General features: G+C 33.1%; 88 protein-coding genes and 2 tRNA genes (2 of these 90 cut by a window edge). 47 read left to right on the forward strand and 43 right to left on the reverse strand.

Annotation, left to right across the window (positions count from 1 at the left end; all coding sequences use genetic code 11):
• From Q0910_RS17250 to ccsA, 14 genes are all read right to left on the reverse strand, one after another.
• Window positions 1–765, reverse strand: the 5' portion of a protein-coding gene (locus Q0910_RS17250; protein ID WP_299219085.1) for a glycosyl hydrolase family 16. 702 nt of this gene lie to the left of the window's left edge; only the first 765 of its 1467 coding nucleotides appear in the window; its start codon is at window positions 763–765; its stop codon lies off the left edge, out of view.
• A gap of 10 nt (window positions 766–775) precedes the next feature.
• Window positions 776–3964 (reverse strand): glycoside hydrolase family 2 TIM barrel-domain containing protein, encoded by a 3189-nt coding sequence (locus Q0910_RS17255; protein WP_299219087.1) that lies wholly within the window; start codon window positions 3962–3964, stop codon window positions 776–778.
• A gap of 351 nt (window positions 3965–4315) precedes the next feature.
• On the reverse strand, window positions 4316–7129 hold the full coding sequence (locus Q0910_RS17260; protein ID WP_299219088.1) for a triple tyrosine motif-containing protein: 2814 nt from the start codon (window positions 7127–7129) through the stop codon (window positions 4316–4318).
• A 454-nt stretch (window positions 7130–7583) separates the two neighbouring features.
• A complete protein-coding gene (locus Q0910_RS17265) occupies window positions 7584–12503 on the reverse strand; it encodes a glycosyl hydrolase (RefSeq protein ID WP_299219090.1) in 4920 nt (1639 codons plus the stop codon).
• A gap of 148 nt (window positions 12504–12651) precedes the next feature.
• Window positions 12652–16575: a family 16 glycosylhydrolase gene (locus tag Q0910_RS17270; protein WP_299219092.1), complete on the reverse strand. Its 3924-nt coding sequence runs from the start codon at window positions 16573–16575 to the stop codon at window positions 12652–12654.
• Between the two features lie 31 nt (window positions 16576–16606).
• Window positions 16607–18778 (reverse strand): beta-1,3-glucanase family protein, encoded by a 2172-nt coding sequence (locus Q0910_RS17275; RefSeq protein ID WP_299219095.1) that lies wholly within the window; start codon window positions 18776–18778, stop codon window positions 16607–16609.
• Between the two features lie 315 nt (window positions 18779–19093).
• Window positions 19094–19849 carry a glycoside hydrolase family 16 protein gene (locus tag Q0910_RS17280; protein WP_299219097.1) on the reverse strand — a complete coding sequence of 252 codons (756 nt, stop codon included), beginning with the start codon at window positions 19847–19849 and terminating at the stop codon, window positions 19094–19096.
• A gap of 233 nt (window positions 19850–20082) precedes the next feature.
• Window positions 20083–21720 (reverse strand): glycoside hydrolase family 16 protein, encoded by a 1638-nt coding sequence (locus Q0910_RS17285; protein WP_299219099.1) that lies wholly within the window; start codon window positions 21718–21720, stop codon window positions 20083–20085.
• Between the two features lie 49 nt (window positions 21721–21769).
• Complete coding sequence (locus Q0910_RS17290; protein ID WP_299219101.1) at window positions 21770–23857, reverse strand: hypothetical protein; 2088 nt, start codon at window positions 23855–23857, stop codon at window positions 21770–21772.
• A 19-nt stretch (window positions 23858–23876) separates the two neighbouring features.
• Window positions 23877–25343, reverse strand: a complete 1467-nt coding sequence (locus tag Q0910_RS17295; RefSeq protein ID WP_299219103.1) for a RagB/SusD family nutrient uptake outer membrane protein — start codon at window positions 25341–25343, stop codon at window positions 23877–23879.
• A 5-nt stretch (window positions 25344–25348) separates the two neighbouring features.
• Window positions 25349–28390: a TonB-dependent receptor gene (locus Q0910_RS17300; RefSeq protein ID WP_299219105.1), complete on the reverse strand. Its 3042-nt coding sequence runs from the start codon at window positions 28388–28390 to the stop codon at window positions 25349–25351.
• Between the two features lie 253 nt (window positions 28391–28643).
• On the reverse strand, window positions 28644–31445 hold the full coding sequence (locus Q0910_RS17305) for a triple tyrosine motif-containing protein (RefSeq protein ID WP_299219107.1): 2802 nt from the start codon (window positions 31443–31445) through the stop codon (window positions 28644–28646).
• Complete coding sequence (locus Q0910_RS17310) at window positions 31446–33026, reverse strand: solute:sodium symporter family transporter (protein ID WP_299219109.1); 1581 nt, start codon at window positions 33024–33026, stop codon at window positions 31446–31448.
• A 148-nt stretch (window positions 33027–33174) separates the two neighbouring features.
• Window positions 33175–36345, reverse strand: coding sequence for a cytochrome c biogenesis protein CcsA (ccsA, locus tag Q0910_RS17315; protein ID WP_299219111.1), 3171 nt, complete (start codon window positions 36343–36345; stop codon window positions 33175–33177).
• A 132-nt stretch (window positions 36346–36477) separates the two neighbouring features.
• Here ccsA and Q0910_RS17320 point away from each other — a divergent pair, with 132 nt between their 5' ends.
• From Q0910_RS17320 to Q0910_RS17330, 3 genes are read left to right on the forward strand one after another with little or no spacing between them, the layout of a single operon-like run.
• Window positions 36478–37242, forward strand: a complete 765-nt coding sequence (locus tag Q0910_RS17320) for a DUF2520 domain-containing protein (RefSeq protein ID WP_299219114.1) — start codon at window positions 36478–36480, stop codon at window positions 37240–37242.
• Window positions 37226–37750, forward strand: a complete 525-nt coding sequence (locus Q0910_RS17325; RefSeq protein WP_299219116.1) for an HAD family hydrolase — start codon at window positions 37226–37228, stop codon at window positions 37748–37750. Before Q0910_RS17320 ends, Q0910_RS17325 begins: the two co-directional genes overlap by 17 nt.
• 37 nt (window positions 37751–37787) lie before the next feature.
• Complete coding sequence (locus tag Q0910_RS17330; protein ID WP_299219118.1) at window positions 37788–38360, forward strand: non-canonical purine NTP diphosphatase; 573 nt, start codon at window positions 37788–37790, stop codon at window positions 38358–38360.
• Here Q0910_RS17330 and Q0910_RS17335 read toward each other — a convergent pair.
• Window positions 38357–38989 carry a CPBP family glutamic-type intramembrane protease gene (locus Q0910_RS17335; RefSeq protein ID WP_299219120.1) on the reverse strand — a complete coding sequence of 211 codons (633 nt, stop codon included), beginning with the start codon at window positions 38987–38989 and terminating at the stop codon, window positions 38357–38359. The two genes, Q0910_RS17330 and Q0910_RS17335, sit on opposite strands and share 4 nt — an antisense overlap.
• A 1264-nt stretch (window positions 38990–40253) precedes the next feature.
• On the opposite strand from Q0910_RS17335, the gene nhaC reads away from it, so the two are divergent.
• Window positions 40254–41738 (forward strand): Na+/H+ antiporter NhaC, encoded by a 1485-nt coding sequence (gene nhaC, locus Q0910_RS17340; RefSeq protein WP_299219122.1) that lies wholly within the window; start codon window positions 40254–40256, stop codon window positions 41736–41738.
• 56 nt (window positions 41739–41794) lie between these two features.
• Here the strand turns inward: nhaC and Q0910_RS17345 are convergent, their stop codons facing one another.
• Window positions 41795–42187 carry an acyl-CoA thioesterase gene (locus tag Q0910_RS17345; RefSeq protein ID WP_299219124.1) on the reverse strand — a complete coding sequence of 131 codons (393 nt, stop codon included), beginning with the start codon at window positions 42185–42187 and terminating at the stop codon, window positions 41795–41797.
• Between the two features lie 91 nt (window positions 42188–42278).
• On the opposite strand from Q0910_RS17345, the gene Q0910_RS17350 reads away from it, so the two are divergent.
• From Q0910_RS17350 to Q0910_RS17360, 3 genes are all read left to right on the forward strand, one after another.
• Window positions 42279–42908: an NAD(P)H-dependent oxidoreductase gene (locus Q0910_RS17350; protein ID WP_299219126.1), complete on the forward strand. Its 630-nt coding sequence runs from the start codon at window positions 42279–42281 to the stop codon at window positions 42906–42908.
• 69 nt (window positions 42909–42977) lie between these two features.
• Window positions 42978–43433: a thioredoxin family protein gene (locus Q0910_RS17355; protein WP_299219128.1), complete on the forward strand. Its 456-nt coding sequence runs from the start codon at window positions 42978–42980 to the stop codon at window positions 43431–43433.
• Window positions 43434–43518: 85 nt separating this feature from the next.
• Window positions 43519–44709 (forward strand): DegT/DnrJ/EryC1/StrS family aminotransferase, encoded by a 1191-nt coding sequence (locus Q0910_RS17360; RefSeq protein ID WP_299219131.1) that lies wholly within the window; start codon window positions 43519–43521, stop codon window positions 44707–44709.
• 10 nt (window positions 44710–44719) lie between these two features.
• Here the strand turns inward: Q0910_RS17360 and ribB are convergent, their stop codons facing one another.
• From ribB to Q0910_RS17405, 9 genes are all read right to left on the reverse strand, one after another.
• The gene (gene ribB / locus Q0910_RS17365; protein WP_299219133.1) at window positions 44720–45871 is read right to left on the reverse strand and encodes a 3,4-dihydroxy-2-butanone-4-phosphate synthase; all 1152 of its coding nucleotides are present in this window, start codon (window positions 45869–45871) and stop codon (window positions 44720–44722) included.
• Window positions 45872–45940: 69 nt separating this feature from the next.
• Window positions 45941–47788 carry an LptF/LptG family permease gene (locus Q0910_RS17370; protein WP_366142676.1) on the reverse strand — a complete coding sequence of 616 codons (1848 nt, stop codon included), beginning with the start codon at window positions 47786–47788 and terminating at the stop codon, window positions 45941–45943.
• Window positions 47789–47861: 73 nt separating this feature from the next.
• Window positions 47862–48497, reverse strand: a complete 636-nt coding sequence (locus tag Q0910_RS17375; protein WP_299219134.1) for an outer membrane lipoprotein carrier protein LolA — start codon at window positions 48495–48497, stop codon at window positions 47862–47864.
• Between the two features lie 53 nt (window positions 48498–48550).
• Window positions 48551–51025: a DNA translocase FtsK gene (locus tag Q0910_RS17380; RefSeq protein WP_299219136.1), complete on the reverse strand. Its 2475-nt coding sequence runs from the start codon at window positions 51023–51025 to the stop codon at window positions 48551–48553.
• 67 nt (window positions 51026–51092) lie between these two features.
• The gene (locus Q0910_RS17385) at window positions 51093–51461 is read right to left on the reverse strand and encodes a diacylglycerol kinase family protein (RefSeq protein ID WP_299219138.1); all 369 of its coding nucleotides are present in this window, start codon (window positions 51459–51461) and stop codon (window positions 51093–51095) included.
• Between the two features lie 9 nt (window positions 51462–51470).
• Window positions 51471–51971, reverse strand: a complete 501-nt coding sequence (gene tpx / locus Q0910_RS17390) for a thiol peroxidase (RefSeq protein ID WP_299219140.1) — start codon at window positions 51969–51971, stop codon at window positions 51471–51473.
• Between the two features lie 131 nt (window positions 51972–52102).
• Window positions 52103–52360: a hypothetical protein gene (locus Q0910_RS17395; RefSeq protein ID WP_299219142.1), complete on the reverse strand. Its 258-nt coding sequence runs from the start codon at window positions 52358–52360 to the stop codon at window positions 52103–52105.
• A complete protein-coding gene (locus Q0910_RS17400; RefSeq protein ID WP_299219145.1) occupies window positions 52341–52655 on the reverse strand; it encodes a thioredoxin family protein in 315 nt (104 codons plus the stop codon). Before Q0910_RS17400 ends, Q0910_RS17395 begins: the two co-directional genes overlap by 20 nt.
• Before the next feature lie 81 nt (window positions 52656–52736).
• Window positions 52737–53375 (reverse strand): peroxiredoxin, encoded by a 639-nt coding sequence (locus tag Q0910_RS17405; RefSeq protein WP_299219147.1) that lies wholly within the window; start codon window positions 53373–53375, stop codon window positions 52737–52739.
• Between the two features lie 274 nt (window positions 53376–53649).
• Here Q0910_RS17405 and Q0910_RS17410 point away from each other — a divergent pair, with 274 nt between their 5' ends.
• The 4 genes from Q0910_RS17410 (at window position 53650) to Q0910_RS17425 (ending at window position 58019) form a co-directional block, all read left to right on the forward strand.
• Window positions 53650–55893 (forward strand): response regulator, encoded by a 2244-nt coding sequence (locus Q0910_RS17410; RefSeq protein ID WP_299219149.1) that lies wholly within the window; start codon window positions 53650–53652, stop codon window positions 55891–55893.
• A 103-nt stretch (window positions 55894–55996) separates the two neighbouring features.
• Window positions 55997–57166 carry a PLP-dependent aspartate aminotransferase family protein gene (locus Q0910_RS17415; protein ID WP_299219151.1) on the forward strand — a complete coding sequence of 390 codons (1170 nt, stop codon included), beginning with the start codon at window positions 55997–55999 and terminating at the stop codon, window positions 57164–57166.
• 1 nt (window position 57167) lies between these two features.
• Window positions 57168–57884 (forward strand): bacillithiol biosynthesis deacetylase BshB1, encoded by a 717-nt coding sequence (gene bshB1 / locus Q0910_RS17420; RefSeq protein ID WP_299219153.1) that lies wholly within the window; start codon window positions 57168–57170, stop codon window positions 57882–57884.
• Between the two features lie 59 nt (window positions 57885–57943).
• Window positions 57944–58019 (forward strand) — tRNA-His (locus Q0910_RS17425).
• 83 nt (window positions 58020–58102) lie between these two features.
• Here the strand turns inward: Q0910_RS17425 and Q0910_RS17430 are convergent.
• Window positions 58103–59155, reverse strand: coding sequence for a M28 family metallopeptidase (locus tag Q0910_RS17430; RefSeq protein WP_299219155.1), 1053 nt, complete (start codon window positions 59153–59155; stop codon window positions 58103–58105).
• Window positions 59156–59325: 170 nt separating this feature from the next.
• Between Q0910_RS17430 and Q0910_RS17435 the strand changes: the two genes are divergently transcribed.
• Window positions 59326–59410: transfer RNA gene (locus Q0910_RS17435), tRNA-Ser, on the forward strand.
• Between the two features lie 296 nt (window positions 59411–59706).
• Here Q0910_RS17435 and Q0910_RS17440 read toward each other — a convergent pair.
• Both Q0910_RS17440 and Q0910_RS17445 read right to left on the reverse strand, forming a co-directional pair.
• On the reverse strand, window positions 59707–60531 hold the full coding sequence (locus Q0910_RS17440) for a cupin domain-containing protein (RefSeq protein WP_299219157.1): 825 nt from the start codon (window positions 60529–60531) through the stop codon (window positions 59707–59709).
• A gap of 123 nt (window positions 60532–60654) precedes the next feature.
• Window positions 60655–61473, reverse strand: coding sequence for a LytTR family transcriptional regulator DNA-binding domain-containing protein (locus Q0910_RS17445; RefSeq protein ID WP_299219159.1), 819 nt, complete (start codon window positions 61471–61473; stop codon window positions 60655–60657).
• A 537-nt stretch (window positions 61474–62010) separates the two neighbouring features.
• On the opposite strand from Q0910_RS17445, the gene Q0910_RS17450 reads away from it, so the two are divergent.
• The 9 genes from Q0910_RS17450 to Q0910_RS17490 all read left to right on the forward strand — a co-directional run bounded on the left by Q0910_RS17450 (window position 62011) and on the right by Q0910_RS17490 (window position 70002).
• Complete coding sequence (locus Q0910_RS17450) at window positions 62011–62337, forward strand: DUF6249 domain-containing protein (protein ID WP_299219161.1); 327 nt, start codon at window positions 62011–62013, stop codon at window positions 62335–62337.
• An 8-nt stretch (window positions 62338–62345) separates the two neighbouring features.
• Window positions 62346–62858, forward strand: coding sequence for a sigma-70 family RNA polymerase sigma factor (locus tag Q0910_RS17455; RefSeq protein ID WP_299219163.1), 513 nt, complete (start codon window positions 62346–62348; stop codon window positions 62856–62858).
• Window positions 62842–63153 carry a hypothetical protein gene (locus Q0910_RS17460; RefSeq protein WP_299219165.1) on the forward strand — a complete coding sequence of 104 codons (312 nt, stop codon included), beginning with the start codon at window positions 62842–62844 and terminating at the stop codon, window positions 63151–63153. Before Q0910_RS17455 ends, Q0910_RS17460 begins: the two co-directional genes overlap by 17 nt.
• Complete coding sequence (locus Q0910_RS17465; protein WP_299219167.1) at window positions 63150–64790, forward strand: DUF4932 domain-containing protein; 1641 nt, start codon at window positions 63150–63152, stop codon at window positions 64788–64790. The genes Q0910_RS17460 and Q0910_RS17465 overlap by 4 nt, the downstream gene beginning before the upstream one ends.
• 695 nt (window positions 64791–65485) lie before the next feature.
• Window positions 65486–66304 (forward strand): helix-turn-helix transcriptional regulator, encoded by an 819-nt coding sequence (locus Q0910_RS17470; RefSeq protein WP_299219169.1) that lies wholly within the window; start codon window positions 65486–65488, stop codon window positions 66302–66304.
• A gap of 88 nt (window positions 66305–66392) precedes the next feature.
• A complete protein-coding gene (locus tag Q0910_RS17475) occupies window positions 66393–67928 on the forward strand; it encodes an amidohydrolase family protein (RefSeq protein WP_299219171.1) in 1536 nt (511 codons plus the stop codon).
• Between the two features lie 168 nt (window positions 67929–68096).
• Complete coding sequence (locus tag Q0910_RS17480; protein WP_299219173.1) at window positions 68097–69203, forward strand: serine hydrolase domain-containing protein; 1107 nt, start codon at window positions 68097–68099, stop codon at window positions 69201–69203.
• A 259-nt stretch (window positions 69204–69462) separates the two neighbouring features.
• Window positions 69463–69597, forward strand: a complete 135-nt coding sequence (locus Q0910_RS17485) for a hypothetical protein (RefSeq protein WP_299219175.1) — start codon at window positions 69463–69465, stop codon at window positions 69595–69597.
• Window positions 69598–69867: 270 nt separating this feature from the next.
• On the forward strand, window positions 69868–70002 hold the full coding sequence (locus Q0910_RS17490; RefSeq protein WP_299219177.1) for a hypothetical protein: 135 nt from the start codon (window positions 69868–69870) through the stop codon (window positions 70000–70002).
• A gap of 135 nt (window positions 70003–70137) precedes the next feature.
• On the opposite strand, the gene Q0910_RS17495 is transcribed toward Q0910_RS17490, so the two are convergent.
• From Q0910_RS17495 to folE, 9 genes are all read right to left on the reverse strand, one after another.
• Window positions 70138–70536 (reverse strand): DUF2452 domain-containing protein, encoded by a 399-nt coding sequence (locus Q0910_RS17495; protein WP_299219179.1) that lies wholly within the window; start codon window positions 70534–70536, stop codon window positions 70138–70140.
• A 2-nt stretch (window positions 70537–70538) separates the two neighbouring features.
• Window positions 70539–70817, reverse strand: a complete 279-nt coding sequence (locus Q0910_RS17500; protein WP_299219181.1) for a TIGR03643 family protein — start codon at window positions 70815–70817, stop codon at window positions 70539–70541.
• A gap of 6 nt (window positions 70818–70823) precedes the next feature.
• Entirely contained in the window at window positions 70824–72302 is a 1479-nt protein-coding gene (locus Q0910_RS17505) for an FAD-binding domain-containing protein (protein ID WP_299219183.1), read from the reverse strand.
• Complete coding sequence (locus Q0910_RS17510; RefSeq protein WP_299219185.1) at window positions 72292–73824, reverse strand: cryptochrome/photolyase family protein; 1533 nt, start codon at window positions 73822–73824, stop codon at window positions 72292–72294. The genes Q0910_RS17505 and Q0910_RS17510 overlap by 11 nt, the downstream gene beginning before the upstream one ends.
• Before the next feature lie 3 nt (window positions 73825–73827).
• The gene (locus Q0910_RS17515; RefSeq protein WP_299219369.1) at window positions 73828–75126 is read right to left on the reverse strand and encodes a DASH family cryptochrome; all 1299 of its coding nucleotides are present in this window, start codon (window positions 75124–75126) and stop codon (window positions 73828–73830) included.
• Window positions 75127–75143: 17 nt separating this feature from the next.
• The gene (locus tag Q0910_RS17520) at window positions 75144–75302 is read right to left on the reverse strand and encodes a DUF2256 domain-containing protein (RefSeq protein WP_299219187.1); all 159 of its coding nucleotides are present in this window, start codon (window positions 75300–75302) and stop codon (window positions 75144–75146) included.
• Window positions 75303–75404: 102 nt separating this feature from the next.
• Window positions 75405–75824: a hypothetical protein gene (locus Q0910_RS17525; protein WP_299219189.1), complete on the reverse strand. Its 420-nt coding sequence runs from the start codon at window positions 75822–75824 to the stop codon at window positions 75405–75407.
• A gap of 5 nt (window positions 75825–75829) precedes the next feature.
• A complete protein-coding gene (locus tag Q0910_RS17530; RefSeq protein WP_299219191.1) occupies window positions 75830–76429 on the reverse strand; it encodes a flavin reductase in 600 nt (199 codons plus the stop codon).
• 59 nt (window positions 76430–76488) lie between these two features.
• A complete protein-coding gene (folE, locus tag Q0910_RS17535; RefSeq protein WP_299219193.1) occupies window positions 76489–77187 on the reverse strand; it encodes a GTP cyclohydrolase I FolE in 699 nt (232 codons plus the stop codon).
• Between the two features lie 411 nt (window positions 77188–77598).
• Between folE and Q0910_RS17540 the strand changes: the two genes are divergently transcribed.
• Window positions 77599–79407 (forward strand): PDZ domain-containing protein, encoded by a 1809-nt coding sequence (locus Q0910_RS17540; RefSeq protein ID WP_299219196.1) that lies wholly within the window; start codon window positions 77599–77601, stop codon window positions 79405–79407.
• A 101-nt stretch (window positions 79408–79508) separates the two neighbouring features.
• Here Q0910_RS17540 and tssO read toward each other — a convergent pair whose 3' ends face one another.
• The 5 genes from tssO to Q0910_RS17565 are packed head-to-tail and all read right to left on the reverse strand — an operon-like array spanning window position 79509 to window position 84538.
• On the reverse strand, window positions 79509–80027 hold the full coding sequence (gene tssO / locus Q0910_RS17545) for a type VI secretion system TssO (protein ID WP_299219198.1): 519 nt from the start codon (window positions 80025–80027) through the stop codon (window positions 79509–79511).
• A gap of 27 nt (window positions 80028–80054) precedes the next feature.
• Window positions 80055–81212, reverse strand: a complete 1158-nt coding sequence (locus Q0910_RS17550; RefSeq protein WP_299219200.1) for a hypothetical protein — start codon at window positions 81210–81212, stop codon at window positions 80055–80057.
• Between the two features lie 4 nt (window positions 81213–81216).
• A complete protein-coding gene (locus tag Q0910_RS17555) occupies window positions 81217–82206 on the reverse strand; it encodes a PKD domain-containing protein (RefSeq protein ID WP_299219202.1) in 990 nt (329 codons plus the stop codon).
• 23 nt (window positions 82207–82229) lie between these two features.
• On the reverse strand, window positions 82230–84065 hold the full coding sequence (locus Q0910_RS17560; RefSeq protein ID WP_299219204.1) for a type VI secretion system baseplate subunit TssF: 1836 nt from the start codon (window positions 84063–84065) through the stop codon (window positions 82230–82232).
• A gap of 8 nt (window positions 84066–84073) precedes the next feature.
• Entirely contained in the window at window positions 84074–84538 is a 465-nt protein-coding gene (locus Q0910_RS17565) for a GPW/gp25 family protein (protein WP_299219206.1), read from the reverse strand.
• 169 nt (window positions 84539–84707) lie between these two features.
• Here Q0910_RS17565 and Q0910_RS17570 point away from each other — a divergent pair, with 169 nt between their 5' ends.
• The 21 genes from Q0910_RS17570 (at window position 84708) to Q0910_RS17670 (ending at window position 104995) form a co-directional block, all read left to right on the forward strand.
• Window positions 84708–85331 carry a C40 family peptidase gene (locus Q0910_RS17570; RefSeq protein ID WP_299219208.1) on the forward strand — a complete coding sequence of 208 codons (624 nt, stop codon included), beginning with the start codon at window positions 84708–84710 and terminating at the stop codon, window positions 85329–85331.
• 32 nt (window positions 85332–85363) lie between these two features.
• Window positions 85364–86287 carry a hypothetical protein gene (locus tag Q0910_RS17575; RefSeq protein WP_299219210.1) on the forward strand — a complete coding sequence of 308 codons (924 nt, stop codon included), beginning with the start codon at window positions 85364–85366 and terminating at the stop codon, window positions 86285–86287.
• Window positions 86284–87159 carry a TssN family type VI secretion system protein gene (locus Q0910_RS17580; protein WP_299219212.1) on the forward strand — a complete coding sequence of 292 codons (876 nt, stop codon included), beginning with the start codon at window positions 86284–86286 and terminating at the stop codon, window positions 87157–87159. The genes Q0910_RS17575 and Q0910_RS17580 overlap by 4 nt, the downstream gene beginning before the upstream one ends.
• Before the next feature lie 256 nt (window positions 87160–87415).
• Window positions 87416–87802, forward strand: coding sequence for a type VI secretion system tube protein TssD (tssD, locus tag Q0910_RS17585; RefSeq protein WP_299219214.1), 387 nt, complete (start codon window positions 87416–87418; stop codon window positions 87800–87802).
• Window positions 87803–87964: 162 nt separating this feature from the next.
• Entirely contained in the window at window positions 87965–88360 is a 396-nt protein-coding gene (gene tssD / locus Q0910_RS17590) for a type VI secretion system tube protein TssD (protein WP_299219216.1), read from the forward strand.
• Window positions 88361–88791: 431 nt separating this feature from the next.
• Window positions 88792–90576: a phage baseplate assembly protein V gene (locus Q0910_RS17595; RefSeq protein WP_299219218.1), complete on the forward strand. Its 1785-nt coding sequence runs from the start codon at window positions 88792–88794 to the stop codon at window positions 90574–90576.
• Window positions 90577–90625: 49 nt separating this feature from the next.
• Window positions 90626–92110, forward strand: a complete 1485-nt coding sequence (locus Q0910_RS17600) for a DUF2235 domain-containing protein (RefSeq protein ID WP_299219220.1) — start codon at window positions 90626–90628, stop codon at window positions 92108–92110.
• Entirely contained in the window at window positions 92103–93176 is a 1074-nt protein-coding gene (locus Q0910_RS17605) for a DUF2931 family protein (RefSeq protein WP_299219222.1), read from the forward strand. Before Q0910_RS17600 ends, Q0910_RS17605 begins: the two co-directional genes overlap by 8 nt.
• Window positions 93177–93193: 17 nt before the next feature.
• On the forward strand, window positions 93194–94081 hold the full coding sequence (locus tag Q0910_RS17610; protein WP_299219224.1) for a hypothetical protein: 888 nt from the start codon (window positions 93194–93196) through the stop codon (window positions 94079–94081).
• Entirely contained in the window at window positions 94074–95606 is a 1533-nt protein-coding gene (locus Q0910_RS17615; protein ID WP_299219226.1) for a PAAR-like protein, read from the forward strand. The genes Q0910_RS17610 and Q0910_RS17615 overlap by 8 nt, the downstream gene beginning before the upstream one ends.
• Window positions 95603–96259 carry a hypothetical protein gene (locus Q0910_RS17620; protein WP_299219228.1) on the forward strand — a complete coding sequence of 219 codons (657 nt, stop codon included), beginning with the start codon at window positions 95603–95605 and terminating at the stop codon, window positions 96257–96259. Before Q0910_RS17615 ends, Q0910_RS17620 begins: the two co-directional genes overlap by 4 nt.
• An 8-nt stretch (window positions 96260–96267) precedes the next feature.
• Window positions 96268–98391, forward strand: a complete 2124-nt coding sequence (locus Q0910_RS17625) for a hypothetical protein (protein WP_299219230.1) — start codon at window positions 96268–96270, stop codon at window positions 98389–98391.
• A 7-nt stretch (window positions 98392–98398) separates the two neighbouring features.
• A complete protein-coding gene (locus tag Q0910_RS17630) occupies window positions 98399–99127 on the forward strand; it encodes a hypothetical protein (RefSeq protein ID WP_299219232.1) in 729 nt (242 codons plus the stop codon).
• A gap of 15 nt (window positions 99128–99142) precedes the next feature.
• Complete coding sequence (locus tag Q0910_RS17635) at window positions 99143–99715, forward strand: hypothetical protein (protein WP_299219234.1); 573 nt, start codon at window positions 99143–99145, stop codon at window positions 99713–99715.
• A gap of 39 nt (window positions 99716–99754) precedes the next feature.
• Window positions 99755–100351: a hypothetical protein gene (locus Q0910_RS17640; RefSeq protein ID WP_299219236.1), complete on the forward strand. Its 597-nt coding sequence runs from the start codon at window positions 99755–99757 to the stop codon at window positions 100349–100351.
• A 479-nt stretch (window positions 100352–100830) separates the two neighbouring features.
• Window positions 100831–101442 carry a hypothetical protein gene (locus Q0910_RS17645; protein ID WP_299219238.1) on the forward strand — a complete coding sequence of 204 codons (612 nt, stop codon included), beginning with the start codon at window positions 100831–100833 and terminating at the stop codon, window positions 101440–101442.
• Entirely contained in the window at window positions 101439–101711 is a 273-nt protein-coding gene (locus Q0910_RS17650) for a hypothetical protein (protein WP_299219240.1), read from the forward strand. Before Q0910_RS17645 ends, Q0910_RS17650 begins: the two co-directional genes overlap by 4 nt.
• A 26-nt stretch (window positions 101712–101737) precedes the next feature.
• Window positions 101738–102391: a hypothetical protein gene (locus tag Q0910_RS17655; protein WP_299219242.1), complete on the forward strand. Its 654-nt coding sequence runs from the start codon at window positions 101738–101740 to the stop codon at window positions 102389–102391.
• 72 nt (window positions 102392–102463) lie between these two features.
• Window positions 102464–103153 carry a hypothetical protein gene (locus Q0910_RS17660; RefSeq protein ID WP_299219244.1) on the forward strand — a complete coding sequence of 230 codons (690 nt, stop codon included), beginning with the start codon at window positions 102464–102466 and terminating at the stop codon, window positions 103151–103153.
• Window positions 103154–103226: 73 nt separating this feature from the next.
• Complete coding sequence (locus Q0910_RS17665) at window positions 103227–103850, forward strand: hypothetical protein (RefSeq protein ID WP_299219247.1); 624 nt, start codon at window positions 103227–103229, stop codon at window positions 103848–103850.
• Window positions 103851–103891: 41 nt separating this feature from the next.
• The gene (locus Q0910_RS17670) at window positions 103892–104995 is read left to right on the forward strand and encodes a WG repeat-containing protein (RefSeq protein ID WP_299219249.1); all 1104 of its coding nucleotides are present in this window, start codon (window positions 103892–103894) and stop codon (window positions 104993–104995) included.
• Between the two features lie 163 nt (window positions 104996–105158).
• Here Q0910_RS17670 and Q0910_RS17675 read toward each other — a convergent pair whose 3' ends face one another.
• Window positions 105159–106022, reverse strand: coding sequence for a hypothetical protein (locus Q0910_RS17675; protein ID WP_299219251.1), 864 nt, complete (start codon window positions 106020–106022; stop codon window positions 105159–105161).
• A gap of 251 nt (window positions 106023–106273) precedes the next feature.
• Between Q0910_RS17675 and Q0910_RS17680 the strand changes: the two genes are divergently transcribed.
• The 4 genes from Q0910_RS17680 to Q0910_RS17695 all read left to right on the forward strand — a co-directional run.
• A complete protein-coding gene (locus Q0910_RS17680; protein WP_299219253.1) occupies window positions 106274–107746 on the forward strand; it encodes a hypothetical protein in 1473 nt (490 codons plus the stop codon).
• Between the two features lie 448 nt (window positions 107747–108194).
• The gene (locus Q0910_RS17685) at window positions 108195–109982 is read left to right on the forward strand and encodes a phage baseplate assembly protein V (protein ID WP_299219255.1); all 1788 of its coding nucleotides are present in this window, start codon (window positions 108195–108197) and stop codon (window positions 109980–109982) included.
• Window positions 109983–109988: 6 nt separating this feature from the next.
• Window positions 109989–111350 carry a hypothetical protein gene (locus Q0910_RS17690; protein ID WP_299219257.1) on the forward strand — a complete coding sequence of 454 codons (1362 nt, stop codon included), beginning with the start codon at window positions 109989–109991 and terminating at the stop codon, window positions 111348–111350.
• 2 nt (window positions 111351–111352) lie between these two features.
• Window positions 111353–115343 carry the 5' portion of an RHS repeat-associated core domain-containing protein gene (locus Q0910_RS17695; RefSeq protein WP_299219259.1) on the forward strand. The gene runs 158 nt beyond the window's last position, so only the first 3991 of its 4149 coding nucleotides appear in the window; its start codon is at window positions 111353–111355; its stop codon lies off the right edge, out of view.

Here is a 115343-nt window from a genome sequence, read left to right on the forward strand (position 1 = left end):
GGTAATATCTTCTCCAGTTGGAGCATTAAAAGTTGCTCCTAAATCAGTAACTAGTCTAGTTGAGCCTACAAAACCTTGCTCTATCAGATCTTCTCCAGAAAATATCGCTGGTCTTAACTGTGCTATTGTACCTAAGTTCTCAAATCTTAATTCGTCTATCCAAAAGGTATAGCCAATCTCATTTCCGTTAGGCACTGAATCGATTATATCCAAGCCACCTGCAGAGAAAACAAACATACCACTCTCTTGAATTAATTTTGAAGGATCTGGAATTGGCACGATGTATTTTCGCCAATCTGTAGATAGCTGAATGTTTGATCGTTCAACTAAAAATTTATTCTCTTCGAAATCGGTCCCAAAACCTACTAGACCAATCGTTGCAGTGATGGAGCCCCTAGCCCAAAAGGATAAGGCTGTATATCCTGTTAGATCTCTTCCTTCTCCTCTATCTAAAAAGATACCTCCTACAAAACTTCCGTTTGGATCATTGGAAGATGGTACGTCAATTCTTATTGAAGAGTTTCCCTCATAGGCAACATCATCATCTGTACCAAAAGCTTCTGTGTTAGCCCCAAGGGCAGGGTCAAACGATATAAAAAACCTGTCTGTAAGACCTATTGGACTATCTGTAAAAATGTCGGCAGTATTTGGAAAAGTTGCAAAAACTGCTTCGTCTGAAAGATCTCTATCACAGCCAGATAGAACTATCATAACCAATATTAAAGAGCATATGGTTTTTAAATTGATATGTTTTATATTCTTCATTTGCATTGTATTATTTTCCTATATTAATGTGTACATATGTTCTTATTTCCCATTCGCTACCATCATCAAATCCTACAGGGCTTAATATGGGTTCTGGCGGAAATGTATTTGGCGATAACGCTAGTGGCGAGTAACGAGGAGAAAACTCATTTAATGAACGCCAAGTGCCCCGAATCCCGATTCTAGTAGTGGGTAGAACAAACCAATCTGGTTTACCAATAGATGTCGATATATCTAACATTAATTGTACTGGATATGTTAGATTGAAATCTCGGTGATAATCATATGGTCCCCAATCGTTTATTTGAAAGGTATGTTGGAACTTCCACTTGTTGTAGATAACACGAATATCTCCTCCAATTCTATCAATTTCTCTAGAATCGCTACCATTTGCTTGTCCATTACCTGCAAATAATTTGGCTATTAAGCCTAAATCAGGGCTTATTTTAGATACAATACGTGAGTTAACTTCCCATAAATCTGTAGCAGGTACAGAATTAGGAAACGCAAATATGGTCCGATCTGCTAAAAAACCAATATGCGCATCCATTGTTGTTGGAAGATTCCAATACACAAACCCTAAATTAAATGCAAGTTTAGCATCTTCTGATCTATCGTTATCCCATTGATAAAACCATGATCCTGGGGTTGGATCATAGGTAAGTAATAATTCGGCAGCCGTTGTTTTTCTGTTTGCTCTTACTACAAAAGGATCTACAAGTATGTTTCTTAATCTTGCAGTTCCACCAGCATCATTCGGCATGGCATCTACTAATGGTTCTTGCCATAAAAAGTTAGGGGCTATTTGCCAATCTCCTACAGTATATGTAAAACCTGTTAGAAAACTATTTTGGTTTCCACTTCCATTGTCTCTCAGCTTCCATCCGGCAAATGATTGTGTTTGATCAGCTCCTCCATTCGCTACCAATCCAGTAGTAGCACCTTGGGCATACCAATTAAACTTTCCTTTAGAAAAAGTAACCTTTGCCTTTGCTCCCCAATTATCGTCAGAATTTACCTTATCCTCATATACAACGTAATTTCCTGACTCACCTCTTATATCTTGATATGCTATATCGTTTAGTGGACTACCTGCCCATATTCCTCCTAGTGTAACCCCAAATGCGCCAAAGTCTCTATCTACCACTAGAGTAGCTCTTTCTGTAGGCCAAGGTGGAATTACACCACTTCTTACCTGATTTACATCTAAGACACGACTTCCACTTTCATCTAATTCTATATTAGTATCAAAATCTCTATGGTAAATACCCGTGATATCGAATTTTTTTATTTTGGTACTATACTTTAGCAACGCAGTAGGATTAGCACCCCACCATACTTGCGGTCCAAAAGCAGCTTTCAAACCATTTAAACTCCCTTTACCGTTAAGTTCCATCCCTAAAATCTCACCATTATAGATATCTAAGTTTGGTCCATAATTAGCCTCCGGATATAAACCAAAAAAATCACCTTCATAGCCCCAATGGTAATGTCCGGTCCTGTAGAATCCTTTTATGTCGACAATTTTAGTGTTCCATTCGTATTCTGCGTTATACACACGTAGCCTATTAAAATCAGCTATTTCCACGTCTAGGTCATTTCCTTCTTCTATACCCTGAACTACCACTGGTCTACCTACACTTTCATAAAATAATTCATTAATAGGATTCTCAGCTACATTACCTAGGATGTTAAAATTAACATTGGCTCGCATACTTGGTGAAGGCCTTCCCTCTACACCTATATAGTATGACTGCATATGATCAAAACCTAACTGATTTGGAAATACATTTACATTTGGATCTTCATTGTTTGGGGTTGTGATTAATTCACCTCCAGTATTAAACGTAGTGAATTCGGCTCTTAACTGACTTATCCGTATTTTTCCTGTACTCTCCGATTGTAATGCGGCTTTATCTCCTCTTGCTCTTAACATCCCATCCATTACTTGAATGTTGTTAAAATAATTATCTATAAAGTCAAGGGTCATTCCATTTTCATATGGATTCAATCGATGCGCTTCTTTTAAAGCGTAGTATGCAGCACGTGGATATAATTCATAAAGTCCTCTTTCATTTGTTGGTCCTTTAGCACAAATACCAAACCACTCTTCATTCATATTATTATCGCCTTCTTTTGCCTGATCTCTGTTATAACCACCATTAGCCCAAGAAGCTGCATTATCATGAACCTCTAAGTTTTCAGTTTGTTTATATTTCCACCAACCATCACTAAACTGAAAGGTGAAACCTCCAATAGAATTATTGGCTTTTCCCAATCCTGCGGCATTTTCATAAATTTCTTTCCAATTTCCTAAATTATAATAAGCCTGGGAGTATTGATCTTCTTTGTTGTCTCTTGCATTGAAAGCATCTGCACCAAACTCCGAAAATAAAACAGGTAGATTTAATTCATCTCTAACTTTTTGAAATGCATCTCCAAAAGAAATTCCACGATACATATTAGTTCCATAAATATCTATTTCTGTACATTCCTCTTTTACAATATCTAAAAAACCTAAATCGCCATTACAAATTGCTACCGGAATATTAGAGTCTATCTTTTTAACCTCTTTAGTAGCATCGTTAAACGCTCGATACAAAAATCGAGCTGCCAATCTATTAGTATCATCCTTATCTTCAACAGGTATATCTTCTGTTTCGGCACCAGACCAAAACAGATGATAGTTATTCTCATTACCTAACATATAAATTAGTAATCCAGGAGTCCCTTTATAAGTATTCGCCATGTCTCTGGCTTCTTTCATTAAGACTTCTCTTGTATCCGGATCGGCATAATCCGTTTGTGGAACCCAAGCACCGTTAATGGTAAGTCCATAAGCTCCAAAAGTAATGTTGAGCATTGTGTAAATACCATAATTTTCGTAGATATATTTAATCCATTTAGGTTTAAGATTGTAAGTACGAATGGCATTAACCCCCATATTCTTTAATAAGGACATTTCACCATCTATTGCTGCTTTAATGATATCATCAGACTTTGCCCAAATTCCGGGATCAGTTATAGTAGAGCCAATCGGGATATAATCCCAATTTACCCCATTGATCACGAAATCTTTTCCATTGACAACTAGTTTCATCCCTTCATCATTATTTACTATTGATACCTGATTAGTCTGTGCACTACCAGTTATCGTAAACAAGAAAAAAATTATTAATTGTAGAAAGTTATTTCTCATTATACTTGTTGTTTTTAAAAATGACTGTAAAAAATGTGTAGAAACTTTTATTCCTGTATTCGCCCCAAATACTGCTTAGCATGATTTATAAATGTTAAATTAAGTATTTGATTGTATTGTGTTTCCCGTATATTGACTTAGTAAACTTATTTTAAAAAATTGCGAAATCCTTAAAAAACACCTCAACAAAAAACATACATGGCAATAAAATAGTTATTTTTTTAAAGTATTATTATCATAAAGCCCTTTGCCCTAAGGTTTTATAATAGAAGATTAAAACAACCGTTAAAAAAGATTATGTCAGAGTTTTGTATAGGTGATGTTGAGGTGCTAAAACTTTTGTATAGGTAATTATAGTTCTAGAATATAGTTTACCAGGTTTTCTTCGTGTTGTAGATTTAATTTTTTACGAAGTCGATAACGTTTTATTTCCACACTTCTTGCAGATATATTGAATAGCGGTGCTATTTCTTTTGACGATAAGTTTAGCCTTAAATACGCGCAGAGCTTTAGATCGTTAGGTGTTAAATCTGGATGGCGTTTTTTAAGTTTCTTCAAAAATTTTCGATCCACATTATTAAACGCTTCTTTGAAGAACTCCCAATTATCATTATGATTTAGATTTTTATCGATAATATTTACAACTGGCTTTACTGAATTTTGATCCGAAATCTTGATAAGGTAGCTCTTAATTTGAGTTAACAACTCATTCTTTTTTGCAACATCTATCGTTGAAGCTGCCAATTCTTTACTCTTATCTTTAAATTCTTGCTTTAGTTGTTCATTCTTAATTCTAATGATCTCTTTTTCATTTTGAACTTTAGTCAACTCAAGTTCTCTTTTATTTTTTTCGATTAGTTCCTTTTGTTTTTTCTTATAATACCTTTTATACATGATATGCATGAAAATGGAAAATAAAATAGTCGCTAACAAATAAATCGCTAGCATTAAATTTGTTATATACCAAGGTTTTTTAATATTAAAAGAATAGCTGGCGGTATTACTAGAAACTTTATTTCCTATTCTGGATCTAACATTAAAAGTATAGTCCCCGAATGGGAGGTTTTCGAAAAATGCTGTTGGATCCTCAGACCATTCACTCCAATCGTCATAAATTCCTAATAATTGAAATTGATATTTTGGTTTTGAGAACTTATTAAATTCTGGAGCATAAAAAGATATTTTTAAATTATTCTCTATACTCCTGAAATCTCCTTGTAAGTTCTTATTTATAAATTTTATTTCCGCTCTATTTATTTTATGACTTCCATTCGTAATATTATCTATCTGAACTTTAAAATCCTTAGTATCGAGATTACCAATATCTACAGTTATATATCCTGAGCTTGTGCCAAACAAATATGTGTTTTTATCATTAAAACGCATCACACTTTCATATCCGGTAACACTTTTTCGTTCTTCCTTTGTTAAGGGTATTTTGTTAACCTTGGACGTATTTGTAAGCATCTCTTGAGACACAAAACTTATATTAGATTTTGTAAAAACCCATAAATCATTATCACTTTCATCTAAAATTATTTTTCCTGAAACGTATTCTTTCTCTGTATATATATTACTCAAAAGACTATCCTTGATAAATTTTTCTTTGGACTTGTCATATTTTAGAATTCCTTCCTTAAAAGCAAATAGGACATCATCTTCATATTTTACAAGTCCCGAATTAGACCCTCTTATTGATGTATCTATAACAACATTTTTTGTTTCAAAGAAACTAGTATCCACCTTTATCTTAAAAACACCATTATACTCATGATTTATAAAAATTTCATCTCCAACTACCTCAAAATAACGAGATGAATTATTAAAGCCTCTGATCTTATTTCTTAATTGCCAATTGTTATTTACTTTTTTAAAAACATATAGACCATCATAATTCCCCTGTAACAAAAGATTTGGCTTGTCTTTTAACTCATTAATCTTCCAGGTTCCGGGAATATTGGATATTTTTTTTGCTTGATCATTGTCAACAATAAATGTCCCTTCATTGTGTCCGCAAAACAGTGTCTGATCAATGTTTTGTAAACACCAGACCTGTCCTTGAGTACCTTTTATGAATTTAAAGTCATCATTACTTTGCTTTTTCTTGTAGAAGAGTCCTTGATTTGTACCCAGATATAAATTATCGCTATAAATAGCAGAAGCATAAACACTACCAAGAATACCTAGATTATCACTGTATATCCTAAAAGGTGAATTCAAGTTGATATAACTAATTCCGTTATCAAGGCCTAACCATATATTATTATCAACATCTTCGAAAAGGGATAAAACAGTGTTGTTTAACAATCCTTTGTTTTGATCAACTTGATACAATAAACCGCCTTCGCTATTTAGATAAATTAACCCATGAGAAATTGTCCCTAAAACAAAACTATTATCTTTCAGTCGAATTGCATTATAGGTACTAATTTCAGACAGTAAACTTTCTGCACTTATATTCCATTTGGTTAAATTGTTATTTTTAAAACTATAAAAGCCGTTATCTCTTGTTAGGACTAAAAAGTTTTCATCTGTGCCAAAAATATTAACTACTTCATTATTTTTAAAAACCTCTTCTTCGGAAACCTGAATATCTTGACCATACTGAATTCTGAATAGCCCTTTATTAATAACCTGAAAATAAATACTCCCGTCAACTTCAAATATTTTAGTAATTTTATTATCAGAATCTATAGTATTAACCGATCCATTCTTAATATTATAAATATATATTCGATTCAAAGATTGAAAAACTATCCCATCATCGATATCAATTATATTCCAAAACTCCTCATCATCAATTAGTTCTATATCCATTTTTTCTGATAAAGAAGTATAATGCAAGATTCCTAAAATATCTTTCTGCCAATAACCAAACTGCATATAACATCCAGTGTAAATCCTATCTCCTATAACCTTTACGGATCTTATAATAGACTCATTAGGTGATGAATACAACTTCCACATTGAACCATTAAATTCCAACAACCCTTTATTATTTGCTATATAAATTAATTTCTCTGAAGACTGAGAAATAGCCCAGTTCTGATTTTCTGCCTGATAATCTTTGGGTAGATAATTTTCAATAGGAGGTACCCCCTGCGCTTTTAAGTGAGTACAGAAAATAACTATAAATAAAAATGATATTGCTTTATTAAATCCCAATTACAAAAAGAAATATGTGTTAAGGTAATAATACGAATAACCAATTCAAAGCAAGATTTATATAAATCTCAGTACAAACACAAAATTAAAAATGTGTATTCCAATAACAAACTTGGTGCTGTAGTTGATATTTTCCAATTGGTGTGATTAATCCTATAGCACTATACAGTATAATTTTAAAAAATAAATATACTTGCTGCTAACGTTATGGCAACGATAATCTCTCTTGATCAAAAAGGTAAAAGAGGGAAAAATCAACCAGGTGCTACTTTTGGTGATGGTGATTTTTAATTCAGGAATTAGAATCGCCGAAAGCTATGGCAAGCTTGTTAAATTGACAGCAAAATACATCTTTAAAAAGAAAACAGCTACAATTAATATTGCAGCCGTTCTCATTTATATTCTTTGATCTATATTATAGTGGTATAGTGTATGGAAGTTTAATGAATATCTTCTACTTTTTTAATAATTTGAAACTTTGTATAGAAGAATTGCCATATAGCTTTAAGAAATACAATCCTGTTTCTTTTTGCCTTAGATTCAGTTCTATTTTTTGTTCCTTTTCATCTATTGACTGGTCAACAATTACTTTGCCCGAAATATCTACTATTCTATATCTAAAATATTGATGTTTTACAGGTAATACAATTTGCGCTAAATCTGATACTGGGTTTGGAAACACGAACACTTCTGAATCTGAAATAGAATCATTTAATCCCTGTGATCTATTACCATTACAAGAACCTACTACAAAATCATTCTTTGCGTTCGCTGTATTATTCTCTCCTCCGGTTGGCAAACTATACGTATAATAAAAATATATCTTCTGACCTTCATCAGCTTGAATTTGGAAAGGAACTTCTGGTTGTGCGAAATACCCTGGATAGCCTCCATTAGGATCCATACCATAATACAGTATTAAAACGGTATCTCCTATTCCAGATTGTGATGGTAGAAATGTTAACGTTGGATTGGATGGATCTCCAGATACTTCAGTTGTAAAATCGCCGTTAGAAGCTGTCAGGATACAAGAACGTGGAGTTTCATTAACAGTAACATTTGCTGTGGCGGTCACAGAACCTTCTGTAAGGTTTATAGAAAAAGTACCAATCGTAGTTGCGCTGTAAAGTCCGTTTGAATCTATGATTCCACCAGTAGATGACCAGGTAGGTGTCGACGGATACAAGTTGCCATATTGATCTAAGGCAACATACGTAAATGCAATTGTATCATTAACAAATACGGATGATGTCTCTGGAGAGATTTGTAAACTCGTTAACACTGGCGGTTCATTGATCGTAATCGTTGTTGATCCAGAAATACCATCAAATGAGGCTATTACTTCAAAACTCCCGGTTTGAGACGCAGTATATAGACCACTAGTGTTTATCATACCACCATTAGCAGACCAAGTTGGCGATATCGGAAAAGAATTCCCAAATTGATCCAATCCATTTGCTATAAATTGCAAGGTACTTCCTCTAGTAATAGATGAATTTTCTGGAGACACTTTAATAGAACTAAGCACAGGTAAAGGAGGAGGTCCGCAATCACCTACTGTAAAATTATGCATCTCATCAGCAGTATTACTTTCTCCTCCTTCTGGTACACTGTACGTATAATAAAAGTATACGGTTTCCCCCTGATTAGCATTTATCTGAAATGGCACTCCAGGAGTGACCATATATCCAGGGTATCCCCCACCCGGATTGGTGCCGTAATATAAAATAACAACTGAACTACCTATACCTGATAATCCGGGTTCAAAAGTAATTGTGGGATTATTTGTATCTCCCGAAGCACTATAGGTATAGTCTCCATTTATAGAGCCCCCAGTGCATATTCCTCCTATAACATCAGTAACCGTAACGATTACTGAAGCTGAAACATTACCTTCAGATGCATTGACGGCATAACTTCCGGGAACTGTAGCAGCATAAATACCTTGTTCGTTAATTACTCCTCCTGTGGCTGACCAACTTACATTCGTAGATATTTGGTTTCCATTTTGATCAAAACCTTGAGCGGTAAATTGTTGTGTTTCATTTACGGAAAGAGTCAAATTAGAAGGAGATATTACGATACTTGACAATACTGAACTACTATCTGAAACTATGATCGATGCTGTTCCTGTTATGGAACCACTGGTAGCCCGAATTGTAAAACTTCCTTCCGTAGTTGCAGTATACAAACCATTTATATCTATAATTCCTCCCGTTGCTGACCAGGTTGGGGTAATCGTAAAAGGGTTTCCGAATTGATCAAAACCCTGAGCGATATATTCTTGGGTATCTCCAACATTTAATGTGCTGTTTAGCGGAGTAACCACGATGCTTGTTAGTACTTCATCTGTGGGCGGTCCTATATATTCAAAAATCATCTTTCCCAAATTGAATCCGCCATTACCAATACCTACTCGAATTACCTGTTCACCAGCTATCAAATTCACATCTTCGGTCACCACGTTTTGCCACACATCCCAATTAGATCCTGTAAACGGTACTGAAATATCATTGCTAATCTTTACACCATTTCGTTCAAACCAAAAGGGACCTCCTCCATTCGTATCTCCTGAAGCATATCGCATCGTAACTCGATAACGTCCTGCGTTTTCGGCATTGACAGTATATTCCATCCATTCTCCAGAACTGATCCAACCTACTGTAAATCCTTCATTATTGGTACTGTTAGCATCCACTCCTTCAGTAGGTCGAAAATTACCTTGATTAAAAGCATCATTATCCGAATAGGTAATACCTTGTCCATTTCCACCTTCAAAAACATCAAAAAGACCCGCTTCAATAGTTCCTGGAAGATTAACAGGTGTTCCGCCATAAGGAATTTGAGCTCCTACCTGTATTGATAACACATTAGAAATAGCAAAATTATTGCCAACATAAGCCTTGGCAAATACTTTTGGGAAACCAACAGAAAGAGTACCTGTATTTATCTCGTAAGGAGCTGATGTATCGGTACCTATTAATGTTTCTCCAATATAAAATTCTACATTAGTAATACCATTTCCGGTTACCTCTGCCGTTAAGTTTGCATTACCTCCTGTCGGAACTATTGAAACGTCAGAAGATAATGTTACAGTAATATCAACGTCTCTGCTAGTTGCCATTCTATTTGCCGGTACTGTTAAATTATATCCATCAGAGAAACTTACGTTAATAGGAGTATTACCATAGTTATGTGCGACATACGTGAGTGTTCCGTTGTCATTAAACACCGAAGCTATTGGGTAATCTGCCGTTATTTCCTCTGCAACCTGTCCTAGAGAAGCCATTGTATGTAACCAGTGATATGTTTGTGCATCAGAAATGCCTACTTTAATTCCACGATCTGGATAAGCTCTGTATAATGATAGAGCTTGTTCTGGATCCGTAAATGAAAGAAATTTCCAATAGGTGTCGTACCATAAATTCACATTAGGAGTGTTGCTTAATACCTCCGTATTTTGTGTCATTTCCTGCCATACTCTATCTACATAATCAGTTCGATGACCAAGATAAAGTGAACCTCCGTGAATTGGATACAGCTGTATACCGTATGAAGCGGCAACATCCTCTGTCCACCAGGTACCATTGTCATATCCACTTGCCCAAACTCTAGCTACCATTTCGTAGGCATATTCTGGTTGAAAACTACGTTCTTCTACGTCAAACCAATATTCCTGAATCGTTGATAATTCTGTAGTGTATAGGTAAATACCTAGATCCCTCAATTCTTTATTATTAGTTATTGTTCCCCAATGAATCAATGCAGAATTAAACTGCATAGATTCTGAAGTAGATTCCTGATCATTACCAAGTGGTTCTGAAGAAAAACCATTGGCCCAACTATGTCCTGCATACGGGCTAAAATTTCTAAGAAACGGAAACATACTATCTGTTCTTGATGGATTAGCAGCATCCCTTACTAGTAGATTTATCATGTCTCCCCATTGTGCAGCCCAACCTGGATTAAATTGCTCAATAGCAGCGGCTGCGTGAATGAAATATCCCCAATGAAAATGATGATCGTTAAGATTTACATCTTGTCGATGTCCGGCAGGATACCCCAGTAAAGCACTCCAATCTGAATTATAATAGAAAAGAAAAGCGACTTCATCACTTTCTGCAGATAACCAATCTTCTAGCCTATTTTTTACTGTTGTAACCAAAAGATCTCTTGCTTCAATATTACCAATCTGATCAGCTATTCTCGCAGCTTGTATCAGACGATTCATATCCTGACCCTGATTATATGAATCTGTCCATAGTGGTAATCCATCATTCTTTATTTGATCAACTTTCTGAGCTAAAGCACCAGGATCAAAACCATCTGTATACTTGCCGAGATCAGGTAAGGTGGGTAAGATACCGCTAAAGGTATTTTCTACTATAAAACTATTAGAGGCTAAGGTTTTTATGGTGCCTCTCACCGATGGGTATGCGTTTCCAGTTGGTTGTGAAGAATCAGATGCAAGACGATCCCATTGATGAGGCAATAACCCTTGTAATACTTTCGTATTACTTCCTTCTTTTATGTCTGGAGTTACAGTAAATATTGTTCTTACTTTACCGGTACTCTCATTGTAATCCCAATCAACAGTTGTTTTATCTGGGAATACAAAAGCGTATTGCTCATATGCTGCAATAGCTATATTTATATCAACTCCAAAGGGTAAAAGTACCATTGACCAGTAATTTTTTCCGTTTAATGTAGAAGTATATACACCATTATTCCCAACCCAATTGGATCCTGCAGGTGCAAAAACCACATAATTTGAATTATTCATATTATTTTGAATAATCAATTTATTTCCATCAGGAGTCACTCCATTTCCGTTAAAATTCGCAGCTACTTTTGCAGGGCCTGCCATATTACTTTTTTCAAAATATACAAAAGGAGAACCTATAGTAACGGTGCTATAAAACTGGTTCCCCCAATTCATCGTTACACTCCAATCTGAATGATCTGAAGCACTGGAACTAGTTACTCCTAAATCTTCGGTACCAACTACAATAGATTCGACACCACTCATAGGTTCTCGGTAATCCTTTGGCCCAGAAGTTAAAGGAATTGTATAATTAATATTAAGTCCAGTAGATAAGGACCTAAAAGAAAGTGGATAATTAAATGCTTTTGCTCCGTGATCTGTTTTAATCATATCAGACCACCAATCATTTGTAGGAACAGGTTTTGATGCTGCTACTCCAGAAATCCAAGGAGTTCCAGAAGGAAAACTATTTCTTCCGGCTGCATCTACTCCAGGAAACACTGTAGTATAACTACCGTTTCCTACGGGTACAATCTGAGCCTCCAAATCTGGTGTTAAAAAAATGATATAGAGCCCCATTAAAATTAATATAAATACATTCTTTTTCATGCTATAAATAGTATTTGAGTTTGTGTTAAATATCCCTAATATTTGCACTAAAAAACTAGAAATTAAATCCTATAGGTTTATAGATTTAGTATTTCAAAACCTAAGAAAACAAGGAGCGTTCATACGAGAATCGCTCCTTAGCAAAACATTAGTTCTTAAGTATTTTATGAATTGAAGATTCTCTATTCTGACTATACGTTTTTACTATATAAAAACCCTTAGACAAAGAACTGACATCCAAACTCTGGTGAGTTTGTGTCTTGTTTACAGTGCTAGTTTGCAACAATTCACCAGCTATGTTATATATATTAATCTGGTGTACTTTATTTAAACCTGATAATGTAATTATATCATTCATAGGATTAGGAAAAGCCAAAACATTTACGGGATTCTTTTCTATTTCTATTAATGAACGATTACCACACGATCCTACTGTAAAATCATGTTTGGATGCTGCTGTGTTATTTTCTCCTCCAGTTGGTAAACTGTAGGTATAATAGAAATATATCTGATCTCCGAAATTCGCATTAATCTGAAATGGAACATTTGGAGTAACCAGATATCCAGGATATGGTCCGGTAGCAGAAGTACTATAATAAAGAATACAAACGTTATCTCCCATTCCTGTAATTTCTGGAATAAAAGTTATTGTAGGGTTTGTAGTATCTGATGATACTTCATAGCTATACTGACTATTTGCTGCTAATCCATTACAATTATTAACAGTTGTATCTTCTGAAGCTCTGAACTCTATAAAATTGAGATTCAAACCATTCGAATCAAAAACAATGCGTAATTCGTGATTTCCACTACTTATTGAAATTCCAGTCACTGAAACCGTTTCATACTCCTGCCAAGCTCCTGTATTAGGTACAGATATCACTTCCGTAATGGCAGTTCCATTCAGCTCTAAATGAAATTTACCATTGCCATTAGGGGAGGCTACACGGAAGTCGATATCATAATTATTGTTAGAATTAGTAGCATTTATATCATATGCCAACCACTCACTGGCTCCAATCCAACCTACATTGTATGATCCTCCAAGAATATCTCCCGTATTCTCTATATCTACATTATCTTGTCGATAAGCACCTCCAGTATTTCCGGAAGTAAGATCGTGATACCCTACTCCTTCTCCTCCTTCTTTATAATCCTCAGCTTGTATTGTTCCGGGAATAGTTTCAAATGAATTAGTATTTTCATTTACCGTTATAGATGCTACGCCAGAAACTGATCCACTTGATGCGGTAATATTATAGACTCCAATATCTGAACCTATAAACAAACCATTAGCATCTATAGAACCTCCTGTAGTTGTCCAACTAAAATTAGTATTAAATGGCTCTCCATTCTGATCAAAACCTTGTGCACTAAACTGTACTGTTTCCTCCTGATTAATTTCGACATTATTGGGAGAAACAATTATTGAAGATAAAACTGGAGTTTGTGTAACCTCTTCTTTTGTTAAAGATCTTAGGTTATCTATATAAAATGTATCACCGCTATTGCTGTTAGGGTCAAATAAAAATACAATAGTATCTATTTGAACATCACTAACTATTAAGTCTGGGGTTCCGGTAAGAACAAACTCTAATGTATGCCAACTATTTTGTTCTTTTACTGTTGCTTGATATACACTATGTCGACCGGATGGATAATTATTGGGTGTAGACAGTGAACTTGCTTCTAATTGCCAACTAATAACAGTTCCAACTGGTGCGCTTGTATACACATCCATTGCGAATCTTTTATCTTCAGAAACATAAGCACTGGCGTCATTAATAAAATTGGTGTCAAAAAACAAAACATCATATAGTTCGGTATTATCCCTGACATAACTTGCGGCCTGGGATGAGTTGTTCACTTCATTTGCCTCAGGATTCCCAACATTTTCTATATAATTACCAGTCGTAGTATTATTTAATGAAAGATTATTTACCCCATTGTAATTATGAATCATTTCAAAGAATTCATAAGACGGTGGATATTTAGTAATCCCGTATCTTAAGTTATCAAAATAATATGTTTCGGATATATTAGAATTAGGATCAAAAAGAATTGAAACCTCATTCACTGATAAGTTAGATGTTCCTGCATCTGGTGATGTAGTATAACTAAATGCTATAGTATGCCATTGATTCTGTTCTTTGATCACACTAGTATACTGGCTATTTCTTCCTGCAGGAAAATCACTATCCGATCCTTCACTGTTTTCTAAACTCAAAGAAATTTCAGTTCCTATCGGCGCAGATGTATAAACATCCATAAAAAAGATATTGTCTCCATCTATAAAAGGACTTGAATCTTCTATAGCACCTGTATTAAAACTTACAACATCATATAATTCAAAAGCTCCTCTTTCGTATCTAGCTACGTTAGCACTATTATTAACATCATTTGGAGTTGAGTTGGTAACATTTGGAGTGTACTCTCCATTTTCAAAAAACAATTCTAATTGATTTATTCCATCATAATCAGCTATAATAATTTCTTCTAATAAAGTAGGATCAGGTGCATCCATTTTCCTCATATTATCAATATATACAGTATATCCTGTATAGCTATCTGGATCAATTAATAAAACGAATTGATCTACATCTAAAGCTCCAACACTGGCATCTGGTCTATCCAATAATTCAAATTCTAGAGTTTCCCATTGATTTTGAGAAATCGTTTTAGCACTGTATCTACTATGACGACCTGATGGCCAATCTCCAGACGAAAGTGAACTATTCTCAATCTGTAAAATAAACTCTGTTCCTATTGGCGCATCACTATATACATCTAACCAAATGGACTTTTCTCCAGAAGTGTATTCCAAAGCATTACCGATATTAGTAGTAGTCATGTACAAACCATCATATTGCGCACCAGTAGCTCTGACATACTTTCCTACGATTGAGGAATTGTTACCACTACTTCCTCCCGGATTTGCAACGGATTCACTTAATGCTCCATCTGTAGTGGAAGTATATGTTAAGTTTCTATTTCCTTCGAAATCCTCAAAAACATATTCTAAAGTTTTAACCGGATTAACAGAAACACTCATCTTAAATTCATTGATACCACATTCTGGAACATTTACCACAACTTTCACATCTCCTTCTACGGTACCCCAATCAACTAAAATAGTATTTGTTCCTTGACCAGAAGTAATACTAGCACCGCTAGGTATTGCCCAACTATAAGAAGCTCCTTCTGTTGGTGTAATTGTATAAGACTTACCGGTTTCACCTTCATATACGCTATTATCACCAATAAGTTGTGTATTAAAAGTACCACTATACACTCTAACATAATCAACCTCCATTTGTGTAGGATAATCTGCCGGTGTAGGCGGAATATTTCCAGTATAAGGAGTACTCGGACCTCCTACCGCTACATTAAGAATAAGATACCAATCTCCTTCGCTAAATGGCCAAGGATCTACTGTATTCGCTGGTGTAACTGTATGATATAATTGGTCATCTACATACCAACGTATTTCTGATGGTTCCCACTCTACCGCATATTCGTGAAATCCTGCCGAAAGATCTAATCCCGCGTTGAATTCTCTTCCATTATATTGCCAGCCTCCGTTAGAATAATGAACAGTACCTCCAACACTTTCTGGGTTTTTATGTTGAGATTCCATGATATCAATTTCACCAGTAAAAGGCCAACTTCCATTCTCTGGCAACATCCAAAAGGCCGGCCAAATTCCTCCTGCCGAAGGCAGCTTAATACTTGCCTCGTAACGCCCATACTTAGAATTAAACTTACCCGAAGTAATTAACTTTGAAGAAGTAAATTGCTTACCACCTGCTGATTCATTTTTAGTGGTAATTATCAAATTTCCGTTTTGTACGGTTGTGTTCTCTGGTTGATACCATTGTTCCTCTGCATTACCCCACCCACAGAGTGTAGGGCATCCATCTCCATTATCAAAACTCCATTTAGTTAGATCTACTGAATTACCAGAAAACTCATCATTGAATATAAGTTCTGAACATTGCGAGTACCCTATTTCATTTGAAAAAATAAGAATAATGCAAATTGTAATAGCTTTAAAAAATAAGCCCTTTTTCATAATTAAAATTGTTAGTTTGTGTTAGATAATTTTACTTTTTAATAAACCTTGAAATTTTCCAAGTATTGTTTTCATATACCTTAATAAAATAGGTCCCAGTTTGTAATGAACTTACATCAACTTTTAAAACATCGCTACTCTTAGGCACTTGTATTTTTTTGATTATTGTGCCAGAAACATCAACGATAAGTAGATTTAATTCACTGATAACTCCGTAAATATTTAATTGGTCAGTTGCTGGATTTGGGTATGCTATTATTTTTAAACCATCTAATTTAACATCATCAATTTCATTAAGTCTTTGTGTATTTTGATCTGTTATTTTAATCCAGTTAATGTTCCAACCACCTGATACTGCATAAATACCAAAAGGATATGTCCCGGCATTTACGTTGACTAAATGAGAAACCGTAGTCCAATTTTGCCATCCACCAGTATTTGGTATGTTTACTTCCCCTAGCGCAATGGTTCCTGCATTTAAATCAGTAGATAATTTAGCTCCGTTTACTAAACTAGTAACTCGATACTCTATAAGATAATTCCCAGAAGTAGGAAAATTGATATTAGCATACGCCATCCAATCTCCATTATCAATATACCCAACATTTTCACCTCCTTCTATACAAGGTTCTACCTGAACTCCATTCATAACAGAAAAGTTTTCCGCTTCAATTAGCTGACTAAATCCAGTATCATCTGTTTTAGAAACAATTATAGAGGTCATTTTATCATTCCAATTACCATCATTTGTTAAGCAATTATCATCTGACGTTTTGACTAAGCTAGCTCCCGTAAAATTATCATCCCAGTATAATGTTGCTTTGTATCCCGATTTAACACGTAAAGAAGATACTTTATCATTAGGTATTCCTAAGGCAGCAAGTTGAGTCATCGTATAACTACCTTCAGAAAGACCCGCTACAGTGCCCGAATAAGAGCAATCAAGATACAACGTTACTGGAAAATCATCAGGGCTTGAATTTCCATCTATTCCACCTAAGGTAATTTTTATGTTTCTTGGGTTTGGTGTGTGGATTGTCGCCGATTGATTATAAACATCATCGTAAGCAAACGTATATGTTTGACTTTCGAAACTAATATCTGTTTGATGGAAAAATTTAGAATACCAATTATAAGGCCAGGTTTGATAATATTTAGAAGTATCTCCAAAATCTTGCAAAGTTCCAGAAGGCATATTTAAGTCAACAGCATGTCTTGTAATTGCTGCTACCATTTGCGACTGCACTACTAAATCCCATCGATCTCCTGATGCCATAACACCACTACCTTCCATAGCCTCTAATGTCGTTGGCTTGCCAAAAATAGTTCCTATCTGACCATCGCTATCTCTTCTAAAAACAAAATTAGTTCCTTGCACACTTCCTCTCCAGATACCAGCATCTGATGTAAATGCTAATTCCTGGCTCGAATATTTAGACCAGATTTCATTAATATAACCATCCATAAAATCTTTTGGAAACGATTCTACTTTTGTCGGAAAATGAATTGAACCTTCTGATGTATTTAACAAACTTTGAAACTCACTCGGAGCTGTACTTTGCCATTGGTCTAATATCTCATTATGCTTCTTTAGTTCTCCTACTTTTTTATAAAAATCATCTCCCCAAACTTCTAATCCCATAGGATATTGATATGCATCCACTCTAGATGTATTACACCAAAGGCCAAAATCATTAAAGGTTAATTCTATTAATTCAAATTTAATACCTTGATTAGGATCTGTCGGGTTTGCTAAATTAGGAGCAGCATATCCACTAGGAGATCCAGAATGTCCAAAAAAGTATAAATACAACTGACTCTTAAATGAAATCATTATTCGACATCCAGCTATTTTAGGAATCTGAATCGTTTTATTTGGGATATCACTTAACTTACGAAAACAATTTGCATATTTTCCGTCGAGTCCTGGTCCTTGATTCCCATCAATAACGGGTCCCTGGACAGTATTAATTGAAGGATCCATATTATTAACTTGACCATTTACGGGATCTACCCATACATGACCATCTGTAATACCTACTATTGCTATAAAAACTTCATCATCTGGGTATTCTGAAGTATTGGATATTTCATAGGGTAAGGTCTGTGCTTTTACTGTAAAACTAAAAAATAATAGTAAGCAAAAGAGTTTAAGAATACTACTAGTTTTTGGTTCGGTTTTTAAGAATACGTTTGTTTTCATTATTAAAATGGTTTGTGTAATTAAGTTAGTTTTAAAAAAATCATATAAGTAATCCTTAGCCCTATGTATTTTGCTACATACAGCATTATCATTTTCCGACATCCAAATCGTTTCAACTAAACAATCTGAACTTTATATATGTTTTCCCAAGTAGTCCTGATAAGTAGAAGCACGGTTACATACATCTATTATCCATTTCCGTATTTGATATTTTAAAAAATACCATAATCTTAAATCTGATTTCAGTTGTATAATGAATATATACGGTGCTGAAACCAGGGGTAGAGCTGAATTAAATATTCCTTGTGATGGTATTTATTTCCAGATTTTGATATAATCAATCTCAAATTGCTTTGGAAAGATAGTGTCATCAACTTCTGGACCCCCAAAATTACCACCAATGGCAAGGTTAATAATTATATAAAAAGGCTTGTCAAAAGGCCATGTTTTTTCATTTTTTATTTCTGGAGAAAATGTATAAACCAGTTTATCATCTATATAAAATTCTATTTTTTCTTTGGTCCATGTTGATTTGTAAACGTGAAAACCTTCCTCTATTGTGTCAATTATTGTTTTTTTAGAATTAATAGTATTACCAAAACTTTCTCTGGTATGCAGAGATGTATAGATTGTATGAGGCTCTTTCCCTACATATTCCATAATGTCTATTTCCCCACAATCGGGCCAGCCTATATCATCAATATCTGCTCCAAGCATCCATATTGCCGGCCATAGACCATGACCTGTAGGTAATTTAGCACGAACTTCAATTGTACCATATTGAAACTCAATTTTATCTTTTGTTGTTAGTCTACTAGACTTATATACATCTCCTTTCTTAGTTGCTGTAATGATTAAATTACCTTGTTCTAACTTTGTATTTTCCTTAGTATAAATTTGTCTTTCATTATTACCCCAACCACATAAGTCAGGACATCCATCTCCCAGTCGATAGTTCCATGATGAAGTATCCAATTGATCACCATTAAATTGTTCTTCCCAAATAACAGTATCAACGCTTCCACATGAAATCATCATTAAAAATATAATATAGGTTAGGTGTTTAATCATTTGTATTTTAAAATTAAATGTAAATATTTCGTTTAAACCAACACATCTAGTCACTACAATCTAAGGTTATAGCTTGTTTCTGGTAGTATATTTATATGATTTCAATAAACATAATGTTATTTGTTTTCATTATTATTTGTTGTAATTTTTATTTAACAATCAATACGTTTTTAGGAAGGCTATGTGTGGTAAATAGCCTTCCTTGCTAAACAATTTAAAAACTAAGTGTATATCTATTGATAAACTCTTACATAATCAATTTCCATAGTGGACTCTGTAAATGCAGGATCTATGGCTCCTCCAAAAGTTCCTCCCATTGCTACATTCAGTATTAGGAAGAAATCATTATTATAAAAAGGTAAATTGTTTGAATAAGGAAATGTGTGGTAAGGAGTTCCATCGATAGAAAAGATAATTTCAGTTGATGACCATTCTACACTATATATATGAAAATCTGTAGATGCTCCTGCAATATTGGTTTCTTCAAAAATTGCATTACCTCCGTTATTTCCAGGAAAATGAAGTGCACTAGATACTACATCTTGATTGTTTCCAACATGCTCCATAATATCAATCTCTCCGCAATTTGGCCAACCTACTTCTGTGATATTAGATCCCAACATCCAGATTGCTGGCCAGGTGCCTCCTCCTGTTGGTAATTTTGCCCGTACATCTACTTTACCATAAGTAAACGAAAACAAATCTTGGGTTTTTATTCTAGCAGACGTATATCCTCCATTCTCAGCTCTAGCAGTAATCTTCAGCAAACCATCTTCTACAATCACATTGCTGGAATCATTTGTATATGATTGAGACTCTCCATTACCCCATCCGTTATCACCTGTACCGATATCATATGTCCAATTTGTTGTACTAGGAGCTCCAGAAGCATCAAATTCATCTGCCCAAACTAGTGTATCGAAAGGTGGCTCTGCAATATCATCGGTTCCACCAGGTTCTTCTGAGGTTATTATAAACCACCAGTCAAACTCATTATTTCCATCTGTAGTTCTAAGAATTAGTTCATTATCTGGTTGTTCTTCATATCTAAAAAGTTCATACTTATGATTACCACCGGTATAGTATCCTATAAAACCTATTCCAGTTAAATTTAAAGTTTCTAAACCTCCGGGAGCACTAACTGACCAGGATGTTGAATAATCATTTAACGGGTAATTTTCTATATCTGCACCATTAGGAGCTATACTATGTGGTCCTAATTCATCTATCAAATTAACTCTTCCAAATACAGTTCCTGACGGATCCTCAGTAGGATCGTCATTTTCACTATTCGTGATATGTGTGAATGTACCATCGACATTAAAAATATACCGGTCATCATACATCCCAACTGTCGCTTTATCATTAGGAGGAGCAGGAAAAAACTCCCCTATTATTTGACCTCCTACGGGTCCTAAACCAAAATGCGCTGGAGCTTCGTTTTTAATCCTCCAAGATCCAGTAGTTAGCATTGTAATTAATTCTATAGGTGGCTCATACAGTACCAATACTTCTACTTCTACAGTTGTACTAGATGATACACCACCCGTTCCAACGGCTATAACAGTTACTGTATAGGTACTTAATCCAGTAACAGAAAAATCATATGACTGTGTCCCGGATGGAGATGACGATGAATTTCCGTTATAAACAAATGTATAGGTAATAGCGTTATCGGCTATAGCACTAAAATTTACAGTACCACTTCCATCTCCGTTCGGGTTACTAGCATCTGCTCCTACAATATCAATTGTTACTTGTATATTGGATGGGGCAATAATTTCTCCTACGGATACATCATCTTCTTGACAGCCGCTGAACAAAAAAGCCAGCACTATAAAAATTCCGAAATTATATTTTAATTTTTTCATGTATTTAATTTTTTGTTATCGTCGATCTTATTGGATTTTATAAATAAAATCATCTGATGAGCTTATAAGTCCAATATGCCCCTCCTACATCTATTGTTACTTCCATAGTATTATTACTATCAGTAAGCGTGATATTATATGTAATCGATGCTGGGACGGATACGTTTGGTAATTCGCCTCCATTGACGACTTTAGGTAAACCTAGGTAAGCACCCACACCATTTAGACTAATTGTACCGGATCCTTCGTTAAAAACATATGTAGCTAATCCAGATCCGTCGTGTGGAGAAACTGGTGTCCCACATTGATCCGATGTTACCCCTTGCCAACCTTCTAACCAAGTTTCAGATCCTAAAACATTGCTAAAACTTCCATCAGCAGAGAACACATACTCATCATCAAAATAGCAAGCTCTGGTTGTTACGTCATCTATACTATTTGAGAAAAAGTCTCCAGTTCCAGGATTTGGTCCTACTTTAAAAGCTCCTGCTTCTGGCGCAAGTCTCCAAGTTCCTGCAATCAATGGTACTTCTCGTATGAATTGATAGGTCCAAAAAGCTCCACCAACATCAATTATTACTTCCATTCTATTGTTACTATTAGAAAGTGTGACGTTATACGTAATAGATGATGGAACAGAAACATTTGGTAATTCTCCTCCGTTCACTACTTTAGGCAACCCTAGATAAGCACCTTCACCAGTAAGTGTAACTGTTCCAGCTCCTTCGTCATAAATGTAAGTAGCGGCTCCAGAGCCATCATGAGGTGCAACAGGTGTTCCGCATTGATCCGGAGACACTCCTTGCCAACTTTCTAACCAGGTTTCAGACCCTAATACATTGCTAAAACTTCCATCGACGGAGAAAATATATTCATCATCAAAATAACAAGCTCTAGTTGTTACATCATCTAAGCTATTTGAGAAAAAGTCTCCAGTCCCAGGACCTGGTCCCACCTTAAAAGCTCCTGCTTCTGGTGCAAGTTTCCAAATCCCTTCTAATCCTGATGCTGGCTCTGGTGGTTTATGAAAATAAACGTTATCCACAAAAACTATCGCCGTTCCGGAAGGTGCTCCTACATATATTAATTGAGCAATATTGCTTCTTGTAGTTAATCCCGTAAAATCAGATAATGGAATATCTAAACTTACCCATTCTCCATTTGCAGGACTAGATACTGTAATTTCATGTTCTACATCATCTCCTCCACCGAAAGCATTGTCTGCTCCAAAATCAACTAATTTAATCTTAAACTCAGTCAAATTTGGGGACCAAATATCCGTATGAAAATGAGTCATTGTACTAGCATCTATAGTTGTTGTAGTAGCTTCTATTCCTACGAAATTAAGAGCACTATACTTTTTGGTAGGGTTTCCTTCTATCTCAACATCTTCAAAAGTAACATCAGACCAAGGTGTACGCCAAGTATCCACTGGAACATCTGTATAAGCATCACTAAACATAGAAACAACATCTTGTATTGCTCTGGCAGGTGGTCTTGGTGCAGATACTATAGGCTGAAGAATTTCTGTTACTTCAAACTCTTCTATATATTCGGTAGTTGCAATGGCACCTCCTTTAGCAACAACTCTTATCATATATGTTCCCGCTTCTTGATATGTATATGAAGCAGTTTCGCCTATATTAGCCGTAACCGGAGTATCATTTCCTGTTTCACCAAAGTATACATCAAAAGACATTGCATTGTCTGCAGTAGCCATTACATTCACTTGTTTGGATACAGCTGCATCATTTTCTATAGTAACTATTAAATTTTCTGGTGGATTAAAAGACACAATCACTTCTTGTGTAATTTCTGTTGTTAATCCTGTTATTCCAATACCTACTAATCTTAAATTATAAGTTCCCTCAGCATAGGTATGTGTAGCACTCTTACCAAGTTTAACATTTTCTGGTTCCACAGTGTCATCACCATAATAAATATCAAAGGATACCACTCCATCTCCATTTGGCGTTATAGTTACTAATCCAGTATTATCTTGAGTGATTTGTAAAAGCGCAGCTATGTTTGACGGAGCTACTACATTATCTAAATAGTCTAGATTATCGTCTTCAGCACAGCTTAATACGAAAAGCACGGACAGGCATACGCTGAATATATATTTTAAAAGTTTCATCTTCTTCTAGTTTTTGTTTTTAGTATCCTGGATTTTGTTCCCATCTATTTCCAGCCAACTGAATCTCTATCAATGGTATAGGAAACAATTCGTGTTTTCCTGTTACAAAGCCATCTATCTCTGTTGCAGCTCTTCCCGTTCTTACTAAATCGAAAAAGTGATGTCCTTCTCCAACCAGCTCTACTCTTCGTTCTTGGTATATAGCATCTGTCAAGGCAGTTCCTGTAGCTGTTACATCCGGTAATTGAGCTCTAGTTCTCACTCTATTGAGATAGGTTAATGCTTGTCCATCATTACTTGGTGATTTTCTATTATGTGCTTCTGCAGCCATTAATAGAACATCAGCAAATCTGATTGCTCTATAATTATTTGGGTTTGTAAGATTGGCATCTCCAGTATTAAGATCTCCCTGACGAGCAATATACTTTCTATTAAAATATCCTGTATGCTCAAAACCTGTAGAAAAAGTGGCACCTTGATCCGCTGCCCAGACATTAATATCTAAAATAGCAACATCCAGCCTAATATCACCTGTTTCAAACGCATCTACAACTTCTTGTGTAGGAACATTAAAACTAAAACCTGATTCAAATAGTGGTCCTGAGTAATTTCTAATTCCATTAAAACCAACTGCTACATTACCTTCACTACATTGTAAACAATCGAAACCTGCTCCTTCTTCATCTGTATACTGTACTTCGAAAACAGATTCTATATTATTTTCTCCTTCTTGTTCGAAAATAGATTCATAGTCTGTTACCAAATCATAAGGTCCCGTAATTACTTGATCTAAAACTATCGCAGCTTCAGAAAATTTATTCTGGAACAAATATACTTTACCAAGTAAAGCTCTGGCAGCTCCCTGGGTTATGCGGCCCGTTTCTGCTTGTATTGCTGGTAAATTATCTGCTGCAAACTGTAAATCTTCCTCTATGAGTGCATACACATCTTCTTTTGGAGCTCTATCAAAATCTGTTTCTTCTCCAAAAAGAATTCTTCTATCTATTGCTAGCGGTACATCTCCGAACCATTTTACTAGCTCAAAATAATAATAGGCTCTAAGAAATCGTGTCTGAGCAATTACTTCTTCCTTACCAGCAAAATCAGTTTTATCCTGAAATTCCATTATATAATTAGCTCTATTCACGCCCGCATACATCCAACTCCATATATCTCTGAGTTGTGCATTAACGGGTGTATGAACCATGTCATCTATTTCTTGTATCCCAGGTGAATCCGATGCACTTTCTCCTCCTGCTAATGTATTATCAGAAGCTATTTCTCCTAACATTACATTTAGATAAGTGGATTGTAGTAAATCGTATGCCCCTATCAAAGCACTTTGATAATCTTCTTCACTATTAAAAAAGTTTTCTGAGTTTTCTACTACTGGATCTACGTCAACAAAATCGTCACTACAAGAGGTCATTAAAGTCAATAGCACAATAAAAGCTGCTGATTTGAGGTTATATTTTACCTTTTTCATATTGATCAAAATTTAAGATTAACACCTAATAAATATGTTCTTGGCACAGGATAAAACCCTTGATCAATACCTGCTCCAATCGGACTTGCGGTGCTGGGATCTGGATTTGATTGATACGCTGAGGGATCATACCCATTATATTTTGTAAATGTATATAGGTTATTAACTGATGCGTAGATTCTAAATTTATCTATACCGATAGGTTTCATAAATGTATCTAAAAACGTATATCCTAGTTGTATATTCTGGATTCTTACATAGGACCCATCTTCTACATAGAAACTAGAAAACAAACTATTAGAGTTAGCAGCTGTTGTCACTCTATGAAAAGAATCGGTAGAGCCTTCCCCTGTCCATCGTCCTAAAAATCCATTTCTTCTATTCACCAATGGTTGATTACGTTCATAGTTTCTTACCATATCATTTCCCACGGAGGCAAATGCATAAGCGGTAAAATCAAAGTTTTTATAGTTTAAACCAATATTCAATCCCATTGTAGCATCTGGAATAGGATTTCCGATATCTGTTCTGTCATCAGAATCTATTTCTCCATCTCCATTTAGATCTACATATCTCAGGTCTCCCGGAGCAGCATTGACTTGCGTAGCGTGTGCATCTACCTCTGCCTGATTCTGAAAAATTCCATTTGTCTGTAACCCATAAAAGTATCCTATCGGCTTACCTGCCTCCATCCTAGAAGGTTCGTCTTGACCTACTCCAAATGAACCGCCGACAATAAAGTCATTGTCACTATTAACAGATATTACTTCGTTTTCTAAAAGAGTAACGTTGTAACTAATATTGAATTTAAAATTTTCTGACAACTGATCGCTATAAGCAATTTTAAACTCATACCCCTCATTTTCTACAATACCTGCATTGATTGTAGGTGGTGATGATCCTGGTGCAGCAACCCCAAGAATACCTGAAACGGGTGCTACAACTAATAAATCTTCTGTGCGCTTTTTAAAATAGTCAAATGTAATATCAATTTTATTATTTAATAATCTTGTATCCAACCCTATATCAAGGGTTTTTTGACGTTCCCATTTTATTTCTGGATTAGAAAGTGCTCCAATAGCCGGTGCATCATCGATTAATTCATCATTTATTACATAGGCTCCTTCTCCATCCAATAATGATACAAATTGAAAATCTCTAATTCTATCGTTACCGATCACACCGTAACTAGCTCTAAGTTTTAGGAAATTTAACCAACTACTATCACTTAAAAAAGATTCATCAGAAACGACCCAACCCACCGATGCAGATGGAAAATATCCAAATCTATTTTTAGGTCCAAACTTTGTTGACCCATCTCTTCTTATCACAGCAGATAATAAATATTTACCCTTATAATTATATTGTAATCTTGAGAAATAAGATAACAACCTAGAATCAAAAGTTTTAGCTTGATTGATAAGATTATCCCTAATATCAGATGCGAGTGAAAGATCTGCGTTAGCAAAGGAATTGTCTATAATGTCAAATCCTGTAAAATTGCTAAATGATCCTGTTGTTTTGAATACTGACATTCCTAAAAGTACTTTTAGATCATGATCATCTGCAAACATCTTTTCGTATGTTAAGAAATTATCCCAGGTATAATCTCTAAAGAAATCTTTGGTTTCGGTAACGCTACTTCTGTCTACATTAAATACTTTTCCTGATCCATAAAATACCTCAGGAGAAAATGTTTTACCATCTACTTCAGAATAGTTAAACTGATATCTAGATTCTACAGTAAAATTGGTTAAGAAATTATACTTTAAAGCAAATGTTGCTGCAATTCTATTGACTCTGGTATCGTTAAACGTATTTTCTATCTGTGCAATCGGGTTAATTACTTCATTACCTAATCCTTCTGCTAGTGTGAAATCTCCATTTTCATCTCTTATAGATAAGGTAGGCGCCATATTTAATGCATTAAACAATACGGAACCTAATGTGTTTTCTAATAATGTTTTTCTATTGGTCTGTGTGAAAATACCAGAAGTTGTAAATTTAAAATTCTTAGCAAAATCCAAACTATAATTTAACCTACCAGTAAAACGCTCGAAATTAGCATCGCTCCCTCCAACAATACCATCTTGTGTTAAATAAGAAACTCCTGAAGAATATGTAGAATTCTGGCCACCACCAGAAACATTAAAATTAATATTAGAAATTACGGCTGTTCTAAAAATTTCATCTTGCCAATCTGTACCTTCTCCTAATTCGGATAAATTGGCAAACGGAGGAGTACTCCCTCCAGCGGCGAACGACTCATTTATTATAATACCATATTCAGTTGCATTAAGGACAGGTAGTCTCCTTGTGGTTTCCTGAAAACCTGTATATGAATCAAATTCGAATTTCAAATCTGTATTCTTAAATCCTGACTTAGTAGTTATAAGGATAACACCATTTGCTGCTCTTACTCCATAAATACCAGCTGTCGCATCTTTTAACACATTAATACTTTCGATATCATTAGGGTTAATCACACTAAGATCTTCTATTACATTACCATCCACGAGAATTAAAGGCCTACTATCCCCGTTAGTAGATATTCCTCGTATCGATATGGTAGAACTGCTACCAGGAGCTCCAGATTGCGATGTGATATTTACACCTGCAACTTGTCCTTGTAGCGCTTGCTCTACTCTCACTACATTAAGTTCTTCTATGGTTTCGGATCCTATTACAGAAACCGCACCTGTAATTTCTTTTTTGGTTTGTGTCCCATAACCAATTACAATGACCTGTTCTAGTGATTCACTGTCTTCTTCCATGGTAACATTGATAACAAAATTTTGTCCAACAGTTATTTCTTGTGTAGTGAACCCTACATAAGAAAATACAACGACACTTCCTACTGCTACATTGTTCAACGTATAATTTCCATTAAAATCTGTTACGGCTCCGTTTGTAGTGTTCTTAACGATAACATTAACTCCAGGGAGTTCCAATCCGCTTGCATCCTTTACGCTTCCCCGAATCTGAATTTCTTGTGCATTAATAACTGTACTTAAAAAGACAGCTATTAAGAAATAAGTAATTTTCATAAATGTTTTAGTTTGATTTACTCAAATTTACCTACGAACATTAAGAAATCGTTAATAACTAACCCCAACAAAAATCCTACAGCATTACATAATAATGAAAAAATTAATAAATTCTTTGCGTAAAACACCAATGAAAACAGTAAGTACTAGGGATTTACTAACTATTAAAAAAATGTGAAGAAAATGGTATTGTTACCCTACTACAACGTTAGAGTATAGGTAATGTAGTGGTGTTTTAAGGTAATGTATGGTTTTAAATTTCGAGGATGTAGTTTACTAAACTGTCTGAGTGTTCTAATTGTAGCTTTTTTCTTAAACGATAACGTTTTATTTCTACGCTTTTAACTGAAATATTAACCAATGAAGCAATTTCTTTGGATGATAAATTTAGTCTTAAGTATGTACAAAATCGTAAGTCGTGAGGAGTTAAATTATCGTGTTTCTCTTTAAGCTTCTTTATAAAGTCCTTATCCACATTATTGAAAGCTTCTTCAAAATGTTTCCAATCATCCTTATTATTTAAGCTTCTATCAATAATTCGTTCTACATTCTTTACACCATTTCTTTCAAATTCAGATTTTTGAAGCTCTTTTTTTATAGTAGTTAGGATTTCATTCTTCTTAATAATATTCATTGTAGACGAAGCAAGTTCACGATTTTTACTATCTATATCCTGAGTCAATTTTTCATTAGTAAGTTTCATTATTTCTCGTTCACTTTCCAGTTCTTTGAGTTCTAATTGCTTTTTATTCTCTTCTACTAATTTTTCTCTTTGTTTGGTATAATAGCGTTTATATGCTCTGTGTGTAATTAATAATAGAATTAACAATAAAACAGAATAAATTATAATAGCTACTGCCGAAAAATACCAGGGTTTATCGATAATAAACTTATATTCAACAACATTTTTACTTAAAACATTACCCGTTTTTGCTCTAACCTTAAACGTATACTCTCCGAATGGCAAGTTTTCAAATACTTTATTGGTTTTGGAAGTCCAGCCACTCCAATCTTCATAAAAACCTTCTAACTTATACTGAAACTTTGAAATAAGGAATTTATCATATTCGGGGATTGTATACACAAAAGAAATAGTATTTAAATTAGATTTGAATACTGGAGGTAAATCAGAAATTTCAACAGGTTTAAACTCTGTAGTTTTTTGTTTTGCTGAAACTTTTTCAAGAATAATTGTATGTTCTTTTGAATTTACTCTAGATAAATCCAAAATCATATATCCATACGTAGTTCCCAATAAATACTTCTCCTCTTCGAGGTGCATAATGTTTTCGAAACCACTCATTTCTTTTCTTAGCAAATAAGGGATAGGTACTTTTGTTACTTCTAAATTATCCGAAAATTGGCTTTGAGAAATATAGCCTAATTCTTCATCAGTAAAACTCCAGAGTCCTCCTATATTATCTTTTATGAGCCTTCCAACATTTTTTTCTTCAGCCTCAAAAACCTGATTCACCACATTATCTTGATCAAAAGCTTTGTTTTCCTTGTTATAAAAAGATACCCCTTCTTGATGTGCATAAAAAAAATCGTTCTTGTATTTTGTTATGCTTGAGTGTTTACCCTTTATGGTTATCGTGTCTTTAACGACTTTTAATACTTTCGAAAATTCATCGTCTACCGTAATGCTAAAAAGCCCTTTGTATTCATGATTGACCCATAATTTACCATCATATATTTCCAAATATCGAGCAGAGTAATCAAATCCTACAACTTTTTGTTTTAACCTCCATTTCCCGTTATTTTTTTCCAGCACGCTCAATCCTTCATAATTGCCTTGTAACAGCCAGTCAGGATGATCTTCAACAGTACGAAAAATCCAAGTTCCCTGGATCCAACTTATAAGCTCGGATGTATTATTTTCAATTAAAAAAGTACCATCATTATGTCCACAAAACAATTTATTATCATAAGAAAAAAGACTCCAAACTTGTCCTTTAGTACCTTCAACAAAACTGAATGGCTCATCTTTATTAATATTTTTGTAAAATACTCCTTGATTTGTTCCCAGATATAAAAACCCTTCAAAAACAATTGAGGTATATACGGTACCGATAGTACCTTTATCATCATTAAAACTTTGAACGGGCGATTTTATGTTTACACAATTAATGCCTTTATCCAATGCTAACCATATATTACCATCTACATCTTCAAAGGAAGACAAAACCGTATTATTACTTAATCCTTTATTCTGGTTAATTTGATACGTAACCTCTCCTTTTTCTGAAAGATATAGTAATCCTTTGGAAATAGTTCCTAAAATAAAACTCCCATCCTTAAGTGTGACACTACTATAAATGGTAGAATCGGTTAATAGGTCATCAGAAAGTGTACCCCATTCGCTAACTTCTCCATTCGAAAACTCAAAGAAACCTTTGGTACTTGTTAAGAATAGAATTCCGTTCTGAGACTTCGAAATATTTACTATTTTGTCATTAACTACTTCAGCATCATCTATGACTAATGTCGGGCTTCCTTTTTCAATTTTATAGATTCCATTATTAATATCTTGATAATATATCGTTCCTTGAACATTGAATATATTAGTAATGGCTATTTTAGAGTCTATAATTGAGATCTCCTCGTTGTTAACGTTATAAAGATAAATTCTATCAAGAGACTGAAATAATATCCAATCGTCTTGGTTAACAATATGCCAAAACTGTTCATCTTCGATAAGGGTTTCTGTTATATTTTCGCTTAGTGAAGTATACTCGAGCTTTCCAAAACCATTTTTTTTCCAATACCCAAAATTCATATAGAATCCCGTATAAATACGTTCTCCAATCACTTTGACCGATCTCATGACGGTTTCATTAGGAGTTGGGTAAAGTTCCCAATTTGCTCCATTGAACTCTAAAAGTCCTTTGTTATTGGCTACATAAATATATTTATTATCTGCTTGAGAAATTGACCAATTTTGGGTTCCTCCTTCATAGTCATCAGGCAAATAGGCTTCTATCGGCGGTAATTCCTGTGCGGCAACTATCGTCGTAAATAGAAAGAATAAAAATGTCTTTTTAATATATTTCAATTAGTTAAAATAGATATAAGTAGATATCACAATTAAACATACAATTGCTCCAACAATCTTTGTATACTTCCAAGGTGTAATATCTACTTCTTTTGTATAATGTTGCTCGTATGCTTCTTCCCTTGGATACAATTTACCAATAATTAACATTATAATGATGTTGACCACAAAAAGAATGGCCATTACGTGCAGGAAATGAGGAAATTCCCCTTCCATTATGGTAGCGTCCAATACAACATAAATTAAATAAAGTACGGCCCCCGATATTATGGCGATTTTTGCAGCAATCGCTGGTACTCTTTTGGTGAGATATCCCACAACAATAATCGTCAAAATAGGAATACTATAACATCCATTTACTTTTTGTAGGTAACCAAACAATCCATCAGGAGCATTTGCTATAAACGGGGCAACAATCATCGCCAGAATAGCTAACAAAATACCGAAAAGTTTTCCTGCTTTTACTACTTGCTTTTCACTTGCTTCCTTATTAAAATATTCTTTATAAATATCGATACCAAATAATGTTACTGAACTATTAAGCGCACTATTGAATGAGCTCAAAATAGCCCCAAACAATACGGCGGCAAAAAACCCAACTAAAGATAGTGGAAGCACTTTACTTACTAACGTTGGATAGGCTTCATCTGCATTTGATAACGAATCTCCGAACATGTGAAATGCTATGATCCCAGGTAAAACAACGATAATAGGACCTAATATTTTGATAAATGATCCCAATAACAATCCTTTTTGACCCTCTTTCAGATTTTTAGCTCCAAGGGCTCTTTGGATAATAGCTTGATTTGTTCCCCAATAAAATAGTTGAACTAGCATCATTCCTGTAAAAATCGTTGCAAAAGGGATAGAAGAATCGCTATCTCCAATAACTTTGAATTTTTCGGGATTTGTAGTCATTAATGTATTTATTCCTTCGGAAATACTCCCGTCTCCTATTTCTAATAAACCAAAAACTGGAATCATAATACCACCTATCAATAATCCAACTGCATTGATCGTATCGGATACCGCTACTGCCTTTAATCCTCCGAAAATGGCATAAATAGATCCAATAACACCAATACCAATAACACAAATCCATATTGAAGCTCCTTTAGAAACCCCTAATAATTCAGGAACATCAAACATTGTACTGATAGCTAAAGATCCAGAATATAAAACAATAGGTAAAAACACTACAACATAACCTGTTAAGAATAATCCAGATGTTATTGCTTTTGTTGTAGTATCATATCTTCTTTCCAAAAACTGAGGCACTGTAGTGATTCCGCCTTTTAGGTATCTGGGTAATAAGAAAATCGCTGTAACAACCATAGCTATAGCTGCCAAAGTTTCCCAGGCCATTACTAAAATCCCTTCTGAGTATGCAGATCCATTTAACCCTACAATTTGTTCTGTAGATAAATTAGTCAGTAATAAAGAACCTGCAATTACCACAGCAGTTAAGCTACGGCCACCTAGAAAATAGCCATCAGAAGACGTTTCGTCTGTTTTTCTGGTAGCAATATATGATATGATAGCAACTAAAAGTGTGAATCCTACAAAAGAAATAATACCCATATTGAAATTTTAATGATTTGTTAAGAATCATAAAAATATCAGATATTATTGAAGTAGTGTTAACAATAATGCCAAAAAATTAACACTGTATAGATTTTGTATAGTTACATTTAGAAATAAAGCAATGACAGACAGATGATTGCAAAAATCACTTCTTATAATGTATAGTATATCTCCAATAAGAGAATGCTCCTAATATTGCCCAGACTAAGAAACTATAATACACTGCTGTTGGAGTTACCACCTGATCACCGCTAGCATAAGAATGCAATCCTTTTAAGTAAAAATTTACTCCGAAATATGTCATTAATATGGATGAAACCGCAAATACAGACATCAAATTAAAGAACCATCTTCCTCTCAGACGAGGAACCAATCGCATATGAATCACAAAAGCATATACCATAATACTAACCAGTGCCCATGTTTCTTTTGGGTCCCAACCCCAATAACGTCCCCAACTTTCATTGGCCCACATTCCTCCTAAAAAGTTACCAATAGTTAACATAACAAGACCTATGGTTAATGCCATTTCGTTAATAATTGTAATCTCTTTGATATTGAGATCCATTCTCTTTTTATTAGACTCAGTGGTTAGTATCATTAATAATAATGAAAGTATTCCTAAAATAGCTCCTACAAAGAAAGGACCATAACTCGCCACAATGATCGACACGTGAATCAATACCCAATAAGAATCCAATACAGGTTGTAGATTTGCAATAGCCGGATCTGTCCAGTTTTCATGAGCAAAAAATAGAATAATTGCAGCCACAAAGGCTGTTGCCGCTACAGTTAGATTGCTCTTTTTACCAAAAGCTAAACCTAGTGCCATCGTTGCCCACGCCACATAAATCATGGATTCATACGCATCACTCCACGGTGCGTGACCTGATACATACCATCTAATTATTAATCCAGATGTATGTGCCATAAAAATCAATACAGTAATCCCCATAAAGATGTTTATCAACACTTTTACAAACTTATTCTTGTAATAAAATATACCAAAAACGATGATCAGAATAAATAATACACTTGAAACACCATAGTATTTATACAATGTTCTGAAAATATCATATTTATTTAATGCGATTTCAGCTTTGATTTTATCATCAGCTGGCATGACTTCACTACCAAACTTTGTCTGAAATGCTTTTATACTCTCTATGTATTGATTAGGTTTGCTGTAGTCTCCTGATTTTCTTGCTTCCTGTAATGACTGTATATAAATAGGAATAATTTGTCTGGTATATACAGAATCCATTCCTGTGAACTTATGCTCATTCAATTGTGGCACAGAAACCCATTTGTTACCCACATCTCCTGGAACCGGAAAAATTTTAAGAATTCCACCGCCTAATGCCTGATTTAAAAGGTAAAACTTTTCATGGGTTTTCAAGAAATCCTTCTCAAAACTACTTGGTGTATTCGTACTACTTGCTTTTTCTAAATAAGGATCCAATTTATAAGAACCGTCTTGTTCTACTAGATCTATTAGAGAAACCCTTCTTTCGGATTTAGAGACACCTAGTATCTTTCGGATACTGTCGTTTTCTTTTTGTATTTCTATAATAGGAATACTGTACCATATAAATGGATTCTCTACCATCGATACAAAAACCTGATCAGCAGTTAATCCTTCATAGGTATCTTTTTTACTTAACTTACGCAATAACTCTGAAGAAAATGTATTAACTGGCTTCATCCTACCGCGTTCATCTTGTATCACAATACTACCAAATTTCGCAGCATGTTCTTTGCTTACGGCATTCGCTTTAATTATAGAGTCTAATTTAGCTTTTCCAGGTAAGGTTTGTAAATGATTTACATGATCTGTTTGTTGTTCCTGTTCTAATTGTGCGAAAGAAAAAGTTGAAATAAATAAAGCTACTAAAACAGTTAACTCTTTCTTTTTTATCTTCACTTTGTTAAGCATTTGTTCTAGATCCTTAAATCTGGATCCTCTCGTAAAAAGAATAAGCATTAGTCCAAGATATAATAACATATACCCCGCATAGGTAATCATAGTACCCCAATAATCGTGACTTACAGATAATACGGTACCCTTTTCATCAGGATCAAAAGAAGCTTGAAAAAAACGATACCCTTTATGATCTAAAACATGATTCATATAGATATCATAAGGACGAGGAGCAGCTTTATCTTCAACAATATCTACTTTACTCATAAACGACTTATATACTTTTTCTGTTCCTGGTTGTTTTTCGGCTATAAAATCATTCAACTTTAGAGCAAAAGGAAGTTCTAATCGCTTTGACCCATAGTTGTAGTACATATCCAAGCCTCCTAAAGAAATCTTTTTCATATCATTAGCGTATCCCTTTCCTCCCAGTAACTTCACCTCTTTAGTTTCTCCATTAGTGGTTACATCAAAAATCAGTGCATCTTGCTGTCCTTTGTCTTTCACTTCGATCGGGATAACATCATACTTTCCCGTAATTACAGGCTCTGGAATTACAAATTGCATCCCAGCAGTTTGATATAATGATCGTAACATCAGTGGTTGTAAACTATCTTTGATTACCAAGCCTTGCTTTTGATCAGCCATTCTCATATAAGAACCGTCAAAAGGTGATTCTATGTAATACTCGTCATTCTCATATGTGATATTGATAGCACCTTTAGTAGGGACATTAAAGGCCACCAAAATATTATGGATATTAGAAACTTCTCCTTCTTTTAAATAGTGATCGTGTCTATTACCATCTCCTGCCTCTACTATCTTTAAATAATTCTCTCCATCCTCTGTTTCAACCAATCCCATTTCTGCTCCAGTGATATATTCTTTATATTGAATAGTAACTGGTTGCTGGTTATAATCGGTATTTATAGTGAAGCTATTATCCGTAGCCTGTGTCAATTCTAATTGCTCGGATACAACACGTCTTCGCGGTTCCCCATTAATTTCTCCATCAAGGAATGCGGTTAAATAGGTGTGTTCGGATAAAAACTCTGAGGTCGTTTCTCCCTCTCTTATCGGCATTACACCTTCGTAACTAATGTATCTGGTAACAAAAGCTCCTAAAAGTATTAAAATAAAGGAGAGATGTAGCAATAATGTTGCCCACTTATCTTTTTTATACAATTGATAACGTACTATATTCCCACAGAAGTTGATCATAAAAAAAGCCATAATGGCCTCGAACCACCAGGTGTTATATATCCAAATTCTTGCAGCGGTTGTACCATAAGCATCTTCTAAAAAAGTACCTACTGCCATAGAGGCGGCAAAAACAATAAATAGGATTGCCATTAATCTGGTAGAAAATAAAATACTTGCCAACTTCTTTTGCATCGTAATTTTTTTAGCTCGGCAAATTTAATGTTTTTGAGAGGATAATCAGACATTCTAATTATCCTATTTGTTGGTTTTAACAGAACTATAAAACTTGTCTAATTTTTAAAGTATCTTCCTTATTTTAGCCAAATGATTACAATTGTTATTCTTGGTGCCGGAAATGTAGCGCAACATTTGTATACTGCTTTTTTAAATCAAAAATCTGTAGCAATAATACAGTCCTACAACAGAAAAGGAATACGAATACATAAAGATCAAAAAGAAGCTACTATTACCAACGATCTAAATAGCTTAAAAAAAGCTGATCTGTATATTTTAGCAATCAGTGATGATGCGATAGAAAAGGTATCAAGCACCTTACCTTTCCAGAATAGGTTAGTTGTTCACACTTCTGGTAGTGTTCCAATGCAGGCTATTGATGATAAGAATTCTCGTGGGGTTTTCTATCCATTACAAACATTTAGTGCTACGAAGAAGGTTGATTTTAGTAAAATTCCGTTTTGTGTTGAAGCCGAGAAAGAACAAGATGTAATAGTATTAAAAAATCTAGCTTCTATATTATCGCAAAAAATATATGATGTTTCCTCTGACCAGAGAAATGTATTACATGTAGCAGCAGTATTTGTAAATAATTTTACCAATTATATGTTTTCTATCGGAAATGAGATTTGTAGAGAAAATAATGTCCCTTTTGAAATTTTACATCCGCTGATCCAAGAAACTGCAAAAAAAATAATTGAGATCGAACCAGATATTGCTCAAACTGGACCTGCTATTCGCAAAGATGTTCAGACGATTGATCGACATCTCGAAATTCTAAAAGACGATTCACAAAAACAACTATATAAAATGCTTACCAAAGCGATACAATCTAGATATGGAAAAGAGCTATAAAGAATATTTAAAACATATTACCACTTTTATCTTTGATGTCGATGGTGTTCTCACAGATGGAACCGTACTCATTAACACTGATGGAGAGTTACTAAGAACTATGAATATCAAAGACGGATACGCATTAAAAACTGCTGTGCAGCAAGGTTTCAACGTATGTATCATATCTGGAGGGAAAAATGAGGGAGTCAGAAAAAGATTAGAAGGATTAGAAATTAAAGATATTTATTTAGGCGCTCATCATAAAGTAGAGCAACTAAATGAATATATGAATAATCTTGATATCAAAATCGAAAACGTTTTATATATGGGAGATGATATTCCGGATTTACCTGTAATGAAAATGGTGGGATTACCTACCTGCCCGCAAGATGCGGTAGCAGAAATAAAAGAAGTTTCTAAATATGTTTCCTTTAAAAAAGGTGGAAAAGGCTGTGTGAGAGATGTCATAGAACAAGTACTTAAAGTACAAGGGAAATGGATTGAGAATTATGATGCCAAAGCCTAAATATTTTATCTATCTAACTCAAAAAGATATTGCTTAAATGAAACTAGTATTTGCCACAAATAATCCTAATAAATTAAAAGAAGTACAAGCGCTGGTTCCTTCTCATATTCAATTACTAAGCTTAGAGAATATAGGCTGTACCGAGGATATTCCTGAAACATCTCCTACTATTAAAGGTAACGCAATACAAAAAGCTCAATACATAAAAGAAAATTATGGATATGACTGTTTTGCCGATGACACAGGATTAGAGGTAGATGTTCTGAATGGTGATCCTGGCGTATATTCTGCTCGTTATGCAGGAGAAGCCAAAGATTCTAATGCCAATATGGATAAACTTCTAGACAACTTAAAGGAAAAAGAAGATCGCAAAGCACAATTCAAAACAGTTGTTGCACTTCATATTAATGGTAAGTTAGAAACGTTTACTGGTATTTGCTCAGGGACTATCACTGTCCAGAAAAAAGGTAATAAAGGTTTTGGATATGATCCTATTTTTTTACCAAATGGATACGCTGAAACATTTGCAGAACTTCCACTGGAAGAAAAAAACACCATCAGTCATCGTGCGAAGGCAGTGAAACAATTGGTAACTTTTTTAAACAACTAATCTGCGCTTGGAAATGCTAACATCTCTCCCATTCCTACAGTAAAAAGCCAGTTTCCATAAATCGCATGTTCAATAGACACCAAAGTGGTTGATTTTGTCCTCTGATACGTAAATGCAAACAATAAACCTCCTAGAAAAGTGAGTAGCTGAACTAGAAAACTTCTTAAAAATATATGAGCCAATGAAAAAAGGACTGCATTTATAAAAATAAACAACCACTTATTCTTGACCAGAGACTCATATCGATCATAAAAAAACGTTCTGTATATAATTTCTTGTGGCCAAACAGATAAGAAGGTGTAAACAAACAGGATAACAACCCACAAAATCGGTTTCTTGATTACAATAGAAAACAATTTATCCGGAGCTATCCAAAAAACATATAGACTGGTAATTATAATCACAATGGCCAGTTTAATAACAGTTTCTTTCCAAAATGGTTTCCAATACGTCTGATCTGGAAATCTTATTTTTAAAAACCCTGATCTCTTAAGGTGAATCAATATATATACGAAGCCAGCAACCGTTAATCCCACTTTTATTGGAGCAGGATAGGAAAACAAAAAGCTAACAGGGAGTAATACAAATAGAAAGAATAACTCTAATCCTCGGGCAAAAGTAGGTTGCATCATTATTATTTTGTACTAATTTCAGCATAAAAAATGAAACGAGTTATTTTTTAACAAATAAAAAAGCCTCCGGGCAAGAGGCTTTTTATTAAGGAAATCAAATTTGGGGATTATCTGATTTACAATTTTGGGGCAATTTTAGATTGGCATTTGGCAATACCATAAAAACTAATTCAGCTTATATCAATCATTAACAACACTTCAAAAGTACTCCAACATCTTAAGAAGATCTCAAAAGTGCTTACACAAAAAATTTATAATATCGACAAAACACATTTTTAATCGATAAAATACATCATTTAAAGATAAAACGATCTATTATATATTTAAAAGCTATAATAAAATAAGAATTTTCTTAATTACATTAAAGGAGGTATTATTAGTCAATATATCGTGAATCAAGAAAACTTATTCCATAAAAAAAGCCTCTTGGGGTATGAGGCTTATTAGTAGGTAAAATTAATTTGGACAAAAAAAGTTTAGTTCTCTAAATTTTGGAGTTATCTAATTATTTGGGGGCGAAACATTAAAACTAATTTAATTAGTAACTCTTATTCTTTCACACTTCAAAAGTACATGATATACTGCAACTTGGTGAAAAATGCTGTAGTAACAAAATACAAATAATCGACAAAATACGATTTTAATCGATAAAAAGAAACTTATTTATATAAACATAGATAATCTATTCAAAAAAGTAAGATTTTACTAACTACATATCATTTCAAATGAACATTAAAAATGAGTCAAAAGGATTTGAATTATAATGTACCTAGATAAATCATAAGGTTCAAGTTCAATAATAGCTAAGTTTCTATTTTGTTATGAAATGAACCTGTGATAGAAATGAATTATAAGTTTTTTTTTAATCCCTATTCGATATTAGAAAAAACTGAAGGGTACAAAAAAAAGCCTCATTTCTGAGGCTTTGTAATTTGTCAAATTTAACTTTGGGGGAAATTAAATTTGTTGGGGCAAAAAAACGTAAACAATCAATTCCAATTTTTCTCTTTCGGTATATATTCAATTTCTTAATATCTTTCTTCCGATGGTTCAAAAGTATTCAAACATCACATGTTCACAAAAATCATTGAACAAATATACATTGAATTATCGATAAAAAGCATTTTTATTCGATAAAATGCAATTAAGAATATTTTATTACTATATCCATCCATCATTTTTATAATTAAACGAAAGGAATACGTTGCATAAATTTTATTAATATCGTAACATTACATTCTTAAAATTTCGAATACTATATATGGAAAGTCAAAACATTACTCCTACTGATCCCCAAAACGAAGAAATTATTGAAAACAGAGAATTAAACATTTGGGAAGCGTTAATTCCAATTGTTGCATTAGTAGGTATGTTGTTTTATAATGTATACTATGCTTTTGGTGATGATGCATTAAGTGGTAGTAATCAATTTATATTGCTACTGGGTGCCGCTGTAGCCGCCATAGTAGGTTTCTTTAATAAAGTATCCTATAAACAAATGATGGAAGAAGTTGCTCGCAACGTAAAATCTACCACTGGAGCGTTACTCATATTATTAATGGTTGGATCATTAGCAGGTACTTGGCTTATTAGTGGTATTATACCCACAATGATTTATTATGGATTACAAATTCTTAATCCTACTATTTTTCTAGCTGCTAGCGTAATTATCTGTGCTATTATTTCCATAGCCACGGGTAGTTCCTGGACAACCTCTGCTACAGTAGGTATCGCATTAATTGGAATTGGAGACACATTAGGCATTTCCTTAGGAATGACTGCTGGTGCTGTTATTTCTGGAGCATACTTTGGTGATAAAATGTCACCTTTATCTGACACCACTAACCTGGCTCCCGCTATGGCAGGAGGAGAATTATTTTCTCATATAAAATATATGACATACACCACAGTACCAACGATAGTAGTCACGTTAATTATATTTATAATAATTGGATTTACACTTAATACTTCTGGTACTCCTGAAATTAGTGAACAACTCGCTGCTATTAAAAGTGCATTTACAATATCACCTTGGTTATTTATTGTACCTGTTATTGTTATTGCTCTTATTATCAAAAAAACACCTCCTTTAATCGCATTATTAGCTGGAACATTATTAGGTGCTATTGCTGCAATTATAGCGCAACCCGATATTGTAATGAATATTGCTGGTAGTGAAACACTGAATTTTAATTCTGCGTATAAAGGTGTTATGAAAGCAATGACTGTGGATACTGCTGTAGAAACTTCTAGTAAAGAATTAAATGACCTATTTACAGCTGGAGGAATGTCTGGAATGCTAGGCACCATTTGGCTAATCGTATGTGCAATGGTCTTTGGCGGTGTTATGGATGCCATTGGAGCACTAGCTAGAATTAGTAAAGCCTTATTAAGTATGTTCGATTCTGTATTTGGATTATTTGCTAGTACTGTTGTCAGTTGTCTTGCTCTAAATGTTACTGCTTCTGATCAATATCTAGCAATTGTAGTACCGGGAAGAATGTATGCGAAAGCTTTTAAGGATAAAGGTCTTGCTCCTGAAAACTTAAGTAGAACCTTAGAAGATTCTGGAACAGTAACCTCCGTTTTAGTTCCATGGAATACATGCGGAGCTTATCAAAGTAGTGTTTTAGGTGTTCCGGTCGTAGATTATTTCATTTTTGCAATCTTCAATTGGTTAAGTCCCTTTACCACACTACTTTTTGCTGCTTTTAGAATAAAAATCAAACAGTTAGGAGATAAGTAAGAAAGTCTTATAAAATAAATAAGCGCATCTAACTAGGTTAGATGCGCTTATTTATGCTATGCATCTATAATAGGAATAGGCTTTTTATCATTATCAATAGCAACAAACTTGAACATTCCTGAAACAGCTATTTCACGATCATAATTATACATTTCCTCCTTATAGATATCTACCTGTACCAAACAACTGGTTCTGCCTACTTCATGAATCTTAGCAACAAGTTCTATAATTGTACCCGCAGGGATTGGTTTTTCGAAATCAATTTTACCTGTAGAAATTGTTACTACTTTTTTTCTACTAAAACGAGTAGCACATATAAAAGAAACTTCGTCCATAAGCTGCAATGCTGTTCCCCCAAATAATGTTTCATAGTGGTTGGTAGTATTAGGAAAAACAGCTTTGAAGATTCTAGTCTCGGATTTTTGGATCAATTCATCTATAGTATTCATACAATGGTGATATAGTTTTTTCTTATCAGTTTAATGAATAAAGATACTTGTTATACCTGTATCTTTGTGGCATAATTTTTAAAAAATTGGAATGGAAATTATCGAAAGCCTACAATGGCGATATGCTACAAAAAAATTTGATAACACTCGTATACTCCCTCAAGAGAAAATAGACATACTTACAGAAGCATTTAACCTTACTGCTACTTCATATGGATTACAGCCATTAAAATTAGTTGTATTACATAATAGAGAAATTCAAAAAAAACTTACTGAATATTCCTGGAATCAACAGCAGGTTGCAGATGCATCTCATGTATTGGTTTTTTGCATCGAAAATACTGTTGGTGAAGAATACATTACTAAGTATTTTGATAACGTAAAAGCAATAAGAAATACTTCTGATGAGGTACTTAAACCCTTTAGAGAACAACTGGTTGATTCTTTTAAGAACAAACCTGCAAATGAGATCACTAATTGGGCTGCCAAACAAGCCTATTTGGCTATGGGTAATTTATTAACGGTATGCGCAACTGAAAAAATAGATGCCTGTCCAATGGAAGGTTTTATTCCTAAAAAATATGACGAAGTTCTTAATCTTACTCAACTTGGTCTAAATTCAGTCTTAGTACTGCCTGTAGGTTATCGTGCTGACGATGATATGTTTGCGGAGTTTAAAAAAGTAAGACGCTCCATTAATGAAACAGTAATTGTTTTATAGACAAATACTTGGCAAGATATTTGGAGTGTAAAAAATGTTATATTTTTGTCATACCCAAAACTTAATAATATGAAAAAAGTAATTCTGTTTATATCATTGATAATTACTTCAGCTGTATTTGCACAAGAAGACGAATTACATTGGTTAACAGATTTTGAGACTGCAAAACAAGTTTCTGAAGATACTAAGAAACCTATTCTTATGTATTTTACCGGCAGTGATTGGTGCGCTCCTTGTATCATGCTTCGCGAAGACTTCTTTTCTACTGAAAAGTTTAAAAATCAATCACAAAAAGTAGTTTTACTAAAGGTAGATATCCCTAGAAGAATGGATATAATTTCTGAAGAACAACTAAAAGCAAATAAAAAATTATTAAGTAAATATAACAAACAAGGTGGTTTTCCAAATATTATTGCAATGGATCATAATGGCAAAGTACTTGGCTCCCAAGGTTCTTACAGTTCTTCTCTGCGAGATCCCAGTAGATACTTTAGTTTTGTAACCACGATTATTGACAACTATTAATTAAAAAGATAAGTTACACATTATATAATCAAAACTCTTTTCGGTATTTTTGCCGAAGAGAGTTTTTTAATTTAACACTGTACCTATGCCAGGATTCGAGCTATTTGGAGCTGAAGAAAAGAAAGAAGTTCAAGATGTATTAGACAATGGAGTTTTAATGCGTTACGGTTTTGATGGTAACCGAAATGGACATCACAAAGCCTTAGAACTAGAAAGAGATCTAGCTTCCAGAATGCAAACTGAATTCGCTCAGGTAGTATCAAGTGGAACAGCAGCATTAACAGTAGCATTAGCTTCTGCAGGTGTTGGATCAGGAGATGAAGTGATTATGCCGACTTTTACATTTGTTGCCAGTTTCGAAGCTATTTTATCTGTTGGTGCTACTCCTATTTTGTGTGATATTGATAATACTTTAACTTTAGACCCTAAAGCAGTAAAAGAAGCGATTACACCAAAAACCAAAGTAGTTATGCCCGTACATATGTGCGGTTCTATGGCAGATCTAAAAGCGTTGAAAGCTATTTGCGATGAACATAACCTGATTTTATTAGAAGATGCTTGTCAGGCTATCGGAGGAACCTACGACAACAAACCATTGGGTAGTTATGGAGATTTAGGATGTTTTTCTTTCGATTATGTAAAAACAGTTACCTGTGGAGAAGGTGGTGGTTTGATAACAAATTCTAAAATCTATGCCGAAAATGCCCATAAGTATCAGGATCATGGACATGATCATATTGGGAATGATCGAGGAGCAGAAACACATCCGTTTTTAGGATATAATTACAGGCTCTCTGAACTAAATGCGGCTGTAGGGATTGCTCAATTAAGAAAATTAGATCATACTTTAGACCTACAAGAAAAAAATTATACTATCCTTCGAGATGCGCTGACCTCTATTCCTGAAGTTACGTTTAGAAGAGTTCCAGAAACCGGAGTAGAAAGTTATGCTTTTTTAAACCTATTCCTTCCAACTGAAGATTTAGCAAGAAAAGGACACAAAGCCCTTGGTGAACATGGAGTAGATGCTTGTTTTTACTGGTTTGATAACAATTGGCACTATTATAAGAAGTGGGAACACTTATTAGAGCCTAAATCACTCAATACGCTTTCTGCTGAACAAAAAATAGGACTTCAAAAAAATAATCAATCTTTTGATGCCAGTGATGCCTGGATAGGTAGAACTATTTCATGCTTAATAAAAGTAGGTTGGTCCGAAAGTGACGTAAAAGAAAGAGCTTCAAAAATGATTGAAGCTCTACAAAGTATTCTATAAAAACTACTTTCTAATAGTTTACATATTCTACGATTTCTAATCCATATCCGATCATACCTACACGTTTTTGTTGTACAGTATTGGATACCAATCGTAATTTATGAATATTAAGGTCGTGTAAAATCTGAGCACCAATACCAAAATCTTTAGTATCCATAACTATTTTTGGTGCTTTTACTACTTCCTCGCCTGTTTGAACTTCTTTTAGAGCCTTTAAACGATTAATCAAATTAAAAGATTGACTTTCTTGATTAATAAAAACAATAGCACCTTTTCCTTCTTTATTAATTCGGGTAAACATAGCATCTAGTCGTTTATCCGCATTATTAGTTAGTGTTCCTAGAATATCATTATTAAACAACGTCGAGTTAATCCGTGTTAACACCGGTTCATTATCCGCCCAACTTCCTTTTGTTAATGCAATATGAATTTGGTTATTCGTTGTTTGCTTATATGCTCTTAATCTGTACTTACCAAAACGAGTAACTATGTCAAAATCTTCTTTCTTTTCGATTAGAGAATCATGCTGCATTCGATATGCAACCAAATCCTCTATAGAAACTAACTTAAGATCATATTTTTTAGCTACTTCTACTAATTGAGGAAGACGTGCCATAGTACCATCCTCATTCATGATTTCTACAATCACACCTGCTGGTTTTAATCCTGCTAATCTGGCAAAATCTATAGCCGCTTCAGTATGTCCCGTTCGTCTTAGAACACCACCTTCTTTTGCCTTTAATGGAAAAATATGACCTGGTCTTGCTAACTCATGAGATTTTGTTTCTGAGTCAATTAATGCTAAAACAGTCTTAGCACGATCACTGGCAGAAATACCTGTAGTAACACCATTCCCTTTTAGATCTACAGAAATCGTAAATGCTGTTTCCATAGGATCTGTATTGTTATCAACCATCATATTCAATTTCAGGTCTTCGCAACGTTGTTCTGTAATCGGAGTACAAATTAATCCACGTCCATGCGTTGCCATAAAATTGATCATTTCTGGAGTTGCCTTTTCAGCGGCTGCCAAAAAATCTCCTTCATTCTCTCTATCTTCATCATCAACAACTATAATCACCTTCCCTTGGCGGATATCTTCAATAGCCTCTTGTATAGTGTTTAATTTCAATTTGTTTTTGGTCTCCGTAACCTGTGACATAACGATACAATTCTTAATTTGACAGCAAAGGTAATTTATATAATTCTTAAATGGAACAGTATCCTAGATTTATCTAATTTTATTCAAATCTTTGTTCATTTTATTTTTATAATAGAAATAAACAAATGGATACAATGGAATCCCTAGTATAAAAAACAGCAATAATGAAGGTTTATTTATGATTCCTCTAAAATGAGCATAAAAATTTCCATAATTAAGATAAGACTTTATATAAAATACAAAGTATGACAGAATCCCTAAACAATTAAAAAGCAAAAGCATAATTTTACTATCACCTGTGCCTTCCGATATTAAAGAAATAGAAATATTCACCAATGCTAAGAGTATAAACAATGAAATCACTAATGTTGAATTTTCTTGAAAATCGTTTTTATTTTTTTCTGCTTGCACCAAAGTATTTTCATCAATAACTATATCAACCTTTTCATTAACTAATGAGTTTTCAGCTTTGTTTTCTTTGAACTTATTTGATTTCTTTTTAAAAAAGTCACGAATTGGTTGAATTAAAATATCAAAGCTAACGAAACCTCGATCTCTTGTTGCTCGATACGTTAAAAATATACTCAGAGGAAATATGATGAATGTAGAAAGCCAGGACCCTACAAATGGTGGAACACCTCCTTCTTCAGCACCATTTTTTGCAAAAATTCCAATAAAATGATACGTAAGAAAAAGTACTACTCCGATCACAATTGGCAATCCTAATCCTCCTTTACGAATAATTGCACCTAACGGAGCTCCTACAAAAAACAACAGAACACAAGCAATACCCAATGCATATTTATCGTGCAATGACATCTCATATTTATTGAGTGCTCTTTTTTTAACTTCTAACGTTCTTTTGGATGTTTGTATTCTTCTAATAACTCCGTCTACATTAGAAAATGCAAGATTATAGATTTGTGATTTTTGTCTTATATTAAATCTATCGTTTATCAAATCTAATGTATCAATAGTCGCTTTTTTTAGTGTATCTATTTTTAGATTCCTATTTAATTCTTTAAATCCATTTCTTCTATTTACATCATCTTGTGTAGATTTCACCTCGTCATTTACTTGGATTGATAATGTATCTAGCTGATTTCGAAGCCCATTTACATTTAGCATGTTATATCCTTTACTATATTGCTCGGCATCCATATCTACATTATCTAAAGAAGACAAATCCATATTAAGAACATACTGCTTAAAATAGGTTTTAGCAAATGGCAATTTTTTTCTTTGCTTAGGAGATTTCTGTTGGATTTCATCATAGTAATTTCCATCATTAAGTACCAGTGTAATCAAATCAGAATCAATGCTACCCTTTAATTCTCCATCAGCAGCTTTTATAACCGTAAAATTACCTACTCTAACTCCTTTTTTATGAATAATTACATCTCTTAGAAATTGATCATTATCTCCATATTTTTCGGATACCCGTATGTTTATATCTCCCAGATCATTAAATTGATTGGGAGTAATAACCATAGCTGGTTTGACCTTTACTATATTTTTTCTAAGATTAACAAACTTCTTTTCTGAATTGGGAATTACCGTATTAGAAAACAAAAACGCTCCAATTCCGACAAAAAAGATAAACACCGATAAGGTTCTCATTGCTCTCTGTAAAGATATACCAGAAGATTTCATTGCCGCGAACTCATAGTTCTCTGCAAAGTTACCAAAGATCATAATCGAAGTAAGCAAAATAGTGAGTGGTAATACCATCGGTATTAACCTTGGTGTAGCGTATGTTAAAAACTTTATTATCACCGAAAAATCCAAATCTTTCCCTGCCAACTCTGATATAAATAACCAGATTGTTTGCAATAAAAGAATAAACATGATAATAATAAAGAGTGGGAAAAAAGTCTTTAAAAAAGTCGTTAGAATATATCTGTCAAGTATTTTCACCTATTCGCTACTAAAATAAATCCCGAAATCTTCGGGATGTGTATTGATTATAAATTAATGTCTAAATATATTACTAATCTAAACGATTGATGTAATAATTGCCATATTTTGATTCGTCAAAAACAAATAACGTTTTAGAAAGTGGCTGATTTGTTTTAAAACTATTAACCGTAATTGTAATATTTGTTCCGTTATTCTGCATAAGAATAAGTTTATAAATATGCTTTGTTTGCTTATCAATTCCTAATAAAATCTCTTTTAATTCACTCTTAGAATCAATTGGAATTAATTTTACAAACTGAATTTTTCTTCCCTGTACATCCTGAACTATATCTAATTTAGAAGTATATCCATCTTCGTAAAACGTAAGCATCTTAGATGGTGTAACGCTTGCTTCATCTTCTGCATTTTGTGAAGAAATATTAATCTCCTCATCTTCAGGGATAATAATATGTAGTTTCTTACCATCATACATCTGTTCAGTCCCCATTAGGTTTAATACATATTTATCCCCAAATAAGGTAACATCACCTCTTGTCTCCTGAGAAACATTTTCTGCAGGGTTATTCAGGGCATATTTAAATCCTATGACAATATTATCATAACTTCTCACCTTAGTAGATACTTCATCTAAAAGTTGTTTTGCATCTTGCGCCTGAGCAGTTGCAATAAAAAGGGTAATAACTAAAAAAAATACTTTCTTTATCATCTATTTATTTCTGTGTATTTAAAAATCTCTTTTATTCTGCAAATTTACTATAATTACTCTGAGTCCAATAATTGTTTCAGAGCTATTAAATCAGTTACTAAAACCTGTCTGGCTTTACTTCCCTCGAAAGGACCTACAATACCTGCAGCTTCCAACTGATCAATCAATCTTCCAGCTCTATTATATCCTAATTTAAGCTTTCTCTGTAATAAAGACGCTGAACCTTGCTGTGCTGTGACAATAACTTCTGCTGCCTCATTAAAAAGTTTATCTCTATCTTTTACATCTATATCAAGACTTGTGCCACTTTCTTCTCCCATATACTCTGGCAAAAGGTGTGCATCAGGATATGCTTTTTGACTACCAATATAATCTGTAATCCTTTCAACTTCTGGTGTATCCACAAAAGCACATTGAATCCTAACAAGATCATTACCTTGTGTATACAACATATCTCCACGACCAATTAACTGGTCTGCTCCTCCAGTATCCAAAATAGTACGAGAATCAATTTTAGAAGTCACTCTAAAAGCTATTCTAGCCGGAAAATTGGCTTTGATCATACCTGTTATCACATTAACAGAAGGTCGCTGAGTTGCAATAATAAGATGTATCCCTATTGCTCGCGCTAATTGTGCTAATCTGGCAATCGGTGTCTCTACTTCCTTACCAGCTGTCATAATCAGATCGGCAAACTCATCAACTACCAAAACAATATAAGGTAAAAACTTATGTCCATTTTCCGGATTTAGTTTTCGTGCTCGGAATTTGGTGTTGTACTCCTTTATATTTCGGACCATTGCATTTTTCAACAAATCATATCGAGCATCCATCTCTATACAAAGAGAGTTCAATGTATTAATCACTTTATTATTATCCGTTATGATAGCTTCATCAGTATCAGGTAATTTAGCGAGATAATGACGCTCTATTTTATTGAACAATGTTAGTTCTACTTTTTTAGGATCTACTAACACAAACTTTACCTCAGCTGGATGTTTTTTATACAATAACGAAGTTAAAATTGCATTTAGTCCCACAGATTTACCTTGTCCTGTAGCTCCTGCCATTAATAAGTGGGGCATCTTTGCTAAATCCACCACAAAGGTTTCATTAGAAATGGTTTTACCCAGAGATAAAGGAAGCTCCATTTCCGCTTCCTGAAACTTAGATGAGGCAATTGCAGATCGCATAGAAACGATTGTAGATTTTTTGTTAGGAACTTCGATACCAATTGTTCCTTTACCTGGAATCGGGGCTATGATCCGAATTCCCAATGCAGCCAGCGACAATGCTATATCATCTTCAAGGTTTTTAATTTTCGAAATACGAATACCCGCTTCCGGCACAATTTCATATAAAGTTACTGTGGGACCAACGGTTGCCTTAATTTGAGCAATCTCTATCTTGTAGTTCTTAAGTGTTTCTACAATCTTATTTTTATTCTCTTCGAGTTCTCCCTGATCAATGGTTATTCCGCCATTTTGTATTGAGTAATCCTTTAGTAAATCAATGGTCGGGAATTTGAAATTTCCTAACTCCAATTTTGGATCAAATTCTCCAAAATCCTTTACCAATTTAGCACTAAGGTTTTCTACTACTTCTTCCTCAACAATAGTCTCCACCTCCATTGCTATATCCTCTGGATTATCTTCAGACTTTATTATTAATTTTTCTGGAACCTCATCGGATTGATTATCAGGATTACCATAAAACTCATTTACGGTTGTTTTTGTAGATTTTGCAGATTCACTATCCACAATTGAAGCCTTTTCTTTGACTTTTTCTGTAACTGTATTCAGAGACAAATCCTTGGTATCGCCAAGTGACAAACTTTCTTTCTCAGCTACTTCCTTTTTATTTTCCTTGGGTAAACTCTTGGAACCATTAATCTTTCTACCCGACTGATAGTCTTTTGTGATTTCTGTTTGCGTCTTTTTTAAAGAAGCAGATATCTTTTCTGGAGTATATCGTAAACGGACAACAATATAGACAATAGCGAAAAAAGCTAATACCAATACTGTTCCTATAAATCCAATATAATCCTGCATAAAATCATTAACTTCATATCCTATAACTCCTGCAAGTAAACCGCTTTCTTTTTGTACAAATCCGAAAATTACTGAAATCCATAACATTACCAGCGTTCCCCAAAACCAGAATCCTGCTAATTTCTTTCTGTTTAAGTCAAAAAACAAATAGACTCCTGTAAGAGAAATAAGAACGGGAAGAATTAAAGCTGAAATACCAAAGCCTCTAAAAATAAAAAAATCACTCACTTTAGCACCTGAAATACTAAGCCAGTTTTTTGCCGAGGAAGTTCTACTTGGAAATTGAGAAATTTCACTTTGATCTATTTTCCAATTAAAGAAAAAAGACACAAAAGCAAAGAATAATGCTATCCCTAAAAAGAATAAGAAGCTACCCAAAACAACTTTTTGCTGTCTTGATAAAGTAAGTCTTTCTTTTAAAGGAGTTTTAGGTTTTTTTGTGGTTTTCCTTTTTGTTGTTGCTCTTTTTTTTGCCATTTTTTGGATGTGTTATCGCAAAAATACGAATATCTATATTGGAACGTAAAAATGGAAAAAAAATTTTCTAGAATAAATACGGAACATAAATAATACAGCCAACAATAACCGCTACTATTGCTGCTATAAATACTGCTCCGGCTGCAATATCTTTAATAAAACCAATTTTATTGTGGAAATCAGGATGAATAAAATCTGCAATTGCTTCTACCGAAGTATTTAATCCTTCAATACTCATTACAAGCCCAATAGCAAAAATTTGTAAAATCCACTCGGTTGCAGTTATATTCATATAAAAACCTAAGGCTGTCATAATAATCGCTATGACAGCCTGTACTTGTATACTTGGTTCGGTTTTAAGCAGTATCAATGCTCCTTTTAATGCATATCCACAACCTCGCAACCGACCTGTAATAAAATTAGAAACTTTACTCATATAAGAGAATTATGCCAATGTTTTTATTGCTTCAGCATAATTAGGCTCTTGTACAATTTCTGGTACTTGTTCAGTATGTACAATTGTACCTTCTTCATTAACTACAATAACTGCTCTAGAATGAAGTCCTTTCATAGGGCCATCAATAATTTCTAAACCGTAATCTTTACCAAACTTCCCATCTCTGAAATCCGAATGATTCACTACATTTTCCAGACCTTCTGCTCCACAAAATCTAGCTTGAGCAAATGGTAAATCTCTGGATACGCAAAGAACTTTAGTATTAGACAGATTACTCGCTTCTTTATTAAATTGCCTAACAGATGCAGCACATATTCCAGTATCAATTGACGGAAATATATTCAGCACCACTCGCGATCCTTTATAATCAGATAGTTTTGCCACTGATAAATCTGTATTTACCAATTCGAAATCCGGAGCTTTATCACCTACTTTAGGTAAATCACCATTTGTATGTATTGAGTTTCCACTTAGTGTTATTGTAGCCATAATAATATTATTTGTGTTTTTTTTTAGAGCTATAAAATTAGTAAGATTATATGGCATTTTACATAAAGTTTTATGAAAATAAAAAAACCTTCTGTAGTAGAAGGTTTTTTTTATTTATCTATGGGCATTTCTTAAGAATCTATAGACCCCATTACGCGTTGCATAAAACTATTTAGAGCTTCTTTTTTAGAAGTACCATCTTTAATCATTTTATTTACTTCTATAGCCCCATACATATTAGAAATTAATTCTCCTATTACATCTAACTCATCATCTTTCAGCGAAGGTACTTCAGTTAATGATTCTAAAGTTTCAATAGTCTCTACAAGAAAATCCTCATCGTTTTCTTCGATAAAAGAAGTAAGATGCTTAATTATTGGTAACTTCATCTACTAATTCTTTTAAAACATCAAATTTATTAGTCTGTACCTGATTTACAAAAGCTCCATTTTTAAAGGTTGCAAAAGTAGGAAGATTATCTACTGTAGCCATTTTTCTGGATTCAGGATTTTTTTCTGCATCTACAATGATAAAAGTAGTATCATTTTTCTCTGAAGCTAGTTTCTTAAACTTAGGTTTCATTATTCTACAGTTGCCACACCAGGTAGCAGAATACTGAACTACTACTGTGGTATTATCATTTACAACTTCAGAAAGATTATCCGTAGTTAATTCTTGGATCATAATTTATATAATTATAAGGTTAAGAATAAACTTCTCTGAAGTGTGATTCAGAGAAGTTTTATAATCAAAAAAGATATGTTATTAATGAGCAGCTAAGTAAGAAGCTACTCCATCTCTGTTAGCAGACATAGCATCTTTTCCTTCTTCCCAGTTTGCTGGACATACCTCTCCATTTTTCTGAACATGAGCATATGCATCAATGAGTCTTAAAAACTCCGCTACATTTCTTCCAACAGGCATATGGTTTACACCTTCGTGAAAAACAGTACCTTCTTCATCAATTAAGTAAGTAGCTCTATATGTAACGTTATCACCCTCTACTGTTACAATCCCAGTTTCCTCGTTATAAGTTTCATTTGTGATATCTAAAATCTCTAACGTACTTGAAAGGTTACGATTAGAATCTGCCAATATAGGATAAGTAACACCTTCTATACCTCCATTATCTTTAGATGTATTTAACCATGCGAAATGAACTTCAGGAGTATCACAAGAAGCACCAATAACAATAGTATTTCTTTTTTCGAATTCTACTAAAGCTTCTTGAAAAGCATGTAATTCTGTTGGACACACAAAAGTAAAATCTTTCGGGTACCAAAATAGTAATACTTTTTTGTTGTTATTTTTTGCTTCTTCCAATACATTAAGTTTGAAAGTATCTCCCATATCATTCATTGCATCAACGCTAAGATTTGGAAATTTTTTACCTACAAATGCCATTTTTTTATTTATTTAAAGTGTAATTAATTAATTTTCGAAGTGGCAAATATACACCTCCTAATCGAACCTTAATACAAGGATAATTTTAATTTTCTATGTGTTGATAGTTTTTGCCAATACATTAAAATTCCTTCAGTTATTTAAAATATTCTTACAAGAAAATGAAATACCTTACATAAATTACGGATAAATTGTTCTTTTTACACGATGATTTACACTTCATACAATCTATTTTTGTATTTTCGCTTTAACCATTGACTAAAAACTTAACAAGTTGAGAAACTTTCTTAATCAAGTAGTTATAATATTTATAGTATTTATTTCACTAAATACTTTGGCCCAAACTTCATTGGATGGAAGTGATATTCAAGCATACATTGAGGAAGCCGAAGTTCTACTGGAAGAATATAAATATGAGCAGGCTTTAGAAAAGGCTCAGATAGCATATAAAACTGCGAAATATAATGATGACGAAAAGAACCTAGCTAAGATTCACGATGTTATTGCTCGAGTACACGAACTCAACAATCAGGAAAGCATAGCTATTACTAATTACAGGACTGCGCTTACCTATGCTTCAAGCTCTAAGACTACTTACCTAAGAGCCAAGTTATATAATAATTTAGGAAACCTTTTTATCAAATCAGACTCTACTTTATATAAAGGAATTGAACATTATAATAAAGGGTATCAAATCGCAAAAGAAATAAAGGATACCACTAAAATGGTGAAACCATTATTAAATCTTGCAGAATATTATATTAATAATGATGACTACAAAACTAGTGATGGATATCTGACTAAAGTAAGAGCATTAATTGGTACGGACATGAATATATCAAGTCCTCAAAAAACCAAATTGAGCAACCTGCTTGGCAAGTATTTTTTAAGAGTTCGAAGATATGAAAGGGCTAATGAACATGTAGAAAATGCGATAGCCTTTGCTACTGATGAAATTAATAACACTAACAATAATAAGATATTAATTTCTACTTATCATAAGGAGCTGGCTACTTCGTATATGACAAAGTATAAAATTTATAAAAATCAAAAAGAGTTCGAATTAGCAACCCCTTTTCTAGAAAAACACTATGAAAGCCTTTCTAAATCAGAAGATCTGACAAAAGAAATTGAGTTACTTAAAGCTACTATAGAGTTTGGAGTAGATCAAATGAAAGATCAAGTTGAGCAAGCTAATAAGAAAGATGATGAAAACTATTCTAAAGAGATCAAATGGCAGATCAGTATTATTCTTGGGGTTGTTCTGATTTTAATTTCTCTTGCATTTTTGATTAGTGCATACAAAAATAATTTACAAAAGAAAAAACTAAACAACGACCTTATAGAAAAAAACAAGGAACTTGTAAATGCTAAGGAAACTGCTGAGCAAGTTTCTACCCTCAAATCGCAATTCATATCCACTGTAAGCCACGAATTAAGAACACCTCTTTATGGAGTTATAGGTCTTACTTCTCTACTTATGGAAAACCCTGAAGAGAAAAAGAAAAATGAATATCTCGAATCTCTAAAATTCTCTGGAGACTACTTACTTGCCCTAATTAATGATGTATTACAACTAAGTAAAATTGAAACTAATGAAGTTAAATTAGAAAAAGTTTCTTTTGACCTAAGATCACTTATAGAAGGAATTGTAAATTCGCTTCATTCGAAACAAAAACACAATAACAATACGGTACATATTGATATAGACCGCAATATAAAAACTACACTACTTGGAGATTCAGTGAGGTTATCACAAATATTAATGAACCTTATTGGTAACGCTCTTAAATTTACAAATAACGGAAACATCTGGATAAAAGTAAAATGTCTTGACTATCAAGATGATAATTATAAATTACGTTTTATTATAAAAGACGATGGTATTGGTATTCCTAAAAGTAAGCAGGAGACTATTTTTGATAATTTTGCACAAGTAAAGAATCAAAATCAGGAATACGAAGGTACGGGACTTGGTTTAGCTATTGTGAAAAAATTAATCCATCTTCATAACAGTGAGATTTTTATTAATAGCGAAGATGGAGTTGGATCTGAGTTTACATTTGATCTCAGTTACGAAAAAGCAGTTAAAGAGCAGGATATTTCATCCAAAACAGGCGAAACGATTAGTATTGGAACAACCAATTTTAACATCCTTATTGTTGATGATAATAAAATCAATCAGATTGTAACCCAGAACATCCTAAAGAAAAAAGGATACACCTGTAATTTGGCTAGTAACGGTATGGACGCTATTGAGATGGTAAAAAGCGAAAGTTTTGACCTAATTCTAATGGACATCAATATGCCAGAGATGAATGGATTGGATGCTACTACAGTGATTCGAACGTTTAATGAACATATCCCTATTATTGCACTTACTGCAGTAGAGGAAGGAGAAATAAGAGATCAGGCATTATCTGTAGGAATGAACGATGTAATCATTAAACCGTATGACACTCAGCAATTCTTCCAGACGATCATGAAAAATATTTCGAAAGTGAAATATATAAGTTAGATTCTAACAACTATTTAATTGTGTAATTTATTCTGTTAAAGCATATCACACTTATCACTGAATATATTATTTTAGAGCACAATTTCTAGCTTATTATACAAACATGAACTCAAAAAACATCGGTTTTAATACCATTTGCACCCATATTGGGGAAATAGAAGACAAACAATTTAAAGGAGCTATATCTCCGATATACCTTTCTACTTCATATGCTTTTGAAGATGTGGATATCAAAAGATACCCCCGCTATTTTAACACACCTAATCAGGAAGCATTATGTAAAAAAATTGCTCGGTTAGAAAAAGGAGAAGCGTCATTGATTTTCGGTAGTGGTATGGCAGCAATAAGTACTACTTTATTTGCTTTTCTTAGAAAAGGTGATCATGTAGTTTTACAGCGCACATTATATGGAGGAACTGTCAATCTGGTAAATGAAGAATTCGATAAATACGGTATAGAATATTCTTTTGTTGATTCTCAAGATACTAGCGGATTTGAAGAAAAAATTAAAGAAAACACTAAAGTAATCTACATTGAAACCCCCTCTAATCCTCTATTAACGATAACAGATATTAGAGCGATATCAGAATTAGCAAAGAAGAAAGGAATTACAACAATGATTGACAACACCTTTGCTTCGCCAGTAAATCAAAACCCAATAGAACTAGGTATTGATATTGTTTTACATTCTGCAACAAAATATTTAGGAGGGCACAGTGACATACTTGCCGGAGCAGTTGTCTCTTCTGAAAAGAATATTGAGCAAATATTTCATTTAGCAAAAAACTTAGGAGGCAGTTTAAGTGATTTTACTGTGTGGATGTTAGAACGAAGTATTAAAACTTTGGGGCTAAGAGTTAAACAGCAAAATAAGAATGCAAAAAAGATGGCTAAATGGCTAGAAAATCATGCCGATATTGAAGCTGTATATTATCCAGGATTAAAGTCTCATCCTGATTACGAAATAGCAAAAAAACAAATGAAAGGATTTGGTGGCATGCTATCTTTTGAATTAAAAAAAGGTCTGGATGCAAGTAAATTTCAAAAAGAACTAAAACTGATAAAAAGCTCTATGAGTCTCGCCGGAGTAGAAAGCACTATCCTTTCTCCTACATTAACATCACACGCCTTACTTACAGAAGAAGAAAGAGAACATCAAGGAATTAAAGATGGACTATTAAGGTTTAGTGTTGGTATTGAAGAAAAAGAAGACTTAATAAGAGATATAGAGCAAGCATTAGAAAAAATTAAGATACTAGAACTTGAGCACTAATATGAAATTAGATATTCTGGCTATTGGCGCACATCCGGATGATGTGGAATTAAGCTGTTCAGGCACGCTAGCGAAAGAAATAGATAAGGGTAAAAAAGTTGGGATACTAGATCTTACCCGAGGAGAACTGGGAACAAGAGGAACTCCTGAAATAAGAGACCAAGAAGCAAAAGACGCTGCAAGAATACTTGGTGTATCTGTTAGAGAGAATTTAGGTTTTAGAGATGGTTTTTTTACGAATGATGAAGCTCACCAGCTAGCTATTATCAAAATACTAAGAAAATATCGACCGGAAATTGTTCTTTGCAATGCTTTTAAGGATCGTCATATAGATCACGGAAAAGGTAGTAAATTAGCTAGTGATGCTTGTTTCTTATCTGGTTTACGCAAAATAGAAACGTCCCTAAATGGTAAAACTCAAAATGCTTGGAGACCAAAAAAGGTGTATCATTATATTCAATGGGAAATTCTTAAACCTGACTTTGTTGTTGACATAAGTGGATATATAGATAAAAAGGTGGAAAGCGTAATGGCATACAAAACTCAATTTTTCGATACCGACAGTGAAGCTCCGTCTACTCCAATATCAAGTAAGAATTTTAAAGACAGTATTGAGTATCGAGCGGCTGATCTAGGTAGAATTATTGGTGTAGAACATGCAGAAGGTTATACCGTAGAACGCTATGCTGCAGTAGATTCTATTTTTGATTTAATATAATTTCATTTTTTACTTTGTAGAAATATAAAAATGCCTTATTTTTGCAGCCGAAATTAAATGGTGGTTGTAGCTCAGTTGGTTAGAGCATTGGTTTGTGGTACCAAGGGTCGCGGGTTCGAATCCCGTCTTCCACCCTTTACAAAAAAAAGACTCTGTTTGCGCAGAGTCTTTTTAATTTATAGTCAATTAAATTTCTTTACTGTTATTAAAAACATTGGCTATTCACTTCCAATACCATCTACCACTAATCTTTTTTCTCTATTTGCCACTTCCCAAGCTGTATAAAAGACCAGTTTAGCTCGTTTGGTCATCAGATCATATTCTATCTTATCCGGAGTATCTGTAGGCTGATGATAATCTTCATGAACACCATTAAAATAAAATATAATCGGAATATTATGTTTTGCAAAATTATAATGATCACTCCTGTAGTAGAATCGATTAGGATCGTCTTTTGCATTATAAGTATAGTCAAGATTCAGTTTAGTATATTTAGTATTTGCCTCTTCGCTTAAATTATGCAATTCGGTACTCAATCTATCACTACCTATTAAATATATATAATCCTTCTTATCATCACCTTCATGATCTTTATCAATACGACCAATCATGTCGATATTAAGGTTTGTAATAGTATTCTCTAATGAAAAAATAGGGTTTTCTGTATAATATTTCGACCCATACAATCCTTTTTCCTCACCAGTAACATGTAAAAACAATACGGATCTCTTAGGTCCCTGACCATCTTTAGCCGCTTTTGCAAAAGCCTCAGCTATCTCCAAGAGACTTACTGTTCCTGATCCATCATCATCTGCTCCATTATACACATTCCCCTTACTATCAACCCCTACATGATCATAATGAGCTGACAACACTACAATTTCATCAGGTTTTTCGGAGCCTTTTATATACGCCAACACATTTTCTGAAGATTTTATACCTCCTCTAAAATAACTCTCCGGTATCACCTGAAAATAATCATCATCCCCAATTGGCGATGGAATATTCATTCTTTTATATTGATCTTTTAAAAATTCTGCTGCCTTTTTCTGACCGGGTTCTCCAGTATCTCTGCCCTCAAAATCATCTCCTGCGAACGTAAATAAGTACTCCTTAAGCTCTTCTGCAGTAATAGTTTCTGCATAAGATGTAACATCCAATTTATCCTCTTTTGCTTTTGAAGAACTAGAACTACCAGTATTTGATGAATTCTGTGAACTGCCGCAGGAATAAAGAATAGATAAACTAAATATGATTAAAACATTTCTCATTGAATTCTTTTTTTATAACACTATGCAATATACAGATTTAGAGGGAGATCATTTTGCGAATGTTTTCTTAAAAAAATACCGAAAATTAATTGTAAAAAATCTTCTTAGAATTAAAAAAGGTTATTATATTTGCACCCGCATTCAGGGAATACCTGATGAGACTAAACACTGGAGAAATGGCAGAGTGGTCGAATGCGGCAGTCTTGAAAACTGTTGAGGGTCACACCTCCGGGGGTTCGAATCCCTCTTTCTCCGCTAAGAGCAAAGCTCGGTTTCTGAATAGAAATCGGGCTTTTTCTTTTCTTATGAATATTGAAAACATAGTTTTCATAAGTGAATGGAAAAAGAAAACGCTAAATACTACTAATGTATTACCGAGCTTTATTATCACGAAGGTGTGATCAACAAGCCATAAGACAATCTCTCTTTATAAGCATTCATTAAAATGCTTCACTTGTAAGATGTGAAGCATTTTTTTGTTTTCAGGTATATTGAGAATAGATTTTTTTTACTAATCTATTAAAATGAAGTCGTATTTACTTTTAATTGACTTAAGCTCCTTTACCAAACATGATAAGAATTGCTTCTGCATGTTTATCAGAATCATTCCACCATTTATGATTTACATTGGCAGGAATGAATATGGTATTTCCTGCCGAAACAGTAATACGCTCACCATCAACCTCACCTTCAATAGTTCCTTTAATCATAACACACATCATAGGAAACGGATTGGCTTGTTCGCGAGGGTCATTACGTACTTTATCTCCAGGAGAGACACTGTACCAAGCGGTACGTAATCCTTTCTCATAATAAAAAACGGTAAAATTTGAGCCATGTGCTTTACGTGTCGCTTTTTCATGAAATGGAATTATCTCCGGAAAACCTTTAGTCCAAAAATGAAACGAAAAGGCATTCAAATCACCATCGTCGTCCACAGTGGGCTTGTACCCATTTATTTCTAGAACACTCATTGGTGTATAATCACTACCAAAAGCTTTGCCTTGAGCTGTTAGTGCATTGATCTTTCCTTCGCCAATAGCCTTTAAGGTTTCTAGCTCAATACGGTAGACGTAAGTTGGAATATTTGGCAACCCCTCTTTGATCTTGACTTCCCATTGTTTTTCACTTTTCTTTTTGCCAGTACTTTCAATGGTCCATTTCCCATTAGCTTCAGGCACTTCTATCCCTACTATGCGTTTTTCGCTGGCATGACGATCATTTTTATAATCGTTAACATAGGCTTTTATTATGCTCTCTGCCTCTTTTTTAGAAGTAGTTTTGATTTCTTTAGTAATTTCTGGCGCTACATCTGAAACACTTGTTCCTTGAGCAAATATGCTCGCTGTCAACGTACCGCAAAATAGTGCGGTCATAATAATTTTCATTCTTTTTGAAGTTTTCATTTGATTAATGATTTAAAATTTCACTTCACAAATGAATAACACAAAATACTAAAAACTCAATAAACATTAGGCTTTGTGGAGAATGAGCAGGTTTTAGGGGCGAGACTGCAATAAACTTAAAACAGTATTGGTGTATTTATTAGATACTGGAATTTCATCCTCAAATTCTTTAAGCTCAATTGACATATTTCTACGCTTACTATTTTTTATTTTAAAGAAATTTGTATTGATTAAATATTGGCGATGACAACGATATATTGGTGATATCGGATTGACAATTTGATTTTCAATATTCTTAAGACTAGAGCGAAATACGATTTTCTCTCTTTCATTATTTGACTTAATATGTATATCCACATAATTATCGTCACTCATAATATACATGACTTCATCAAGATTTAGCTCTATAGATTTAACTCTAGGTGCAGTAATTTGATATGTTTCTTTTGATGATAGTAACGCAATCTTTTGACGATTAAAATAGCTAACAATTCCTAAGGTAAAAAAAGAAACAACTAAACCTATCCCGGAAACCCTTCCAATAACGTTTACATATTCCAGTAAAGTAAAATCATTAAACTCTGCCAAGAAACTCTTAACTAGAAACATGACACCGCTCACAAAAAATATCATCCATGTGTACCATAAAATAGCTTTACCTAATGTCCATTTTTGAAATAGTCTTTTAAAAATATTAGGAACAAGGAATTCCATTGTATATATAGACAATGAAAAAATAACTCCCATGGCAAGGATAATTAACTTAACGTACCAGATACCATTATCGACTATAGCAAATGGCTTAAAGAATATAATGAATAGACTGGCTATAAACCCTAATAAAAAAATATTAAATACATTCTTAAAGTTTTTTTTAGGTCTAGGGAATGGTGTGTAAACGAATTTGAACATTACATAAAAATAATTTTGAAAAAAGTCAGTTTAACTTTTATGATTAAACTCATCCTTTTTATACTCAAATGTATAAAATTATCTCATCTACGGATGCGTCTAAATTGAAACATTTTAACCTTCAGAATTTTATTTTCTAAATATTAAAGTTTGAATTAAAAAAATATGAAGAGACAGGTTCAAAGGTAAACTTAGCATTGTAGACTAAGTTATTATACTCAAGCTCCTCCATCAAAACGTCATATTGTGCTCTTATAGCTGGTTCATACTCATAGGTACACCTGCATCTTCAAATCCCAATAAATCTCTGTATACAGTACGTTGACTGATTTCATATTCATTAGCAACTTGCCCAACATTCAATATCTTTGAGGATTGAGGTTTAATTAAAAGTGAAGCAAGTCGAGGTAGTCCTTTCTTACAAAAAAACTCAAGTCACAGATCTCATATAATGATACAATGAAATACATATATTTATTTTTTAATGATTTGTAACCTTTTCCTATTTTCTATCCTCTAAACAATAAAAACAGATTTATGGTAACTTTTTGGCAAATCCCTTTCATGGTTTCAATTATTACTTGTGCAGTAGTTCTAGCATACTATTTAAAAAACCAACACAAAGAGAAAATAGAACTCATTAAAAAAGGCGAGAGTATTGTTTTTCAAGATGCTTTGGAACAAATGCGCTTAAACAGCCTTTCTAGAGGTATCATTGCGATTGCACTTGCATTGGGTGTAGTATCTGGATATCTGCTCGTTCATTACACAGTAATCATCCCGATTGTTGGGTATCTCACAATGCTCTTTTTAAGTTTTGGTATTGGTTCACTGATTTTTTATAGAGTCATCAAGAATGATTAGAACCATCTATGTCAAAAGAATTAATAACTAGAGCTAAAAATGGTGACAGGAGAGCTTTAAACGAGCTTATACATAACCATAAGGATTTTGCCTATACCATTGCACTGCAACATACAAAAAATGAAGATGATGCAAAGGACAGTGTGCAGAATGCTTTTATTCAGGTTATTAAGGGCATAAAGGGGTTTCGGAAAGAAGCGCAATTTTCAACCTGGTTGTATAAAATTGTATATCGGGAAGCTTTGCGAATAGTTCAAAAAAGAAACACAGAATCTTATAGGTCGGAGCTTATCAATGATACCTGTGAAATAATTGAGGATAACGAATCCCAGTCTAAAGTAAAAGAACTGATGAGCATCTTAAATGAACAAGAATATCTGGTTATGGCGCTATTTTACTTAAAGGAGAAAAGTATTAAGGAGATTATACAAATAACCAATTTAAGCAAATCTAATATTAAAGTCATATTGCATCGTGCACGGATAAAACTAAAGCAGAAACACAATGAAACAAGAAATTAAAAATGAGGTCTATAAAGCCTTATTGCAAGAAAATATCAAAGAACTTCCGGATGCTGCTGTAAGAGACATTATGAATAAGATAAAACTTCCTGAGCGCCCTAAAAAAAAAGAAACAACTTCGATACAACTGCTGTGCATTTTTTTGATTCTAAACTTAGTATTCATCATCAGTTGTATGGTATTTAAAGTATCCCTTAATGCAAATACATCCGCAATAGCTACCGCAATTACGCTTACGCCATTGATGTTTCTGTTATTTAATAAAATAACATCAATTAAAACATATAAACTATGAAAAGAATCATCCTAATTATCTTTATTGTGCTATCGCAAAAAGCTTTAGCAGAGCCATCAAGTTATCAATCTTACCAAGTAACGGTTAACGACATCACCTTTGTTATCGACCATAAGTTAGAGCTTTTTAATATCATTGCGATACAAGCTGGCCACCCCAAAATGAGCTTAAGCAACATTACTTATAAAGAAGAATGTATGCGTTATTTTAAAGATGTCGAATCAAACAAAGCGCCCGAAATATTATTTGAAACCTTCCAAAAAGGTTGGGCTATAGACGACCCTATTTATTTTTTGCTATATCTTGATGATAAGCTTCAGCTTAAGGATGGACTTGATAAAGGCGTTATCGAACGTGGTGGTGGATTAAAGCAATTGAACAAATTAGCTGCTGCGATGTCCACTTTCGCAAAAGCAAACGATTATAAGACATTTTTTAATGACATTAAGCGACCGTTTTACGAACAAATACTGCAGAATAGTGCTTACAATTTCAGGGATTTTACCATTATAGACAATATGGAAGCCTACTTTGGTCAGAAAAAGAATTCGTATAACATTTTATTGAACTTGACAGGAGGCTATGGAAACTTTGGGAAATCCATTACTAGCAATGCTAAAACAGATTTATATGCAATCATTGAAACCAATACGCATTCTGGAAGTCTACCAACCTATAATCCGAGTATAGGACTAACTGAATTGATTATTCATGAGTTCAATCACGGTTTCATCAATCCCATTTTTGACCAATACATTACTGAAATACAAAAGTCTGAACACCTTTATGAACCCATAAAGTCTTCGATGCAACAACAAGGCTATTGGGACTGGCGTGTGACGGTAAATGAGCATATTGTAAGAGCTGCTGTGGTAGAAATTACAAAGACCTATTACGACAATGAGCTGTCAGAACATTTGTTCTATAAATTACTCAAAGCCCGACGATTTATATATACAGACCTAATTTTAGGTGCGTTAGATGATTATACCCAAAATCGTGAAAAGTATGTGCATTTTGACCAGTTTATGCCAACATTGTTAAAGGTATTTAATAACATCCCTGAAAATTATATTACAAAAAAACAAAATGAAGTTGAGGCAATACGGCACACTAACATTCCTGAAGTACCCAAACCTTATGAATTTGCAAAAGATAGTACTACTTATTTTATCGTGAGTAGTAAAGAAGATGACACTCTATTACAACAAAAAATGATAGACTGGGTAGATAGCTATCGCAAAATGTTTTCTGACAAAATTCAACTCATCACTGATGAAGAAGCATTAAAAAAAGATTTGAGTAATTCAGATATTGTACTTTTTGGTACACCATCTGGAAATTTAATGTTGCAAAAGCATCTATCAAATCTTCCAGTAATAATAAAAGAAAATTTCATAATCACAAATCGTCAGATAAAGGCTAAGGATTTACAATTGGTAACCTCTTGGGTAAGCCCTTATAACTCTAAAAAAACGATGAGTATTTATACAGCGCAACAAGTAGAGCATATAGTAAATTTTAACTTTTCACCATCAAAGGATAACTTTCACTACTGGGTAGCTAAGAATCTAGTCTGCTTAGATAAGGGTAACTTTGAAAGCTATGGAAGATTATGGCGCCCCAACCTATATTAAATATGAAATATCGACTTACCATTATCTTCCTATTATATTTTGGGCTTTTAAGGTTTTCATAACCTAAGGTACCTACAGACTTTAGCTTGGAGTATTTTTTGGTCTCAGGTGTCTTGGGAATAAAATTCTCATAAGCAGGTAAAATCAAAAGATAATACAAGCCATAGGCTAAAGAACTTAATTGAAAGCCCCTACCCTAACTCAGAGATCATTGAAAATAATCCATCTTACTAGTCCTTGGTATTTTAGAAATATTTTAAACCGAACCCAAGCCTTTTTTATCTACAATAATCGTAATCAAAACATTAAAAATATGTCATTTTTATAAGACAGTCAACTCACTCTTCATAGAGTTATTCTGATTTATTAGTAATGCTTCTTGATTCCTATTTTATTGGTTTCTTATAGAATATCTACAGAACTACTTCACATTTATACTCAAGCCATTTTTTGAGATTATTCAAAAGATCGTTTTCCTGTGTGACAAGTTTATTTGACAATAACTAGGCCATTACATTAAACTGTTTTCTATTTTTAACAGACTTACACACTAAAGACACCTCTTATAAAATACTGAAAAACAAAACATTAAACATCTCATTAAGAAATGACGGGGCAACGACGGGCAAAATAATATAGCAAAACTTGTTAGTATCCGGTCAAAACATTTAATTGCACAAAAAGTAAAAAAATTGATGAGGCAACCAGAATTAGGGAAAAAGATTGCGGCCTTAAGAAAATCTAAACGTATTACTCAAGAAAGTCTTGTAGAGCGTTCTGGTATAAGTGTAAGAACCATACAACGTATAGAAAACGGTGAAGCTAATCCCAGAAATCATACTATAGAAAAGATACTTTCTGCGCTTGACAGTAATATGAGTGTATTTGAAATTGATCAATCCAGTTCCAAAAAATCATCTAAATGGTTGACTATATCTTGGATTGCCGGAATAGGGTATCTACTGCTTGGATTTATAGAAGGTCCAATGGATTTTACACGCCTTTTAAAAGATACCGATTTAATAGAAGTTATGGAATCGAGTTTTATCCCGATAATGGACTATAGCGAAAACTTTTATGTCATTATTAAGCTGTTGGTAATGATTAACTATACATTGTTTATTTATGGCTTTATAACTATTGGCGCTCGCACCAAATCATACCTATTGAAAATCATATCTATAATTTTGTTGAGCATAATGGTATTCATTCTAAGTTACGATATAATTTCTCTTTATTACCATTCGCTGAATAGCCTTATAGTGCAAATGATTATTTCAGCCGCATTTGGTGTGTTGAGTATAATTTTTGGTATTGGGCTAATCAAACTTTATTCATCATTAGGTCTCGTTTGCGTTTTCGCAGGAGCACTAGAGATTATCGCTGGTATATTCTTTCTATTTACAAACCCCATAGGGCTTCCTATACAGATGTTAGCAGGCTTACTCGAAGTCATAATTATTTATAAAATGATACAAATATTCGACAACAAAGCTCAATTACCCTTTACATAAACATTTCAAAATAGAACAATGATAGCCGAGTTATAGACATTGAACTACACTTGAATTAATAATAAAAACCAAACCACATAAAAAAAGAATGAAACTTAAGTTTAGAAAAAATATAATTATAAAAGTTTTAATATGTATTGTTTTACTAGTAGCATTAGCTCTAGGGGGTGAATATCTATGGTCTAGCCACCAAATAAAAAAACATACAGGTAGTTTAATCAAAGTTATTGACCCAACTTCTTATTTTGATTCTTATGGAGCCATTGGCATAAAAAACGTCAATACTTATATAAATGACAGTTCAAGTTTTACTGTTAAAAACATCGTATTAAAAAATGGCAGTATAGTAGCAATAGATAATATTGAAACTCTAAAGAAAAGCATTAATTACATTGATGGTGATGGTAAGTTCTTAATACCAGGACTAGTAGATACACATACGCATTTATTAAACAGTAAGAATGATTTGTACCTTTACTTAGTTAATGGAGTTACCTCAATTGCTGAAATGTTTGGTACAGAGACCCATCTTGAATGGAAAAAAGAAGCAGAAAATGGTTCCATAAGTCCTAATATGTATGTTGCTTCAAGCAAGGTAGGAAGCCAAAAGGGTTTTAGCGCCGAAATGAGCAAAAACTATGGTGGTGCCATTCATTATCAAAGTGTAGAATCCGCACGGGAAGGTATCGCGAATTTTAAGAAAGAAGGCTACGATGCTGTTAAGCTAGGAAGTCTACTTAATAAGGAAACCTATACTACTATTATCGATGAGGCTAAAAAACAAGATATACCTGTTATTGGACATTTATCTTATGATATACCTTTGGAAACTTTATATACCTCAGGACAATCACAGTTAGCCCACGTGGAAGAAATTACCAAAAGTACAATGGAAGCCTTTGGTGGTGTAGGTTATGGTGACGAAAATGACTATTTAGAATATCTTAAAAAAAATGCAGATAGCATTGCCATTAAACTAAGAGAAAATGACATTGCAGTTTCAACTACCATTTGGTTGATGGAAAGTTTACCGAAGCAGAAATTCAATCTGGATGATTTCATACAATCTATAAAACTTAAGTACGCCAATCCTGGGGTGATTGAAGGTTCGGGCTTGCGTCAAGGATGGTTACCAGGTAATAATGAGTATGAAAACCTTAAAATATTGGAAGATCCTGAACGATTAAAAAAATCTAAAATATATAATGATGCTTATATAAAAGCCATTCAAATAATGTGCAGTGCTTTGGCCAGAAACAATACTACTGTTATTGTGGGAACAGATACTAATGTCGCAGGTGTAGTTCCAGGTTTTTCATTTCATGATGAAATGAAGTCTCTATCAAATGTAGGCTTTACAAACCGCCAAATTCTCAATGCTTCGACCATAGCCCCAGCCAAATTTATGAAAATGAAAACAGGAAAAATTGAAGTTGGTTATGAATCAGATTTAATCCTACTTTCTAAAAACCCCCTTGAAGATATTACAAACACAAAATCCATAGAGATGGTTTTTTTTGATAATTATCGAATTGATGAAAATGGTATTAAAAGAATTCTCAATAAAATTGAAGAAGTGAACAACGATAATAGGAATGTTGAAATAAATAAATATCAAAAATAAACATACAAATTCTTGCAAAAGAAGATTTTTCATGAAATTCAGGCGCAAAGAATACTAGAAACTAAAAATTAGACCTGGATAAAATGGTAGATAGCTCTATAAAGTACATACTTAATTACATGAAAAAACAAACACTTACATGTCTTTTAATAATGAAAATAATAATTTATGAAATACCTCTTTTTAATAACCGTGCTGTTTTTTTCATGTAAGAGTAAACAAGAAAAACCAATAAACAGTAATGAGAAGCAGTACGTTGAGAATATCGCAGAAGTAGAAATATCTAATCAGAAAATAGAACAATTCATTGGAGATAAAATGGAAGCCATGAATATTCCTGGTCTATCTATGGCAATTATCAATAAAGGAAAAATAGTATATCATATTACTAAAGGATATGCTAATATTGAAGACAACAAAGAAGTAAATCAACAAACATTATTTGAGGGAGCTTCTATTTCCAAATCAATGTTCGCCTATTTGGCTATGCAGTTAGTTGATGAAGCAAAGATGGAACTAGATAGACCATTACATCAATATATTGGCCAGCCTTTCCCTGGATTAGACAAAACAAATGAAGCTTATAAAGAAATTACTGCTCGCATGGTACTGTCCCATAGTACAGGATTTCCCAATTGGCGTGGTAACTCAGAATTGAGGACTCAATTTAAACCAGGAACTAAATTTGGATATTCCGGTGAAGGCTATCAATACTTGGTTTATGCAGTGCAATCAATTCTAGATACCGATTATCGGGGTTTAGAATCATATTTTAAAGAAAAAATTGCTATTCCTCTTAAAATGAAGAATACGACCTATATTCCAAATTCCCAAACTCTTAAAAATAAGGCATCAGCTTATAAAAATGAAACCCTTATTCCCAAACAGGAAAACCCTCAGGAATTTAATGCCGCAGCAGGAATTCATTCGGAAGCTATATCCTATTCAAAATGGCTAATAAATTTGATGAATAAAAATGGCTTGACAAAAGAAAGCTACCATGAATTGTTTGCAGATCAAATTGCTACACCAAAAAAGGATTGGTTTAACAAGGTTGGCATCACAAATTGGACTTTAGGATTTGCAAAACATAAATTTGATTTTCTTGACAGACCCATTTATGGTCATATTGGAAATAATGAAGGTTTTACAAGTCTTTTCTTAATGGACTTAAGTAAAAAATGGGGAATTGTAATCTTTACCAATGCAGACCAAGCTGATGATTTTGGATTTGAGCTGTTCAAATATTTGAACAATGAAAATTATGAAATTTAAGTAGACCTATTTTTATCTAACGTTTAGATTAATTACCTCTAAAAATCCTTAAAATCAATCAAAATAGTCTCTTATCTAAAAATCATAGCTAATTTCCCCTAAACTAATTATTCAAATACACATTGTACACAAGTTATTAATATGAGAAAAAGTTTAATAATATTAATTTTTACGAACGGGGCTTTGTTCATTTCGGCAAGTTGGTAAATCAACTTCAAACAACGTTAGGATTGATTCAGTGACAGTGGACTCAATAAAAATGAATAAAATCCAGGAATCACTGAACTATTATCTTGACACTGATTCTACATATACTGATTTTACGGAAAAAGGCTTAACCATACAAAAACAGCTTACCAAAAAGGAGGAGAATACATTGAACTTAGCGAAATAATAGGGTATATTGATTCTACAAGAACACAATATGAGCACGGGATATTCTGGACTCGTACAATCAATGAAACCACTATGCCATTAGAACTAATGATTCATTCATAATTCATAATTCCCAGTTCACCAGACAACCACTTAATTTTCCTGCACCAGATTCCTACTTTAAATTATTTCTGCATCCTAACACAATGACCCTTGGCAAACTATCATTGTATAGCAATAGTATAGATGGTTTAATTTTTTTTTAGGTACCAATTTTAATAAATAAACAATGCTACAAAGAACGATTAACCCTGAGGAGGGGCATCTATTCTATATCGTTTTACTAATTCACGCACCAGATAACGACACCATACGAGCAGGATTTATCTTAAAAGAACATGACCTTTCTATAAAAATAACATAGAACCATCTGGTTCTAAATTAATTCCCTGCGGAAAGATTGTTTTTAAAAATTAGGTTAGTAAATTATCTTTGTTCAATTTATCTATGTGCTTAATATATTTATAGTTACAAAAAATTATACCACACTAACACTACACTATAAACGTTCCCACATTTTATCCGCATTTAATCTAAAAGTACCTAAGTGATCAAAACTACATTCAGATGGAGCTATAATAGATAAAAACGGTTCTTCTTTTCTATTTCTATAAAGGTGATATACCTCACCTACTATAGGTTCAAAAGTAAATTTAGCATTGTAAACTAAGTTATTATACTCAAACTGCTCAATCAAAACATCATACTGCGCTCTTAGCTCATCGTACTTAGCCTTCACCTGTTTATTTACTTTATGAACATTTGTGTTTTTCCAGGCTACGGTATCCGGAATTGTTATCACAGGAGCACCCACATCTGTAGCATAAGGTTTTAATGCTGCATCATACCGATTTTCCTCTTCATTATAAACTACCTGATCTGGTTTTTTATTACTCATCTCTATCTTTTTGAAATTTTATTATGTGTAATCTGTCTTTGTCGAGAACATTTAAATCTACCATCTTCAAAAACACGTTTTTTAAGATGTTTTGTTTTTCGACCTTGTACTCTTTTTCGCCACATTCTAAAACTAGATGGCTTCATTTCCTTGCGCATCAGATTGATAACCTGTTGTTCTTTTAATCCAAATTGCATTAAAATAGCATCAAAAGGTGTGCGATCTTCCCAAGCCATTTCAATAATTCTATCTACATCTCTTATCGTTAAATCATTTTGCATTTCAGTTTAGATTTTTCTATTTGGTAATGTATGCTTTTTTAAAATTCGATAGCTTTCCTTCCTTACGAGTGCATCATCTTTCATATCCCATAAGGTATCACTCGCTTTTTTTCGAGTAGTATTGATATCCACTATAGGAAAAGGATAATCTACACCTATTTCGAGGTTATTAAATTGTTGCTCCAGAGGTGGCATTTTATAGGGTTCATGAATATATGTTAGTGGAATGTTTTTTAGTTCAGGGACCCATTTTCTAATAAAAACTCCTTCTGGATCATGTTCTATACTATTTTTTACAGGATTATATATTCTAAGTGTATTAGTTCCTGTTTCCCCTGCTTGCATTTGGAGTTGCGGAAAATGAATACCTGGTTCAAAATCTAAAAACATACTGGATAAATGTGCACTGGCCTCCTGCCAGGGTTGCCAAAGATTATGTGTAAAAAAAGAAACCACCAAAGCTCTCATTCTAAAGTTGATATATCCCGTTTCTTTTAAACATCGCATACAAGCATCTACTAGTGGATATCCTGTTATACCTTCTTTCCAAGCAGTTTGATATACTTCAGAAATTTGCTTCTTTAGTTTTCTATATCCTTTATTTATACTTTCGAATTCCATAATATCTTCCATTTCGAACTTTTGTATAAAATGTACTTGCCATTGCAATCGGGAAGTGAATGCATCAATCTGTTTTTTATCACTAGAAGTTTCTCGTTGCTTTACCGCATATTGCCATACCTGCCTTATTGATAAATTACCCCAAGCTATATAAGGAGACAAACGACTACATCCTTTTCTAGCTAATTCTGGTTTTGAAATATGAAAACTATAATTTTTATAACGTCCTCTGAAAAAAGAGATCAAATACTCAAACCCTTTAGTTGTTCCACCTACCTGAAAATTATAGTCTATTAACGTATCTAAATCAACTGTATTAAAAACCTTTTCGAGTTCTACTATTTTTTCCATAGAGATAAAACTATCTGGTTTTGGGTTAAATTGAAACTGTGATTGATTCATATAATGCTCACAATCTTCTCTCCAATTCTCTCTATTCTGAAGTCCTCTATGAATACCATTATTCGTATTCTCCACCCATTGAATTAAATTATTTTTACAAAAACGTGAAAATGCTTTATCTCTTTCATAAGTAATTCTAATACCTGTCTCTTGATGAGAAAACACCTGATCAATCTTCCAGAATTGCTGTAAAGTACCAATTGTATGAATAACCTCTGAAGAAACACACAATACCTTTGTATTATAAGGAAGTAACTGAGTATTTAAATCATCTAGTGATTGTTTTATAAAATTCCAATGTCGTTCACTATAATGTTTATCTTCTTTTAATGTATTTTCAAAAACGTACAACAATAAAGTTGGTGAATCTGCTGCTATTGCATTATGTATAGCTTCATTATCTTGCAATCGAAGATCTCGCTTAAACCAAACTATATTGATATGTTCTTTATTAATACTCATTGGGGTTTTCGATAATATGATTAGCTCTTTCCTTTAATTTACGTAGTTTTTCTTTGTCCATTTTGCTCAATAAGCTCAACATCATGGACATCCGTTGATTATCTTTAAAATATTCTTGCTTTTCATCTAAAAAATTCCAGTAAAGTGAATTGAAAGGACAAGCATCTTTTTCATGTTTCTTTGAAACTTTATAGTGACAACCCTTACAGTAATTACTCATTTTATTGATATAACTACCACTAGAAACATATGGTTTTGTTGCTACCAATCCACCATCTGCAAATTGACTCATACCGCGAGTATTTGTGATTTCGACCCACTCAACGGCATCAATATAAACACCTAGATACCATTGATCAACCTCATCGGGATCTGTCATTGTTAATAAAGCATAATTACCGGTAATCATCAAGCGCTGTATATGATGTGCGTATGCATCATCAACACTCTGCCGAATAGCAGAACGCATACAATTCATTTTGGTATTACCTGTCCAATAAAATTCTGGAAGTTTATGAGTGTTATTAAGCTCATTTAGATTTTTATAACCTGGCATTTTTGCCCAATACATACCCCTCATATACTCTCTCCATCCAAGTATCTGACGTACAAACCCTTCTACTTGTGATATATCTATTTCTTGTTTTTGATTTCTCCAATACTCAATAACTTTAGTAATTACTTCCATTGGATGAAGCATTTTGGTATTCATAGCAAAAGATAGTCTACTATGGAATAAATATTTTTCATCCGGATGCATCGCATCTTGATAGTCTCCAAAATATACCAGGAGGTTTTCACAGAAATAATCTAATAGCGATAAACATTCTTCTCTAGAAGTTGGCCAATTAAATTCTTTTGGATTAATGTTTCCAATAGTCTTAACATCAGCATTTTTAATTAGCTCGACTAAATCACTAACGTCTTTTCCTAAATCTCTCTGACCAGGAATTTCTGGACTACCATTCCATTTTTTTCTGTTGCTTTGGTCAAAATTCCATTTACCCCCTTCTGGATCCTTCTTGGTGATCATCATGATATCATATTTCTTTCGCATATCACGATAGAAATATTCCATTGTATATTGCTTCTTACCTTCAAAAAAATCAGAAAAATCCGTTCTAGATGTAAGGAAATGCTCCGTATCAAATACTTCCGTATCTATCGATAATTGATTACAAAAGTCTTTCAATTGTTTATCCAATCGATATTCATCTGGAAGTTGATATTCGAACTTGGTAATGTTTTTTGTTTTTATAATTTTTTCGAGATTGGCTACTAAATCTTGTTTATTATCCTGATGATCTAATTCATAGTAGATTATCTCAGAACCTTTCTTACGTAACCAAGAAGCAAAATTTCGCATACTTTGGAAAAAACCTACTACTTTCTGAATATGATGCACTGTATAATCAGTCTCCTGACGCATTTCGGCCATGAAATAAAAAACATCTTCTTGAGTATCCTTGTACCAAGAATGCTCATAATTTAATTGATCACCAAGTAACAAACGTAGTATCATAAATCAAAATAATGTTTGTTGTAACCAAAGGCTTTGAAATTTTTGTTCTGGATCATATCTTTGCGATTGGAATTCTATATTAAATTTTCGGTCTCTAGGATCATTACCAACTCCAGCAACATATTGCCAGTTTCCATAATTACTATGGACATCATAATCTATCAATAACGATTCAAAATATGCTGCTCCTACCCTCCAGTCCAACTTCAATTCCTTTGCGAAATAAGAAGCTACGTTTTGTCGACCACGATTACTCATCCATCCTGTATTTTTAAGCTCTATCATATTTGCATTAATAAAAGACTCTTTCGTTTCTCCATTAATCCATTGACGAATACTTTGAATATCTTTCGACCAAGAATAATCTTTATGAAGTATTCCTTTTATTTTAAACAGATCATTCCCATGTTTTAAGGAAATATATTTAAAAAAGTCTCTCCAAATTAATTCAAAAATAAGCCAGTATGTACTCTGATTTTTCTGTACATCATTCTCATAATTTCTTACCTGATGATAAATCGTACGCGCCGAAATCGATCCATTGGATAGCCAAGCTGAAAGCTTAGAACTATAATCTGTACCTACTAATCCATTTCTTGTTTTCTTGTAATATGAAAGTTTTTTAGTATTCCAAAAATAGCCTTGCACCCTTTGATTCGCTTGGTCTTCTCCTCCTTTAAAAGGGAAGGCCGTTCTGGAATCTATTTCGAATTCTTGAAAATCAAGATCAGATACTTTTGGAATATCTGTAGTATTTTCTAGCATATTTTCGGGTGCCAAAGGCTCTATTACAACTTCTGCTCGAACGGTAGCGAATTTTTCGCATTCCTTTCTGAAATTGGTAAACACTTTTGGAACATTCTCTATATCAAAAGGAATATCATCTGGATGAAAAAGAAATTGATCGTATGACTCCATCCACTCTATATTTGGATTCTTTATCTCATTTTTTATAGAATCGAAAATCTCTTTTTCTTCTGTAGTCCACTCTTTTTGAAGGTACACTTTCCTTATTTTATAATCTTCAATAAGTTTTGAGAAAATTTCTTCGGGTTTATTTTGATAAACAAGTAACGTAATATTTAGTTTACTTAGGTTTTCTTTTAATTCTGTTACACTCTCTACAAGAAATTTAGTTCTATATTTTTCTACTTTCTTAAAACCAAACTGATCAAAATCAAATAATCTAGGATCAAAAAAAAATACGGCAATTACTTTATCATTTTCGGACGCAGCTTTGTATAATGAATTGTTATCGGCAATTCTTAAATCATTTCTAAACCATACAATTCCTGTCTTCATCATATTGCATAAATAATTTATATCTTCTTTGCTTCAGCTTTTATCCTACCTCTATTATTTCTGCATCTATCACTACAATACTTTACTTCTTCCCAAACCTTTTCCCACTTCTTTCTCCAAGTAAATGGCCGTTCGCATACTTTACAGATTTTAGTAGGTAAGTTAGATTTCTTCAAATCATCTATTTTGTTTAATAAATTTAAAAATATATTAAACAAAAATATAACACTAAGATGGTCTTAACAAGATACAAACGTTAAGAATAGTCTAATTATAGACTATATCTGTATAAAGTGTACCAACAAACTATAAAGAAAAATGGTTGTCCATAAAAATGTACGTAACCAATTAAGATTGATCAATCGATTTATAAACTTACTATCAAACTTTCCATCCGAAATACGACTATGCATAGGAACGAACTGCAAAAAAGTGGAAGACCAAACTAGTGCCACCAAAATCAAACTTATAAAGCTATAAAAATTAGAAAACCAAAAAGTAAAAATAACATTCATCAAAAGTTGACCTATCATTAAAGGCATAACGATCAGACCTATTCTAACTGCATACACACTATGCCATTTTATCAAATCTTGTTTTTGAAAATGTTTAAAACTTGGATATATAATAAGTTGCACTATCCAGATTAGAATCAATAATCCAAAATCGAAAAGCAATCTAACTACGGTAAAATCCATTCTGTTTAGAAATCAGGTATTTCAGCTGCTCTTGCATAAGGATACTCTGCGATTTTTTCCAAAGCATAATAGGTATTCAAACCAGAAATACCGATTGTATCAGTGACACTCAAGTCTAAATCCAAATGATCTCCTATAATCCTTTCAGGAATTATTAAATGCTTTATTTCACCTATCATCAAAATAGTATTATTAAGACGAATATCAATGGATTCTATAAATTGTAACCCTATTTTAAGTTGACTTTCTTTAACGAAAGGAGCATTAAATCCTGATATATATTCTTCACTCAATCCACATTTTTCAAACTCGGAATCATCTCGATTCAGCTTAGCAGAGGTATAATGCGCATTTTTCGTAAAAGATCTATGTATATGATTAATTGTATACTGACCATTTTGTAAAATATTTTCATAGGTATGTCGAGGAACTTCGCCAATTGGCCTCATAATAAATCCCATAAGCGCAGGATCACTTCCTAAGTGAACTACAGAACTGAATATTGCAACATTAGTTTTCCCATCATCTGCGATCGTTCCAATAAGGTTTGCGGGTTTAATACCGGATACAGCATTTATTATTTTTAACCGCTTTACACGATCCATCGACACTATCTGTTGTTTTGTATAATGCATATTTAATAAGAGCTCTTATCTTTAATGAATCAATTATTTATGTAGTTCTGTAATTCTGCAATTTTATCAGATGTATTAAAAACACCTCCATAATATGAAGTTACCGTTGCCGAAGTATCATCCTTAATTCCTCTAGAAGAAACACATAAATGTTTTGCATCTATAATAACAGCCACATCTTCTGTATTTAGGATCTGTTTAAGTTCCGTGGCTATTTGATTTGTCAATCTTTCTTGCACTTGAGGACGTTTGGCAAAATATTGTACAATACGATTAAGTTTTGACAACCCAATCACTTTGCCTGATGAAATATATGCAACGTGCGCTTTGCCTATTATTGGAACAAAATGATGCTCACAGTTAGAATAAAATGTGATATTTTTCTCTACAAGCATCTGATTATATTTATACTTATTATCAAACAATGCTACTTTGGGTTTATTCTTAGGGTCTAATCCTGAAAAAATCTCCTCGATATACATTTTGGCTACGCGATTAGGTGTTCCCTTTAGCGAATCATCTGTTAAATCTAACCCCATGACATCCATGATCTCTGCAAACAAGTGAGCTATACGTTCCTTTTTTTCTGTGTCGGACATATCAAATGCATTTTTCTTCATTGGAGTTTCCATGCCGGTACTAATATGATCATCACCTATATCATCAATAGAAAAACCTTTTAAATTATATCCATTAGACTTTAACAATGTTTCTGTTCCTATTTTCATTCGATTCTTTATTGTATTCTGAAGATGTAATTTATTTTTCTATAGAGTAATACCCGAAAAGCAATCTTTACATCATCAACGTGATTAATAAACTTCTAAAACCAAAGCTACGCAATTGTTTAACTTTTTACACTATTAGTTAAACAAAAATTAACATATTGAATGTATTATGTTTCTGAATGAAGTAATTCCTCAACTCTTTTGATGTTACAATCAATTTCCCCTACTAATATTTGTGCAATTAAGAGTTTGTTGTATTTTTGACTTCTGTTATGATTTTAAAAGTTTAGTTTTTCAAAACATTTCAGGCCCCGTAAACATTTCGAACTTTCCTAATTGCGCTTCGGTAACTAATTATTTTTAATTTTACCGATTATAAGAGCACGAATCTTTTAACCAAAACTACTATTAATGAAATCTTTTCGATTTTTTCTTTTTGTTTTATTTCTTTTTGTTTTTCAATCCGGGTATACTCAGGTAAGAAATGAATACCAAATTTCTTTTAAAAATGCTGTACATCATGAAGCTCAAATAGAAGCGGTGTTTACTAATTTAGAAAGTGGTACTATTTCTTTAAGAATGAGTAGAACTTCTCCTGGTAGATACGCACTGCATGAGTTTGCAAAAAATGTATATAATGTCAAAATTACAGATAGTAAGGGTAAAGACGTAACTGTCACAAGACCTAACCCTCATCAGTGGGATGTTTCTGGACACGATGGAACTATTAATTTATCTTACACATTGTTTGCAGATAGAGGTGATGGAACTTATTCACAAATAGATGAAACACACGCGCACCTAAATATGCCTGCAACTTTTATGTATGTTCCTACTTTAAAAGATCGCCCAGTACAAGTAACATACTTGGTCCGAGAAGATCTAAACTGGAATGTTGCAACACAACTAATTCCTTTAGGAGGCAATAAGTTTTTAGCTCCTAATTTACAGTATTTTATGGATAGTCCAGCTCAGATCAGTAATCATACAATTAAGGAATTTAAAGTAGCTTCTGGAGGAACCGAATATACTATAAAACTAGCATTACTTCATCAAGGTACAGAGGAAGAAGCTGATCAATATTTCGAACAAATAAAAAAGATTGTTGAACAAGAAAAAGCGGTTTTCGGAGATTATCCAAATTTCGATTATGGAGAATACACATTCCTAGCTAGCTATATGCCTCAGGTTTCTGGAGACGGAATGGAGCATCGTAATTCTACTGTTTTAACAAGTACATTAAGTCTTGCAGATGGAGGAATGGAAAAAAATATTGGCACAGTTGCTCATGAATTTTTTCACGCCTGGAATGTAGAACGTATTCGCCCTAACTCATTAGAACCTTTTAATTTTGAAGAAGCAAATATGTCTGGTGAATTATGGTTTGCCGAAGGTTTTACAAGCTACTATACAAATCTTATACTCTGCAGAGCCGGTATCATAACCCAAGATCAGTATATCGAAGGACTTAGTAAGACCTATAATTACGTTTGGAACTCTCCTGCCCTACAATATTTCAATCCTATAGAAATGAGTTATCAAGCTCCTTTTGTTGATGCAGCTACATCCGTAGATCCTACAAATAGAGGCAACACATTTGTATCTTACTATTCGTATGGAAGCATGTTAGGTCTTGCGTTAGATTTATCTTTAAGAGACAAAGATGATTTAAACTTAGATGACTACCTAAAATTACTCTGGACCAAATATGGAAAAACAGAAATACCATATACAATAGAGAATTTATTTTTTACATTGAGAGAGTATGCCGGAGAATCTTTCGCAGATGATTTCTTTGAGAAGTATATTTTTGACAGTCAAACTCCTGACTTTAAAAAACTATTGGGATCCGTGGCTATCTATCCAAAAACGAATAGTAAAGAGTCTTATTTAGGAGTAGAGATAGCATTTAACGAAGATGATAATGCAGTGATATCAAAATATGTAAAGAAGGATACTCCTGCCTATGCTATCGGTTTAGAAAAAGGAGATGTAATTGTAGCCATCGATAATCAATCTTTTTCTGATATCGACCAATTTAACGAGGTTTTAAAAAAATATAAACCTGGTAAAAAAGCAACTATTGTTTATAGAAGATTAGATGAAGAGAAAAAAGCACTTGTTAAGTTTGGTGTTAATCCTCAAGTAGAAATAACTCAATTCTCCAAACCTAGTAAGAAAGCATTACTAAAAAGAGAAAATTGGTTAAAGCCTAAATAATGTACCATCATTATTAGCAAAAAATAAAAAAGTGTATGAATAATCATACACTTTTTTATTTGTCAGCTATTTATCAAGTTAGCTATATGATAAAAATGCTATCATCTTCTTGATGCCCTGCATAAATCCAGATCAGTTTTAGCTTTATCTAGTTGCTCTCTTGTTTCTCTTAATGCAGTTTTAAAGTCTTCTAGCTTTTTCACCTCTTCCTCCTGTTTTGCTAATAAGGCTTTCATCTCTTTAATTTGCCTGTAAGAACTTACAATATTTACATACATTTTGTATGCATATGTAGTATCCTTTGGATCAATAGTTTCACTTAGATCCCCTATTTCAGACTCCAAAGACCTATTTATATAATACAGATCTTCTTTTTTATCTGGCCTATTCAAAGAATCTATCAATTTTCCTATCTTGAACATTCCTTTGGAAAAGTCTTTTTGAAACTTAACCCTTTTTTCTATGACAGCCTTACGTTCTCGTAATACTTCATTTTCTTTAAGAGGAACCCTATCAAAATCAAAAAAGAATGCGGTAACAATTAATGCGACTGTAAATAAAAATAGTAAGGCAAACTTTAAAACACTATTTCTTCTTTCTTTACTGTTTTTTGGTTTCATTTCTGTAAATTATAATTTAAATACACATTAATCTAATAAGAAACTGCGTCTGTTTTTAACATCTGGTTTCGCAATAACTTCTTCCTTAACAAATATATTAGAATCTGATTTTTTACCAATATAATCAAGCTCATTTAATTTTTTAAATAATGAGAGCATTAATTTCGTAAAACTTGATACATTATGTAGAGCTTTATTAATATCTGTATGCTGATATTCTAGATCCATCATTTCTATCAATACATTCTCAAACGCTCCTTGATTAAGATCACACCAATCCGACAAATAATTTAATAACTCTTCTTTCCCCGTACCCACATAAACATCCATATTATTCTTGATTACTCTAGCAAGTGACATGAGCTTAGTGATCATAGTAACTGGTGGAAGATGTCTATCATACAACCTAAACTCTGGCAACATTCCTCCCAGATACTGCAAAGTACCCTGAGTTAGTGTTAACACCATCGTTGCAAGTTCATTAGATTGCTTTTTTTGATAGATCTTCTGGATAATATTCATAGAATATTTCTCTATAGCATTAAAAAACGTATGTATTTCCGTGTAGATATATCGAAGATCTTGATGACTTTGGATAGAAACACACGGAGGAATAAAATCTTCTGCTAGAGATGCTACTCCATCATTAAATTCTATCTTACCTATCGTAATATGATGTTTTCCAAATTCTTCTTCATTGGCTTCTGCCATATTAATAACACTAAGACCGTATTCAGGCAACACATGTGGATGTCGCGGCGGTTCTTCTTCAGGATCCGCATCTCCTACAGGAATTCTTCCATAAGGATCTACACTAAGCACTATATAACATTCTTCCTCAGTACGATTGATCTTATATTCTGTATTAATGATACTTCCTTTTTGCTCTAACGAAGAAGATATTTCTGGTGTAATATTTATTATATATCCGCCTTTAGTAATAGCTCTACATCTATTAAGCTGTACTTTTATAGTATCTTGACCATCCATAGAAAACACCATATCCACAGCATCATCACCTACTAAATCAGGTAACAATCCATAATTAATCGCATTAATATCTTTAGAACCTATTAGCTGCGAAAAATTAGTAAATGCATTATCTGCCTCAATAAAATGATTTTTATTGATCTTCATGCCGTCAATCCAGTTGACACGATGATGATTTTTATTCGTTAATTCCATCTTTTTAAAATATACTTGTTTTAGAATATTTCAGTACAATATTCTTTATACAGTTATTATCCTCTCGGGTTAACTCTAATTCTTTTATTTTAATACCCTTTCCTTTGATTTTCTCACAAAACTCAATAAAAGTAGTTCGCTTTCTATTTACTATTATTGGTAAGTCAAGATTTCTACATAGATAATCCTTAAAATCATTAACACTTGCTTTCTTTGTTGAAACAAGAATAAGTTTAGCTTTAAATGATTTTTCATTTATAAAAGGTGCCTTAAACTCATCTTTGGGATCATCCGCAATAGGATTATCTCCTATAGGATCCACCGGAATTGTGGACACGTCTCGCACTACTGTAGGATCTCTACGAACTCTCTCTTCTTTTTTAGGTAACACTTCTATAGTTTGCGTAGTCGCATATTTAAGCTCTCCATTAGGAATTAAGGTAATTGTCTTTTTACCTTCTGTATTATAGACATATTCAGGATTCTGCTCTTTAGAATTCCCTCCTATAGCATCCTCAAAATTCCATTCCCAAGATGTCGCATCTAAGGTATTATCCTGTACTTTTAGTTTTTCTCCAACTCTAATTTTTGGTGTAAGAATTTTAAACTTAGCTTTCTTTAAAGGATCTAAAACTTCTTTTTTCTCCAAAATGGTAATAGTCTCAATTCTAGGACATTTACCGTTAACAATCAATGAAACATTATATTCTCCTGGCTTCTTGAATGTATGAAAAAGTTTTCTTCTAGAATCCGTTGCAGTACTATCTCCAAAATCCCATTTCCACTCCAATGCTCCTATTGTTTTATCTTCAAACTCAATAGACTCATCTACTCTAGCTTCAGTTTTACTGTAAGAAAATTCTATAATCTCGCAAGGAGTGTAATTAACGTATTTAAAGGCAAAAACCGTTGCCGTTACCAGTATTGTTATGATAAAAAACAACACTACACTTTTATCCATATGATAATTCGTTGTACTATTTGATGTTTTCATTACTTATTGTTTTCAAAATATAATTAATCTACTACCGTAATCTTATATGGAAAAACATTCAGGGATTGCTGTTCCAAAATAGATAAAATATTACTTTTTAAAGAATCCCACTCCCCAGATGAAGTTTTTTCTTCTTTGTTTGCAAAAAGCATAACTTCAATACAAGGAATAAGCCCCTTAGAAATGTGAATATCGGTTTTAAAACCTTTAGACACTTTTACTTCTTCTACTTTATTACTACATAATTCATAACAAAGTGCTTTGACATCTTCTCTTGTAACAATTCTGTTTCTAGACAACAAGGCTCTTCGATATGCATTAAGCCTTTCTTCCATTCCCAGGTTATTCTTACCTTGAAATGTAGAAGTTAGAAACATACTCCCTTTTTGTTTCAGATCAGTTCCTTGATAAATATTTAGTGAATTACCAGATTTAATTTGATTCGCATCTTCACCATTCGTTACCCAGTATTCTACCAAAAGTGTATCCTTCTTCTTATAAGGTTTTACTGAAATGTAATTCGTCTCTTCTGATGATTTTTTCATATCAGACACCTTCTTTTCTAATAAAGATATATTCTGATTTAGTTCATTTATATTGGACTGCAAAAAATCGTTCCCAAAAAAGGAAAAAGAAGCACTTTCATCTTTCAACAATTCGATTAAATGTATTAAGTACTCTCGCGCCTTTCTATAATCCAATTTACTTACATTATCTCTTCTAATAACATAAGTACCTTTATCATCTGATGAAGAATCATTTTCTCTTAACCTATATTCCTTTCCAGAAGTATTAGAAATCGATTTTATATCAAGGAACAATTCCTGCGTACTTATTGGCACAATATCTATATAATCCTTTAACTGATACGAAATACTTTCCCACTTTCTGTTAAGCGCAGGAAAAGCATTAAAAGTACAATAAACACTTTCCAAAACTGAATCATCAATAATCCTCGGAAACTCAATCTTAATCCAACTAAAATCCTCTAAATCATCATGATCCTTCTGATTTATAAAGTTAGAAAATTCTTCTGGTATTTTAGCCTTGGAGCTTAATGAAATATTTGATTTTATAGAAATAAAGTGTTTTTTATATAGCTTCTTTATCTGCTGTTCTATATTTCTTGTCTTATTAGGCTTATAATCAAATATAGACTCTAAATTTATTCTCCTTGAGACATTACTATTATAATACCCTGGAAAAACGTCTACTAACTTACCATCTATATAAAAACTTGCATTTTTAAGATGATGATAAAATAGTTCATTCTCCTGCACATCTAACAACTCGAAATAAAAGGACACATCTTTTAATGCAATTTTTTCATGTTCGGTTTTCACACCTAAATATAAGGTAGAATTTGGCAATGAACCTCCTTTGTTTAACGACAAAGAACTTGTCGTCTTCCTCTTACCTTCTAATTCAAAAATCTTATTACCACATATCATCCGACTGATAGTAGCGTCAATTAATTCATTTTTCTGAATTGGGGAAAAATATATATTTTTCAGTTCAGTGCTAGCATTCTTTGTCTTTACCTTCTTCTTATAATACAACAAATGCTCTGGAGTAATTGTCGATTTTTTCTCAATCGGTTCAGAATAAACTATTCCGTGTGCCGGTCGTGATCCATATAAAGTTTCCGGAGTCATTAATTGAATCAACCGCTCTGTTATTCGAGTCTGAGAATTATCAATTTCGCCAGAAATTTTTTCTATTTCCGAAGCACAAGCACCAATAAGAAGAGATACAACAGGATCAAAAGAGCTTTCTATTTCATTAGGAGAAACTCCCCACAGGGAAGCAGCCTTTTTGATCATTCTGTTTTTAATCTGAACTTTATTTTCTAAACTCATAAACCCTTTTAAAATGAAAGTGGAGCTATATAAAACCTTTCCAGGCAAGAGAATTGCTCATTAGTTCTACTAACAATACCATTCACTTTTATTTCTACACGTTTCTTAATTCTATTTAAACTTCCTCTGTTTTTAAATTCCTCCTGTTTTATAACCACATCTACAGTTACTTTTTTGAGTCTTTTTTCTTGAGAAACAATGCTTTCCACTAAAGATTCAGAAATTGTATTTCGTAATTTATTTGTACTTGTTAGATTATCAAAATCCACATTCCAGATAGAACATCCAAATGACTCATCAAAAGTACATTCACCAAAATATGACGTTGTAATCAGATGAATATAACCAATAATAGATTGTGTAAGATCACAATTCTCAATTTCCTTATTCTTAATAATTTTAAAAGTATCTAAAGGCAATTTATAATAAGAAGTAATCATAAATAATAATTTGTGTACTTTATTAAACTTCATTAGCAAATGCAATTTAATAAACATTTTATTTATCAGCACTTCATAATTCAATAAACTAACTAAAAAAATAACAATCTTTTATTTTCTCATTTTATTTTAGTGTTATCAATACATGAAGGGTAGAAAATAACCATAAGTTTTTTATATTTGTGTAAATTTTATTTTTCAAATGAACACACTTTACAAAACTTTCTTTTTATTTATTATCATTGTTGGGGCAATGAGTTGTGGGGGTTCTAAAAAAGCAGAACAAGAAGCGTTAGCTCAAGCTAGGAGAGATTCTATTGCCTTGGCAAAACAAAATGCGGTCCTACCTATTCAAAAAAAATACGGAGCTATTCTAGGGATTCCTCCAAAAGAAATAAATAATGTTCCCTTATTTGAGTTTATTGATGACTGGATGAATGCTCCATATAAACTTGGCGGAAATACGAAACAAGGGATTGATTGTTCCTATTTTACTCAATATATTTTTCATGATGTATATGGTAATTTAATTGAACGAACTGCCCAAAAACAGTTTGACGCACCAGACACCAACAAGTTTAAAGGACAACATAACCTTAAACAAGGAGATCTTATATTTTTTAATAATAAAGGATCAGAATTTCGTGAAATCACTCATGTAGGATTTTATCTTGGCAATAATCGATTCGTTCATTCTACCTCAAGAAGAGGGAATTCTGGCGGAAATGGTGTACAAATTAGCGATTTAACAAAACAACCTTGGCAAAGAATGTTTGTTGCCGGAGGAAAAAAACCTAAATTTAGCAACAATACTCCCGAAAATTAAACAAAGTAACATTCTTTACACCAACTAAACGAATGAGTGACAAACAGGTACAAGATGTATATCAAGAGCTAATAAGTACGTATCAAAATCTAAAAGCGGAAATTTTCGTGACTGAGATTTTAGAAAATTCTGATTTAGACCTAACAGATATTGACATTTTTAATAAAAGTACTTTTTCTAGATCCTATAGACGGGATGTGATTGATTTCAAAGTAGATTCATATTCCGAAAATACGGATAAACTACAATTCAACTTAGCTAGAAACAGTCTTTACGACACGCTTCCGGAAGGATTATTCCACGAACCTGTTAAAGCTAAAAGCAACATTTCGTTTACCGAATTGCATCAAAAGCAGAAAAAGCAAGAAAAAGATGCTCGATCCTTTTTTTCTCCTTTGGAGAATGAATTTTTTACCCAAAAAGTCAATATAGAAAAAAGCGAAAGAAAATTAATTAATGAATTTGCCAATTTAAAGACAGATTTTCTTTTGAAATTTTGGAATTTAGATCCCGATATTCCTACTGACTATAGTATTAAATTATTGCAATTACTGCCATACGTTCACAAAATATCTGGTGAAATTGAACTTACAGCCCTAAGTCTGGAAAAGATTATCGGAGAGAAAGTTACGATTGAAAAAAAATACAAAACAGTAGATAAAAATATACATGAAACATCTACTGAACATCAACTTGGTGTGGATCTTGTTTTAGAACTAAAAGAAACAATTATATCATATCCTTATTGGGAAATTACAATAGGGCCTGTGAACGAAAAAAATATTGATAAATATATAGTGAGTGGTGCTACTAAAAAATTTATTACTATCTTTTGTGACTATTTTATCCCTATGGAAATAGACACTAAAATTAATGTAACATATTCGAGTAAAGAAGAAACATTTGTATTACATGAGACTAACAGTCCCAGAATGGGTCTAACAACTATGATATGAGTTTGATATTACAATCTACAGCACTAAATGCTGATTTTTTTAAGGTGGGAATAATACTATTAGCCGTTAGCGTTATACTAATGGGAGTTGTTGCCGGACTAAAGAAACTTTTTGTCAAAAACAAAAAGAAGTTCTTCCTATACATGCTAGTAGTTCTTTTATTATTTGCTGCAACAGCTTTATTAAGTAATGAGAAGGTTCTTAATGATGTTCCTTTAAATAGTTTTATTGGATTTCAAGTTATCTTTTTATGCCTAGGTTCATTACATGTCCTAGCAATGCGTAAATTTTTTCCTAATTTATTAGATGACAACCCTACTCGTTTCTGGCCCGAATTTTTATACACGATAATTACTATATTTATTGGTCTTATTACATTCCTATTTGTAGTTGGTATTTATAAACCAGAATACAAATATATATTTGCCGCATCCTCGATTTGTTTTCTCATCCCCATAATGATTGTTAAACTATACGAATTTGCCGTTTCTGTTCCAGTACCTATATATAAGAAATGGTTCTACCCTATTGATAAGAAAATGAAAGACCCTAAAGATGATGAACTAATAAATCCTTTAGTTATTTCATTTGAATTCAACAAAGGAGAAAACATAGAAGAGTTAAGCAACTTTAGACTAAAGGCTCCTGAAAAGATGGAATTTGGAAAACTTTTCTACTTCTTCATCAATGATTATAACGACAGACACCCTGAAGGAGAAATTGAGTTCCTTGATGACAAAAACAATCCATATGGATGGATTTTTTACACCAAACCCAATTGGATAGGTATACAAACTCATGTAGACTTCACTAGAACGATTGAAGGGAATAACATCAAAGAAAATGACATAATCATCTGCAAGAGAGCATAAAAAATATATGTTAAAATATTGTTAAAAAGATCTCAAAAAATGTCCGTTGAGATCTTTTTTTTGTTAGACAAACTTCACGACGAAGTGCAAATTCCCTGAAAACAGTGTAGTCCTTTTCTTTCTTAATCCACTGATTCTAGATCTCTTAATGATGTAATAGTAATTTGAATTAAATATATTTTACTATCTTGTACCCGTACAAGTTACATTTATTATTATACTTTATTATTTATTATTAATTTAAAAATTATTTATTATGTCTTTTAAAGCAAAATTAAAAGTAGGAGGATCTGAGTTCAATGTTTTGAGCAGTAGTTATGGTCTTCATCAAGAAACTGACGCAACCGGGCGTCCATCTTCAATCACTCGTGGAGGTAGAATCACTGTTACAGTTGAATCAACAGCGGAAACTATTTTGTCTGATTTAGCATTTAACAACTTTCAAATGACTGATGGGGAAATTGTATTTATGAAAAGAGATACAGAAGCTACAGCAAAGGCACTTAAGTTCAAATTTGCTTACTTAGTTAAGTATGTGGAAACATTTGACTCAACGGGTAATAACCCTATGACAGAAACGGTGACTTTTTCTGCAAAAGAAATTGGTATTGGTACTGCTGAACATATTAACGAGTGGGTATAATCCCGATTACTTAAAATAAGAATAAGATAAAGGGAGTGTTTTTTCACTCCCTTTGCTATCTATTTTAAGCTGCTATCATTTCCTATATCTAAACTATTTTAATGCATAAATAAGATGATAACGGAATTGATAAAGTATTTATTAATATTAAAAATAGTACTTATGTCATTTTTAGCAAAACTAGATCTTGACGGGGAAGAAATTACTGTTTTAGATTGCTCTTTCACCTTCAGACAAGATACCGATTACACGGGGAGACCATGTGCCAAACCGCAAGGGGGTCAAGTTAGTTTATTAATAGAATCTACCGGAAAAACAGATTTTCTGGATTGGTGTATCTCTCCAAGCGTTACCAAAAGTTGTAAAGTCACCTTTTTTAGAAGAGACAATATGTCTAGCCTTAAAAATGTAGATATTAAAGATGCTTACTGCATTGAGTATACAGAACATTTTAATGCCGAAAGCGATAAACCTTTACAGGTACATCTAGTCCTTTCTGCAAAAGAGATCTCAATTAAAGGAACTACGTTTACCAATAATTGGCCTTCTAAAGCCTAGGCTCCATAGGTACTGGAAAAAGCCTAAAAATAAGCTGGGTGAGACAACAAAGAATCTTTACCAAAAACATATCGCCCTTTTGGCTTATGGATGGTTGGGACACACAAAGAACCTTAGTAAGCGCCTCATAATCAATTTAATGGAAGACACCTTTATTTCACATAGGTGTTTTCTTATTAAATTATGGCAACACTTATATGTAGATAACACGTTATAAAAAGAAGTTTTTGAACAAAAACATCTTCGACGTTTGAACCTTTATCTAAACCTTTTTCTTTTCCAAAGAATAAACAAAAAAAACAGATACTATTTTTAATGAAAAACCAAGACGCTAGTGGGCTTTAATTTTAAAATAGTAACTTTATAAAAACTGAGTAAAACGGTATTATCAACTTACTACAAGCTGATGAATCACTAAAAAAACAAAAAGTATGGCATTACAATCTACAACACAAATATTTATTGGCGGATCACCAATAAATGCTTACAAACGATTAATGCTACATCAGGAAATTGATGCGCACCACATATTAGAATTAGTATGCAGAATGGATGTTCTGGAGAATATTACAGGAGACATAGCATCTCAAACCAAAAATTATCTTGGACAAATTATCACAGTCCAAATATCATCATTAGGTACGCTATCCGGTTATAGAGAATTCGAATTTAAAGGTGTCGTTACTTCCGTAAACAGTACTATGGGATTCCATCAGCAAAATGGTGACCTGGTGACCATAAAAGCACATAGCTGTAGTATTATTGCAGATGACGGACCACATTACAATTCTTTTAATGATGTTGATTTGGCAACTGTTTTAGATGAAACTTTTAAAGGATACGACCAATCCAAATTAGAAACTATTTTTAACCCTTCTGGTTCCGACAATATTCATTACACCGTTCAGCATAAAGAAAGTGCTTTTCAATACACCAGTAGATTAGCAGCACAATATAGTGAATGGTTTTATTATGACGGAAGTGCTTTAGTATTCGGTAAACCCGAAGATCAAGAAGAAGTTACACTGACTTACGGTCATGATTTACAGGAATTCTCATTGGATCTAAAACCTTCATCTAACAGTTATAAATACTTCACCAATGATTACCTGACAGATGGACAACACGAAAAAGCCACTAGTGAAATAAGTTCTGGAGTTAATGGATATAACGGATTTACTAGTAATAAAGGGGATGAAATATTCCCAAATGAGACTAATGTATATTTAAACTCCTACAACGATCCTTCTCTAAAACAAAGATTAGATACACATGTAGAACAGCAGAAAAAGGCTGCAGAGATAAAGCAAGTAATATTTAAAGGATCAAGTGATAATCCAGGTGTGAAAATTGGTCAGGTGGTAAGCATTAAAGGCGATGGAGCTGATTATGGAAGTTTTAGAATCACCAGTGTTACCCACACAAATACAGAGAATGGACGCTATCAAAATAGATTTGAAGGAGTAACTGCTGATTTGGATGTATATCCAAACACAAACTTGATGGCATTTCCAAAAAGCGAAACCCAGGTAGCAATTGTGAAGGAAAATAGTGATCCAGACGGAATCGGAAGAATTAGGGTACAGTTTCCTTGGCAAAAACAAAATGGTGAATTATCACCTTGGTTAAGAATTGTAACTCCTCACGCAGGTGGAGAAAAAGGGTTTCATTTCATTCCGGAGATTGATGAAGAAGTACTAATTGGTTTTGAAGGTGGTAACGCAGAAAGACCTTACGTATTAGGTACACTGTATACCGGAGGAGCTAATCCTGCTGGTTGGAACACACAGAGTAATGACGTAAAAGCTTTACGAACAAGAAGCGGTCATACTGTAGAACTAAACGATGCTGATGGAGCAGAATTTATTATGATTACGGATAAGAACAGAAATATAATTCATATAGATACTGCTAATAATGACATTACTATTTCCGCTGGAGAAAATATGACATTGAATGCCAAAAACATGCAGATAAACGTAGATGAAAATTTAGATATATCTGTTGGCAAGAATAAAAACGAAACAATTTCTGAAGATTATTTTATTAGTGCTACTAATGAAGATCGCCAAATTGGTGAAACCATTAAGGTAATAAGTAGTGAGTATAAACAAGAGGCTCAGGAAATAACAACTGATGCGAGTGGTGAGATTAAAACGAATGCCGGCGGTAAAATTACCATTGCAAGTGCAGAAACGGTGGAGTATGGAGAGTAATCTCATTTTGGAAGTTATTTTTTAAAGTTTGCTATAATTAATAAAATTTATGGGAAGTATTGGATTAACAGCGGCAGCATCAGGAGCACAAGAGACTAGTAAAAATGTACTTAGTGGAGTAAATGTACAAACTGCTCCGGTTCATGTTGGTAATGCTGAATATGACGAGTTAACTCCAGAAGACTCTGCTGATATAATAGTCGGTATTTTTTTTGATGGAACTTTAAATAATCGAGCCAATACCAGAGCAAGGCTTGAATATACTAATAAAACTAACCGTCAACCATATGACAGAAATTCTGCTGACGGATACACGAATTGGATTGGTATTAAAAGAACGGGGAGTTATGATAATGATTATTCTAATGTATCCAGAATGGAACCTGCTTATGAAAAAATAAATGAAGAAAAAAAACATCAACTTTCTATCTATATAGAAGGTATCGGGACAGAAGATCACGAAGGAGATAGTACCTGGGGGAAAAGTATGGGAAAAGGTGCGACCGGAGTTAAAGGGAAAGTAAAAAAAGGATGTGAGGAAATTGCTAAACTAATTAATGAGTTAGGAGTTGAGAAAATAAATAGTATTCAGATTGATGCTTATGGTTTTAGCCGAGGAGCTGCTGCTGCAAGAAATTTTGTTTTTGAAATTAATCAAAGAAAAGGAGATCGAAAAGAGATCCTAATGGACGGATTGTATCAGTACACAGGGCAACTATACCAAGAAGATGGGGGCGTCTTAGGGGAGAAATTAAAAGAACTTGGTCTAGAAACCAGGCTCAAACCTCAAGCTAGATTTGTGGGATTATATGATACTGTAGCCTCTTTTGGAGTATATCATCAAAATGATGTAGAACAACTTAATTTGGACGCTATAAAGAAAGCTCGTTTTACATTCCAGTTAGCAGCGAATGATGAGCATAGAAGTAATTTTATGTTAACTAAAATTGGTAGTGCCAGAGGAAAAGAAAAATATCTCCCGGGAGTACATTCAGATATCGGAGGAGGCTATACGGATAATGCTGATGAAGAAGTTACTCTGGACTATGGAGGATATTTACCTAAACTAGAAGAAGAACGTACTAGACTTATCCAACAAGGATGGTATTTGGATGATCTACGTCAAATTTGGGTAGATGATGTTTGGGGAACCCTCAAAGCCAAACGAACAGGAATATCTAATAAATATAGCTATATCCCTTTACATATTATGGTAGAATATTCCATAAAGAAAAAACTAGAGTACGATAAAAATTTAATTATCGAAGATTATCCTATTATTGACGACGCTAGTAAGCGTGTTAAACTAACGGATGTTAAAAAACGTTTAGATCAATATGTAAATGATCAGAATGAGGAACTAGCCTTTACAAGTCCAGCGGATGAGGAAATGTTAAAAGCATTACGTAACGAATATTTCCACTTCTCTGCACACTATAATGATCGAGTACTAGGAGTTGTGCCTCCTATGAAACCTAATAGAGAAAATGGTGTAAGAACGAGAGGAACACTAGAAGGGAATTTAAATGACTAGAGGATATTTTTTATTTTTAACACTAACCTTGATTTATCTGAATTCTTGTAAAAATTCAGATAAAATTAATATACCAGAAACTGGATCTATAATGACAACTACCCAAAAAGATAAGAAATACGAGTGGCTACCCACGGAATGTGCTCCAGAAATATATCCCGTTAGAATTAAAGAAGGATATTTTATTATGGAAGACGGAAACTCGATAGAAATACCTAGTGGTGGCAGAACTGTTCATAATGGATGGGGGCAAATAGGATCTACCTATATAGTTGGAGATGATCTTAAACCAATACCCCGAAAATTAAAAATCACTTGGATTTCTTATGCTGAAAACAAGTTTTATAGTGGTGATTTTGACTTACCCTCAGAAGAAATCCAACGATTTTTTGAAAAAGGCTTTCTAGATCGAAGAAATAAACAAGAAAACTATTCTAGAATAGTAGTGGGCATGGCTCCTGGAGGGATTGTGTCTATTTGGCTATTAGGAGCAGGTTCAACTGTAGAAATAGGACAATATATAGCCAAAGAAATCAACTTGGAAATTAATGATTTATCACCGAACACTACTTTGGATAGAGAAACCTATGTTTCTAATAGAATAAATAGTCTAAAAGAAGATAAACTCAAAAAATTAAATGAAGTTGGTATTAGAACTGATATCTGGAAAACATACAGGAAACGTTACTCATGGAAACCGGTTTATAATTTTAACAGCCAAGCAGAAGCAACAAAAACTCTTATTGATTTTTTTAATGGAGAAAGCATACATACGTTTAGCAAAAATCCATCGCTAACATCTTTTCAGGATTTTGCGGTTCCAAAATATACCCGATTTTATTGGGTAGATAAAAACAAAAATGAATTTGGAAGTAAAATATATTTTGATGAAAATGAAATGTATGAAACTTTTGATAAAATCTTTGCAAACCCTAAAGTTAAACAGGCTGTTTTAAATTTTGAAGTAGATAAATACAATAGTAATATAAAAGTATTTATTGAAAGTGACGTTGAACGTTTAGAGTTAAAAAAAGCTACGATAAAAGTATATGAAGCTTCTAATTAACAGAATTCTATAAAACAATGCAACGCTCCCTATCTCATATCGCCCAAATCATCAAACTCAACGGAGAGCGAGTAACGCGCACCTATACGGCAGAAGTAGTAAATCATATAGAACAAGGAAAAAACAAATCTCACTCGGCAGTAGGAATCGAATTTGATCTTACTTTTTATGGAATGGATCAGGATGGATTGCTAAACTTTAAGATGGAAGTAAGAAAGCGATTTTTACTTAATGAAAAATTTAGCATTATCCGTAAAGTGGACAAAGCTCAAAAAATTGCATTAAAAGTAGCTTCGGTTAATGATATACTAGAACTTAAAGTTGATAAAAGTTTTAAACTAAACAAAATAGTTAATACCAAAGAAATAAGACAAAAATGGAAAGAGGTAAAAATTGACCTTTTAGAAGAATACCCTGATTTGCTTAAAATGACGAGTGATTTCGATTGGCAATTACAAGAAGATAATATTCAGCAAGTGTTTTTAGAAGATAACTTTTATCAGTTTTTCTTTTCGAATATTTTTTATCAAGAATTTGAAGATAAAAAATTAATTGAACAATCTAAAGTAACTGCTAATGCCCTTGGAAATATTGACATCCCGATTTTGGAACAAAAAAAGATCTCCAAACAGGACATTGGATTCACTAAAGTAACGATTACATCAGATGCCGAGATGGATATTGATCATAAAAAATTTCCATTAGCTAAACTTAACGGATTTTTAGGGAAATTACCAACCACTCCTGGTGAAAAACATACCCTAGATTTTGAGTATAAAGGTACTTATAAAGTAAAACCAAAATTTGGATTGGTAACCCAAGGGAAATTAAATTACTCCTTCGAAGTAAAGGATTTATATAAAAAAACAACTACCATAACCTTTAATTTAGAAAAAGATGAGTAGTAAAATATATGTATTAGATGGTGCATTACTAGAATGCAATCAGGGATTTGTGCCTGCTAAGCTTTTAGTAACGCAAAATCAAAAAGTAAAAATCCAAGGTAAATTTAAAGCCACAGATATGGATGTACAGGTGCCTGCTACTTTCGGACAATGTAAACTAAAACCAACCAGTGGTGGATACTTACCTTGTATTCCAGCCTTACAGAAATGGACAAAAACTACCAAAACCTCAACATTAGGCGGAAGTAAAAAATTCTTATACGAAGATTCTGAATGCATGTGCGGTACTGGTGGTAAAGTAACCATTATGCAGCCTATGCAAATCAATACTGGAGGTAATGCAAGTGAAAAATTCAAGGAAATAGCAATGACGATTCCAGGTGCTATGATGGGCAATGATAAAGCACCCAAAGTAGTAGAAAGCTACTGGATGGATGAAGCCGGAAAGGAAAAAATTGATAGAATCAATTATGGAGAAAAAGCTACCATGTTTGTTCAGACCGAAAACATGGAAGTTGGCGAAAAAGTAGAAGTAAGAGTAAAAGCAAAAAATGGAAAGGAAATAAAAGAAGGAAAAAGTGAATTATTATATGCTGGAAATGTAAAAGCAGATGGTACTGTAGCACTCGATTTAGTATGTATTGACAAACCCGAAAGCACAGAAAACTCCTCTACTAATTCAACTCCTGCTCCTGCAAGTACCACAAATAATAGCACATCAAGCCAAAGTACATCTGAAAAAGTAATCTTAGAAACAGGAGTAGTTAACAAAGGAAATCGTATTAATGAAAATGGTAAAATCATCATTGTTAACTCTAAAGGTAAACGAGCATACGACTGGATATATGCAGATGCACCTAGTGAAAGTTTGATGAAAAAGAATGGAATGTCTGATTATGATGTAAAAAACATCAATCTAACTAAGTCCTACCCTACCGCTATGCTCAAAACGGAAATGAAAGCAGTGTTATGGAGTTTTTCTGATATAGAAGATGGTTTCGGTAAAAACGGAAGAGATTTAGCAAATCACTTTTTTGATGGACACGGAAGCAACTTTATTTTTGATAATGATTCTAATCCAGTTAGAGAAATAAAAGATTCGGACCAATTCAAAAATGATTTTGTTCCCGCACTGGAAAAAGAATTGGTGGATCAATACAAAAAGAACAACTATGTAACCAAGAATCCTCAAAAGGTCTATAATTTTAGAACAAGTTTACCGTATTACAGTGCTTTACAAGGTTTAAATCCTAATGTCAATGAAATTGCCACTTTTGTAGGTGGTATCCAAGGATGTTTGGCTAATTACGAAATATATGAACAAGATGGAGAAATAGGTGCAACTATTACTAATCTTTCGTTTTTTGACACATTTGGAGCTGGCTGGGAAGATGGAGGAGCTGATGGAATGGCAAAACAATGGATCCCTGGATTGGTTTCTATGTTTTGTCTTCAACATTTTAAAAATGTAGAAGATAAAAGCAAATTTCAACCATTTGCAATCATGCTAAATATCGAATTATGATAAAATATAGTTATCTAATTATACTAGTTACTGTTCTATTTTCTTGTAAATCGCAAGAGCAAGAAATGGAAATTCGTTATACCTCTTTAAATGACTATGACGCTAACTATATTTTTAATTTAGAGAACAATCTTCAAGGATTAAAAAAAATAAACAACTATGTCATAAACGAAATTAAAGATCAAAAACATTTTGTAGACTCTTTAAAAAAATCTGATTATGTAAAAGATACTCCCAAGACGTTTGATGAACATCGTAATAGCACTTCCCTTTCATTAACTGCTACCGATTTGTATTTATATACACCTCCAGGAGAATTATCATTAAACAAAGTAAAAGACAAGAATATCGTGATGATTTACGAACTTGACGAGGAGACTTTTGCTATAAAAAATATTAATATCGGCGATAGTTATACATCCTCTTCGTTTTCCATAAAAGAAACAAAAGACGATAATCAATGTAGCTTACACTTGGATACGGAAGAGTTTAATTTAGAAGCGTTATCTCAAACTTTAGAAAAAACAAAAGCTTTAAATTACCAGCTTCAATATGATCCGTTTACATATCACATTATAGATAAACAAAATAAGAACATTCTGGATATTATATACAATAATAAAGGAACATCACTTTTATTAAACTATAAATAAAAGAGTCTATGAGCACCAAAGAATTAGAAATAGTTATTGATACCATTACTGCGGCTGACAGAAGGTTTACTTACAATGAGACCTTAACTCTAGAAAATATTGATGAGCCAGAAGTGATAATGGCTTATTTTGCAGAAAAGAAAATAGAAAATATAGAAGAAGCTGCAGGAACCCACACCTATACGTTTGGCGGAGCTAATGATACTAGCACAACTGCCAAGAAGAACAAAATAGCCTCTGTAATTCTTAAAAAAGTAAATGCAGACGAAAAAAGCAATAACAAACACACTACTCAAGCTTTAGTTTTTGCTCAACTAACAGCAACTTCTTATAAAAAAGATGACACGATTACTGTAGATGTATTTAAAACCGTAGAGAAAATTTCCTATCCTAAAATTACTTCTGCCCCGATGGGATATCAAGTATACCTAATTGCAGAAACCAAAAATCTAAAGGACAAAAAAGCAAAGATCAAGATCTATGAAAAAGAAAGTGATCTAAAATTGCTGAAAACCAAAGATGATGTGCTACCAGTATTAGTTTTTGCCAAAAAAGAAGATACTACTACAGATACAGAAGTCAGCGATTGGATTGAGATTGATGTAAAAGAAGAAAACGGTAAAAAAGAAGGTGGCGCTATTGTATTGCACGAAGAAGACAAAGGTGATAAGATAGAAGTAGGAATCAAGAAAATACAACTACGCCCTAAAGAAGACAAGATCAAAACTGAAGGCGAAGATGCTTTTAAAAGTTTTGAAGGTTGGCAAGAAGCTTTATATATCCGAGAAGACGAAACTGAAGAAGGTAAGAAAGCTATTAAGGATGCAGAAGATCGCAAAACTGCCAGAGATGCCGAAACTTTTACCACATTAACTTTTGATAATACAGCGGAAAAGAAAATTTATCCTGCAGGAAAAATTAATGCTCCCAAAACTGCAGTTATTGGAGAAGAAGTAGAATATATTCTCGATATAGAAAGTACTACTGAAGCAAAAGAAGAAGATAAAAATAATATACGATGGTCTTTTTACGTGCAAGGAGAATCTAAAACAGATAAAAAAAGTACCTATATAGAGTCCAAAAGTAAATCGGGTTTATATACTTATGCTAAAATGGAACTTGTAGATGGCAAAAATAAACTAACTATTGTTTTTGACGAGGCTTTAAAAGGCAAAAAAGTACAGATAGAACCTTTTAGAGGAGCTCCTGGACTCAGTACCTCTCCAGATTACGTAAGAACTACAACTTTACAAGAAGCGCCGACTCCTAAAATCGCTAAACGTGAAACCACTAATCTATGGTTAACCACCCAATGTGAAAGTGAGCAAAACGCTGGGGAAATGATTGACAAGGAGTTTAAGAATTATTTTAAGTTAGAAACTCCTAACACTATTCATATCTATCACGACGGACATATCAGTAAATTAAATTTTGAAGCCCTTAAAAAGGTTAAATATAGGTATCACGATACCAATGGAGATATATTTAATATTGTAGATTGTGATTTATATGAAATAGATGAGCGTTTGAAAGGAAAATCCAATGATAAAAAATCAGCTCATACTGTTGAATCAGGATACGATGCAAATAATATAGTAACTTATTCACATGCGGCTAGTAGAAAAAAGTATTCTTATCCGGATGGAACAATAAGGACATATGGGAAGTTTAATAATCCAGACAAAGGTACTAGCTATAGATTGGTAACCTATAAAAAAGGTAGTTCCAAACTACTAATAATAAAAATGCCTGATAGTCTCAATAAAAATATTGGAGATAAAAAAATCATATATTCATTTACTAAAACACAAAGAAGATATTGTGGTCCTGAACACTTTGCTGGTTTTATTGGTGCTTTAGTCGACTTCAAATATCCTATTAAATCTGGAGGAAGTTGTGAAAAAGATGGAACATCATATCCTAGTGTTAGTCACGTAAATGGGCAAAGTGTGGATACAAATTACCTAGGAAATAATACCAAAGATCAAGAATTCATTGATGCAATGCATAAATTTGGATTCAAAACCATCTTACGTGGAAAATCAAAAAAAGCCTTTAATCATACCAGTGATGGTGGTAAGTTACATAACAATCACCTTCACTCTGGAGGTTTTGTAGGAAAATACAAATAACATAGATATGACAAAGCTTAGTTTAGTAATTATATATTTTTTCGTAGGAATTAGTTTATTATCTAGTTGTAGGAACAATACAAAAAATATTGACACTAGCAAAAGTGATTCAATTGCTATTAATCATAATATAAATATAATACAAGAAGATAGTTTAAAAACAAAACTACCAATAGGAAAAAAAGAGTTGTTATTAAACAACATAAATAGTGAAATTACAAAGAATTCTTCTTTACTGATTGAAATATTTAAGTATTACGATACTATCAATGGAATTGCAAGTCCAAACTTTCCCATTATTAAAAATCAAAGATTAAACTCATTTTACAAACCTGAAATATCTGATTCAAAAGAACTTAAAGATTCTTTTTTCCTAAAATCAGAAAAAGGCTATGACTTTTTCAAATTAGTAAAAGAAATTCCATACTCTAGGAATAAAACAATTTTAATTTTTGAAGGAAAATCATCCAATTTAGATTATGATGGAAATATGATTTTCACTAACCGTAAAGATATTGTTGTTCTAGATAAAAACCTCAATATAATGGACGCTACTAACATTTATTATGACTATAGTGATGGTATTTATGCTAAAACTAAACTATTTTTTATAGATAATGACTATACTATCTCTATTAGATATTATTCTGAAAATGAAGAAGGACAAGCGATCTTTTCGGGTATAGAAAAATATAAGATAACTGAAGAAGGTAAAATAGTAGGAATACCTAATTAAATTTATCACTTCCTAATGAACAATAAGATACTGAACTGGAGTCTAATTTTACTTATACTATTTGTTTCCTGCAAAGATAATCAGCAAGCTAATGATATTACTAGTCATACCATTAATCAAAAGGTCGAAGAAGAAATCAACAACGCTATAACTAAGAGTCAAAATAGTTTTAGTATCGATGAATTAATTGGTCATAGACTTATTGGAATGGAGTCAAATCAAGATGAAAAGGAAGTTGATCCGTATAAAAAATATTCAGTAGACTTTACAGGTGCCTGTTATTCTAGTGACCTTTGTGTCATAGAAATAAATAGAACCAAATTAATAATTAGTAATTATTATGACCCAAAGATTAATTTGAAATTTGAAATTACGAATATTAAACCTGAAGAAAAAAGACTAATTTTTAAATTAGAAAACGACAGTTTAACTGAGCTAAGTCTTACAAAGTTTATAAATAATTTATCCTTGTACGAACTAAAAATAAATGGAACTATTTCAGATGAGATTCGAATAAGCAAACATCTGGCAAAGGAGAACATTATCTCAAAATTTGGCGGTATTGATTGTGGTGATTTTGACGGTTAACAATGCTATCTTTGAGAACTCTAAATAACATAATATTAGATGAAAACAACATATCCTTTTGTACTGTTATTTATTTTATTTCTTAGTGCATGTACAACAAAGATAAATTCTCAAAAAATCAACCCCGATATTAAGAAAAATAGTATTTCTTCAAAAATAAAACAAGATACTGTTTTAACCGAACAATCTGAAGTTGAGTATTTATCCAAAATCATGTTTATTAACAATGGTTATCCATTAGAAGGAGAAATAAAAATTCTAAAATCTTTAATAAAAAAAGCGGATTCTATCAGAAAACAAGAAGACGATTGTGGTGCTATCATAGAAGGCTCTAATGAAATATGGTATTATTTAAATTGTGAAATTGAAGTATCAAAAACTAATTACGCATTCAGAGAAATAGATTTAAAACTTTCCAATTTCACGATTAAACATAACGACGTTGTTTTTTCAAAAAATTATACTTTGCTAAATTTTAAAGAAGACTTTCCTATATCTTTTTCAAAAAATAAGAATGAAGAAAAAAATGGAATTGCAACCATTAATATGATGACACATCCTTTATCTGATGATATTTACATATTTAAATTTCATAATAACAAACTTGTTGAACTACGCTACTTTTTTCCTTGTTAATTTTTCTAGTTCTACTTAACAACTCAAGACCCAATGCGAAAGTTTAGAAAATGCTGGAAAAATGATTGATAAGGAGTTTAACAATATTTGATTCATAAGTAGAAAGTACTATCCAAGGAAATAAACTATTATATTAATTCTTCATTTGGGCAGGAGTATTTTGATTTACTTCCTTATGAAACTCATTCTTATATGAGAACTAGTCAAGCTTAGAAATCTTTTCTATCTTAAAGGCTATCCAATTACATTTCAGGAATAAAATGGAAACTGTAGAATAAACCATCAAAGATTAAAATGTATTAAATTTAGAGTTTTCAATTCCAGATCAATAAAAATGTATTACTAAAAAGCCTGCAGTACTATTTACAAATTTGGTAAGGGTAAAAAAGTGTAACTATTTTAGATAAAAAAAGCAGTTGGAAGTCTTGACAAATTTAAACCCAATCCAGAATAAAGATCTTTCTAAAAAATAATTGATAATGAAAATTTTAAAAAAAATAAGTCTCATATTTTTAGGAATAGTTCTGATAGGTATCATCTTAATTCTGTGCTTCCTTTTTAGAAGAGAAACCAAGGAATGGACAGAAGATATAACTATTGCTCCAAATACTGAATTATCAGTAGATCTAATGAGTTCTCAGCGAGGATATTTTGGAGGTCATGGCCTAGGATGGGGTGGCGGAGGTCAAAAAAGCGCAATAGAGTTTGAGTATGATGGAGTACAATATGAAGATGAGATGCCATATACTCCAATTTCTATTAAATATTACAATAAGCATTTTTACATCATATATTTTGATAGAGAAACAGATTTTAACAAGATAAGTTTTAGGTTTTTTGAATCAACAACTGAAGGGGAATTTAATGAAATCGAAAGCAATCAATTTCCAAAGCAGATCGCTATCCAAAATAGGTGGTTTAGTAATCAAGAAAAACAAAACAAGATAGAACAATTACAACTAGATGAAATAAGAGGTTCTCTTACAGCAAAAGTATGGTATCAATTAGAAAAAGGAATAGATTATTATGAAATGCCATCTTACATTCCTTTAGACTTTTTAGAATCATATAAAGAAAAATATATAAAATGATAGCAGGAAATTTAATAAAACAAAAAGCAATTTTTCCTCTTATACTAATACAAATCATAAGCTCCATATGGTATCTATTACCCTCTGTCGGTCATTCTCATGTTCCTGGAGGATTTATCAGGATGCTTATTTTTGGAGGAATTACATTAGTATTATTGGTAATAACAACCATTTTATATTTTATGTATAAGCCCACCGGAATATTTTGGAAAATATCTTTTATGATTTCACTAGGTATGATCCTATTAGTATGGTTTTATAGTAAATAAAGAAAATAAGGATGAAAATTAATAGTATGAAATATAGATTACTTTTTTGTTTTATTACATTAGTATTGATACTTGGTTGTCAACCAACATTGAATAAAAGAAATTTAAAAATTGATAATCTATCATCCAATTTTAGTGTTCATAAATTCTATGAAGAATCCTTAGAATATGATGCAAGTGCAGATACTGTAAAAGTAGGTAACTCTTTCTCTGGTGGATATACTAAATTCGGGATTCAATACAATCAAGGGCATTATATGCTTGGTAGAAAAGTCGCCGAATTTTATAAAATTCCGTTTGAGCGCATACATATGAGAGTAGATAATGAGGATAGGCTTGTGAGTATTTGCGCTGTAGGCTTTCACGTGGACCTAGAAACTCTAATAAACTCAACGAATCGAATAAATGAGAAATATAGCAAGATTGAGGTAAGTAAAGAGTTCAGAAATCGTTTCAAAAAAAGTTTTAACCCTTATTTTTGGAATAATAATGATAAACAGATTTTATTATTTTGGAGTCAAAATGAACAGGGAAATTCAAATCTAAAAAACGCGGATGAAACGTATAAAGTTTATCTGTATATAACAGATAAGGAGACATCCTTATCTATAGGGAATTATGAATATGAAAAAGATTGGAAGTATTATATCCGTTATGATGAAGAATCAGAATTTTATTAATGTCAAAAATCTAAATAAATAATTAGAATTTAATAATAATCTATCTTCATTTTATATATCATAAATAAAACAATGAACTCCTCAATAATACTATTTTTCTTATTTCTTGCAATAATCATAATTATAGGAGAATCTCAAAAGCGAAAAAAAAAGAAAAACAGAATAAAACCAATAATCTCAGATATCAAAGACATATCAACTGGATTTGTTGAAATAAGAGGAAAACTAAAACAAATCAATACAATGACTTCTCCAATGACGGGATCAGAATGCGTAGGATACAACTATTCTATTATGCGTTTTAATTCTTCAAGAAAAAGAAGTGTAAGTTCTATAGATAGAGTAATATCTGAATCAAAAGAGCGTGATAGGCATATGAAATGGGAGACAATATCTTCTGATACGGCTTGTAATGATTTTTATATTGAAGATCATACTGCTAAGATCAAAGTTAAAGCTAAAGACATTTCAATATTTCTTCTTAACGTGAATCAGACTGATAAAAAAATATCAGGCGCTATGCACACAGAAAACCTTCTATTACCGAATGATCAGGAATATATCCTAATTGGAACAGCAATATATAATAAAAAGAATGAATTGATTATCAAAAAAGCTGAGAATGAATTAGTAATTAGTGATACATTGGTTGATAAATTATCTAAAAGCGACCTCCCTGATAAAATAAGTAAATATGGTTTAATTTTTATGTTATTACTTATTGGTTTAATCCTTTTATTTGTAAATGGCTTTCTTAAATAACTACAATAAATATATTTTTAATTATACTTTACAATTATTAAGTACATTATCATTTTTCTTATTTATTTTTTGAATGAAAAACAAAATTCTCAACTTCACAAAACTAATATTCCTTATACTTTTAGGTTTAGTATTGATTGATTATTTCGGAGTTATTTTAGGAGCTATAATTTTATTTATATTGATCGTAATATGGTTCTTGGTACCAAATAAAGAGCAAAGAACTATTATTAAGTTAAAAAAAGAACTTCCACTTACTAATATAAAAGATGTTGAAAATGGATTGGTTAAAATTAAAGGTACTATTCAAGCTATCGATTCGCTAATAACAGATATAAAGAAAAAAGAATGTATTGCATATTCTCATAAAACTGAAAGTATTAGGTATATCAGATCAGGAGGGGTAGGAAAAAGCAAAGCAACATATTCCACGCTATCAAATAATGTTTTTTGCAACTCTTTTTTGATTAAAGATGAATCCGGAGAAATGTTAGTATCATGTGAAGATTTAGAAATCAGATCGTGGTCTAAACCCAAATCCAAAAGACAAGGAAATAGAAGATTCACCGAACAATGGCTTAAAAATAACAAGACCGTTATCATAATAGGAAAAGCTATCAATACTGATAATGAAAAACGGATAATTATGGATTCCGAAAAAAAAGTTTTTGTATTATATGATCCACCTAATTCTTAGCCTTCTTCAAAAACAAAACAATTAAAAAAATATAATCGATAATGCAAATAATGAAATACCAGAGTATCAAAAGAAATTTAAGTATTATTGCCATTTTTATTACGCTCACAAATTGTTCTCAGGATTATACGGATGGCAGATATCAGGTTTTTAATAAAGAGAACTCCTTATATAGCTACCTAGACGAAAATAATGAGGAACAAGTAACCCAACTAAAATTTAGTGAAGGATTGGCTGCCGTTAAACTACACGCTATTGATGCGCGTGGTTATATAAATAAAGAAGGAGAAATTATTCTAAAACCTAATGTTGATAAAGTATACAATTTTTCAGAAGGAATAGCCTGCGTAGAAGTTGATTTTAAGTTAGGATATATAAATAAAAACGGAGAATATATTGTAAAACCTAAATTCGAAGGATTCCCTCATAAATATAACAACGGAATGGCCTTGGTTAGTATTAATAATCTATATGGGTTTATTGATAAAAAAGGAGAATATGTCGTTGATCCTATGTTAAATTATGGGTTGTCGTTTCAAGAAAATGTAGCTCGTGTAGTGGACACAACAAGCTTTTTATTTTCTTATATAGATGAAAAAGGAAAGACAATCATAAAACCACAATTCGAAAAAGCAGGTAACTTCACTAATGGATTTGCGGCAGTTAGTATTGATGAAGATTTATTTGGGTTTATAAACAAAAAAGGGCGAATGGTTATTAAGCCTCAATTCGAACAAGTTGGTGATTTTATAGGTGAATTGGCACCGGTTCGTATAGATGATCAAGGAGGCTACATAAATAAACAAGGAAATATAACAATTCCTCTAAAATATGAAAGTGTTGCTAATTTTGAAGATGATCTAGCCAGAGTAAAAATCAATGATAAATGGGGTGTTATAAATACTAATGGAGAATTTGTAATTCAGCCAAAATTTGATAGATTATACCCTTTTCAGGATGGTATTGCACGTATGGTAATGAATAGAAAATACGGATATATCAACAAAAAAGGGGAAATTATAATTGATCCAGTTTTTATATCTGCTGAAGATTTTGCGATCGGAGTGGCATATGTTGAAGACGATAAACACATTGGTTACATAGATCGTAAAGGAAAGTTTGTTTATCAGAAGATCAAAAACTAAATTTATATATCCAGAATACACTACTATTTAACAATCTCTAAAAAAGAACATATATGTATTAGATCAGCTAATTACGTTTACAAGTCCTTCTGACAAAAAAATAGTATGACCTTTAGGGATCTAGAATTGAACTATACCAAAAGTAAAAGATTATGTTCATACCTTATTGAACCATTAATGTTACAGGAATTGCATAGGTACTTAGCATAGGTTCTCCATCGGTATTCTTTGCAGGAATAATCACCTTAATGTTGTTTATAATTAATTTGAGATCATAAGTTAAGGTCTCATCTGGAGATTTTGCTTTTATATTTTTGATGACACCGTCACTATCAATAGCAAAAAAAACAAATACCTTAATTCTTTTAAGATCAGCTAACGCACTATATTTTTTCAAATCCAAAGAGTCCGAAATACTCCTACTAATAACTTTATTTAAGCAGCTACTACCCTTTTTTTCCTCACAACCTTCTAAAACCGGATACTCTGTAACTACTGAGTCTTCAAGACTTCTTTTCTCTACCGTTACCTCCTTAAAAACAGAATCAATCTTTTGCTCTGCTACAACATTTTCTGGTGTAATTATTGGTTTGGGCAGAAAATTAACTTGTTCATCTTCAATCTTTGACACCTGAAACTTGATAGGTCTAAAAAATTCGATTATAATGTTTTCGCCAATTTCAACCGGCATAATAACCAAAGGAGCTCCTTTCTCTAACAAGATGGCATTTTTCCCTTCAATAGTATTCCATCTAGAATTTTCTAACTGTTTGATATTTCTTATTACTTCTTGCTCTTCTCCATCATAAATAAATAAAAAATGTCCATCTCCCTTAAAATGCAAAACAGTTTTAGCTAATTCATCAAAAAGCTTTTTTTCTCTTTTGTCGTTGAATTTATTTTCTGGAACGATTACCTCTTCAACTTTCCATTTTCCAGCTATAAAATCATTGTCAACTTGTTGTCCTAAAAGAACAGGAGAGATAATAAAAAATACTAACAAAAAACTAATAGACTTAGAAAACATATAATAAATAACTTAATTTGATTAATACATAATTCTTACCTTTCGAAGGTAAGAATTCCATTGTTAATGCTAAAACAGAAATTATAAAATATAGTTATCTAATTATACTAGTAGTTGTTCTATTTTCTTGTAAATCTCAAAAGCAAGATTATCATTAAACAAAGTAAATGATAAGTACATTCTGGATATTATATACAATAATAAAAGAACATCACTTTTATTAAACTATAAATAAAGACTTCAAATAACTAATGAACAAATATCTATTACTTTCGATTTTCTTCTTTCTGTTTAGTAAAACTTCTTCATTTGGGCAGGAGCATTTTGATTATGGCTTTTTAAAAGACTACCCGACCAAAGAACTTCCTATCGAAGAAAAAACGAAATTAGACCAATACGCACCTACCAATCATATTAACCAAGTTCAAAAAAAAGCGTTGCATTTTGATAAAATAACTAAGGATTGGGAACAATTAGATTGTGGAGTTCTTTACAACTTAAAATTATCAGAAAATTATAATACTTGGGTAGTGTACTATTATTGGGGAGAAGAACTTCATACAACACTGGTAAACTACGATTTAAAATATAATTTTATCGATTCAGAACAACTTGCAATGGATGAAAATGCCGAGGGATGGACTTTATCAGAAAGTACTATTACTCGACACCGTATTCATAGAATGGATGCGTTATATACAGAACCAGAACAGATAGAATATATAAACTTCATTTTTAAAAATACGGGTGAAATAATAAGTGAAAAAGAATATTACAACGGAGAAGTACCCGATACTTGTGTTCATTATTTTGATCCATTAGCCGTAAAATATGTACAAGCCCTAAATGGTCTTAATGTTAGAGATGAAAACGGAAATAAAATTGGAAAATTACTTTATGGAGATAAGGTAAATATTATAAAACACACTACTAAAAAACTATCTATAAATGATAACGGTAAAACAGTGAATGGTTCTATAGTAGAAATATGTAATTATGAATCTGGTTATAATAAAAGAAGATATGTTTTCGATGGATATCTTATTGAGGATACAACATTAAAATTATATAATACTCAACTTTGCGCTAATATGCACATCGAAGATGATAAAGATCCTTTTAATAGCGGAGAAAGGGTTTGCTTAGACGATACATACTCCATTATTTTAGACACACCATCCAATAGTATTCCTACCAACTTTATTTCTAAAAATGATGAAGTAATAATAGAAAAAGGTAGAATAACCCTACCCCTAACAAATGGAAAGAAACAAATATTCGTTGATAATACCGAATATCTGGAAAGTACGGAATCTTACGAGTATATTGGATTTTTAAAATCATTTGATTATTACCTAATAGAAGGAAGCTATTTTGAAGAAGGAGATTTCTTTTTTGTCGATCAAAATAATGGAGAAATAAAAAGCAGATTCCCAAATTACCCACATATTTCACCAGATAAAAAAACAATAATCTGTTTCTATTTCAATCCGTATAATAATAGTTCTGAGTTTTTTGTTTATAAGATTGATAATAAAAATCAAATTACATTAAAGCATCAAGTAGAAATAGGTTTTTGGGCTCAAAACTATGAAAACACAGAGATTCTTTGGACTTCTAATACCTCCTTTTTAGTTAAAGCAACTCCAATTGCCACGATGTGGAAAAGCTCTGGAAATCATAATGAATCCTATCAGAATATACATATTAAAATACTAGATTAAACCATCATAAAGAGTTTAAAACATATTGATACAATAACATCAATAAAACTTAATCGATGTTTTGTACAAAATCAACACTACCACATACAAATTCTCGCTAGACAGACATAAAACATTTTTTTTAAGATTTAGGGTAACAATTATACTACACTTCGTATATAAGGTTGAACACACAAAATAAAGGGGAAAACAACCCATTTTTGTGTAAGAAAACGTAAAAATAACTTTGTTAACTATAACACTTTTAAAAAATTAAGTATTTTTATGATAGATTGGTTAAATACTATTTTTGACACTTTTTAGACAATTCTTATATATTCAGAACTCTTCCCCAAATCGTTCAGGTTGTCTATAAAGTTAACTATATAAGGTAATAGTACACTAAATGTTAATACATATAAGATTTCATTATTAGGGTACTCTATAAAACGGAAAACAACGAGAAATTATGGCTCTGCAATCAAACACACAAATATTCATAGGCGGATCTCCAATATCTGCATATAAAAGGTTAATGCTTCATCAGGAACTCGATGAGCATCACGTTCTTGAACTTTTATGCAGAATGGATGTATTAGAAAATATCTCAGGAGAAATAGCATCCGAAAGTAAAAATTATCTAGGTGAAATTTTGACAGTAAAAGTTTCTTCTCTTGACACCACCAATGGATATAAAGAACTGGAATTTAAGGGAATAGTAACTTCAGTTAGCAATACCAAAGGGTTTCACCAGCAAAATGGCGACATGGTTTCTATAAAAGCTCACAGTTGCAGTATTATAACCGATGATGGGCCTCATTATGACTCCCATAGTGACGTAGGACTTTCTGAAATATTAGACAAAACGTTTCAGGGATATGATAAATCCAAACTCGAAACCAATATTAGCCCGCAGAATTCTGAAACTCTTCATTATAGTGTACAACATAATGAAAGTGCTTTTGAGTATGCTAGTAGACTGGCTGCACAATACAGTGAATGGTTCTTTTACGATGGAAGTAAACTCGTATTCGGAAAACCTGAGGATAAAGATACTACAGAATTAAATTATGGCCACGATTTACAAGAGTTCTCTTTAAACCTCAACCCTACTCCTAATAACTTTAAATATTTCACCAACGATTATCTAACAGATGAGCAACACGAAATGGCAACTGCTCAGGTAAACTCTGGTGTTAATGGATTCAATGGGTTTACAAGTGAGAAAAGCGATGCAATCTTTGCAAAAGAAACGAGTGTATACGTTAACTCTTATTACGATCCGCAATTAAAGAAACGATTGGATAAACATGTCGAGCAACAAAAAAAAGCTACTGAAATAAAACAAGTTCAAATCCATGGAACAAGCGATAATCCAGGAGTAAATCTGGGACAAGTCGTAAAAATAAAAGGAGAACAATCTGATTATGGAAGTTTCAGAATTATTAGTGTTTCACATAGTTCTACAGAAAATGGAAAATACCAAAACCGTTTTGTGGGTGTAACCGCAGATCTGGATGTATATCCTAACACCAATATGATGGCCTTTCCAAAAAGTGAATCACAAGTTGCAACTGTAATGGATAATGCAGATCCTGAAGGAATGAGCAGAATAAAGGTTCAATTTCCTTGGCAAAAAGCAACTGGAGAAGAAACTCCTTGGCTTCGTGTGTTAACTCCTCACGCTGGAGGCGGAAAAGGGTTTCAATTTACACCCGAGAAAGATGAAGAAGTTATTGTAGGTTTTGAAGGTGGCAATGCAGAAAGACCCTATGTTATGGGAGCACTCTTTACCGGTGGTAGTAACGCAGGTGATTGGAAAACCGAAAAGAACGATATCAAAGCTATTAAAACCAGAGGTGGTCATACACTATCATTCTCTGATGAAGATGGAAAAGAGACCATAACTATAACAGACAAAAACGGTAACTCAATTATTTTAGATACTTCTAAAAAAGAAATAAACATTAGCGCTCCAGAAAAAATTAATTTTTCATCCAAAGAAATTAATATCAACGCTTCTGAAACTGTAAACATCGATGGTACTAATAACGTAAATGTTACTTCTAAAGAAATTCTAAACGATGGAAGTGCAAAAGTTACTGTAAATAGCAAAGCTAAAGTAGAAATTGGAGCACCAAGTACATTGGTAGAAGGAAAAGCTGAATTAAAGCTTACCAGTAAAGGTATGACCGATATTGATGGTACTGCAATGACAAATGTAAAAGGAGGATTATTAAACCTTAATTGCGGTTAATACACAATGAATAACGAACATAATCCCATAGCGCAATTAATTACTACAATTCAGCAAAAATGGATTGATGAAGTAAGCCCACATGATCATATCAAATTGGTTCGATGGTTAATAAAACCTGATCAAGCCAGATTGTATGAAGGCTTCTTACGTTTAGAATCTACTCCTAACGGAGGGTTGCCAGATGTTCCGATAGTACTACTTACTGCTTTCGAAAATAAAGAAACACATAGTAGAAAATTAATTCAAGATTGGATTGATACGTTCAAAAAAGACGAAAAACTACAACAAGATTTAGATGCAAGAAATCTGAAATTTGATTGGGATGTTTTAGAATTCGAAACAAAACTTGAAAATGAAAACACCGATTGCGATGTATTGTTATTAGAAATGCTCAGTACGTTTCAGAAAGCGATGCCGAATCCTCAACTTCCGTTAGCATTATCTCTGTATCCCTATTCTGTTGAAGAAACTAAAGAGTACGGAAAGTGGATTGATACACTTATACAGTTAGGGCTCCCCGATAAAGTACGACTTATGTTTTTCGATTATGTAGAAGAACGATACTTTGATCAGCTTATAAAAAAACACAGTGATGTATCGACCTCACTTGCTGTTCCTTTAGATCTACAAGGAGCTATTAACAAAATAGCTTCTGCAGGAGATCCTAATGATCCTGAAGTACAATTTAGACAATGTATGATCGAAATGTCTAAAAGTGTAACCAAAAAGAATTTACAAAGACTTCATACTTGGGGAAAAAAAGGATTAACAGTTACTCAGAAATCTGGTAGCAAATCTGCCTTTGCCACAGCACACGTAATTTATGCTGGGATGCTTTTTAGTTTTAAAGAACACCGAACTATAGAAGAACTACTGCAAAAAGGGCTGGCTATTGCCAAACAAGGATTATCTGGAGGAGATGAAACCTGTAAACCTATTATTGTACAGAATTATGGATATCAAGCCAGTTGCAAACAATTACAAAAACAAAAAGACACAGCTGCAGATCTATTTTGCAAACAAGCAGATATTTCAATTGAATACGGTTTCGGACCACAAGCATTAACTGCGTGGTGGTTAGGATATAATGTAATAAAGAAAAGAGACAAAAAAAGATATATAGATATTGTTACTAAAGGATATCAATATGGTGTTTCACTAGCACCAGAAATGATAAAATCAACCTGTATGGCGTATATCGCTGCAGATTATTACAATATCGCTGAAAATAATAGAGATATATACGAATGTGAAGCTATAGACATCTTTATGAAAGAAATTGAAGGAGAAGAATGGCGAAAAAACGTAGAAGCACATCGTAAAGAAATGGAAAAAAAGAGTCTTTCAATTTTAAACTGGTTCTAGATATGTTATTAGCAAGTAAACATTTTACCCCTGTTATCGGAATTGATATACATATTGTGATCATTCCTCCTGGAGTTCCTGTACCAATTCCTCATCCATATATCGGTATGGTAGTGGATCCTATGGATTATGTTCCCATAATTGGTTCTACGGTAAATGTAAACTGTGTTCCCAAAGGAAATAGTGGCACTGCTGGTATGATTGGCACTGTGATTCATATTCCTATGGGTGGACCTTTTGCTATGGCTCCTATGATAGGGCATGATTCTATGAACTTTTTTGGAAGTACAAAAGTAAGTGCAGAGGATGCATACTTTACTCCTGCCGGATATATGACCATGACCTGTAATGATATTGGAATGCCTTTATCATTAACTCCTGGTAAAAAAATGAAGCCTATACCAAGCTTATATCTACCTTCATCTATGAGTGTTCCCTTACCTATGGGAAAACCAGTAAATGTAGGTGGCCCTTATGCTCCTGATTTATTAGGAATGCTTATGGCACTAGTAATGTCTTATGGTTTTGGGGCATTGATGAAAGGTGCTGGAAAAGGACTAACAAAACTAAATCATAAAGTATTAAAAAAATTCCCTGCTACGGAAGGCCTTAGTAAAAAGATGTGTAAAATGGGATTTGAACCTGTAGATCTGATTACGGGTCGCATGGTTTATGAAGGAGAAGACTTTAGCATTGCAGGACAAATACCTATACGTTGGGAACGTAATTGGTACTCAGATTCTGGATATGAAGGGATGATGGGACACGGAATGCATTGTAACTATGATCTTGCGCTACATATCGATTATGATGAAGACGCTATAGTGATGCGATTGCCCGACGGAAGGATAACTTCTTTTCCTTTACTAGTGGCTGAGAATGAATCGTCGTATAATAGAACAGAAAAACTAACGCTTACCTGTATTGATGGAACTACCTATGAAGTTGTAGATCATCAATCTCGGGAAACTTATACATATACTAAATACACAGATACACTATATAAACCAACTAGCCTAAGAAACCCTGAAGGTTTTATAATTCAATTCATCTATAATGCTGTATATCAATTGGAACAAATCGTAGATACCGCAGGAAGAAAAATTGACTTAGAGTTAGATGAAGAAAATAGAGTTACCAAAGTTACAGCCACACATCAAGAGGAAACTAGAACCTTAGTAAGATATGCCTATAATGAAGATGGTGATCTTATTAAGATCATTGATGCATTAGACCAGGAAACAGTAATGGAGTACGAAAACCACCTGATGATCAAAAAAACAGATCGTAACGGACAAGCTTTCTACTGGAAGTATGATGGGAAAACTACTGGTGCTAAATGTATTGAGACTTGGGGAGATCAAGGGATTCTTTCTGGAACAATTGAATATAACAAAGGGTATAATTTAGTAACCAATTCATTGGATCAAGAAAGCATCTATTACTTTAATAATCTAAACCTATGTACTCAGGTCACAGACCCTATGGGTGACACTATATTCCACGAATATACTCCTTATATGGAACCTTATCGTGATATTGATGAAGAAGGAAATATTACAGGATACAGTTACGATGAACGTGGAAATTTAACTGGCTTACACCAACCAGATGGTTCTGTTATTGGTTTTGTTTATGACGAAAAGGATAGACTTGTCCTTACCAAAGACCCATCAGGAGGTTCCGTAGTGAAAACTTTTGATAATGATCGTCTACACGCTGTTATTGGATTAGACGGAGGTGTTACCTCTTTTGAATATAATGACCAAGGACTTATAAGTGAAGTAAGAGACAATGCAGGAAACAGAACACTACTGGATTATGATGAAGATCATAATCTGCATAAACTTACATTACCTAATGGAGCGAAATCTAGTTGGGAATATGATCCTTGGGGAAGATGTCTACATACCAGAAACTCAGAAGATCATCAACAGCAATTCTTTTATGATGAACTAGATCGTATTTATCAAATACGCCAAGCCGATGCCAATATCATTAAGCTAAAATATAATGCATATGATGAGGTCATCCAGACTGTGGATCAAAAGAAACGTGAAGTTAATTTTGATTATACTCCGTTAGGAAACCTTAAAATGCGCGAAGAGAATAGTAGAAAAGTCTACTTTAAATACGATACAGAGGAGCAACTAAATACGATTACTAACGAACATAATGAGTTTTATCGCTTCTCCAGAAATGAAAAAGGGGAAATCATTCGAGAAATTGGTTTTGATGGACTCACCAGAAAGTATGATCGGGATCGCGCAGGAAAAGTATTAAAAGTAAATCGTCCTGACGATAAATTCACGGAATATGAATATGATCTAAACGGAAGAATTACTAGAGCAGAACATAGCGATGGCACTTGGGAAACCTATAGTTATGATCTTAATGGAAATCTGATCGAAGCCGTTAATGAAAACAGTCGCGTACAACTTATCAGAGATACAGCAGGTCGAATTATTGCAGAAAATCAAGATGGTCATCTGGTAGAAAGCGAGTATGATAATCTAAGTAATCGAACCAATATCACTAGTAGTCTTGGAGCTAATATCGCACTTACTAGAAATAAACTTGGGCTTATACAGGAGGTAACAGCAAATAGCTTCCCCACTTCCGAAGGGGAGATATCAGACAAGGTCGGATCAAGGAGTTGGAACGCTCAATTCTCCCATAACAGTCTTGGTATGGAAGTGGAAAGAATACTTCCTGGTGGGATCACTAATCATATCGAATATGATCATGCAGGTAGGCCCACACAACATAAAGTAACAGCGGGCAGCAGAGAAATGCGCCATCGTACCTACACCTGGAATGTAAATGATCGATTGACCAAAATGGTAGATCAATTAACGAATGGTACCGTTGCATATAACTATGACGAGTTTAATAATTTAGCAGGAGCGCGTTATGAGAATAAGCAGTTTGACTACAAGCTGCCTGATGAAGTAGGTAATTTATACAGAACCGAAGGCAAGGGAGATCGAAAATATGGAACAGGAGGACAATTATTAGAAGCCGATGGTAATAAGTTTAAATACGATGCCGAAGGAAATCTAATCACAAAAATCAGTGCCACTGGCACATTTGAATATTCTTGGTACGGCAACGGAATGCTACGATCAGTTACTGATCCAAAAAATTGCACTACTGAATTTGAATACGACGCACTTGGTCGTCGTACTGCCAAGATAAGTCACGGTAAAAGCTTCTCCCCTTCGCAAGGGGAGATGTCCGCCAATAGCGGACAGAGGGGATCAATCACCCGATGGGTCTGGGATGGTAACGTCCCACTCCATGAATGGAAATACGATCTCAATCAACGACCAGAATTGGTAGTAGATGAGTTCGGTATATTAAAAGAGAGCAAACCAGAACCTATAGAGAATTTAATCACTTGGGTATTTGATGAAGGTACGTTTAAACCTGCGGCTAAGATCACAGAAGACGACTCCTACTCTATCATTACAAACTATCTCGGTACACCGGTAGAAATGTATAATTCTAAAGGAGAAAAAACCTGGGCAGTAGAATATGATATTTACGGAAAAGTACGTAAGTTAGCTAAAGGTTCTTTGGAAGATTGTCCGTTTAGATACCAGGGACAGTATGAAGATGTAGAAACTGGACTGTGTTATAATCGATTTAGATATTATACGCCTGATGAAGGAATTTATATATCGCAGGATCCTATTGGACTTTCTGGTGGTGCAGCCCTTTACTCATATGTCCAGGATGTAAATAGTTGGGTTGATGTATTTGGTTTAACAAAAGCGCCGTCGACTGTTCCTAATTCTTCTGGAATTTATTCCCTATCTAATCCAACTACAAATCAGGCGTATGTAGGTTCTGCTTTAGATGCTAATAGTAGGATGTCAGATACTTCACATACTAAAGCTCAAGATTTACTTAATCATCCGGATACAAAAGTTGAATTTACACCGGTAGATTTAGGAGATGCGGATGAATGGAAAGATCAGAATAGAATCT

This window comes from uncultured Aquimarina sp. (assembly GCF_947495315.1).
Taxonomy (GTDB): domain Bacteria; phylum Bacteroidota; class Bacteroidia; order Flavobacteriales; family Flavobacteriaceae; genus Aquimarina.

Excerpts from the sequence above, each read along its gene's own strand:
- Q0910_RS17465 (WP_299219167.1), top strand. The coding sequence starts at position 63,150 with ATGAAAAGAATCATCCTAATTATCTTTATTGTGCTATCGCAAAAAGCT.
- Q0910_RS17510 (WP_299219185.1), bottom strand. The coding sequence starts at position 73,824 with ATGATACTACGTTTGTTACTTGGTGATCAATTAAATTATGAGCATTCT.
- Q0910_RS17530 (WP_299219191.1), bottom strand. The coding sequence starts at position 76,429 with ATGGATCGTGTAAAGCGGTTAAAAATAATAAATGCTGTATCCGGTATT.
- Q0910_RS17550 (WP_299219200.1), bottom strand. The coding sequence starts at position 81,212 with ATGGAATTAACGAATAAAAATCATCATCGTGTCAACTGGATTGACGGC.
- Q0910_RS17270 (WP_299219092.1), bottom strand. The coding sequence starts at position 16,575 with ATGAAAAAGGGCTTATTTTTTAAAGCTATTACAATTTGCATTATTCTT.
- Q0910_RS17500 (WP_299219181.1), bottom strand. The coding sequence starts at position 70,817 with ATGCAAAATGATTTAACGATAAGAGATGTAGATAGAATTATTGAAATG.
- Q0910_RS17515 (WP_299219369.1), bottom strand. The coding sequence starts at position 75,126 with ATGAAGACAGGAATTGTATGGTTTAGAAATGATTTAAGAATTGCCGAT.
- Q0910_RS17525 (WP_299219189.1), bottom strand. The coding sequence starts at position 75,824 with ATGGATTTTACCGTAGTTAGATTGCTTTTCGATTTTGGATTATTGATT.
- ribB (WP_299219133.1), bottom strand. The coding sequence starts at position 45,871 with ATGTCACAGGTTACGGAGACCAAAAACAAATTGAAATTAAACACTATA.
- Q0910_RS17445 (WP_299219159.1), bottom strand. The coding sequence starts at position 61,473 with ATGTTCAAATTCGTTTACACACCATTCCCTAGACCTAAAAAAAACTTT.
- Q0910_RS17620 (WP_299219228.1), top strand. The coding sequence starts at position 95,603 with ATGATAAAATATAGTTATCTAATTATACTAGTTACTGTTCTATTTTCT.
- Q0910_RS17685 (WP_299219255.1), top strand. The coding sequence starts at position 108,195 with ATGGCTCTGCAATCAAACACACAAATATTCATAGGCGGATCTCCAATA.
- Q0910_RS17290 (WP_299219101.1), bottom strand. The coding sequence starts at position 23,857 with ATGAAACTTTTAAAATATATATTCAGCGTATGCCTGTCCGTGCTTTTC.
- Q0910_RS17595 (WP_299219218.1), top strand. The coding sequence starts at position 88,792 with ATGGCATTACAATCTACAACACAAATATTTATTGGCGGATCACCAATA.
- Q0910_RS17475 (WP_299219171.1), top strand. The coding sequence starts at position 66,393 with ATGAAACTTAAGTTTAGAAAAAATATAATTATAAAAGTTTTAATATGT.
- Q0910_RS17325 (WP_299219116.1), top strand. The coding sequence starts at position 37,226 with ATGGAAAAGAGCTATAAAGAATATTTAAAACATATTACCACTTTTATC.
- Q0910_RS17555 (WP_299219202.1), bottom strand. The coding sequence starts at position 82,206 with ATGAAAACATCAAATAGTACAACGAATTATCATATGGATAAAAGTGTA.
- Q0910_RS17570 (WP_299219208.1), top strand. The coding sequence starts at position 84,708 with ATGAACACACTTTACAAAACTTTCTTTTTATTTATTATCATTGTTGGG.
- Q0910_RS17470 (WP_299219169.1), top strand. The coding sequence starts at position 65,486 with ATGAGGCAACCAGAATTAGGGAAAAAGATTGCGGCCTTAAGAAAATCT.
- Q0910_RS17450 (WP_299219161.1), top strand. The coding sequence starts at position 62,011 with ATGGTAACTTTTTGGCAAATCCCTTTCATGGTTTCAATTATTACTTGT.
- Q0910_RS17580 (WP_299219212.1), top strand. The coding sequence starts at position 86,284 with ATGAGTTTGATATTACAATCTACAGCACTAAATGCTGATTTTTTTAAG.
- Q0910_RS17645 (WP_299219238.1), top strand. The coding sequence starts at position 100,831 with ATGAAAATTTTAAAAAAAATAAGTCTCATATTTTTAGGAATAGTTCTG.
- tssO (WP_299219198.1), bottom strand. The coding sequence starts at position 80,027 with ATGAAACCAAAAAACAGTAAAGAAAGAAGAAATAGTGTTTTAAAGTTT.
- Q0910_RS17655 (WP_299219242.1), top strand. The coding sequence starts at position 101,738 with ATGAAATATAGATTACTTTTTTGTTTTATTACATTAGTATTGATACTT.
- Q0910_RS17405 (WP_299219147.1), bottom strand. The coding sequence starts at position 53,375 with ATGGCATTTGTAGGTAAAAAATTTCCAAATCTTAGCGTTGATGCAATG.
- Q0910_RS17650 (WP_299219240.1), top strand. The coding sequence starts at position 101,439 with ATGATAGCAGGAAATTTAATAAAACAAAAAGCAATTTTTCCTCTTATA.
- Q0910_RS17385 (WP_299219138.1), bottom strand. The coding sequence starts at position 51,461 with ATGAGTAAAGTTTCTAATTTTATTACAGGTCGGTTGCGAGGTTGTGGA.
- Q0910_RS17280 (WP_299219097.1), bottom strand. The coding sequence starts at position 19,849 with ATGATTAAACACCTAACCTATATTATATTTTTAATGATGATTTCATGT.
- ccsA (WP_299219111.1), bottom strand. The coding sequence starts at position 36,345 with ATGCAAAAGAAGTTGGCAAGTATTTTATTTTCTACCAGATTAATGGCA.
- Q0910_RS17490 (WP_299219177.1), top strand. The coding sequence starts at position 69,868 with ATGCTACAAAGAACGATTAACCCTGAGGAGGGGCATCTATTCTATATC.
- tssD (WP_299219214.1), top strand. The coding sequence starts at position 87,416 with ATGTCTTTTAAAGCAAAATTAAAAGTAGGAGGATCTGAGTTCAATGTT.
- Q0910_RS17640 (WP_299219236.1), top strand. The coding sequence starts at position 99,755 with ATGAAAACAACATATCCTTTTGTACTGTTATTTATTTTATTTCTTAGT.
- Q0910_RS17560 (WP_299219204.1), bottom strand. The coding sequence starts at position 84,065 with ATGAGTTTAGAAAATAAAGTTCAGATTAAAAACAGAATGATCAAAAAG.
- Q0910_RS17495 (WP_299219179.1), bottom strand. The coding sequence starts at position 70,536 with ATGAGTAATAAAAAACCAGATCAGGTAGTTTATAATGAAGAGGAAAAT.
- folE (WP_299219193.1), bottom strand. The coding sequence starts at position 77,187 with ATGAAAATAGGAACAGAAACATTGTTAAAGTCTAATGGATATAATTTA.
- tssD (WP_299219216.1), top strand. The coding sequence starts at position 87,965 with ATGTCATTTTTAGCAAAACTAGATCTTGACGGGGAAGAAATTACTGTT.
- Q0910_RS17630 (WP_299219232.1), top strand. The coding sequence starts at position 98,399 with ATGACAAAGCTTAGTTTAGTAATTATATATTTTTTCGTAGGAATTAGT.
- Q0910_RS17615 (WP_299219226.1), top strand. The coding sequence starts at position 94,074 with ATGAGTAGTAAAATATATGTATTAGATGGTGCATTACTAGAATGCAAT.
- Q0910_RS17380 (WP_299219136.1), bottom strand. The coding sequence starts at position 51,025 with ATGGCAAAAAAAAGAGCAACAACAAAAAGGAAAACCACAAAAAAACCT.
- Q0910_RS17505 (WP_299219183.1), bottom strand. The coding sequence starts at position 72,302 with ATGAGTATTAATAAAGAACATATCAATATAGTTTGGTTTAAGCGAGAT.
- Q0910_RS17345 (WP_299219124.1), bottom strand. The coding sequence starts at position 42,187 with ATGAATACTATAGATGAATTGATCCAAAAATCCGAGACTAGAATCTTC.
- Q0910_RS17430 (WP_299219155.1), bottom strand. The coding sequence starts at position 59,155 with ATGAGAAATGTTTTAATCATATTTAGTTTATCTATTCTTTATTCCTGC.
- Q0910_RS17660 (WP_299219244.1), top strand. The coding sequence starts at position 102,464 with ATGAACTCCTCAATAATACTATTTTTCTTATTTCTTGCAATAATCATA.
- Q0910_RS17295 (WP_299219103.1), bottom strand. The coding sequence starts at position 25,343 with ATGAAAAAGGTAAAATATAACCTCAAATCAGCAGCTTTTATTGTGCTA.
- nhaC (WP_299219122.1), top strand. The coding sequence starts at position 40,254 with ATGGAAAGTCAAAACATTACTCCTACTGATCCCCAAAACGAAGAAATT.
- Q0910_RS17540 (WP_299219196.1), top strand. The coding sequence starts at position 77,599 with ATGAAATCTTTTCGATTTTTTCTTTTTGTTTTATTTCTTTTTGTTTTT.
- Q0910_RS17635 (WP_299219234.1), top strand. The coding sequence starts at position 99,143 with ATGAACAATAAGATACTGAACTGGAGTCTAATTTTACTTATACTATTT.
- Q0910_RS17670 (WP_299219249.1), top strand. The coding sequence starts at position 103,892 with ATGCAAATAATGAAATACCAGAGTATCAAAAGAAATTTAAGTATTATT.
- Q0910_RS17330 (WP_299219118.1), top strand. The coding sequence starts at position 37,788 with ATGAAACTAGTATTTGCCACAAATAATCCTAATAAATTAAAAGAAGTA.
- Q0910_RS17300 (WP_299219105.1), bottom strand. The coding sequence starts at position 28,390 with ATGAAAATTACTTATTTCTTAATAGCTGTCTTTTTAAGTACAGTTATT.
- Q0910_RS17395 (WP_299219142.1), bottom strand. The coding sequence starts at position 52,360 with ATGAAGTTACCAATAATTAAGCATCTTACTTCTTTTATCGAAGAAAAC.
- Q0910_RS17610 (WP_299219224.1), top strand. The coding sequence starts at position 93,194 with ATGCAACGCTCCCTATCTCATATCGCCCAAATCATCAAACTCAACGGA.
- Q0910_RS17690 (WP_299219257.1), top strand. The coding sequence starts at position 109,989 with ATGAATAACGAACATAATCCCATAGCGCAATTAATTACTACAATTCAG.
- Q0910_RS17665 (WP_299219247.1), top strand. The coding sequence starts at position 103,227 with ATGAAAAACAAAATTCTCAACTTCACAAAACTAATATTCCTTATACTT.
- Q0910_RS17310 (WP_299219109.1), bottom strand. The coding sequence starts at position 33,026 with ATGGGTATTATTTCTTTTGTAGGATTCACACTTTTAGTTGCTATCATA.
- Q0910_RS17600 (WP_299219220.1), top strand. The coding sequence starts at position 90,626 with ATGGGAAGTATTGGATTAACAGCGGCAGCATCAGGAGCACAAGAGACT.
- Q0910_RS17375 (WP_299219134.1), bottom strand. The coding sequence starts at position 48,497 with ATGATAAAGAAAGTATTTTTTTTAGTTATTACCCTTTTTATTGCAACT.
- Q0910_RS17335 (WP_299219120.1), bottom strand. The coding sequence starts at position 38,989 with ATGCAACCTACTTTTGCCCGAGGATTAGAGTTATTCTTTCTATTTGTA.
- Q0910_RS17415 (WP_299219151.1), top strand. The coding sequence starts at position 55,997 with ATGAACTCAAAAAACATCGGTTTTAATACCATTTGCACCCATATTGGG.
- Q0910_RS17285 (WP_299219099.1), bottom strand. The coding sequence starts at position 21,720 with ATGAAAAAATTAAAATATAATTTCGGAATTTTTATAGTGCTGGCTTTT.
- Q0910_RS17575 (WP_299219210.1), top strand. The coding sequence starts at position 85,364 with ATGAGTGACAAACAGGTACAAGATGTATATCAAGAGCTAATAAGTACG.
- Q0910_RS17350 (WP_299219126.1), top strand. The coding sequence starts at position 42,279 with ATGGAAATTATCGAAAGCCTACAATGGCGATATGCTACAAAAAAATTT.
- Q0910_RS17565 (WP_299219206.1), bottom strand. The coding sequence starts at position 84,538 with ATGAAGTTTAATAAAGTACACAAATTATTATTTATGATTACTTCTTAT.
- Q0910_RS17400 (WP_299219145.1), bottom strand. The coding sequence starts at position 52,655 with ATGATCCAAGAATTAACTACGGATAATCTTTCTGAAGTTGTAAATGAT.
- Q0910_RS17265 (WP_299219090.1), bottom strand. The coding sequence starts at position 12,503 with ATGAAAAAGAATGTATTTATATTAATTTTAATGGGGCTCTATATCATT.
- Q0910_RS17455 (WP_299219163.1), top strand. The coding sequence starts at position 62,346 with ATGTCAAAAGAATTAATAACTAGAGCTAAAAATGGTGACAGGAGAGCT.
- Q0910_RS17480 (WP_299219173.1), top strand. The coding sequence starts at position 68,097 with ATGAAATACCTCTTTTTAATAACCGTGCTGTTTTTTTCATGTAAGAGT.
- Q0910_RS17625 (WP_299219230.1), top strand. The coding sequence starts at position 96,268 with ATGAGCACCAAAGAATTAGAAATAGTTATTGATACCATTACTGCGGCT.
- tpx (WP_299219140.1), bottom strand. The coding sequence starts at position 51,971 with ATGGCTACAATAACACTAAGTGGAAACTCAATACATACAAATGGTGAT.
- Q0910_RS17320 (WP_299219114.1), top strand. The coding sequence starts at position 36,478 with ATGATTACAATTGTTATTCTTGGTGCCGGAAATGTAGCGCAACATTTG.
- bshB1 (WP_299219153.1), top strand. The coding sequence starts at position 57,168 with ATGAAATTAGATATTCTGGCTATTGGCGCACATCCGGATGATGTGGAA.
- Q0910_RS17680 (WP_299219253.1), top strand. The coding sequence starts at position 106,274 with ATGAACAAATATCTATTACTTTCGATTTTCTTCTTTCTGTTTAGTAAA.
- Q0910_RS17440 (WP_299219157.1), bottom strand. The coding sequence starts at position 60,531 with ATGACCGCACTATTTTGCGGTACGTTGACAGCGAGCATATTTGCTCAA.
- Q0910_RS17275 (WP_299219095.1), bottom strand. The coding sequence starts at position 18,778 with ATGAAAACAAACGTATTCTTAAAAACCGAACCAAAAACTAGTAGTATT.
- Q0910_RS17460 (WP_299219165.1), top strand. The coding sequence starts at position 62,842 with ATGAAACAAGAAATTAAAAATGAGGTCTATAAAGCCTTATTGCAAGAA.
- Q0910_RS17360 (WP_299219131.1), top strand. The coding sequence starts at position 43,519 with ATGCCAGGATTCGAGCTATTTGGAGCTGAAGAAAAGAAAGAAGTTCAA.
- Q0910_RS17485 (WP_299219175.1), top strand. The coding sequence starts at position 69,463 with ATGAATAAAATCCAGGAATCACTGAACTATTATCTTGACACTGATTCT.
- Q0910_RS17605 (WP_299219222.1), top strand. The coding sequence starts at position 92,103 with ATGACTAGAGGATATTTTTTATTTTTAACACTAACCTTGATTTATCTG.
- Q0910_RS17355 (WP_299219128.1), top strand. The coding sequence starts at position 42,978 with ATGAAAAAAGTAATTCTGTTTATATCATTGATAATTACTTCAGCTGTA.
- Q0910_RS17675 (WP_299219251.1), bottom strand. The coding sequence starts at position 106,022 with ATGTTTTCTAAGTCTATTAGTTTTTTGTTAGTATTTTTTATTATCTCT.
- Q0910_RS17255 (WP_299219087.1), bottom strand. The coding sequence starts at position 3,964 with ATGAGAAATAACTTTCTACAATTAATAATTTTTTTCTTGTTTACGATA.